The sequence below is a fragment of the Paenibacillus sp. J22P218 genome (genome assembly GCF_056269195.1).
Map to the genome: position 1 here is coordinate 173,015 of NZ_JBWDNL010000009.1, position 83,272 is coordinate 256,286.

An 83,272-nucleotide genomic window follows, 5' to 3' on the forward strand; every position below is an offset into this window, starting at 1 on the left:
TGCGCGCAAGAAGCAATCTATCATGCTTTGGCGTAGACATCCCCTCTGCCAGCCCCCCAGAAGAAGCTGCCTGCAAGTAACGATCATAGATGGCGTGAAGGAGAGTTCCCCTCTGCATCGCATCGAGCCATTGCGAGCGATCGAACTCGAATACCCGACTCGTACGGATTCCTAACACCTCTTGATAAAAGTATTGAAGAGGACAACGAGCGAACAGCTCTAGCCGGCTTGCACTCAAATGCGGTCTTGCCTCGTTATATGCTGCGATGGCCTCGCCGCCTGCTGTGTTAATCATACCGTCGTATGCCGACAACGACAGCCCTGTCTGTCTCGCTGCATTAGCGCGAGCCCCGTCAGCCAAGTTAGGGTATAGTCGCAGCAGCGCTTCCTCCCCATCTCTGAGCTGACCGTTCGGCGCAATCAGATGTGTCAGCATCGCATCTATACCGTCCAAAGAATATGGGGCTGCGTAAGATCCGAAATAACGATCCAGCTCGCCCATATATTGATGCAGCGAATCATAATCTGCTTCCCTCTCGCCGCTAAACAACCGGTAGATCTGCAGAAGCTCGAACGCCGGGTATTGCTCCTTGTTCCCCGTTATATCATAGGAGCTGTAGCTGCAATAGCAGTTCCCCTTCATGAAGCCAAAGCGGCTGTTCCTATCAGAAAGCTTAAGCTTCGTTCGAAGGTCGCTTGTCAACAGGCTTCCGCTTATACGCTCCCGCTCAAGGTCGAGCAGAATGGGATGCTGTCGACTCTTTATCGCCCAGCTCTTCTCTGTCATCCCAACGATGAACGTATGCTCCCGGCCGCTTTGTCCCCCATCGGACAGCGACGTCACATGCACCGCTCCCGGCTCATGAATGGACGTTACAGAAGTTCGCAGCCCGCCTAACCCATCTCTGATGAATGCGATTGCCAGTTGAAACGGCAGCACGGCCTGCTGGTCGCCCGCGCCTTGCATAGACGTCAGCAATTGTTTCATTCCGCCGAGCGCTTCCCTATCGTCCCCATTCCTAGCGATCGCATAGCTATCCGCAAATGCAATTAATTCCTTAAGGAGAACGGCAGGCGCTACATGCGGCGTATCAGGCAGCCCTTTGAACAGCTTACCGAAGAAAACGTCTAACTGCCCCCAAATAGCAGCTATCTCCTTCATACTCTCCAAGCTATCGTCAGCTTCATCCATCTTACTGCTTCGATCAGCATACCCCTTGGCGAACTTCGCTGCGAGCTGATAACGATCGCGACCCCAGCCGATTCCCGCGCCTTCTAGCTGGCGTATAATGGATGCCGAAGAAATAGCACTCGCATCATCAATCCCAATTGAAATCATTCGCCGCTTCAATGCCTTAACGATAAAATCGACGTTATAGTTCGATTCTAGAAAACCAAGATAAGTCTCTGCCGCTTTACCGATATTGCAAAAAGAGATCGGCAGACCTCCAGAGAACGTACACTTCACGCCATACAAGCGTGAGATCGAATAGATCGCGCCGGTAAATGCCTCGACATCAGACAATATGATTTCTGTCTGATCCCAAGCCGCCTGCTTCTGCGCCATCGTTCGGAATACGCCTCTTACCTCTGCCAGCGGTCCGGCTGCATGCCGGAAAGCGACTGAAGCCATTGGCAACGACTTATCGCCTTCCAGCCATCCAATTGCCCGATCAACCCTACATAGTCGATCAGCCTCAGTCAGACTTTCAAGCATCTCACGATGTACGGCAGGCCATCCGTCAGTAGGACCCGTCACAATCCACTCTTGACGCTTTGGCAGCTTGCGTACATGAGGCAACAGACCAGCAAAATCGCTAAGTCGATGCACGATTAAATATTGCTCATAGCGATCAAGCAGCCTTTGAACGCAGTCCCCCTTCGCCTTGGATTCGAAGTGCGAAGGCCATACGTCGCGTGCTTGCAAACCCGCATCGCGCAGTTCTGCAATACCGTCCGCGAATACACGCACGACACCCGGGGTAATATTAATTCCGCGCAGATAGGCATCTCCCGCAGCGTTCGCCTGTACAAGCAGCTTATGAACAATCCAGTAAACCTCTTCGCGGCCTATATATCGAATGCGATGCTGGGCCAGCGTCAATTCAGTCAGTTGAAGCACCCATGATGTCATCGTCCGAATGTCCGTATGCAAAGCGGCCCCGTAATCACGAACGACTCTCTCGATTAGCATGTGACCTTCCGCATGACTCTGAACGAGCAAGATTTTCCTTTGGAGCGGATTGCTCCCTATGCACCCGTATAGCTGCTCAAGCTGTAGGCCCGCTGTCATCGCTATGCTTCTACCTCCCACTGTCATCCCGCTTTTTCTCAATTATAAACGTTCGAATTGACAACAGGGTGTCACGAACTCCAAAAAAAAAACAGCTTCTTCAGAAATAATTTCTGAAGAAGCTGCTCGTTCAAATCCCCTATGAAATGAGTTTGCGCTTAATCGTCACCTTACGAAGCATTAAGTAACCGGCGCCGTATAGAAGAGCAATCACGCATAACGCGAGTAGGACAACAACGAAAATACTTGCACGCTCGATATCGAAGGTGGACTGCAAAAGCGAGCCTACCCAGTCGGAGGAAAGCACTGCTTCCATTGCGAGCACAGGCAGCAAGGCAAACAAACATAACACGGTTGCGATCTTCCAATTAAACCGATAGAAGCATGATCCGATTAGCCAGCCGCTGCCGAAGTAGGCAATGAAATTGAAAAAGTACTCCAAGAACATCCACCACGGCTGCGAGGCATCGATGAACAAATGCGGATTTTTATATGTGACCACCCAATCATACCGATCGTAAATCCATTTCTCAATAGGATACCCCAGTGTCATGATGAGCGCCGAGATAGCTGAATATACCGCAATCAAGCCACTTGCTCCCCATATAAAATATTTTCTCGTCACGCCATTCGCTACAAAGCCCGCAATCGATAATGGCGTCAACATAATGCCAATGACGAGTAGAAATATGCGAGGTGAGGTGGATGCTCCCTCCCATATGGCTTGTGCATCAATATCGTTGCCGGCAAGCGCTGAAGCATTATTAATAATCTCAATGATCACATACATGCATATGAAAATAACCCAATAGATGCTAAGCGACCATCGGTACGCATGCATTAATTTAAGCGCAACGTTCATCGCTGGATGCCTTCTCTTCCGATTCATTGCTCATCGCCCCTTCGTTTCGTCATATGGACAAACAAATCCTGCAACGATACCGGTCCGAGCTCTAGTCCCTCATTAATAGCCCGCCCCCTTGCATCCTCGCTTAACGCTCCGAACACCGTCACGGATTTCGTGCCGCCTAGCTTCTGTTCGCCAAGCACAGTCATCCCCTGCACGAATCGGTCCACGCGTTCAGCCGGTCCCGTCACAGCCGTTCCCTTCGCCCGCAGTGATTCGGTCTCTTCGTGAGCGATCAGCTTTCCTCGGTCAAGAATCAGCACCTCTTCGAATAGAGATGCCACTTCTTCTATTAAGTGCGTGGATATAATAATCGTGCGCGGATGAGCCATGTAGTCGTTCAGTAGCTGCTCATAGAACACGTAACGGGACGGCGCATCCATCCCCAAGTAGGCTTCGTCGAAAATCGTAACCGGAGCGCGGCTGGCAAGGCCGATCGTAACGCCCAAAGCCGACTTCATGCCGCGCGAAAGTTCCATAAACTTCTTCTTCGTCGGTAGATCGTACAGCTTGACGAGCTTACGCGCGTACTCATCATCCCAATTCGGCCAGCAGCTTGCCGCAAGCGCAAGTGCGTCGCGTACGCTTAATCCGTCACTCATATGGCCGCTTTCTTGAATGAAGCAGACCTGCTCCATTATTTTCGCGTTTTCGAAAGGCGCCTCGCCGCCGATCGCAACCGAACCGGCCGTTTGGAGGCGGAAGGAGGCGAGAATGGACAGCAGACTAGTTTTCCCCGAGCCGTTGCGCCCGAGCAAGCCGTATATTTTGCCACCGTCGAGTTTGAAAGTCAGCTCGTGCAGCGCAGTGAAGCTCCCATACCGCAAATGCAGCTTATTCACATCTATACGAAGTGTCATGCTTCATCCCTCCCCTTCATAGCTTCAATCCGTTTAATAATATCGCTCACCGGCACGCCAAGCTTATCCGCTTCGACTAACATTTTATCTACAACTTCCTCGAAGAACACATCTCTTCGCTGCGCGAGCAGCGATTGTCTTGCCTCTCCGCTTACGAACATCCCAATCCCTCTCTTCTTATACAAAATGCCTTCGTCAGTAAGCAATTGAAAGCCTTTCGCTGCCGTTGCCGGGTTAATTCGATAAAACGAGGCATATTGGTTAGTAGACATGACTTGTTCGTCTGCTTGCAGAACGCCGCTTATAATATCTTCTTTGATCTTATCCGCGATTTGTTGATAGATGGGGCTACGGTCGTCGAACACGCTATCACCTCTTTGCTTATGTGGTTCATTAGTTATGTAACTAACCATACAACCAAACCTTTTCCATGTCAAGCCTGAATCTACAAAGCTTGTCCGATACAACACAGCAGTTTTAGTGAATAATAACGAGCTGCATCATCTTTGTAAAACGTTTCTCTGTTGTGTGATAATAAGAATATAGACACCTATCGAAAAAGGAAGGAGCAAACAATGGTTTACAAAACAAATAACAAGCACTCCCGAGCCGGAATCATATACACCATCCTGCTGTTGCTCCTTGCCTGCATGCTGTTCATACCGCTGCCTTATTACTTGTACCAGCCGGGGTCGGTTGAGCGCATTGCGGATTACGTGAAGGTTGAGAATAGTGCGTCTTCGAAGGAAGGCAGCTTCAATCTGACGACCGTCTTCAGCTCCAAGGTTAGCAACACCTTTACGCTGCTGTATGGGCTGCTCGCCCCGGATACGGAAGTCCGCAAGGCAAGCCAGGTTCGAGGCAACCTTACGACTTCACAATACAAAGCGCTGCTCGAGCATATGATGAAGCAATCGCAAAATAGCGCAGTGGTCTCGGCGCTTGAAGCTTCGGGCGAGCATGTGCCGCTGGAGTATACGGGCATTTTCGTACAATCGATCTATCCCGGCTCCAAGGCGAAGGGAATTCTGTTCCCGGGAGATATTATTTTCGAGGCAGACAGCAAACCTATTACGAAGCTAGACGACATGCTTGCTTTACTGGATGCCGGGAAGAGCCCTGGCGATACGATCAAGCTAGGCGTACTGCGCGGAGATCAGCAGCTCCAGCTCGATGTTGAACTTTACGGCCTCCCTGGAAGCGATGTGACATCGAGCAAGGCGTATCCGCGAATAGGACTTGTAACCGAGGACCAGTTCAAGATCACTCCGCCTATCGAGGTCGAATTCACTGTAGCTAACATAGGCGGACCTTCGGCAGGATTGATGTTCGCCCTCGAAATTGCGGATCAACTAGACCCGGCTGAGCTAACGCATGGCCTAACGATTGCCGGCACCGGTACAATCGATACAGCCGGCCATGTCGGTCAGATCGGGGGCATTCGCGATAAGATCATCGCAGCCGAGCGAGCTGGCGTGGATCTATTCTTCAGTCCTGCGGATGTGAAACCGACCGATAGCAACGAAAAAGATATTTTGGACGAAGCCAAGAAGCGGGGCTACGATATAACGATAGTGCCCGTCAGCACTTTAGACGAGGCACTGGATTACTTAAATCATCTGGATACCTCGGCATAAAAAACTAGAAGCCCCGAACCCAGCTCCTGCGAGCTTGGTTCGGGGCTTTACGTATTACGAGAGCTTGCCTGACTTGTTCAGCAGCTCGATCAGCATTTTCGCGACTTGCTCGCGGGTAGCGGCAGCATTCGGAGCGAAGCGATCATCGCCTACACCGTTAATGATACCGAGCTTATAAGCGGCTTCAATGCTTTCGACTGCGTATGGTGATGCTTCATTTATATCCTTGAACTTGAATCCAGCTGCACCCGCAGAAACCGCGGGCGAAGCCGATCCAACTACAAAGTTGTAAGCCCGAATGACCATTGCTGCCAGTTGCTCACGAGAAATGACCGCATCTGGCTTGAAGCTGCCGTCCTCATATCCTTGAATAATACCAAGCTTGTTAAGCTCCTCCACGTAACCGGCATAGTAGGCATCGTCAGACACGTCGCTGAACTTGCCTCCAACAGCAGCAGCCGACTTCAAGCCGAGCGCTCGCCCTAACAAAGCAGCGAACCCGCCGCGAGTTACCGTTCCCTTCGGATCAAATCGGTCTCCACCGACTCCGCTCGTAATATGGCGGGCAGCCAACAGCTCGATATAAGCTTTCGCCCACCCTTCCTTCACGTCCGAGAAGCTCTTGTTATATTGCATAATGACATACTCACTGAAATGATCCGTGCTAAACGTAAGGATACTGCCTATTAGCGTTCCGCCTTTAAACTCCAAAGTGCCGTCTTCCTTCACGTAGTAAACGCCTGTCTTCAACTTATTCGTAATGAGCGCCAGCTCATCCGCGCTAAGCGTTATGCCGATCTGCACATCTGCGCCGAAGCTGTTCACGTAAGCTGTCTCGCCAGCTTTATTGACGAGTGTGACGCCAAAGCTATAGATTTCGCTAATTGCCGCATAACCGCTGTCCTTGGCGGCAATAGCCGATTTCAAGCGCGCTTTCGCTGTCTCTTCCAACAAGCTGCGCGATATAACCGCATATTCAGCCCCATTTAACTCGGCCGCGCTTAGAGTTCCTGCGGCTATCGTAATCTTCATGCCCTCGTATACGAGCTCCAAATCCACGCCAGCCGCACGCGCTTTCTCAAGCATCGCTGTCGGAATGCGCACATCCGCTGCTTCCCCAGCAGCGACCGCAGGTATATGGACCTGCACCCTGCCTTCGCCGCGCGCGGCCGCATCAATCGCAGCTCCAAGCTGATCGGCTGCCACCGTTGCCGTCCGCAAGCCTGCATCTCCGCTTACCTCAGCGATTACCTCAACCGTCGAACCAACCGGCACTTCCGTCACAACACCGCTATTATCTCCCGACACTTTAGCCGGGCCGGCTATAACGAATGTTCCGCCTTCTAATATACTTGGTAGCGTCACAGTAACCGTCTTGTCGCTCGCAACCACTAGCGGCTGTCCGCTGTATAGCTCCTGAACCGTTGACCCTGCCTTGTAAGGTACGGAGAACGTCACCTGCTTCTCATCCGTCTTGGTCGATATGCCCACGTATACGCTTTGACCCTTATACGCCCGCTCGAACAACGTGAAACCAGCTTCATCGCTTCCCGCTACCTGCGTTCTCGTTCCCTTGGAGAACACCTTCGAGTATTGCGCGCGGATATTGAGCATTTTCTTATAATGGTCGAAAATATGATTGTAAGCCGGGTCGTCCAAACCGTCCCAATTCAGATCGTAACGGTTCTCGTTCACGTCGCCCGCACCCATATCTTCAGCCTTCACGCCCGATTGTCCAAGCTCTTCACCGTAATAAATGACCGGTTGGCCCTTGGCCGTAATTTGCAGCGAGGCTGCAATCTTCTGCTTAGCCTGCACAGCCGCGAGCATCGAAGGCTCAAGCGTTCCCTCGCGGAACTTCTGCCTGTCCTCATCGACAAGCAAGCTGATGAGGAATCCCTCCTCGTCGTGGCTGCTAAGGAATTGGCCGAAGGTCGCCGTGTTGTCGATCAACGCGTCGCGTTGCGCTAACTCCTGCTCTACGCTGTTTATTCGGCCATCGACGAAATCTCGCGCAATGACCTTGAATTGGAAATCAAGCTCGGAATCGAGCATGCCGCTTCGCAAATAACCGCCATCGTTGTTCACGCTTGCGCCGAAATTTTCACCAATAAGCTTGAAGTCCGGCTTGATCTTCGTCAGCGCGTTTTTGAAGGCCATCCACGTCGTATTCTCGACATGCTTCACCGTATCGACGCGGAAGTAGTCAATCGTATTGCCCTTCGCCGTCATCGACTTCTCAATCCAATCCGTCTGCCATGCTACGATCTGCTCGCGCACTTCAGCAAGCTCGGTCTTCAAGTCTGGGAGCTCAGCTAACGAGTAGCGAACGACAGGATCCTCATCCTCATCGCGCAGCATGCCTGCGAACACCTGCCGCTCCTCGGCTGTCGGCAAGTTCGTTAATCCTGACCATCCGCTTGCTATTGTATCCAGTCCATAGCCGGTATGGTTAAGCACAACGTCCACCATAATCTTGATACCGCGCTCATGGGCCGCGTCGATCAGTTCCTTGAAGTCTTCCAGCTCGCCCAGATGCTCGTCAATCGATGTAAAATCCTTCGCCCAGTAGCCATGGTAGCCATACTGTTGACCGTCGAAATCGACGCCCTTGTTAAAGTCGATATTATCGACAATCGGCGTAATCCAGATCGTATTGATACCGAGCTCATCCAGATAGCCGAGCTTCTCGGTAATGCCTTTGAAGTCCCCGCCATGATAGGTTTCGAGATGCGACGTATCATAGTTCTCCCCGTTCGGGTCATCATTCGATGGATCTCCGTTGAAGAAGCGATCCGTCAGCATGAAATAAATGCGTGCCTCATCCCAATCGAAGTCGTCTGCTCCGCCAACCGTTTTTCTTGTTGCTACACGTACTTTGGCGGTATGCACATGCTTGTTGCCATAGATATCAATGGCCGTAATCGGAATGTTCTTCAGACCGGTCGTTACCGTGTCCTTCACCGCAATCGTCAACTCATTAAGCTGAGGATCAATGAATGTCGCCGCATTGCCGCCAATCGCTCTTAGATCTGCATAGAGACCCGTCATAGGGGTATCATCTTCGGCGATCAACGCTATCTTCAATACCGCATTTTCATTGTACGAAATCGTAGATGGGCCTACTTCCGACGTCATGCTTACAGCTGGCCGCTTATACGTCAACGTCGATACGCCATCTACCGTGTTGCGAGGATCCGTTACTTCTGTCGTAACCTCATACTTCGTAACAAGATACGTATAGGTAAGCGTCCCTTCAGTAAGGGCATTTAACCTATAGCTGAATCTCTCATCTTCCGCATCGTAGACCATCGGGTATTCGGTATCGCCAATCTTCAGCTTCACGCCATCGATCAAATGCATCTCTTCAGCCTCGAACAACGCATCGTCCCTGTAGTAGAAAGTAGCCCCGCCATCCGCCAATACAGGCGCAGAGCTTGCCGGCAGTGTGCGGAAAGCGCCTTGTCCGCCGGTTACGATGACCTTCGTCAGCGGCTCCGTCCCGGTAACAATGACTCGGTCAAAATTCTGATCGATGACAGCGGTCTCCCAATCAAAGCCTTTGCGCAGCTTGAAGCCCATTTGCTTCGTCTGCTCGCCAATCGCAATATCGGCAACGGCCTTGCCATTCTCGAATTTCGTGAACAATACAGTCCCATTCGTCTTGCCTGTATCCCATGTCCAAATGTTCCAATCGGTGTAGTCCGCATCCTCACGAATATATTGGAACCGTACTTTCCGCTGAAGCGGGATTAAATCTTCAATAACCGGCTCTTCGTAAAAAACGGTCGATATCCCTTCAACGATCCATGCCTCTACGGAATTGCCGCTTTGGATCGCTACTTTGCGGGTCGAGTCTTGCTGGGACCAATCATTGCCTTGCACAGACAACCTCGGAATCACATTAATCTCCGATTGTTGGAACTTGTACGCTCCTGTCGCATATCCTTCATCTGTCGAATCCGTAAACGAATACCCTTGGCCGTTCACCCCTTGAGGCCACAGCCATAGATTCCAATCATTTGCCGTGCCATCGAACCGATAATAATGAATCGTGAATGTGTTCATTTTCTCGACGATCGAAATAACTTGTTTCTCCATATAGCCATCATACGCCGCTACAACGGTGACCGTACCGCCTGCCTCGGCATCTGCAGTTGCAACTAGACTATTGCCTACGATAGATATTCCATCAACGGGCTGCTCCAAGCTCCAGACAGGCGTTACGGCCGTTGCTGGCGTATTGTCGCTGCTCTGCAGATTAGCCGTAAGTTGAAGCTCTGCTCCTTGCTCAATAGCGCTCGGATTATTTAGGATAAGACCTGGAACGACAGCTTTGGAATTGCCTCCGCTCGTAAGCGGGTTAAGCGAATCCAGCAGATCTCCTGTCCAGCTGCCATTATTCGGCACGAATTTGTATTCATACATGCCGGCAGCAAGCGGTATCGTTACACTGAATACGCCATCCGTCTTCGTCAGCGGAATCGCATATTCAATATCCCATCCGTTCATCGCGCCTACCAAGTAAAGGGACGGACCGTCGTATACGACATTAAACGTTACCGTACCGTCTCCGTTAATGACCGGACTCGACAGCAGCTCGTCAACGATTCGAATCGTACGCGTGACCGACTTGCCGCCGCCCGATTCACCAATCACATCCACCGTTCCCGTAGTGGCCGTATCATCTACGATTAACGTGCCATCACTAATCGTTACGCCATCCTTAGGTGCTACCAGCGAATAGTCAAGCTCCTCCGTATGATCCTCATTGCCTGTAAAATAGACCCCGGTTAACGTTGTCGTACTTTCTGTCAGTACCTCGAACGGAGCATCGAACACAATGCCAGGCACGGCAACGCCCGGATTGCCACTCTTAGTAATCGTCGTATTAAGCGGATCTCCATGCCAGGTGTTTCCTGGATACGACGCAAGTCCATAGGCATACCATCCCGCCGGAAGCTCAGAGGTATAAGACCAAATATCTTCCTCGCCCTTAATCAGCTCCCGCTCGTTCCAGCCGCTGAACTCCCCTTTCACAACAATACGTTCTTTGCCTGGAATCCCGCTCGCTGTTCCATCAAAATAAAAGGTAACCTCAGCCCCCGTATCCGACGTCGTGCCGATAACCGGGCTTTGCAGCGCCTGCGCTTCAGGCGGATCTTGCGCGTAGACCGCCGGAGCCGCTCCTGCGATAGCGCTTACAAACATGACCAGCACCATAAACCTAGCAGCACTTTTCTTAAGCATTCGTTTCACCTGCTCTTACCTCCTCATGTGATAACTCCTATGTACCCCCATAGTTGTGCAAACGTTTGTTCAACTTCTCAAAAATAACGCCGACCTCATCCATCTAAAGATAAAGTAAGCGCTTTTATTTCCTGAAGCTAGTGTACAACAAGATGGATTGTTATTAAATGGTGATATTCTATCGAAATCTGCCAAATTCATAAAGTAACCGTTTACAATTTCAACCAATCACTTGTTATCTTCGTTTTCCTTTAATTATCATTTTCACAAAGCTCAAATCGTTTCGACTTATATTCTCTTCTAGCAAAACTTATCTCCTTCAGCGTGCAAACGTTTGTTCATTCGCTAATTCTCGACAGTCGGCCCAAAAAAAGATGGCGAACGAGGTAGCCCCTCATTCGCCATCCATCCTATTTATTTCGCGAAATACGCGATTATCGTCGCGATTTCCGCTCTTGTGATCGCATTCTTAGGTCGTAGTGTACCGTCTTCATAGCCTTTGATAATACCTGCTTCAACAAGAGCAGTCAACGCTTCTCTTGCCCAAGGCGAGACGCCTTCCAGATCGGCGATCTTCGTACCACCCGTTGATGGTGCAGGAAGACGATCCTTCACTGCGCGATATAGAATGACGAATGCTTCCTCTCTCGTCATTTTCTGTCTTGGCCTGAAGCTGCCATCCTCGAATCCTTTCACGATACCCGCTTCTGTCAAAGCTTGAACATATGCGCCGTACCAAGCATTGGCAACCGTATCGGTGAACGATAATGATGGGCTTGTTGGTGCTGCCAAACCAAGTAAACGGAACATGACTGCCGCATATTCGGCACGGGTCATGCGCGCATCCGGCTTGAAGCTGCCATCCGGATAACCGCTTAAAATCTTTTGTCCGGACAGTTTATCGATTGCTTCACTAGCCCAATGATTTTTCGTATCCGTGAATGGTGATTGCGGCTGCGACGGTTCAGTAGGATCCGTCGGATCTACCGGAATTTCCGGCTCTGTCGGCTCTTCGGGTTCTGTCGGTATTTCCGTCTCCCCATTGCCGTTGCCATTGCCGCTATTCGGGAGATCGCCTACGGCGAAGCCCCAAATATCCGAAAGCGTATAACCGCTGTTCGCGTCTTCGGCAGCTACATACCATTCATAGTAGCGATTCTCTTTCAAGCCGCTCCAAGTAACGGTTGCTTCCGAGCCGCTTGCTGCATTTTGAACCGTGCCGATCTTCTGATCCGTATACACTTTGACGCCAAAATAGTCCGTCGCTACCCGTTTGTTCATCTCTCTGAGATCAACGTCCATATCGAACTCATCCTTGCCTGGATACTCAGTCGGATCGTAGTAGTTATAGTCGTCCAAGTAAGGCGAATACGTCTTCATATGGATTTGGTTGTTCTTCAGATCGAACTGCATCAAGCGGATATATCCGAGTCCGCCCATCTCCGCGCCTTGGTAGTCGGCCAACATTTGATACACTTTGCGGTCCGGCGTTCCGTCCCCGTTATCGTCGATCTCGTCCACTAGCGTCTCGGCGTCATGGTAATGGCCGGAGAGCGTAGCGATGACGTTCGGATTCGGTACGACGACGCGCTCATAGATTTTATCCGCAATCGGTGCGCGATTGTTCGATACGAGCATGTATTCATGGAAGGCCAGGATCGCCTTCCGATCCGGATACGCCGCGACAGCATCGTTGACCCATTGAATCTCGTCGTCGCCGATATTCCATCCCATATACACGATGATGAAATCGACGCCGCCAGCGGAGATCAGGTCGTAATGGCCGCGGTTATTTTGATACGAACCGCCGTAGTGCGGTTCATCCTTGAAGCGGTCTTCCCCGTAATGCTTCCAATAGTAGCTGTAATCCCCGGTTTGATGCGACACGTCATGGTTACCGGCAAGAACGCCGTAAGGCATATTCGCATCCTCAAGCACTTTCATGCTTTTGTTCGCTTCCGTCCATTGATAAGCCTGATCGGCATCGTCAACAATGTCGCCCGTATGAATGACATATTTAATGTTCATCTCGTCTTGGCTGTCGACGATCCAATTAACGTTGCCCTCATAAATTTCCGGATAGCTCTCGGAATAATATTGCGTATCCGACATCCATACGAACGAGAAATCATATTCGTCCTGCGTGACCGGCAGCTCATCCTGCACCATCGCGTGAATGACGCCGCCAGCGTTGTAATCGCCGGCCTTCACTTGCGCGCTAAGCGTAAAGTCTTCTTCACCGGCTACTTTATAATCCAGCAGCGCCCATTTGCCTGCCTTCTGATCCCATGCATAAAGGCTGACTTTGCGCCCCTCCAGCGACTTGCCGCTCCACTCGATATCGACGCGATCGCTCGCCTTCACCGACGAATCCAGCTTCATGTCGAAGCGATGATACGGGAACTGGTTAACGGAATCGTTGACGAGATACTCGCCATCGGCTTTCGCAATCTTTGCATAATCTTCCGTTGTGAACAGCTGCTCCCCGCCTGGCTGAAGCTGCTTCGGCGGCTCTGTATCGGAAGCGCCCGAATAGGCCGTGAAGCCCTGCTTGCTCCGTGCATCAAAGTTAAAGCCTTTATAGAACGTCAGCTTAAGCATATCGCCCATCGGATCGGTTGCCTTTACCGTCAGGTTAACGCGATTCGCCGTCAGGCTGGAACCGTTCAGCGGCGCGATAAGCTCCGGCTTATCCGGATTTTCATTCGGCACGTTGAACGTAATCGTACGCTCGCTGGTGTTGCCTGCTTGATCAGTCGCTTTGACGGTTAGCGTATGCTCTCCGCTCGTCAGCTTGCCGGAAGATGTCGCGTACGGCAGCTCGATCGCTTCTCCGTCAAGAGCAGCCGTTACCGACTTGACGCCAGCCAGAGCATCGCTCACAACAGCATCGATAGTCAGTTGACCGCGGTACGTCTCTCCGTCTTGCAGCGAAGGCGTAATCGTAGGAGCCGTGTTGTCGACCGTTACTTCTGCAGATACGCTGCTTGCCCCGCCGGCGGACACCGCTACCGTATGCTTACCGTCGGTTAGCTTTGTCGTATCCCAAGCGAGCGCTTTGGAGCGAAGCATGTCTTCTTCAAGCGTCAAGTTGAACTCGATCGCCGGGAATTTGCCCGCGCTGTCGCCCATCTTGATGTCCTTGGACTTATCGGCATACAACGAATCATAGATGACTGTGCCGTCCGACAGAACCAGCCGCACATTGCGCACCTTGAAGTCGTCCTTGTTCTCCTCCGGACGGTTATCGAATGGTCCAGTCTTCGTTCCTGCGCGGATAGCGATCTTATTGTCGCCAAGCTTCAGCCTGTCGCTGGCGATTAGATAATTAAGCGTCGTATAGGTGTTGATTGGATCCATGAACGTATACAGGATTTCCTCACCCATCGTAACCGCGTTTTTGAAATAATAATTGACCTCGGCCGCTTCGAAGGCAAAGTACGCGTCATGCTCAAGCGCACGGTACGTATTGCCTTGAACGGCCTCGTCCACGGTAAGCGTCAGTGCGTCCGCATCCTCGCTCTCGGAAGTCGCTTTCAGCTCGAATATACCGGAAACGAGCTTGCCGTCCTTAGCATTCAAACGCAGCTCCGAACGATCGGATCCGCCCGTAATGCTGACGCGTACAGGAGCAGATTGCTCCGTATGGGTACCATCGGAAGCCGCGAAGTAATATTCGACGTAGGCTTTGCCTACCATTTCCGGCGAAGCCACGGTGAAATGAAACATTTTATCATCGTAATCCTCATACAAGTAATGCTTCGTATAACCCGCATCGGCGTTTGTTTTCACATACACCGTCACTGTCCGAACTTCGCGGTCGTCTTGCACGTCGGCGACTAGCTTAAGCGACTCGGACTCTGCGATTTCCGTTAACCCCGTCACATCTTGGATGATCGGCTCACTCGTATCCGCACCCAATTGGATCGGCTCGGCAGGCTTCTGCAGCTCTTCTAGTGAACCTGGCGTAGCCGCCTTCGTACCTACGCTATATTTGAACGATTCGACCGAGCCGTTCCTCGGGTAAGCGTAATAGATGCCTTTGCTGTCCGTCGTTTCGCCAGGAAGCGCCCCGTCATAATAGACCGCCGATACCTCCTTATGCGTATTCGTCCCAATGACAACGCCACGTCTGGAGCCATTCGCCATCCCGTCGGAATTCACTTTGAAGAGCGACTCGCCTTCCACAAGGTTTACGCCGAACTGCGCGTTGAAATCCGCTGCCGTCTTAGCCGTATTGGCGCTGTTAATAACCCAGAACACGACGGAGCTTTCTGCCGGAATTGTAATGTCTTCGCGATCTGTCGGCCAGATGACGTCCGCCGAAGGGCCGGAGTCGGTGTACCGGTAGTAGAGCTTATAATCTTGGAAGTTAATATCTTCCGTCGTATTGTTGTAAATCTCGATAAACTCGTAGCCGTCCGCGCTGCCTACGTTCACACTGTTCGGCAGCAGCTCCGTTATAAGAAGCGGAGGTACTTTGTTCGCATTAAATACAGGGAAGCCGGTAACCGGCAGCTCGTAATGCTCCGATTCAACCGTGTGGACGCTATCCTTGGCTTGCACGTAATACTCGAGCTTGGATTCGACTTGAGCCGCCCTTGGAATAGATGCCTTGTATACGCCGCCGCCAGTCGTCGTCATTGCGGCAGCCGTATAATATTGCTGCGATTCCGACTTATAATAGAGCGCAGCCGTTACCGGGTCGTCGGTCTTTCCTTGGTCGCTCTCCGCATTGGCGATCGCAACCGTAATCGCGGCATCGCTGCCTAGTTGAACGCCTGCCGAAGGCGTATGCGTAATGACCGGCGGCATATTGCCGCCCGGCGGAACCAATTGCTCCGCAGCGACGCGGCCCGGCGTCGCTGCAGCCGTGCCCGCGCCGGCCATGATCAGCATGCTTGTCCCGCTAATTGGGACGCTATAGAAAATCCCTTTGTCAGGTACGGTCTGAGCGTCGTTCTCATACGCGGCGGACACGATTTCTTTGCCGCTCTTGCTCTTAACAACGAGCGTCCTCGGGCCGCCATTTGCCATGCCTCCCGTTTGAGCCAAACGGAACAAATCCACGCCCTCCGCGAGCGCCGCTCCTCCATAATTCGCACTGAACATATCTGCGGTTGCTGCGCCGTTATCCGCATTTATAACCCATAAGATGATCGCATCGCGTGCAGGAATGGTCACTTCATCCGCCGTATGCAGCGGCCAACGCGTATCCGTGCCGCCATTGCGGTAGTAGAGTTCGTAATCATTCAAACTAACCGCTTCGGATGAAGGATTATAAAGCTCAATAAACTCATAACCATCCGATGCTCCTACATTCGTTGAATCGGGAACAAGCTCCGTAATGAGCAAGGAGAGCTCCTCCGGCTCAATAGCTGGCTCCTCCCCTTCCGGCGAGACGTTCACATCGTACGTATCGGAGACAACAGACGGATCGCCAGATTCGTCCTGCGCTTCAATATAGTAAGAGAGTACGCTATTGTCTGCGAACGCTTCGTGCGGAATCATCGCCGTCAAACTGTAGTCCGTACCGCTAGCTCTAACTATAGTTTCTCCGCCTAGCTGCGTGTACTCGGATTGCTCGTCAGTCTTATAGTACACCGATGCCGTTACGGTTCCGATATAATCGGAAAGCTCGGCAGAGATCGTGTAGTCGGTTAGCCCTGTCTCTTCAGCAGGTGTATGAGAGATGGATAGCGTCGATTCGAACGAGGTTTCTGCCCCCGAAGGCTCGTCAGGCACTTGCCCCGCTTCGGCGAGACCAGGAGTAGCGGCCTTCGACCCCGGATTCGTCATCATTCGCATCTGAACCGATCCGTCGATCGGATATTTGTACAGAATGCCTTTGTTCTTCACCGTCTGTGCATCATTCTCGTAGGATGCCATCGAGATGATTGCGTCACCTGCGTCCTTGATTAAAATGTCGCGAGGTGAGGAATTGTGGAGCCCTCCGCCGCCATTCAAGCGGAACAAGGATACGCCTTCAACTAAGCTTGTCCCATAGTTAGTGTTAAAATCGGCCTCAGTAAACGAGGTGTTCGCGGCATTCATAATCCAGAACGCCACCGATTGACGTGCAGGAATGACGATATCGCCATCGGCATCCGTAGCATTCCAAGGTGTATCTGTTCCGCCATTGCGATAAACGATGGAGTAATTACCGTCAAAATCTATGTTCTCATCGGTATTGTTATAAACTTCAATGAATTCATAGGCATCGGTTGCAATGGTAGGAGATATATTTTCGCTATCCGGCACCACCTCTGTAATCAACAGCTTCGGTATTGAATCGTACGGTACGGATACCGCACCTGCCGGAGCAGGGATCAAACCAAGCGTCATGCTGCCCAGCAGCAGCATGGCCATTCTTTTTCTCAACTTGTTCAAAACGTAAAGCACCTCTTCCATTCTATTTTCTAGGTTAGTTCGCACGTAGGCTCAGTAGTGCATTTTACAGACCTTATGTATGAGAGGCGTTAACGTTCTATGAAAAGTTTGTAAATGGATTTATAATAACGACTAGAAAGTGATTAGGAGGATTATAGAGTATGGGGTATGTTTCCGAGGTATCGAGGCAATTGTACGACTATTCTCCGGCTTTAACGAAAAAAGAAGATTTCGACCAGTTTTGGTCGGACACCCTCCGTCAGGCAAAATCGGTACCGCTTCAATCCGCAAAACAGCAAATCGATTACCCGAGCCCGCTTGTCAGCGTGTACGATATTTCCTATTGCGGAATGGACGAGACGAGGATTAACGGTTGGTTTATCGTGCCTACATTCTTAGGTAAAGACAACTACCCATGCATCATTCATTATCATGGCTTCACCGGCAGCCGCGGCACGCCATCAAACTTTATGCACTGGATAACGATGGGCTTCGCCGTTCTATCAATTGATGTCCGAGACCAAGGCGGCAGCACGGGCGACAGCGCCGTCTATACGAGCGGACACATGACGAACGTGATCTGCAAAGGCGTACATAACAAAGACGAATATTATTTCCGTCACGCCTACATGGACTGCTTGAAGGCGATCGACTTTGCTTGCGAGCAACCGGAAGTGGATCCAGCCATGATCGTCATCGAAGGCGGCAGCCAAGGCGGCGCGCTCGGCATGGCAGTATGCGCGCTGGACGACAGACCCGTTCTGGCGCTCGTCGACGTGCCAAGCAACAGCAATATCGTAAGCCGCGTCGAGGGCAATCACGGCGCGTTCGCGAGCGTTACCGATTATTTGAAGAGACACCCGGAGCAAACCGATCTCGTATTCGATAACCTGAGCTATTTTGACACGATGAATATGGCGGACCGGATTAAATGCCGCGTCTTCGCCTCGGCAGCGCTGAAGGACGAAATATGCCCTGCGCAAATGTACTTTGCCACTTATAACCGAATCACTAGCGAGAAAGAGATCGTCCTCTATCCTTTCAACGGTCACGAGGGCGGCGGTTCAGGTCATTTGGAGAAAAAGCTGGCGTTCGTTCGGGAGCATTATTCGGAGTGGTTTGAATAGCGATTGAAATAAAGGGAATTCCTCCAGTTATTTATTGGAAAATACCGCAGGGAGTATAGAATAACGGGATTTCCTCATGTTAATTTCACCAATATCATCCGTTCGACTGAGAAACAGATTTATTAACGGGAGAAATTCCATCTATTTGATAAATGTTGACAGGAAGGTCCGCAATAAAAAGGAGAAATTCCAGTTATTTCGTTCAACACCTATTTGACTAAAATCGATAGGCACACCCAAGCAAAACAAAGGCAGGCAAGGACATCTACTGCTAGAGTCCTTGCCTGCCTCTTTTGTTATTTATCCAACAAACCTGCTGCTTGCAGCATATTGTATATCACGACCGTGCCTTGCGCGCGGTTAGCCGCTGCCGTCGGAGCAAAGCTGCCGTTTGGCTGTCCTTGAACGATACCGTGCTTCACCGCATAGGCTATTGCCTTCTTCGCCCACGGTGCAATATTGTCCTTGTCTGTGAATGAGGCCAACAGCTGCGTCGTTTCCTCATCCGACAGCTCAACTGCCGCACCTGTAAGCTTAAGCGCATTATAGACAATGGTTAAGAGCTCCTGACGGTTCACCTTTTGGTTTGGCCTGAACGAACCGTCAGTAAATCCGCTTATGATGCCGAGCTCGCTTGCCGTTGCAATCGCTCCGCCATACCACTGCTCTGCCGCTACATCCGTAAAGCTTGGCGACGGGCCGGATGCAGAGGAAACTTCCTGAATGCCCAGCGCCCTTAAGATCAAAGTCGCGAACTGCGCGCGGTTAAGCTCTCCCAATGGCTGGAACAGCTCGTCCGTCATACCGTTTACGATAAATTTGTTGCTAAGCACTCCGATCGCATTCGCTGCATATGGAGCTGCCGTTCCGTCCGAGAATGTATTCGTATGACGAATCACAGTAAACAAAGCATCGCCCTTCAAATGGAGAACTGCAGTCTGATTGACGCCGAACAACGTAGGCAACGGATACGATACCGCACCACTCGAGTCAAGCGCTACGCCCATATATTCGCGGCCGATAGGATTGCCGGAAACATTCGATACAGGCAACAAAAATTGCACATAACCACGCTTGAATACGACCGGCTTACTTTGGCCTGACTTCGATACAGCCGTAAGTCCAAGCCGCACAGTCGAAGCTCCGGTAGGCTGTACGGCTCCACCGTTGCTTAACGGAACAAGGGTTTCCTTGGACAAGCGAATCCGTATCGAAGCAACATCTCCGTCCAATTCTCGCAATAGATCGGCAAGCTTCAGCTTCAGCGTGCCGAAGCCCGTCCGCAGCTCGATAACGGCATTGGGATTCATTAATGCCAGCTGGATCAGCGACTTCGGAAGACCAAGGTCGATCCAATTGCTGTTCGCATCGAAACGCACTACGATGGAATCCGGAGCGCCCTCGCTGCCTAGCAGCTGCTCCACGCCCGCCTCGCTAATGTCAACGTTAACTCCGCCTTCGCCAGCTGTAACTATAGCATCCTTCAAGAGACCTTGCGCCGCTTCATCCTCCTGACCGTCAACTACAACGTTAATCGGAGGCGCTGCTTCCGGTTCCGTTACTGCCTCTTCAGGTCCGCTATTATTGCCGCCTGATCCTGAACGGCTTACGGACAACGTATATTCCCGCTTCACACCATCTTCGGACGTTACCTCAACCAAGATCTTTTTTGATGCGCCAGCCGCGATGGAGATGGCAGCCGAGGTCTCCCCGCTATCGACAACGACTCCGTTAACGGAAATCTGAGCATCCTCAGCATAAGCCTCCGGCGTTAACGTGAACTTGCTGTCGCTCGCCCCAAGCGTAATCGAATACACCTGCGTACCTGATTCGAACGGCGTATTCCATGTCCCTTTGGATGAAGTTAATCCAGCAAGACGGTTAGCCGTAAAAGCAAACTTATTCAGCGTGCTGCCATAGAAGTCGGTTGCGTAGACGTCACCGTTGCCGTCTACGCCAACTTTGCCCAAACCATGAAATGGTCCTTCGTCCGTTCCCCAAATTTCATCCACCAACAACCCTTCGGGACTGAATTTGAGAATAGATCCGCTGCTTGACTGAGCCACATACACATTTCCCGCTTCGTCTGCGTCAATATCATCAATATAGTTTATTGGGTATCGACCAGCTAGCCAATTCTCCGACACCTGTTCCCCGTCCAACGTAAAGATCTGAATAACATTGGAGGTTGATGCATACACGAGCTCTCTTTCATTATCTACGGCAATCGCATTTGGATTGAAATAATAGGAATCTACGGGAACCCCTTCGTACTCTCGAAGCTCATTCCCGCTTGGATCCAGCACGATGACTCTATGTCCCACATTATCCGCAACATACACATGGTTATTGCTGTCTATCTCAATATCTCTTGGATCGTTAAGATACGTATAGAAAGGAAGCAGATCACCGCTCGCGGCGGCGTATTTATAAAGATTGTAAGTGTCCGATATATATACGTTGCTATCGGAATCCACGGCAACTCCCGTAGGATAGAAATTGTTCCCCCCGCCCTGGGCTTGAACGAAGTTCAGATCGGAATCAAACTTCTGAACCCGCTGATTGCCAGTGTCGGCTACATAAACAAAGCCGTCCTTGTCGATAGCGACATGATCTGGATAATAGAACTTGCCAAGCTCGTCGCCGAAGCTTCCCCAGCTGCTAAGGGACTCAAGCTCAGCACTGAATTGTTGAATACGGTCATTATAGCCGTCGACGACATATACAAGTCCATCGCTCGATACGGCAACCCCTCTTGGGCTGTCAAATTGACCGCTCGCTATTCCTTCCGAACCGATCGCAATGCTTTCCCAATCCTCACCGAAACGAATAAGCTGGTCCCCATCCTCGTCGGTCACATACAGATGACCTTCTCCGCCGAACGCTATGTTTTTAATAGAATCGATCTCGACCGTACTGCCCGCCTGCCCGTTCTCCCACTCGTCGACTAACATACCGTCCATATCGATGACGAGAATACGGCTGGTGCTCTCTGCTATGTATAATTGTCCATCATTGCCAAAGACGATATCCTTCGGCGATTCAAAGTTTTGCGGTCCATCCGAGCCAAAATAACTGCTTGTGAATTGAATCCGATTAGGATCGTCCACCTCTACATCAAGGAGTACCCAAATACGGTTCAATGAAGAATCCGTCAGCAGAACGTCGCCGCTTTCATCATGCACGGCAATCCCGCTTATGCTGTCGAACTGTTCCGCCCCATCCCATTCATTGACTACAGTGAAATTGTATTCCTCGTCAACGGATACCTTGTGTACCCTATGGTTGTCATACACCACATACAAATACCCGTCAGCGCTTATCGTAACTAACTCGGGATTCCCATCCCCAGCCCAATCCCACTCTGCAAGCTCCTGCCCCGTTGGATCAAACACACGAATCAGCTCGTTGCCGGAATCGGCAACGAATACCGTACCTTCTTCGTTCACGGCAACGTCATTTGCCCCATTAAAGTAGATATTGGACTCCGGCGCCCTCCGCTCAAATACGTAATCATCGTTCCCCCCGGCGGCGTTTGCCGTTCCAGACGTCCCTGCAAGCACGGTCGAGCCGACCACAGCAGCGGCAAGCATAAGCTTCCCAAATCGTTGAACCAATGTGTGTCGTAAGTATGATTTCACGATAATCACTTCCCTTTCGTTACAACTCTATTAGGTGGGTATAAGGATACCTCGAAAAAAGTCGAAAAACGATTAACAAAAGTTAATCATCTATCGATTTTCAAATAAAAAGTCTTATATAATAGAAAGAAATCAGAAGTCTGTCGAATGATGCGGAGGAGCTATGATTCCAACAGCTGGATACATCCTGTTAAAAACGAAAACTACGCCGCCCGCCGTCAAAAGCGGGCTCATTTCGCGTGAACGATTGGTTGCCGGCATGAACCGCAGCATGCAAGGTCGGCTAACGGCGGTATGCGCCCCTGCCGGATACGGCAAGACGACGCTGCTCAGCCAATGGATTAGCCAATGCGATTATTCCGTAGCTTGGGTCGCGCTGGATGAATACGACAACGATACGATACGTTTTTGGCGATATGTGACTCAGTCATTAATCGAAGCGGCAGATGCCGACCAAGCGGAACGGCTAACACAGCTGCTGCTTCATCTGCCGAATCTGTCTATAACGATGTTTATCGATGTGCTTATCAATGAGCTGTTCCTTGCCCTTGAGCCGCTTGCGCTCGTTTGGGATGACTACCAGTTCATTCACCTTGAGGATATACATACGAGCGTCGTCTACTTCATCGACCGGCTGCCAAAGCATGTCCATGTGCTTCTCGCCAGCCGCAGCGAGCTGCCGTTCCGGGTGGCCAAGTGGACGTCGCGCGGCGAGCATACCGAGGTTGACGCCCGTCAACTGCAATTTTCGCTGGATGAGGCCGAATCCTATTATGCAACGAGCACTGCTGTAGCGCTGACACGACTGCATGTGGAGTCGCTGCATCAGCGAACGGAAGGTTGGATCACCGCCTTGCAGCTCATATCGATCTCGCTTGAAGGTGCTTCTGTTATTGAATCGATTATCGACAGCTTCTCTGGCGAGCATCGTATGATTGGCAATTATTTGTTCCAAGAGGTGCTTGCGCGTCTTCCCGAACCCGTTGTTCAGTTTCTATACCGGACATCGATGCTGACTCGAATGGATGCCGAGCTATGCGACGCTTTAGCTGGAGCGTTCGGCGGCAGCAAGATGCTCGAAGAGCTGAAAGCCCGCAACCTGTTTCTCGTTCCGCTCGATGAGAATAACGTTTGGTTCCGCTATCACCACTTGTTCGCCGAATTTCTTCAGAACCAATCGAAGAAGCTTCATATGGACAATTGGTACGCCCATAACCGTAATGCAAGCATAAGCTTCGCTGCGCGAGGTTTCATGGAGGAAGCAATCGATTATGCAGTAGCTTCAGGCGATTTCCTGCTGACGGAACAACTGCTGGAGAAGCAAGCGCCGATTATGCTGCAGAAAGGCGAGTTCGCTACGCTGGCTAGATGGTTCGACAGCTTTCCCGCCGAATCCGAGCGGCGTACGCCCGAGATGGATTTGCTAAATGCTTTCATTCTGATCGTGACCGGACAAGCTCCACGCGCAGAAGCGATGATGGGCCGCATTGAGAGCCAATTCGCTAAGATTGAAGCTGGAGAACGCCGCGGCCAGCTGCATAGCGGATTGCTGTTCGTAAAGTCTAATCTGCTCTTCACGAGCGGACTGTTCGAGCAATGGCTTTCCTTTGCCCAGACAGATTCGCTGACGGTTCTGCCGCAGGATTCCATCTACTACAATTTCAATTACAATTTATCGGAGCCGCTCGTCAGACGTACCTCCTTCGGCATGAATGGCGTCCTAACCACCGATACGGAAAGTGTCGCGCATTTGTTCACCGGCCTGCTTGCGGCCCATAACTGGAATGAATCGCTCATTAACCTCTATGTCATGCAGTCGTTATGCGAAGGCTATTACGAATGGAATCGACTTAATGGTGCAACAGCGCTGATCCCCGCCATCGACCGCGCAGCCCGCGCCAAGAGAACGCTCGGCCTGTTCATCCCTAATCGAATTACTCAGTCGTATATCCATATGGCTGAGGAAGACTCAGAGCTTGCTCACCACACGATCGACGAAGCGTTGCAGTTATCCGGCAGTTGGGCGGGCTTCGATATGCACTGGCGCCATACCTTAATCGCTTGCAAAATCCGCCTGTATTTGAGTGAAGGCAAGCTTGGATCTGCGAAGAAGGAATTGCCGGGGCTAGGTGTCGCACCTAAGGATCGCCCGCTATTCAGCAGCTTTTACAAATATACGACCTACGTCCGTGTGCTTGCTGCCCAGCGCAAGGAGCTAGACGCGCTGCGATTGCTTCGCTTGCTGAGACCGCAGGCAGAACGAGAGGCTTGTTTGGTCAGCCTTGTAGAAATATCCATACTGACGGCGTGCATCGAAGAGCAGCGCGGGCAACGGGCCAAAGCGCTCCAATCGCTCCATGCGGCACTTGTTATGACAGCACCGTTCGGTTATATGCGCAGCTATCTCGATGAAGGCGACAAGCTCGCCTCCTTGATCCGCGCCTACGCGAAGCAGCGGGCGGCAAATAGGCTGGAGCCTGCGCTCATAACCGGTGTATCGGACGAGTATATGACCGCATTGCTTGCGGCTTTCCCAGCGAAGTCCCAAGAGCACGATGCTGCCTCCGCTCTGCCCGAGCCGCTAAGCCGCGGCGAGCTTCAGCTTCTGCTGCTGCTTCGAAAAGGGGCCTCCAATAAGCAGATTGCCGCCGCTCTCTCTCTTTCCGAGGGAACGGTTAAGGTGTATCTCTCCCGTATTTACGGCAAGCTTGGCGTATCCTCAAGAACACAAGCTCTGCTCGCCATACAAGACCTCCAATTGCTAGACGAAGAATAAGAAATTATTTCCTTAACCCTCTTCAAGAGGCGCAACCAATGCGCCTCTTGACTCGTTTATGGAAGTAACTGGACTTACTTGATTGCTGCTATTGGTTGCTATATAAGAGGAGGGTCATAAAGATGCGAAGAAAAGGCTTATTAGCCGCGTTGCTCGCCATCCTGCTGCTGATTTCGCCGGGAGGCGCAGGATTATGGAGCGGCGAAGCTGCAGCACAGGCGGAGATCGCCATTAAAGTGAACGGAGTCCCTCTAAGCGTGTCGACGGCTGCATTCATTGAGAACGGCAGCGTACTCGTCCCGCTTCGGGAGATCGCCGAGGCGCTCGGAGCTGAGGTTGGTTACGGGACGAACGTTAACGGAGCAAAAGAAGCAACACTTAACCGGGGGGAACGGACGGCTGCATTAACGATTGGCTCGACAACGATGATTGCGAATGGCAAATCGGTTAAGCTTGCCGTTGCCCCCCGTCTTCTGGGCAAGGTAACGATCGTACCGCTGCGCGCGCTATCGGAAGCGCTCGGAACTGTCGTTGCGTGGGACGCTCGGAATAAGCTAGTTACGATTAACGAGCCCGAAGAGCTTCCGGTTATCGGAACAGCGGCAAAGTTAAAGGAGATTATGCAGTCCGTCTCTCCGAACGACAACATTTATTACTTGGAAGGTGGAGTACTGGAAGATTCCAAGGATTCCGCTCAGGCGGACGGAGGCTCGGCCGCCCCTGAAGCAGAGGGAAGCACAAGTAATGACTACTCTCAGACGAACGTGCAAGTCGCAGGCGTCGATGAGGCCGATTATGCCAAGACTGACGGACGGTACATTTATCAGATCAGCGGCTCGCAGGTGCTTGTCATATCCATCGCCGACCCGGCTAAGCCTAAGCTGGTTACACAGCTTGATTATGCGTCCGAGAAAGGCTTCGTTCCGCAGGAGCTATATGCGGACGGCAAGAGACTCATCGTCATAGGCGGGCAGAGTAACTATGGCTACTATTTGTATGATAAAGGTCTTGTCGATACAGCTGAACCCGTGGCCGAGGCCAGCAACGAGGCTATCGACACCAAAGATTCGCCTTCGTTAGTTGACAAGAGAGCGATTATGCCTTCTATTCCTACTCGCAGCCTCGTTCAAACATTCGTTTACGAGATGGATGATTCCGGCCTGCCAAAACAAGTGAGAAGGATTGAACAAGAAGGCAGCTATGTCGACTCTCGCAAAGTCGGCAGCTCGCTCTATGTGATAAGCAATAAATTCAGTTATTATTACCCGGTACTCGATGGCGGCAACACTGTCAGTCCTGAGGCCGTTCAATCCTTCGAGCCTGTATACGGGGACTCCGTAATATCCGATAAGCAGCAGTCGCTGCCGTTATCGGACATTCGTTATTTCCCTGGTTCGCAGGACAGCAGCATGCTTCTCATCGGATCGCTCGATCTGGATCAACCCGAGCAGAAGCTGCAGTTATCGGCTTATCTCGGAGCTGGCCAGACGGTATACGCTTCGGAGAAACATCTCTATGTCACGACTACGAAGTATGTACAACAATCGGGCAATTTGGGCACGGAGCAGACGCAAATTTACAAGTTCCGCTTGGATCAAGGCCATATTGTCTATATCGGCAACGGTTCGGTACCCGGCACCTTGCTTAACCAGTATTCCATGGATGAGCATAACGGTTATTTCCGAGTCGCCGTCACGAAAGGAAATATGTGGGCTAGCGGTGCAGACACGGCAACGAACAATCTGTATGTGCTGGATGAAAATTTGACGATAGCCGGCAAGCTGGAAGGACTCGCTCCCGGCGAGCGTATCTATTCCGTTCGCTTCATGGGCAATCGCGCCTATATGGTGACGTTCCGCAACGTCGATCCGCTCTTCGCTATCGACCTGCGCAATCCAGCCAAACCTGCCGTGCTCGGTCAGTTGAAAATACCGGGCTACAGCAATTATTTGCACCCGTACGACGAGAATCATCTGATCGGCTTCGGCAAGGAGACCGTTATCGTATCAACCGGCGAAGGGATGAGTCCGGATTCAGCGACCGCCTTCTACCAAGGGATGAAGATCGCCATGTTCGACGTTACCAACGTCAATAAGCCTATCGAGCAGTTCAAGGAAATCATTGGCGATCGCGGTACAGACTCCGAGCTGCTGAGCGACCATAAGGCGTTGCTATTTGCCAAGGACAAAGGGCTTATGGCTTTCCCGGTACAGCTTCATGAGATTAAGAACAAAGAAAATCTTGCGCCCGGCCAATTCCCGGCTTATGGAGAGTTCACTTATCAAGGCGCATACGTGTATAAGGTTGACTTGAAGCAAGGCTTCACCCTGCGCGGAACGATCACGCATCTGTCCGATGAGGATCTGCTGAAGAGCGGTCAATACGGCTTCGATTACAGCAAAGCGGTCAAACGCATCCTTTATGCAGGCGACACCCTGTACACGTTGTCGGACAGCATGCTCAAGGCGAACAACCTCGACAGCTTGAAGGAGCGCGGAAGCTTAACTTATCCGAAGTCATCTTATCCGAATACGGCTTATCCGGTCGGCCCGGAGACATTGCCGATGCCAACGATCGAGGAATAAGTTAACCAAAAAAAGGTCGGAAACGCGATTCATGCGTCTCCGACCTTCCCTATGTATAGCTATTAATCAGTAACTGTAATGGCAGCTTGCCTTGTCCCAAGCCTCGCCCCATTCGCTATTGCTTAGAAATAAGCAAGTCTGATGAACCCGATCTTTCTCACCCAATGAAAATATCACTTCGGACGTCTGTTTCTTGCCGTCTGCCATATACGTAACTTCGACTCTCCCGCTGCATGCGCATCCGTCATCATAATCAACCTCAAGCCCATTATATGAGACGGCGTAGAAGCCTTCATCCTTCAAATCCTGTATGCGGCTCCGCCATCCCTCCTGTGCCGTAGAAGAAGTTCCATCGGAAGATGCGACGATGGATAGCTGTTTTGAAGCCGCGACAAACTCCCCTGCCACAAGCTGATCGAAGAACTGCTTAGCCGACCTTTCCGCATTGGCCACTTCGATACGAATTAAGAGTTGATAGGTAAGCAGAAACATGAGATAACCTGCAACTAGATACACACCAATTTTTACAATTAGCTTCACCGACTACCCTTCCTTCTCCGTCAATTACTAGCTCATATCAGCGCTTGCCAATTGTTGAAGATAGTTATAATCTACAGTCTCTCCTTTCGCCTTACAATATTCTCGATAGTATGGCGATCCGTAATGTCCAGCTCATAACCGGAGCCGCCGTCGAATAACGTAATTTTGGACACCTCTTGCGGACTGACATCCAACATCTTACGCGGCATATACGTGAGTCCGTAAAGCAGCACGAAACAGACACAAACAATAACCGTAGTGTGAAATGCTCTTTTTCTAGTCCATTCCATGATAACCGCTCCCTTAGCTGAATACCTTTCTTCTATAATCCTTATTTTAACAGTTAACGAGCCCGATGGAGAAAATGTTGCTGATGTCCATCTACGGGGGCACTGCCCTTTTACTAGCTTTTTTTGGTATGATAGAAGCAATACTCAGTACCGTTAAGGAGGACTGCCTTATGTCAGATCAAGATGATCGCGACGAGCTTGCGGGCCGCAGGCGCAATAAGCTGAAAGTTATCCATTTCGATAAGAACGGCAAAGATTTGATAGAATCCGAGAAACCGAATGAATCATTCGAGGATGTCGCCGGATTGGACGAGGTCAAGAAGAAGATTCGGATGAACTTTATTCTGCCGCTCAAGCAGCCGGAGCTGTTCGCCGCGTATGGCCGTGAAGCGGGTGGGAGCCTGCTGCTGTACGGACCCCCGGGCTGCGGCAAAACCTTTCTAGCAAGAGCGGTTGCCGGCGAGATCGATGCGAATTTTCTTCATATTGAGCTGCAAGCGATATTGGGCATGTACGTCGGTCAAAGCGAGAACAACCTGCATGACCTGTTCGAGAAGGCTAGAGAGAGCAAACCTTGCGTTATTTTCATTGATGAGCTCGATGCGCTTGGCGGCAGCCGCAACCAGATGCGCCAGCATCATGACCGGATGCTCGTCAACCAACTGCTGCTAGAGCTGGATGGTTTGCGCACATTCAACGATCAAGTATTCGTGATCGGAGCAACGAATACGCCGTGGTATTTGGACTCGGCGCTGCGCAGGCCGGGCCGGTTCAACCATCTTATCTTCGTACCGCCGCCCGAGGAACAAGAGCGCGAGGCTATCTTGAAGCTGAAGCTGGCAGGCAAGCCGTTATCCGCGCTGGAACTGTCCAAGATTGCCCGCGAGACGAAACATTTCTCAGGGGCCGATCTGGAGCAGATCGTGAAGGATGCCGTCGAGGCTGCTATGGAGCGCATGCTGCAATCCGGCGAGCTGGAACCGATTACGCAGGACGATATGAAGAAGTCCGCCAAGGGGCGCAAAGCGACGACGCTCGATTGGTTCGCCACCGCCAAAAACTATGCCACCTTCAGCGATGTGAACGGAGACTACCAGATTGTGCTCGACTACATGAAGGCAACGGGATTGAAGTAATATACGACTTCTCTATTTAGCGAGGGACTAAGGCTATGATATATAAGGAAACAACCGAGCTGCGATACCGAAAAGTACAACAGCTGCTAGAGTGGAAGCGGTACAAGGAAGCCATCAACGAGGCGCATGAGCTGATTCGCGAGGAGCCGGAGGATGCGTACGCATTCGCGTTGCTCGGACTGATCCATACGCATGCCGAGGATTACCCTCAGGCGCTTCATTGGTCGGCCGAAGCGATTAGGCGCGAGCCCGAGAATGAGCTCGCCTGGTTCGTCCGCGTGAACGCCTACTATGATTCCAGCAACTTCAAGGCGACAGCAGAGGCGCTTCAGGAGGCGCAGCGGATCGATCCTTACCAGCCGCACTATTATTTCATAGCTGCTAACCTGAGCTTGAAGAAAGGCAACTTTCCCGAGGCGAAGGAGCATGTCGAGGGAGCTTTGGAACTGTCTCCGGAAAATCCGCTCTATATCGCCATGTTAAGTTATGTGGAGGCGCTGCTTGGCAGGCACGATGTGTCGAGGTCGCTGGCTAGGTCTTCATTGCGGCTCGAAGTGGAATCGCAAATGAATTACTTGATGCTGGCATGGGCAGCCGACCGGCGCGGTGATCATGAGGATTACCTGCATATGCTGAAGCAAGCGATCCATCTCGATCCCGACGATAAACAAATCCGCGAGGAATATATCGCTGGGCTGCAGAAGAGTTACCGGCTGTACCGCATCCTGCTTGCGCCATTCAAGCTGATCAAGCGAATGAAGCCCTGGCAGATTCTCGTGACGTGGATGGTTGCTTGGCTGTTGTTCCGCCCGCTCGTCATCGTTTTTCTCGTACTCTATGTTTTGATACATTGGTCAACGAAGCTGCTTGTTCATGTGAAGCTCTTCGGCTGGTCATTCCGAAGACGATAAATCAAAGGGGAGTCCCGAACGGTCGCCAATGCACCGTTCGCGGACTCCCCTTTCCCGCTTATTCCGCGTATATGCTTAGAATCTCGAATGGCTTAAAGTTCAATTGAACGGCGCCTTCTTGAATGTCCAGCTTATACAGCTTCTCTTCGAGCAGATTGATAACGAACGCTTCGGTCGTTCCTTGCGGCAAGCCGAGCGTAACCCGCTCGCGCGCGCCAGCTGATTCGTACAGACGGTATACCGTTCCTGCGGCCCGTTCCGCCTTCTTAATCGTATCGAGCAGCACATGCTCGCTCTCGAAGCGAACCATCGCCCGGCTCGCCGGCAATAGACCGCTGCCCGCGACCGCATTGCCAGCCTCAGCAATACGCACCGGATGGTTAAGCTCCGCCGCACGGCGCACGACCCCGGCAGATCGCCAGTCTTGTTCATGAGGCAGCAGCGAATACGTAAATTCATGCTTCCCAATATCGGCTGTAACATCAGGCCAACGCGGCGACCTCAGAAGCGATAGACGCATCGTCGTTCCTTTAATGTCGTATCCGTATTTGCAATCGTTCAGCAGGCTGATGCCATATCCGCCCTCGGACAAGTCGGCCCATCGATGGCCGCACACCTCGTATTGCGCCTGCTCCCAGCTCGTATTCGTATGCGTCGGCCGCTCAAGCGCGCCGAACGGAATTTCATAGGTTGCCTTGCTGGCAACAATATCGACTGGAAATGCGACTTTCAGCAGCCTATGCTCCTCTTTCCAATCCACCTTCGTCTGGAAATCGACACGCTTCCGGTCGTGATACAAGATCATGTCCTGCTCCACTGTCGAACTTCCCAGCTCCCATTTAAAGCGAAGCACGTCATGCGTCTTCCCTTGCAATACGACTTCCCTCGCGATCAGACGAGCCGACGATGCGCGCTGCGAATCGAAGCGCGGGTCGATATCCCACGCATCCCAATTCAGCGGCTTGTCGAAGAACAATTGCAGCTCATTGGCTTTCTCTCCAGCCGCGATTAGCTCGCGCCCAGCCTTCTTGTCGAGCCAGCGTACAATCTCGCCCGCTTCGTTGAATACGATGCGGTAATAATCGGTATCCCATGTGTCCCCGAAAGTCAGTGGCGCCGTGTCAGCAACCGCGGATAACGATGTCTCTGGCTCCCGAAGCCATACGGTTGTATAACCGAAAGCAGGGATCTTCGCTTGGACGCTGAATGCGACCTTGCTTGTCTCTTTGCTAGACTCCGCAACATCGAATACGAGCGGATCGCCGTCCGCGTCGTATGCCGCATAGTGGCGGTATTGCTCATTGACTTGGACGGATACAACCTCATTTCGCTCCCACCCTAAGCTGTTGAACAACACATAAGGCAGTCCCTCGCCTTGCAATGCAACTGCCGAAGCGAGCGAGCGAAGCGAATGGTCCAGCCCCTCTTCGCCTAGTCGGAATACTTCCCCGTATTCGGAAGTCGAAGTCTCGTACGTCTCCGGAATCGCCGTTCCCGGAATAATGTCATGGAACTGGTTCAGCAAGATCAGCTTCCAGCCCTGCTCCAGCTTCTCCAAGGCAGCGGCGGTCTCTTCCCCGCCGCCGATTCCAGCCGATTGCGCAGCCAGTCTGCCCCATATTTCCGCGTCGCGATACAACACCTCGGCTTTGCGGTTATTCCGCTTATTGCGCGCATGTGTCGTATACGTTCCCCGGTGCAACTCCAGATATAGATCGCCATGCCAGTCCGGCAGCGATTGCTTGCGTTCCTCAACCCCGGCGAAGAAATCCGCCGCCGTGCTGAAGATGCTGACCGGCAAATCCACCATCATCGAGGAACGCTCGACGAGCTCCACCATCTCGCGCGTCACGCCGCCTCCGCCGTCGCCATGTCCATACGGCAGCATGAGCTCATCCATCTTATCCTTGTGGCGGAACGATTGCCAATAGTCGTTGATGTTCTTCGGCTTCGTATGATCATTCAGACTGTGACTCAAATAGGAGACGACCGAGGTGCCATCGATGCCAACCCAGTGGAACAGATCGTACGGGAAGGCGTTCGTATCGTTCCACTTCAGCTTCGTCGTCATGAAGTAATCGACGCCAGCCAGCTTCAATAATTGAGGCAGCGAAGCGCAGTAGCCGAACGTATCCGGCAGCCACTCGATGTTCGATGTCCGTCCGAATTCTTCCTTATAGAATAGCTGTCCGTGAAGGATCTGCCGTACGAGCGATTCGCCGCTCGGAATGTTCAGATCCGGCTCTACCCACATCCCGCCGACGAGCTCCCAGCGCTCCTCCGCTACCCGCTGCTTCACCTGCTCGTACAGCTCCGGGTAATGCTCCTTGGCAAAGGCATAGAGCAGCGGCTGGCTTTGCGTATAGACGAAGTCCGGATATTCTTTCATTAGCGTATTCATCGTTGAGAACGTACGGCTCACTTTACGTACCGTTTCCCGGACAGGCCACAGCCAGGCGATATCGATATGAGACTGGCCAACCATATGCATCGTACCGTTCGTTTCCGGCGAAGATGCGAATACGGCTGCGGCTGCGGCGAGCTTCAATTCCAGTCCGCCTGCCCACTCCGCACCGCCATGTCCGGCATCCAACTGCCGCTCGGCTTCATCCATAACCTCATGCAGCGCGTCCAGCAGCTTCAGCCGCTTCCGATCATTCTCGGGAAGCAACGCGATCGATTCGAACAACGCCTGCGCGCTATACAGCAAGCTTTGGACAGGCTTGTTGACAAGCGCGAGCTTAAGCCGCAAATAAGGCATCGGCGGATTGATCGTCGCCTGTGCATTAAGCGGGTCGACAGGCTCAGGGATCGGATCGAATAGCTCGATCTCAACGAGCGGAGACTCTCCTGCGCCTTCTAGATGAAGCGGGACGAACGTGTGATTCCGGTCGAGGCCATGGTAAGGAACGCCGTCCAGACGCAGCATGCCTTCGCCCCCTCCGCCCCCATCCACGATAAGGCCGAATGGAGATCCATTCCAAACCGCAGGAATTGCGAGCTGCTTCCGCAGAAAATACGTAATGCCTTGTTTGCTGTTCAGCGGCTCGAGCGGCTGGAGGACATAATCCTCCGTCTCGTACTCATAGACGCCGGGCAATACGTAACGAGCCTTGCGAAGCTCCCATTCCGGGAGCTCGACGACCTCTTGCCATTGCAGACTTGCGAGTTTCTTCAAAAAACGGTTTATTCGATACATGCCGGTACCTCGCTTCGTACGTTAAGATGAGTGCTGATATAATCCTCGCTGTTCGCTCCAACCATAACGATAAACTCTCCGTCCTCTACAACAGGCTGGAGATCCGTTCCGATGAGCTGCAAATGCTCGCTCGTCACCTTGAAGCTTACCGTCTGCGTCTCTCCCGGCTGCAGGAACACTTTGCGGAAGCCCTTCAGCTCCTTGCCCGGGCGCGTTACGGAGCTTACTTTGTCCGTCACGTACAGCTGCACGACCTCTGCACCTGCCATACTCCCGGTATTCGTAACCTCTACCGACACAACGGTCTCGCCGTCCGGCCGAATAGCAGCCTCCGACAAGCGCAATCCGTCATAGCGGAAGTCTGTATAGCTGAGTCCGTAACCGAACGGATATTGCGGCTTGTTGTCTATCTCCAAGTACCGCTTGCCGCGGCTACGCTTCGCGTTGTAATAGACCGGAAGCTGTCCGACGTCCTTCGGCACCGATACCGTCAGACGGCCGGACGGATTGGCATCGCCGAACAAAATATCGGCAAGCGCGTTGCCGCCTTCCTGCCCCGGATACCAAGCCTCGACGATTGCATGGACGTGCTCGTCGATCCACGGCTCGGTGATCGGCCGTCCGTTCATGTAGACGACAACAACCGGCTTGCCCAGCTTATGCACCTCTTGGATGAGCTCCAGCTGAACGCCCATCAGCGACAAGCCGGCGCGATCGATGCCTTCGCCGCATTCCATATCGCTCCAAGCATGCTCCGTCACGACCGACGCTCCCGTGCGCAGATCGATCGTGCCTTCGCCGAAGTCTCTCGCGCTGGAGCCGCCGACCGCCATAATAATAACATCGGCCTGCTCCGCGCAAGCGAGAGCGTGCTCGAACCCTTCGCGCGAGTCCCCCTTGATTCGGCTGCCGAGCGCATACAGCACCTGATCGTCCGCGCTCTCTCCGAGCTTGGCGCGAATGCCGTCCAGCAGCGTAACGACCTGACCTCGTTGCTGCGGAGACGTGTAATCGCCCAATTGGTTGTACATATGATTCGCGTTAGGACCAATGACCGCTATCTTCCTTGTCCCCTTGCTAAGCGGAAGCGTCTGCGCCTCGTTCTTCAATAGGATGATGCTTTCCTCCGCCACTTGCCTTGCCAGCTGCACATGCGCCTCGCATCCGATCACTTCGGCCGCTAGCGCGGGATCCACATACGGATTCTCGAACAAGCCTAACTTAAACTTCATTTCCAGCACGCGCTTGACGGCCGTATCCAGTACCGCCGTATCCAGCGCTCCCTTATCGATAGCAGCTTGCAGATGCTTGCCGAACATCTCGCCCGACATCTCCATATCGACGCCGGCCTTCAGCGCCAGCACCGCCGCTGCTTCGCCGTCCTCTGCCACGTCATGGCCCCATGCGAGCATATTGATCGCTCCGCAATCGGTAATGACGAAACCGTCAAAGCCCCACTGCTCGCGCAGCAAATCTCGCAGCAAATACGCGCTGGAGGTGCAAGGCACGCCGTCGATCTCGTTGTACGCAGTCATTACCGACTGCGCGCCGGCTTCGATTGCCTTGCGGAATGGCAGCAGGTCCGACTCATGCAGCTCGCGCATTCCCATATGGACCGGACCGGCATTGCGGCCGCCCTCCGAGCTTCCGTAAGCAACGAAATGCTTAAGCGTCGCAATGACGCTGTCCCGCGCATCCAAGCGTTCACCCTGCAGTCCTTCCACTGCCGCAACGGCGAGCTCGCCAATCAAATAAGGGTCCTCGGCGAAACATTCCTCCGTGCGTCCCCAGCGCGGATCGCGCACGACGTCGAGAACAGGCGAATAAGTCGCCGCTCCGCCTTGGCTGCGCGTCTCCAGAGCGATCGCCTTGCACATCTCGCGGTAAAGCTCAACGTTCCAAGTGCTGCCTACATTCAGCGGTACTGGAAAGACGGTCGCTCCGATCGCCATATGGCCGTGCGAGCATTCCTCGCCAAACAAAATCGGAATGCCAAGTCTAGAGTTCTCGATGACATAACGCTGAATGGCGTTAACCGCTCTCGCTCCCTCTTCCGGAGACAAGCCGTTCTCGAGTGTCACCTCGGTCCAAGGGTCGGCGCGAAGCACGCCGTATAATGAGCCGATCCCCCCGTTTCTCACCTGACGGCAGAACTCCTCCGTCAGTACCGCCTCGCCATTTTCCTTCGTATATGTTTTCCAGCCGAACGGTTGCAGCAGCTGGCCTATTTTCTCATCCAATGTCATTTCCGCAAGCAGCAGCGACGCGCGATCCGATGCCCGCAGCGATGAATCCTTATAGTCCACTTATGATTTCCCCTCTCCGATGTCCATAGATAGAAGCAGGAAGCGAACCCAGGGGGTTACACTTCCTGCCCAAGATACAACTATTCGACCCTTGCTTCTAAGGGCTACTACTACTCTTTCTTAATTGCATTTCCGTAAATCTCAAGGTATTTGGCCAAGTTCAAACCTTCGAAGCCTTTTACATATGCATCCCAGTCTTTATCGATGTTTTTGCTGCCGATAATGAACTGTGCCATATTGGATGTTACATAATCTTGAATAGCAGTCGTCAATTGCGATGCTGCATCCATATCATCCGGGCGGATGAATACGCCCGACGGATAAATTTCGGTTGGCGAATATGGAGCATAGGCATTCGTCGCTTGCGCCAAACGAGTCTCATAACCTTCCGCTGCGAGCGGATCTTGGCCAACCGCGAACAGGTCGCGGTATTCTTTGGACAAGTCCCTTGGACCCATCAATGACCAGCTGTCGTTGCGGATTAGATCGGGATCGGCTTCTGGAATGCCGTAGAAGCTGTATTTGGCCGGTTTACCGTCGATATTTTTCTCGTCGGCTTCTGCTTTCTTCCATGCGAAGCCTTCTTCTGTACCGTTTTCGCCCAACAAGGCTCCTTCTTCGCTGAAGGCATAATCCATAATTTTAATAGCCGCGATTTGCTGTGCTTCGCTCGCTTTGTTCGTAAGCGCGAATTGGAACTCGCTAATGCCTTGCGAAGCGCCTGCAAGCTGCACGCCGTCCGGCCCTTTAAGCGGAGGAACGATAACCCAGTGCTGGTGTCTCGTTACTTTGCTGTCATAAGGATTAACCAAATAGCTGACTAGCGCCGTTGTAATGGAACCAACGAGCTCATCGCCCTCGCGGTTGCCCAGCTGTCCAATCGCTTGATCGTTCTGCGTGAACGATGCCGGATCGATCAAACCGTCTTTATAAAGCTTGTTCATATAAATAAGCCCTTGCTTCCAAGCTTCCTGATTAGCGGCGAATTCTACTTTGCCGTCCTTCAGAATCAAATATTTGCTATTGTCGTTATAAATGAAAGAGTTCATCAAAAATGCGTCAACGTTGCCGTTCCAGACATTTTTGTTCGGCGCGCCTGTCAAAGGAATTTCGTCAGCTTTGCCGTTTCCGTTCGGATCTTGCTCCTTGAACGCCTTCAGAACGGTGTACAGCTCATCCGTCGTCGTAGGAACGCCAAGTCCAACCTTGTCGAGCCACTCCTTGTTCATCCAGAATTTCTGGGAGAACGTACAGTGGTAACATTCGTTAAGACGCGGAAGCGCATAAATGTTACCGTCCGTCGCGGTGATCGCTTCTTTGAAGTACGGCTTTTTCTCCATCATCGCTTTAATGTTCGGTGCGTATTTCTCGATCAGATCGTTCAGCGGCAAGAATACGCCCTGCTTGCCGTATGTGAGCAAGTCGGTATGCGTGAATTTGCCTTCCAGGAACACTTCTGGATAATCGCCGCTCGCGAGCAGCAGCTGACGACGGTCGATAAGCGCATCAGCCGGCGCAACGTCCCACTTGATCTTGACATTGAATTTTTCCTCAACATGTTTCGTATAAGTGTTATCTTCCCAAGCAGCCTTGCCCTGTGGCGCAAAAAACGTCATTTCGACCGGACCCGATTCTGTATTTGTTGTTCCGGCGTTATTCGTTTCATTGTTGTCGCTGCCCTTACCGCAGGCCGACAAGATCAATGAGACACTTAATACGAGCGCTAGCATGGAGAATACCGATTTTTTCAATGTTACCCCTCCCGGAATGATTGCTTGTTAGAATGCCTGAATGTACGACTCCTGCTTAACGTAAGCTGTAACGGCATCACCCCTCTCCATTCATTTCCTTAGCCCAGACCTGTTATTCGCTTAGCCCTTCAATGAACCGATCATGACCCCTTTGACAAAATGCTTCTGCACGAACGGGTACATAATGAGCACCGGAACGGAAGCGACGACGATGAGCGCGTATTTCAGAACTTGCTCTAGGCCTTGCACGCGCATTTTGGCGGCGGTGCCCGCAAGCATCTCCGGATCTGCGGCATTTAGAATAAGCAAGTTACGAAGCACATACTGCAGCGGGAACAGCTTCTCCGACCTTAAGTAAATGAGAGCGTCGAAATAGGCGTTCCAATGTCCGACAGCATACATGAGCGTCATGACGGCAAGTATCGGCTTGGATAACGGCAATACGATGCTAAGAAGAAATCTCGTATCGCGGCAGCCGTCGATCTGCGCGGCTTCGGATAATTCCTGCGGAATGGACGCCTGAAAGAACGTTCTGGCAACGATGACTTGGAAGATCGAGAAAGCGCCGGGAAGCCACATCGCCCATCTCGTGTCGAGCATATTGAGGTCCTTCACGAGCAGGTAGGTCGGAATGAGACCGCCGCTGAAAAACATCGTAATCATAAGCAAAATCATAATAGCGTTGCGTCCGTAAAACTTTTTGACAGATAGCGGATAGGCAAGCAGCACGGTAAACAGTAGATTGATCATGGTTCCGATCACCGTATATATAATCGTGTTGTAATAGCCGTACATCAGCTGCGAGCTGTTAAAAATCGATTTGTACGCACGAACGCTGAATTCGACCGGAAACAGCCACACTTGACCGGAAACGACCGCACGCGGCGAACTGAACGACGAGCTGATGATATAGAGCATTGGGTAAAGCACCGCAAGCGTCAGGAGCGCGAGGAAGATGTAGATGACCAGCAGGAACAGCCGATCGCCAAGCGGTTCTTTGATTTTTGTCGTTTTTTGCATCGAATATCCCCCTCCCCTTACCATAGGCTTGTCTCGGAAATTCGTTTCGCAACGAAGTTCACGGTAATCAATAAAATCAAGTTAATGATGGAGTTGAACAGGCCGACGGCTGAGGAAAAGCTGAAGTTCGCGCCGACAAGTCCGACCTTGTACACGTAAGTAGAGATAACTTCGGAAGAGCTCAAGTTAAGCGGGTTTTGCATCAAATAAATTTTCTCGAAGCCAACGCCCATAATGTTGCCAAGACTAAGAATCAGCATGGTGATCGTAATGGGAATCAGTGAGGGAAGATCGATATGGATAATTTTCTTCCATCTGGAGGCGCCGTCCATTCTTGCCGCTTCGTATAATGAAGGATCAACGCCGGCCAGCGCCGCGATATAAATAATCGATGCGTATCCCATTTCCTGCCAAACACCTGACCAAACATAAATGGACTTGAAGTACTCCGGTACGCCCATGAAATTCGTCATTTCTTTGCCGAACATCGTGAACAACCGATCAATGACGCCGACATGCGGCGTAAGCATAAGCATAACGATCGATACCATGACGACTGTAGAGATGAAATGCGGCGCGTAAGTGACCATTTGCACCGTTTTCTTGAACATGCCCGTCCGAACCTCGTTGAGCGCAAGCGCCAGTAAGATCGGAATCGGGAATCCTGCAAGGAGAGAGTAGAAGCTGACGCCTATCGTATTTTTAATAATTAGCCAGAAGTTCGGGGATTCGAAGAAAGCCGTAAAATGTTTCATTCCTACCCATTGGCTGCCCCATATGCCTTGCACGACATTAAAATCCTTGAAGGCGATCTGCACGCCGACCATCGGGATGTATTTGAAAATAATTAAGTAAGCGACCGGTAAAAGAACCAGAAAGTAGAGTTCCCAATGTCTCATTATTTTGCGGGACACCGTTTGCTTGTCGCCGTGCTGTGTACTTTTCCGTAATGTGGTCTTGTTGACCGCATTCGCCTGTGTATGTTGCATTTGGCATTCTCCTTTGCAGCGATTTTACGAAAGCTTAGCTAGATGTCTTGTTGCTTGTGTCCTGGCTCACACTCCGATTCTATCCCCTTTACAAAACATCCATCAATTCGTAAGTTTCTCGCATATCCCCATTTTCGAGAATAGGCTCGAGATGACAATAATTTAGCGAAATGACTGCCTATTTTGCGTTTTTCACATATCCTTAATAATTCGCCGAACCGCCTTAATCCCGCGCTGCGCAAGCAAAAAAAGAGCTTAAGCACGCGGTGTCCGCATGATTAAGGCTCTTCATTGGATTATGCATTATTCGCTTCGTTTCTTTCTCCTAGCTGCTTGCGGAAGTCTCTCGGAGAGAGGCCGACGACGTTCTTGAACGCTCGGTTGAATGAATTGTAATTATAGTAACCGACCTCGCTGCTGATCGATTGCATCGTTTTCTGCGTTTCAAGCAGCATCTTCTTCGCATAATCGATCCGTAAGCCGATCAGGAAGTCGACGAAGTTTTCGCCGAACTCCTCTTTGAACATTTTGCTCAAATATTTGGCGTTCAGTTGGAACTTGCTGCTCAAATAATCAAGCGACAGCTCCGAATTCGCGTAGTTATGCTCGATATAGGAACGAATTTCGATAATAAGTCCTTTATTGCTGTGCGAATCGCGCTGCGCATTGATTTTCTCGACCAGCATCTCGAAGATTCGTTCGCTTTCATTCTGCAGCTCGTCCAGCGTATCCCATCTTTGGATTAACCGCATCAGCTCATTGTGAATGTTGCGCCAGATGCTGCGATAATCCTTGGACAGCTCCATCAGCTCGCCCTCTAGATGGTGGAGGCAGAACTGAATCAAGCTTTCGATTTCTTTGCGCGGGAGCAGCGACTCTCTAATTTGAGCGTAGAATACGCCCAGATGCTTCTTCCAATCAGCCTCGGCAAGGCGAAGCGACTGGGAGAGCAAATAGATGGTTTTGAAATACTCCTGGATTTCCTGCTGCGGCCTAACGGTATCCTCTACCGTTATGAGCCGGTTAGCGCCGAGTACCGCCTTGAACTGCAGGCAATAACTAGCTTTCTCGTACGACAGATGGATTTGCTCGACCGTCGCGGCAGGCTCTCCTTGTCCGATCGTAATATTGAAGCTGACATTTTCCTCGATCCACCCGCGGCAGGCGTCGACGATTTCCTTGCTGCCCGCGATCGGTTCCAGGTCCGAAGGTATCCACAAAATAAGCGATATACGATCGTCACCCGTCCATTCCGCCCACACCGACGCCTTGTTGTTTTTGGCCGTTTCATGAATGACGCTGTATAACGTGAATTTCAACAGCGATTGGTCGCGTTCGTTATACATCTCGGTGAACGCAAGGTACGAGTCGATTTCCATCACGTAGACAACGGCGGTTTTGTCCTGTATATCAATGTCATAGCTGCGAAGCTCGGTATCCCAATTTTCGTCGCTCATCTTCACAGTACCTTCGAGCACATTGCGAAAATGATACTTCTTTTGCATAATCAGCTTTTCTCGATATTGTTCCTGGAAGTGCTTCGTCTCGCTTACGAGGCTCTCGAGAGTCGTTTGGATAAAGCCGAATTCGCCGGCAGTCTCTTTATGCGTTCCGGGAGGCTTGAGCGAATACGTATGAATGAGCGTAACGAGCTGCTGAATCGGTTTATAATTGCGTTTCGTTACATAGATTACCCAAATAATGCCGATTGCGACAACGGCAATCGCAAGCACGAACCAAATGTTATAGAACGTAAGCGCAAGCTTCAAACCTTTCGTTTCTTGAATGCCGCTATTAATTTGCCAACCGGTGTAAGGGGAAGTAAACGTAGACATGATCGCCTGCGAGCCGTCTCTAGAGACAGACTTGGCGTTTGCCGACTGCGTCAGTGACTCCTCGGCCAACACGTCGTTTCCTGCGCTATCGATCATGCTGACGAAGCTGATATCCGAATTGTACATGCGGCCAATCAGCTCCTGGAACTTCGACAAGCTGACGTTCACGACAAAATACCCTTTTCTACTGTTATACGGCGCTTCCTTCACGAGCGTAATGACTTGCTTGATTTCGCTCGTATCGAACGCGCGGAACTCTCGCTTGGCCGTCCATTTTTGGGCGGCGTTTTGTTTCATCGAAAAGTTTTTGATGAAATCCGCATCCCGCAATTCCTCGATCGATCGCGGCGCGTCGCCGAGAACGGCCCCGTCGCTGAAGCGGATGAAATAGACCGAGTCGATAATCGGATAATTGAACTTCAGGTCGTCCATGACCTTAAGCGCCTGCATATTCGCGAACACATCCGTGCCGCTGCTCGTGAAGTAACGGTTAACGTCCGTATTGCTCAGAATTTCCCGGACCACGCGGTAATCAATATCCTTAAGCGATTTATCCGTGAAGTGAATGACCTGCTCGGCCAGAAACTCGTTCGCCTTGACCGCTTCCCGGCGATTTTGTTCATTCAGCGTTTGGAAGAAGACGACGAATAGGATCATCGTAACGATAGTAAACACCGGCAAATACGACAACAACAAACGTCGAAACCACATTTTGTTCAATTCGGTACCCCTTCCCCTCTTGCTTGTCTATCTGTTATACCCTATCCCGCGTTGGATGGACAAGCATTCGGACCGATAGTATTAATATCTACCTTCACAAGCTAACAGATGCGCCAAATATTTCAAAAAACTGACACCTTGTATGGAGGCGTCAGTTTTTTTGACTTCTATCGTTATGGAAGCAATCGGAAAACATGTGCGGCAGGAGCGTGTTCCGCCTGCTCGGACAATGGCATCACAACGCGAAGTCCATCGTCCGTTCGCTCGAAGCGCAGCTTCTCTCCCGTATGGACAAGCTCAATGGCCGATACTTGTTCCGTATACGGAATGGTAATTTCACTAGGAACCGCCATACGATCTTCCTCATATAGACGGAAAGCATATACGGTTCCTTCCTTTTGAGTAAAGGCGAATTCGCCTGTGAAATGAGGCGCGCATATTCTCGTGCCGTATACCGCATCGCCGTATACGTTCATCCAGGCACCAAGCTCCTTAATCGTCGCAATTGCACCCTCTGGCAGCCGCCCGTCCGGCTGCGGGCCAACGTTGAGCGCTAGATTACCGCCTTTGGAGACGACCTCGAGCAGAATGCGAACAACCTGTCTTAAGGACTTATACTTATCCTCGTAGCGGAACGAGAACGAAGTGCCGAGCGTAATGCAGCTCTCCCAAGGTACGCTGAGCGGCTTATGCGGAATGGATTGCTCCGGCGTTACATAGTTTTCGTAAGGACCCCCTACCGTTCGGTCCGCCGACAGCAACCAAGGCTGCGTTTCACGCGCGCGGTCGACTAGTTCGCCGAGTCTAATATCTTGCGGCACTCTGCCTCCGTCGCGCACCCAGCCCGCATCCAGCCACAGCACGTCGATACGCCCGTACTTCGTCAGCAGCTCCATCATTTGCTCATGCGTGAACTGTACGAATTGCTCCCACAGCTCCGGGTATTGCTTCGGATCGTATGACGGTCCGCGCCACATCTCATTGCCCCGCTCCATGTCCGGCGCCCAATAAGTAGGCGTATGCCAATCCGCCTTTGAGAAATAAGCGGCGATGGCTAGTCCTTTGTCGCGGAAGGCATCGAATAAATTTTTGCATATATCGGCGTATTTATGCGTATGGAACGGCGTATCCGATCCCGTAATTTTATAATTGGTCGTCTCGGTGTCCCACATGCAGAAGCCGTCATGATGTTTTGTCGTTAGAATAAAATATTTGAAGCCGCCCTCGGCCGCAAGGTCAGCCCATAGCTCTGGCTGCAGACGGACCGGGTTGAACGTCTTGTTCAAGTCGAAGTATTGGCGCTTCAGCTCTTCGCTGTCGACGCCCCAATCGATGCCGTCCCTCGACCAGTCGCCGTCCTCGTCGCTAAGCGCCCATGATTCAACAACGCCTAGCTGTGAGTACGGGCCCCAATGCATCATTATGCCGAGCTTCTGGTCCTTGAACCACTCCAGCCTCTCGAGAAGAAGCGGATCGCTTGGTTTCACCCATTCTTCCTCGCTGCTGTAATTGTGTACGCCGTTATGCACCTCGTCGGCAGTTTCCTGTACCTGTCCTGCTTGCTCCGCTTGAAGTATTTCTTCATTACTCATATTCGTCCGTTCCTCCCTAATGGTCGCGATTAACTCGGCTCGCGGTTTCATGCTGCCGCCTTGCTACCTTTAGGTATAGTACATAGACGAAGACACCCGCAATTCGCATGTTTCGCTGCAATTGCCGTTTTTCGTTAACGCTTTGTAAAGGCGGGCGGTTTTATTAAAGTTATCTATTTTCCACTAGATTGCTTTTTTCAAGGTGAAACGGCTAACGCCGTCCTTTGGCGGCGTGGCGCTTGTCATTCCGGAGAAATACAAGCATAGAATAAGCATTCCATTTATACTTTCTTATATTTCGGAAAAAACCAAAAACCGCCTCATTTGCGTCCCGGAATCGAACGCAATGAAGCGGTTTTATACGTTTACCATTTAGTCGTTGCCCAAATACTGCTATTCGTTGCGGTTCAGCCGAAACACCGCTTTATTCTCGCCTACGATGACGCCGCCATCATTGCGAACAGCTTTAGGGGCGAGTGCGCATAAACGATCGATCGTCTCCTGATTACGATAGCCGATCTGCTCTAGAATGGATGCGATAATCGTTGGCCAAGCATCCTCTGAGCCGTCGAGCACCTTCAAGGCAAAAGCGATACGTTCGTTGCGCAATGCGAACCCGTAAATCCCCTTCGCTCCTCCCTTAGCTGCAATATTCGGATCCTTCAGCAGGATCGAACATATAAACCAAGGAGCCGACACCATCTCGGCATGCTCGTTCATGAGCCTGCCGATACGGCCTACTGCCCGGCTTGTCCCCTCATCCGCAATAAGATCGGGGCAAGCAAGCTTCAGAAACATACGGGCAATATGGTTGAGCGGCAGCGCATGAACGGGAAGGCCGCAGCCGTCAATGCCGACGCGGATGCTTTCCTTCGGATAATCGGCCATATCCGCTATCGTATCCAGCACATCGACCTGCACCGGATGTTGCGGTTCGCCGTAGCCTTCGAGAGGATAACCTTTCTGCTCGCTGTAAGCAAGAATGCCCATATGCTTGCCCGAGCAGTTGTGATAGAGACGGCGCTTCGGCTTGCTGGCCAATAGCATCTCATCCCTCGAAGCCGGACTAAGCGGATGCGAGTGAGAGCAGATTAACTGCTCCTCGCCGAGGCCGAGCTTGACCATCATCGATTCCAGCGCCTCGACATGATACGGCTCGGCGCGATGGGAGGCCGTCATGATCGTACACTCCTTATCGGTCAAGCCGAACGCTTCAGGCGTTCCATGAACGAAAGCCGGAATCGCTTGGAACGGCTTGGCCGCGGAACGCATATAAGCCATCCATTCCGGATCGCCTGCGCTATAGACGATATTGCCATGCTCATCTACGCCGCATACATGTCCGAAATGAATATTTTCGATATGCCCCCCGCGGTACTGCTCTGCTAATCGAACTGCGGTTTCCACCTTGCTCCAGCTCCCTCCTGTTACATGGATAACAGCGACTTCAACTTGTTCTCTTGCATTAGCTTATATACGAGCTCGGCGAACAAGCTGTTGGCCCAAGCGAACCATGGCCGAGTGAATTGTTCTGGATCGTCCACATGGAAGCCTTCGTGCATATAGCCCGTACCGGCATCCGTATCCATAAGCATGCGCAGCAGCTCGGCAATCTCCGCATCGTCGGTTGACGTGAGCGCCTGCATGGAAAGGCCAATCGGCCAGATGTAGCGGGCAGGCGTATGAGGACTGCCGATTCCTCTTGCATGCTCGCCTTCATAATAATAGCGATTATACTTGCTAAGAATGAATGCTCTTGTATTCAAATAAATCGGGTCGTCCTTGTCCGTATAGCCGAGATACGGCATAGCCAGCAGGCTTGGCACGTTCGCGTCGTCCATCAGGTTGTAGTTGCCGAAGCCGTCGGTCTCATACGCATAGATGTCTCCGAATACCGGGTGGCGGTAGATCCCGTAGGTTTGGATGCCGAAATCGATTTCCTCGCGGAGCGTCGACGCTTCGTGCTTCAACCGCTCATCGCCATAGACGGTCTCCGCAATCTCTTCCATATAGCCGAGCACGACGCTAGCGAACATATTGGCCGGTATCAAATACCCGAACGTGCACGCATCGTCGCTTGGCCTAAAGCCCGACCACGTCATGCCCGTATAGTTAACGGGCATCCCCATCCTGTCGTTGCGCAGCGTGTCGCTCTTCGGACCCGTCGTACGCGCGAAGCGATACGGCGATTGCTCGAAATGCCGCTGCTCTGTGCGCCACAGATCGATAATCGTCTTCATCGTATTCTTGTAGGCTGAATCGAACAAGGACGTAATGCCCGTCTCCTTCCAATACAAATAGCTAAGCTGAATCGGATAACATAAGGAATCGATTTCGTATTTGCGCTCCCACACCCATGGGTTAAGCTCGGTCAGGTCGTCCTCGTATCGGTTGTTGTTGTCCTCTTCGTTGAAGGCATTCGCATACGGATCGATTCCGATGCAAAGGATTTGTCGATGCACGAGACCTTCGATCATACGCTGCAGTTCCTTATCTCCCTTGGCCAGCGGTAAGTAATGTCTGACTTGGGCGCTTGAATCGCGCAGCCACATAGCCGGAATATCGCCGGTAAATACGAACGTCGTACCGTCCTCGAGCAGTCGTGTTGTCGTCTCCAGCGTATTCGGAAAACACTGTTTAAACAGCTTTAGCAGCTTCGGTTTTCCCGATAGCTCCTGTTCTGCCTGCTCCAGGCAGCTCCTAACGGATTGCGGTAAGCTCATGTTGTTGGTCTCCTCTGTGTTTATTCCGCCTTGGCGGCAATCAGATTCGCTTTGGCGACAGCTACTTTGATCGATGAAACGAAGCTGCGCCCTTGCTCGTCCCGTTCCCGCACCCCGGTTCCCATATGGATTTCGTCAACGCCCGTCTCCTGTACGAACGGGATTATCGATTCAATCGCGAGGCCGCTGCCCGGCATAAATACGATTCCGTACCGCTTCGCAGCTTCGCTCAGTTGTACGACCTCTTTCATTGCAGTCCGTACATCGGGCTTGCCTCCAGAGGAGAGTACGCGATTAACCCCCTTGAATTCGGCTAACTCCGCCAAGCTTGCCTCGAGGTCAGGCGTATCATCGATCGCTCGATGGAAGGTGACCGGCAAGCCCTCGGCGGCTTTCATAAGAAGCCGCATCGCTGCCTTATCGATGGCTTTGCTCGTCTCAAGAGCCCCAAGGACAAAACCGTGGGCACCAACCCGGCGCAGCGCATCCATATCGCTGACCATCGCCAGCAGATCGCCTTGGTCGTAACAGAATGAACGACTATGCGGGCGAATCATGACATGCACGGGGATTCGAACGGCCTTAATAACGCTTGCCGCCATACCGACGCTCGGCGTCAGCCCGCCTTCGGACAACGCGGCGACCAGCTCGATCCGATCGGCGCCGCCCGCTTCGGCCGCGATTGCGTCAGCGACTGTTTCTGCAATTACTTCCAACATCTCGGTATAGCTCCTTTCATTCCCCGTAGACGGCAAACGACCTAATAAAGGGCTCGCCTTCGCTTTCCAGTACGGTAAGCCGATAGCTCTCCGAATGAATCGGTACGTCGAGCGTATCGATTTTTTTATGGCCGATGGCGCTTCCGCTTGCAATCTGTATCCATTGACCGTCAATCCATGCTTCTACTGTATAGTTTCGGACGCGCTCGCCGTACGTGATATCTTCCATAAGGACAAGCCGCTTAACCGCCTTGCCGGGAGGAAGCTGAACGACCGTGGAACGACCATCTCCGTTGCTCTCACCTAACGGATTGCCGTAACGCCTCCTCAGCTCGCTGCCGAATTCCGCCAAGCGCTCCGCTTCCTCCACCAGGAACAGTCCTCTATTATCAGGCGCGACGTTCAGCAGCAGTGTGGCGCCATGTCCGACTGATCGCTCATACAGATCAACCAGCTCCTCAAGGCTGCGCAGCGGCGTCTCGTCGTTCGGATGCCAGAACCAATGGTTGCCGCGAATCGGCACGGGGCATTCGGCAGGCACCCATGCCGGCGTCTCCGGCAGCCACGCTGTCATATCATTCGTGAACATGCTGACCCGCGCCGCCTCCGCCGCGTTCCAGCACGGATACGGCGCGAAGCCGTCCTCGTTGCCGACCCAACGCACCGTTGGCGCTCCCATGTTGAATACCATCGCATCGGGTTGATACTTTCTCACGAGACCCATAATGCGGGGCCAATCATATGTCCTGCCCTCCGAGCCCGCGCCGTCGAACCATATTTCGACGAGCGGCCCGTAGCCGGTAAGCAGCTCTGTCAACTGCTCACAATAAACGTCGTCATAGGCAGCCACATCCGCATACCTAGGATCGTGGCGATCCCATGGCGATATATAAATGCCGAAGGGCAGGCCAACCTCCAAGCAAGCATCCGCGCATTCCCGTACGACATCGCCTTTGCCGTCACGCCAAGGACTGGTCTTGACCGAATAATCGGTCGTCTTCGTCGGCCACAGGCAAAAACCGTCATGATGCTTGGCCGTCAGCATGAAATAACGGAAACCCGCATCCTTGGCACTGCGAACCCATTGCTGCGCATTCAATGCCGACGGGTTGAAGGCGGCAGGAGAGTCATCCCCCGCTCCCCATTCACGATCGCAAAACGTATTTAATCCAAAGTGGCAAAACATGCCCAGCTCCAAGTCCTGCCATGCGGCCTGCTGCCGCGACGGCTTCGCGCGCTCCATCTCTACCATCGATTTTCCTCCGTTCATTCTCGGTAATTAATGACCACCGCTAACGTTGATTTGGACTTCCTCCGGTCTATAAACGGCCAACAGCCTGCCGCCGGCATCCGCAGCGAACATGACGGTCCGTTCCGCCTCCAAGCTGAACGAATACGAACAGCAGGTTACGGGGTCAGTGATTTCCACTTCCGCTCGGTTCGCATACTCCGAGACGAAGATATACAACGCGCCTTCTTGGAAGGCAAGCTTGCGACCGTACAAGCCGGGCAGCTCGCCTCCCTTCAGCCAGAGCATCTCAGCTTCTACGCCGGCATGGTCTATCGCGTAATCGTACACCTGCGCGAGCGACTCGGTACGTTCGTTCAGCTCGATCGGCAGCGGACACCATAGCAGCGTCCCTCTGCCCACTTTCTTGGTCGTCAGGGCAGTGGCCGACAACCCGCCTTCATCAATCGTGCCGATTTCCTTGAACACTTCTGCGAGCTTGTTCCGGCCGAACGATACGGGAACGAGTCTTCCCTCCAGCTCCAGCGCCTCCTCGCGCAGCACGTTTCCAACCTGCGTTGCGCCCAGCAGCCCGATCATTCTTTCCGTCGGCCGCCAATATTCGTCAAGGCTCATCGGCCCCGTGAATAGAAGCGTTCCGCCATGCTCCTTCGTATGCTTCAGAAGCAGGCTAAGGGCATCGCTGCTGAAATTATGTGGACTTGGTACGATAATTAGCTTCGGCGGCTGGGCGGATAACGATTCCAGCTGATATTCTCCCATCGCCCGGAACGGCTGCTTCAGCTCGTAAGCCATCGTTCGCGTCAGCTTCGAAGTCGCTTCAAGCGCAAGACTACGCGCGGAGAAGTCGTTCGAATACGGATAGACGACGACCGTCTCTTCCAAGCGGCGACCTTCGAACAAGTGGCCGATCTGCCCCATAATGCGGCCGAAATCGTAAGAAATGTCGGCTTCCGGCTTCTCCGTTCCATCCGCTCTGACGGCTCCGATATTCGACTCGTTGACGTTATTCATATAGAAATTGATATTCCACACCCATTGCACAGCACCTGCTGCGCCCGTCGCGAATGCATAAGCATATTTGCGCTCCAGCATATTTCTCAGTTCCGTCTCGGTGCGCTTCGCCTTTCCATCCGCCGTCTCGACGTACATCAGGCCGGTCTCCTGCACGAGGCAAGGCTTATTCGGGCTTTTGGCGAATACGCCGTCCCAGATCAGGTCATCCATCTGCCACCAGGAGTGCATATTCGTATAATCGACCTCTGCCTCATAGAAGAACGGAGAGGGACGCTGTCCGGCAAGCGCTTCGTCTTGACCGACCGTAATGAGCTGCTTCGGCTGAATCCTCCTAATGACGCTGCCAAGCTCGCGAGCCCATCTATTGTGCATCTCCATAGTGAACAGGCAATAATCGAGCCATGCCTGGTTACGGCTTGGATTAATCGGCGTCGTATAGAAGTTGATCTCTTCCTTGCGCGGCGGAGCTGCAGCCTCGAAGGAAGGCAGCTCCAGCGGCGTTCTGTTCCACCGCTCCTGCAACAACCGGATATCGCCGTCGTGACGCTCTGACAACCAGCGGGAGAACAGCTCTCTCTCGTAAATGTCGCCGCCCGTCTGAGGCCCGCTGAACGTCTTGTCCGGACGGAACATCGACGGCTCGTTAATGAGATCCCAATGAACGTGCATCGAACGGGCATGGCGCTCTACGATTGCTGCGATGAACCGCTTCTGCGCTTCGATGCTGCGCGGATCGAGATAAGGATTCACGCCCTCCCATGCTTCCGGCGTAAATGCAAAAAACGTGAAGGTCAGCTCGAGGCCGTGTTTTTTGGCCGTTAGCAGGAAGGCGTCAATCGCCCGCATGACCTCCTCGGAAGGATGTCCGTCCACGAACATCGCCTGCCGCCACGCCGTCCATATGCCTGTTCTTATATAGTTGATGCCTGCCTTCTTCATCTGCGCCATGTCTTTGTCCCAGACTGCCGCGTTCGGCATGAACAAAAACTTGCGCGCAACGTCGGATGACATATAAGTCATGCCTACGATCGGCATCGGCTTGCCCTCTTTGCGGAAATAATCGCGGTCGCAGGCAAGCGGCTCTCCTTGCTCCAGCAGCTTGGCATCCCAGCCCCAGAACCCTTGACGGAAAATTCGTTTCTCGCCTTCGCTCGATAGGGCAACGCATTCGGCTGCATAATAGCCGGGCTCTACCGTTATTGGAATCGGAAGCCGAATTGAGGCAGGCTCTCGCGCCGCTTCTAGCTCCGCTTCTCCGGTCCATACCTGCTGGATCGTTCCGCCTGTTTCTTTGGCCACAGCGATATGAAACTGCCAAACAACAGAAAGCTGCCGTTCGGATGATTGTTTCTCAGATTGAGTCTGCAAGTGCGGCTGCGAGTGTGAGGGGCGTCTTCCAAGCGCTTGCAGCTGCAGTTTAAATACCGGACGCTCGCCCGGCTCGTAGCAGCCGTAATTCGGCTTGAACCAGATTTCGGTAACGCCTTTGGCACAATAGTTATTCCATTCACGGATAGCGGCCGCGCCCCCTTGTGACCAGAAACCGAATTCGATAGTCTGGTTGACGAACAGCCACCTGCCGCCCGCGAAATCACCTTTCGTGTTTTCCATCAGAACGACTGGAGCGCATACTTCCCGGTTATCAGACGTCATCCCTTTGAGCAGTGGGTATAGATGTACGTCCATCGGGCCGCTTGTTCCTCCCTGCCCAGGCTGATCGTCCGCTTTCGTCGCATGAAGCACGAAGCCGACGGTCGGCTGCACTTCGAAGAGCCGCTCCATGCCCGAGAACAGCGAAATATCCTCGTTAGCTGCATATCGCTCGACCTTAGCAACGTCGACCGCAAGCATTTCGTGAATGTTCAATGCCTGATGATAGGCCGTCTGGACGGGCTCTGTACGCCAACGTCCGCCGTCTAGATAAACAGGGACGCGCAGCGGTTCGCCGCCGATATGAACAAGCGCGCCGCCGCGTTTCAAGAAAGCTAGAATAGACGACCAAGCTTCCTTAGGCACGTATTTGCCGTGCAAATAGACAAGGCTATCCGCCTTCTCAAGCGCTTCGGCGAGTCCTTCCGCACCGATCACCTTGCCGATCATCGCCAGTTCGGACAATTGCTGCGCGTTCGGCCTTACCCCTTCATATGGAAACGATGCATCGTAAAATAGAATCGACTGTTTCATTTGCATTGCCCTGATTTCCCCTTATCCCTCATTCGTTCCGTTCAATACATGGTTATCCGTTAATCGAATAGACGGCTCCTTCATCCCATGTTGCTCGAATACGATTATTTCATTAACTCCCTCACGAAGCAGCGGAGCAGGAACGTACATGGTTTGTTGCGGCCCTCTGTTCCAATAACGTCCCAGGTTGAACCCGTTCACGTAAACGACCCCTTTCGTCCAGCCGCTCATATCGATAAACGTATCGGCAGGCTGATCGATAGGAAGATTTGCTCGGTAGAAGGAAGGCTGTTTGTGCTCTACTACCGCGCCATAAGCGAGCCGTGACAGCTCGTCGAACGGAAGCGGATGTATGGTCCAATCGAACAGAAATTGAAAGCCTAGCCTTACCCCTTCGGTAATGCCCTTGCGGTCCTTCAAATAAGGTCCATAATTGACCCGGCCCATATTTTCGACCAGAATACGCAGCTCTGCTCCGCCTTCCGGCACTTCAATCGATAAGGTCTGCTCCGTCGTCGCACGCTCGATCACTCCGATGAAAGCATCGTTCACGAAGACAAGCGCGCGGTCTCTCACTTCCTGCAAGTGAAGCTGCTCCATCGGCCTCGGTCCCGTGATATGGGTCGTATAGCAGATGAAACCATAGCTTTGCCCCACCTTCTCCATCGGCAGAGGCACCGGAGAGCGAACCGCTTCGGTCAGAGCATTCAACTGCCCGAATAGATTCGCCTGCTCATGCATCTCGACTCGCCCGTAGGCAGCCCGCTCCGCCGGAGCAGGCAGCATAGCCTGAAGAACGTTGGTCGACTGATTCGTGTTGCGGGTAAGCACCTCGCGCACAGCCTCGTATTTCGCCGTCGGCTGCCCCGTTTCATCGAGCGGCGCGTCGTAATCGTAGCTTGTCGCCGTCGGCTCGTAATGGTTGTACAGCTGGCAATTCGCCCCGTTGTAGAAGCCGAAGTTCGTTCCTCCATGGAACATATAGAAGTTGACCGAAGCTCCCGCTTCGAGCATCTCGCCGAAGACGGAAGCAACGTCGTCCGCCTCCCGCGTATGATGCGGCTTGCCCCAATGATCGAACCAGCCGTTCCAATATTCCATGCACATAAGCGGCCCTTCCGTCTCGTATTCGCGCAGCTTCGCGAAGGATGATACCGGACTGGAACCGAAATTCGCGGTGGCCAGCACGCCGGGAACGCTTCCGCCCTGCAGTAACGCGTCAGTCGGTCCGTCCGACGTAAAGAGCAGCACGTCGATGCCTCTGCTTATCATCGCTTCCTTCAAATAGTGCAAATAACGGCTGTCGTTGCCGTAGCTTCCATATTCGTTCTCGATTTGCATCGCAATAATCGGACCGCCCTGCGTGCATTGATACGGCGCAAGCCTTGGCAGCAATTCGTCGTAATACGCATCGATTCGATCGAGGAACGGCTTGTAGTAGCAACGAAGCTGCATATCCGAGTCTGCAAGCAGCCAAGCAGGCAAACCGCCGAACTCCCATTCCGCGCAAATATAAGGGCTTGGGCGGACGATAACGAACAGGTCCAGCTCCGCCGCGATACGCAGGAATCGCTCGATGTCGGCCATGCCGTCAAACCGGTATTGGCCCGGCTTCGGCTCATGAAAGTTCCATGGGACATACGTTTCCACCGTATTAAAGCCGCAAGCCTTCAGCTTCAGCAAGCGGTCGCGCCAATACTCCGGTACGATCCGGAAGTAATGAACAGCGCCCGAGAAGAGTCGAACGGGCTCATTGTCATAAGTAAAAACTTTTTCTCTAACCTCGAAAATGCCCATTATACGGTCAACTCCCAATAAGCGATCTTTTTGCGATTCCAAGTATAGGTGACGTACAGCTTGCCTCCCGCTTCCGCGATGGATGGATACGAGAATTCGCCCTCTTCCTCAGCTGCTTTCACCGGCGGCGACCATTGATCACCTATAAAACGCAACATCCATATATTCACATCCGGATCACCCTCGCAGGTGCCGCCGAACCATGCAGCAACGGAGCTGCCGCAAGACAGCCTGACCAACGTAGAAGCATGGCAGCTTCCGAATGGTGCGTCTCCTTCAAACACATAACTTTTTGTACCGTTGATTACGACCATATGCAGCCTCCTTGCGTTACACATTTCTCTAACTGCTCTGACCATAATCGGTTTTCAGGCTTCGCTCAACGGGAAATATTCGGGTTATTATCGATTTTCCAAAATCAAGAGGGCTTCCAGCGGAGAATAAAGAAGAGCATGCGACTTCACCATTTTCTTCAAGCGAAGCGAAGGACGAAAATGGTGAAGTGCAGGACGAATATAGTGAAGACATACGCTAACTGTAGCCTAGTCATCCCAATAGTGATCTTCGGCTAGCCCTCCTATTAGCCGAATGCTATAATAGGCTATTCGGTTTATGGGAAAGTGAGGAAGTCCAGATGATTGAACTTACTCTAATCGGACGCGGCGCCACAGCCGATGTCTACGATTGGCATGACGGCCTTTGCTTAAAGCTATTCAATAAAGGCAACGAAGCCAGTGCGCAGAAGGAATTTGCCATTACAAGCAGCGTTGCTCGGCTTGGCGTCCATCTAGCCGAGCCTCATGAAATCATAGATTACGAGGGAAGAACAGGCATTGTTTATGACAAAATTGAAGGAACGCCGCTAAATGCGGCAATCGAAGCGGAGCCGGATGCTTTGGAGCGCTTTGGAGCCATTTTTGCAAATATTCATTTGCATGTTCATCAGGCTGAGGCACTAGGGCTGTCCTCTCCGTTAGAAGAACTGATTACACTCATTCGAAATGACCATTCCTTTACCTTGCTTGAAAGCCAGAAAAAAAAGCTGCTTGCGTTTGTTCAGCAACCTCTGGAGAAATCATTGTTATGCCATTTTGATTTCCATCCGTTTAACATTTTATTATCAAGCGACACTGCCTACGTCATCGATTGGATGAATGCCCGAGCTTTCCACCCGCTAGCCGACGTCGCGATGACCTCCGTTATTTTACAGGTAGCAGGATTTCCGCAGGAGCTGGTTGTTCCTTTCCATAACCGATACGTAAGCGCCTATCTGGAAGGGTCGTCATACAGTCGGGAGGAATTGCTGTACTGGGAAATCGTCCTCGCGTTGGCACGTCTCAGCGAGCAAAAGCCGAATGAAGCGGAGCCGATCCGCAGAATGATTGCGCGAAACGTTGACATCTTGGGATTATAGGCAGACTACGGTATGACAGGAGAAGAGGAAAGCCCGAACGGTGCGCACCACCGTCCAGGCTTTCCTCTCTTTTTTCGTCCTATATCGCTCGCATTCGATTATTCCTAGGAGTTAATCGGTCAGCCTCCCGCTGGCTTTAAGCGAACTGGCAACCTGCCGCACACGCTGTTCTACCGTCCCGCTGAGCAGCGTATACGGGATGCCGCGCTGCTCCAAATCCGCTCTTATCGCTGCTTGAAATTCCATCCGCTGCACATCCCCTGACCGGTCCCACGTATCGTCGTACGGGATATCCGTGTCGCACACGAACACGAGATCATATCGTGTAACGGCTAGCTCAGCCAGTTCAGCCAGCCTTGTATGCACCGAACCATGATAATAGAGGCCGAACATATATGTCGTGATCGCATTCGTGTCGACGAAGGCGTAACGCCGTGCTTCGTTGAACAGTATTTCCTCGCGCTCTCTATGCCCCTCGGCAATCTCGACGAGCTGTTCCTTCGTTAAGCGCCGATTCATCTGATGCTGTTCCCAATATTCCCGCCCGTATTCAGGCATCCATACGGTATCGTAACGGGCTGCAAGCTCCTCGGCAAGCGTTGTTTTCCCGGTCGATGGTGCGCCGAGCAATACGATTTTCTTAATCATATCGCGGTATACGAACGGATCAAGGAAGGCTCGTTGCTCATATGGCGCTTCACGTACGGCCGTACCCGATACTTTGAACGTCGTCCGCTCCACATCAACCCGCCGATCCGCCGCCTTCAACGCCTCGCTCATATGCTCGCCATATGGCTCGCTCGAGTAGAAGTGGGTAATCCGCTGATCCTCCAGCAGCCCTAACACATATTGCTCGTGCATCGCTTTGATTTCCGGCGTGTAGCCCACTTCATTCGGTCCGCCCCGCGCCTCGATCACGCGAACAGCCGGGTATAACGTTCTGATCCATCCCGCCCGTACCGGCAGCGGAATATCGATCGTCTCCGGGCAGTCGTAGATGATGACGATCACTTCATCCATCTCGCGCAGCGCCGTTTCAACAACATATTGATGGCCCTTGTGAAACGGCGCATATTTGCCAAGCGTCAGTCCAATGCGGCGCTCTCGTTCTCCCATGTCGCCACCTCCTGCTGTTTTTTCCAAGTGATAAGTCCCGAGATAGCGATGCACAAGAAGATCACGTATAGGAAGGCGAGCATATTCAAACCTTTATACAAATACATGCCTACCGATAACACGTCAACGACGATCCAACAGTACCAGTTCTCTAATATTTTGTACGATAGCAGCATTTGGGCAATTAAACTTAACATCGCGATGAAGGCGTCTGGATAAGGAATCGATGCGTCCGTGTACGTCGAGAGCACATACCCCCATATCCCTGTTCCCGCGAACAGAGCGACTAGCAGGATCCCCGCCAGCCTCGGCGTAATTCGCCGTGTCGGCCTTACCTTCGCACCGTTCCGTTTCGTCAGCCAAATGACCCAGCCATAGATGCTTAAAATGAAGAAAAACACCTGCAGCGTCATATCCGCGTAAAGCTTCACTTCATAGAACATGTAGAAGAAGCAAGCGACGTTCACTAGACCGATTGGCCATGCCCAAATCTTCTCTCTAGCCGTTAACCAAACGCTGAGCAGCCCTGTTGTCGTCGCCACAACTTCAAGCGTTGTAGTCGACGTGTAATAAGCGATTCCAAGCATAATGATTAGCGCAGCGACCATCGTCCACGTCTTATTCATCTTCCTCTCCCCCGTTTCCTTAGCTGCACAATGCCTATCCGTTATCCGTGATGCTGCTCGATCAAATCCATCTTCAGCTTGTAGGCCGCCTCGCTTAAGCTGATCCGATAAGCTTCAGGATTAAGCTTGCGCAAATATTGCGGCCAGAACAGCGTAAGCTGCGCTGCATGATATTCCTGTATACGATTAAGCTTCGGAAGCTCATATACAAGCTTGCCTGCCGCAAATATCGGCTGCAACAACGAGATAGCCTCATACTCATCGACATATTTATGAATGTACGGATGCACCGGATCGAATAACTTAATCCGCTTGCCGTCTGCCGCCGCCTTCTCTCCCTTAAGCGTGACGTAGTCCGCTTCCGCTTTACCCGTACGGGTGTTCACAATGCGATATACTTCCTTATAACCGGGATTCGTTACTTTCTCGGGGTTGCCCGATATTTTGATAACGGGAATGTATTCGCCGTCCTTCTCCCTGGCGACCAGCTTATAGACGCCGCCTAGCGCCGGCTGATCGGCCGCCGTGATGAGCTTCGTGCCAACACCCCAAGTGTCGATCCGCGCGCCTTGCGCCTTCAGGTTGAAAATAATATTTTCATCAAGATCATTCGACGCGACAATCTTCACGTAAGGAAGATCTGCCTCGTCAAGCATCTTGCGGGCTGTCTGCGACAAGTAAGCGAGATCCCCGCTGTCCAGTCGGATCGCCTGCATCCGCTTGCCCTGACTCTCAAGAAGCTTCGCCACTTTGATCGCGTTCGGAACGCCGCTTGTGAGCGTATTGTAAGTGTCGACGAGCAGCGTCACTTGATCGGGCAGCGCCTCCGCATATTTGCGGAATGCCTCCTCTTCCGTATCATGACCCTGCACCCATGCATGGGCATGCGTCCCTTTGGCCGGAATGCCGAACATCATGCCCGCACGCATATTCGACGTCGCATGGAACCCTCCAATGTAAGCCGCCCTTGCTCCCCATACGGCTGCGTCCGCTTCCTGCGCTCTGCGCGTACCGAACTCCAGCAGCACGTCATCTTGAGCAGCTTGCTTCACGCGCGCCGCTTTCGTCGCAATAAGCGTCTGATAGTTTAAGAAATTCAGCATCGCCGTCTCGATCAGCTGTGCTTCGAACATCCGCGCCTCTACGCATAGGAGCGGCACCCCTGCGAATACAACGGTCCCTTCGGGGACGGCGTATAGATTGCCCGTGAACCGGAAGCTCCGCAGTTCTTCCAGAAACGCTTCCTGATAGTTCTCCTCTTGCGTGCGCAAATAGTCGATTTCTTCGTCGCCGAAGCGCAGATCCTCGATATAGCGGACGATCCGCTCTAGTCCGGCGAATACCGCATAGCCGTTGCCAAAGGGCAGCTTACGGAAGTAAGCCTCGAATACCGCCTTCTCATTCGCTGTGCCATGCAGCCAGTGCGCATACATCATATTAATCTGATATTTATCGGTATGAAGCGTTAAGTTAGGTCCGTTCATATGGGCTCACTCTCCTTCTTTCTCTACTGCAGCGCCAAGTGTATGGCGGAAATGCCCCAGCGCCCACTCATGTCCTGCTTCATTAAAGCTGGCAACAGCATCTTCATGGACGTGAATCTCGAAACCTTTGTTATAGGCATCGACAGCGGTATGCAAGACGCAAATGTCGGTGCAGACGCCAACCAAATGCAGCTCGGTAATGCCTCTCTCCCGCAGCTTCAGCTCCAGATCAGTCCCGGCAAAAGCGCTGTACCGCGTTTTGTCCATCCAATAGATGTTAGCTTTATGCTGTTCATACACTTCATCTAGCTTGCCGTATAGACGGCGTCCTTCCGTATCGCGAATATTATGAGGAGGGAACAGCTTGTGCTCGGGATGGCAGCTGTCATTCTCCTCATGCAAATCAACGGCCATAACGACATATTCCCCTTGCTCCGCGAATTGCTTCGTCAGCTCTGCAATTCGCCCCTCAATCGCGATACCCGGCTCGCCGCAAGGCAGCTTCCCTACCACAAAATCAATCGTGTAATCGATAACGATCAATGCTTTCATCAACAACACCGTCCCTATCTTAATAGTTTCAAAACGACAATATGAACCTTTAAAAAAGAATGCCTAGCTGTAAATAGACAACTGAGGCACATAATCGGTAAATCGATAAAGCTGCGCTGAACGCTGAGAATAGCGATTGGACATCTTCTGCTGCCCCGCATGATTTATCGCTTCTTCAATGAGGCCTTTACGGCTTTGCGTCGACGTTATTTTACGAATAAAATTTTGTTCTTCGAACTCCGGCACGACCGTCTGAATCACTTGGTACAGCTCGCTAATCGTGAACTCTTCGGGCAAAAATTGCTTCGCAATCGTCGTTGTCAGCATGCTGTGACGGATTCGATCGAGCGCGTCTCTAAGCACCTCGTTATGATCGAATGCCAGGTCCATCGCCAGTGCCTCCTCCACCGTGAACAGCCTGACATCCGCGGCATCGTCCGCCGCGCGGCGCTCTTCAAGCAGTGATTCATGGACGAGCGCGAAGAAGGCGTGGGAGATAATCCAGCCTCTGGGATCACGTCCCGGCTTGCTGTATACGTTGAAATATTCGATATGAAGCCCCGATACGCCCGTTTCCTCCGCAAGCTCGCGCTCCGCGCACGCCTGGATCGTCTCCGTCTCCTTGGCGAACCCGCCCGGGAGCGCCCACTGACCTTCGAACGGCCAGCGCTTCCTCTCAATCAACAGCACTTGCAGCTCTCTAAGCGGCAGCGCCTTCTTACCTATATTTCTTTCGGTCGATGTAATAGTGAATATTACAATATCCGCAGGCGCGCCGTCTGGCGTACGATAATGGTTCGATGAATAGTTTGATTCGTTCTCAATTTGCTCGGACATTGGATTCACCTGCTTTGAATGATATTGAATTCGATAATTTCAATTTGATAATATCATTATGACATATATGAATTCAATGTCAAGTTATTTTTTCCAATTGGGCATGTTCTATTCGCAACATACTGCGTTTGCTTTACATCTACTACAAAAAAACAGGACCGGAGCTTTTACTCCAGTCCTGCCGTTCACTTACCCAATGCTTTTACTTAAACCAGCCTTTCTCCTTGAACCGGGTGATCGCCTCAATCCGGTTGTTAACCCCAAGCTTATCAAGGATAACCGATATATAGTTGCGGACCGTTCCTGTCGTTATGAACAGCTCGCTCGCAATTTCCTTCGTATTCTTGCCGTCCGCGACGAGTCCGAGCACTTCCTTCTCGCGCTCGGTAAGCGGATTATTGTCTTGGCCGCCGTAAGCCTCGTCCACAAGCTCGGTTGCATAGATGCGACGGCCCGCCATGACGCTGCGAATCGATCCAGCCAGCTCCTCGCTCGGGCTGTCCTTGAGCATGTAGGCACTAACGCCAGCCTTCAGCGCGCGTTCGAAATAACCCGCCCTCGCGAACGTCGTTAAGATCATCACTTTACAGCCCAGACCCTTCAGCTCTTCAGCGGCCTCCAGGCCGCTCTTCACCGGCATCTCAATATCCATGATGCAGATATCCGGTTTATGACGCTGGACAAGCGCTATCGCTTCCTCTCCATTACCTGCCGTACCGACGACTTTCATATCGTCCTCCAGATCAAGCAATGAAGCAAGCGCCCCCAGCAGCATCCGCTGATCCTCCGCAATAACAATTGAAATCACGCTTCTGCCTCCTTTGCAGGCTGTATGATAGGGATAGGCACCTTCATAAGCAAGGTTGTTCCAGCTCCTTCGACGGATTGGATCTCCAGGCTTCCGTTGACGAACTCCAGTCTCTCCTTCATGCCTTGCAGGCCGTTACCCCTCATCGCATTCGCGGCATTCGCAATCCCGATCCCGTTATCATACACACGAATGACCAGCTCTCCCCGCCTAGGCTCAATCGCAACCAAACATTCCGTCGCCCCGCTGTGCTTCACCACATTCGTAACCGCTTCTTTCAAGCACATGCTCAGCACGTTCTCTATAAGCAGCGACGCATCGGCCAGCTTCACTTCGCCTTCGAGGCGGAACTCAATCTCTGCCGCCTTCAATATTTGCATCACGCGGAACATCTCATCCTCAACTCTCGTCCCGCGCATTTGCGTCACAAGCTCCCTGACTTCCTTAAGCGCTGTGCGGGCCGTCTGTCTCACATCGTTGATCTCCGCTTGCGCTTTAGCCGGATTTTTCGTGAGGAGCTTACCCGCCAAGTCGCTCTTAAGTCCAATCAGCGACAGCTTCTGTCCGAGCGTATCATGCAGATCGCGAGCGATCCGCTGACGCTCCTGCAACGTTATGAGATCGGATATCCGCTTATTGGCATCCTCTAGCTGCCCTTGCAAGCGGTCTTGTTTGATCCGGTTATAGGTATTGACAGGCAGCAGAATAACGACGATCAAGCAGACCAATACAAACGGGAACTGCGAGATGAACAGCGGGTTCGACGATACGAAACCGTAGTTAATCGTAGCAAACGTCGTAATCAAATGTACGGCATACAAGGTGAAAAATCCGATTCGGTTCTGCACGTTACCGATAAAGAGCGCCAGGAAAATCGAGAAGTAAACATAACTGAACAGCAGCGTCATCGCTATCGAGATCACAATCTGCATACTCGTCCAGAAGTAAAGCTTCCATCCTTTTGATACGAACGAAAGCACGTAACATACGAAGAATAGGATGATCATCAAAATCCCATACACGATCTCGTACGTCGTCGAAGAACGAAATATGAAGTAAAAAGGAAGAATGCACAGGACGACCCAAACGTATGGGCTTAATCCTGTGCTTTTATGAAAGATTTGATACCACTTCTGCATCATGCTTCATTCTCCTATAGCCAGAGAGGCTTTCCATCATGCCGGCCCCGGGTAGTCAACATGCTAGTATTGTAGCATATACCGGCGTATCGGCAATCACTGCTTACTTGCCTTGCAAGCTAGGCCTTGTCGAGCTTCTTTTGGCAGCCTTATGAGCCCTGCTTGACTGTTTCAGACGGCCTCTCACCTCTCTGAAGCTGACGAACTTGCCGCCTGTTTCATCCCATAGACGGAACTTCAGCGATTCGAGACTTTCCTTGATCGTAATCGTCGTTGCTTGGTGCAGCGGAGGCGTTGAGTTATGCGCTTCCTCCAAGTAATAGTTAGGCACTTTGGGGCTCAAATGATGCACATGATGGTAGCCAATATTTCCGGTCATCCATTGCAGCACCTTCGGCAGCTTGTAGTAAGAGCTTCCGTCCACAGCTGCTTTCACGTAACTCCATTCATCATTATGCTCGAAGTAAGAATCCTCGAATTGATGCTGTACGTAGAACAGCCAAATACCGAGTACACCGGACAAGTAGAAGATCGGACCTTGTACCAGCAAGAAGGCTTTCCAGCCGATAGCCCAGATTAACAGCGCGTACAGCGCTACGATAAGTATATTCGTCAAATACGTATTCAAACGTTCCTTGCGTTTGGCGCCTTTACGGTTGAAGCGGTATTGCACCATAAACACGCCAATCGGACCTAATCCAAACATGACGAGCGGATGGCGGTATAGACGGTAAGCCAGCTTCGTCCACTTTGACGCTGCAGCGTATTCGTCCACGGTCAGAATCCACAGATCGCCTACTCCGCGTTTGTCGAGATTGCTGCTCGTCGCATGGTGAATTGAATGCGAGTTTTTCCATTGCTGATAAGGAACGAGCGTTAAGACGCCTGTTATCGTGCCGATAATATCGTTGGCTCGGCGGCTCTTGAAGAACGACTGATGACAGCAGTCATGGAATATGATGAACGTTCTAATAACAAAGCCGGAAGCGACGATTCCGATTGCAAGCGTAAGCAGGATAGATATGGACAAACTATAATAAGCAGCGTACCAAAGTAACACTAATGGCACTATCGTGTTAATGAGCTGTCTAATGCTCGATTTCAATTCGGTTTTTTCGTAAGGTGCGACTTCTTTTTTCAAGTTCGCTTGTTTCTGCTCTGTCATGCAAACTCACTCCTCAATATAACGCATGGAAGATACATGAAGTATTTTCAATCGTCCGGCATCCTCAATATTCATTGTAAAGAAAAATCGTCATGACCTGTAGTCATAAACGTCAAGAGACCTATATGACATTTGTCATATAGAATGACCCCCATTTGTGCGACTCTTGTATGTTTTTCCACATATCCCCTCTTAATAATCATGAATGCGAAATAAAAAAAGAGAAGCGGTTGCACCGGCCAAAGCCTGCTGCGCAACTGCCCCTCTTCTATAAGGATAACCCTAGTTATTGATTAAAATGCCCAATTTCCTTTGCGGAAGATCGGGATGACCGTGCCGTCCTTCTGAATGCCGTCGATATCCATTTCGGCAGAACCGATCATGAAGTCATTATGCGTAATGCTGCTATTGACGCCATTGGCGATCAATTCCTCGGGAGACATCGTTTTGCCTCCTTCGATGTTGAAGGCATAACCGCTGCCAATGGCCAAGTGATTCGATGCATTCTCGTCGAATAACGTGTTGTAGAACAATATATTCGATTCCGAGATCGGCGATTGATGCGGTACAAGCGCCACTTCACCCAAGTAATGAGAGCCTTCGTCGATTTCTACAAGCTTTTGCAAAAATTCATGGCCTTCTTCCGCTTCCGTTCCGACAATGCGCCCATTCTCGAACGTCACCTTGAAACGGTCGATAATGTTGCCTCCGTAGCTAAGCGGCTTGGTGCTCGACACATAACCGTTCACGCCTTCTTTCAATGGTACCGTGAACACTTCTTCCGTCGGCATGTTCGCCATGAACGGCACGCCTTGCACGTTCGTGCTGCCTGCAGCAACCCAAATATGCTTTTCGGCCAGCTCGATCGTAAGATCCGTTCCTGGCGCCGTATAATGAAGCTTGTGGAAACGATATTCATTCAGCTTGTCGCTCTTCGCCGACAACGTTTCATGATGCTCTTCCCATGCTTGCACCGGGTCCTCCGCATGCAGACGAACGGAGTCGAATATCGCGTTCCACAGCAGTTCGACCGCTTCTTGCCCGCCAGCGTTCGGGAACACCTTCGCAGCCCATTCCTTGCCCGCGGCCGCGACAACTGTCCAACTCACTTTGTCGGCTTGGGTTGCTCTGCGGAACTCGCGCAAGCCTTGCCCTGCAGCCTTTTGGAAATTGCCGATCCTTGTTGGATCGATTCCTTTCAACAGGTCCGGGCTGGATGACACGATGGAGACGAACACCGCTCCGCGCTCGACGAATGAATTACGCTTATCCGTCTCCCATTGCGGATACTCCGTGAACACTTTATCGTCTGCTTTCTCGTATTTGAGTCTGGACAAAGCGTCGTCCGTCCACTCCACATGTACGTTGCCCGCTCCCGCTTCGTAGGCTGCGGCAGCTACGAGTCGGACGAAGGATGCCTGCTCGACAGCTCCGGTAATGAAGACCTCTTGTCCTTGCTGCACGTTAACGCCTGTTTTGACGATCAATTGCGCATATTTTTGTAAGTACTGTTCGAATGCTATAGCCATAGCTGGCATCTCTCCTTTATACAATCGTCTCCTGAAGAGACGACGAGATTTATCCATTAATCATACCATAACGAAATGACCATTGCTCGTTCAAGCCATGCTTGCGCTCAGTAATATATATGACAGTATGCTGTCATGTATTCTTTGTTAAACTACAATAACAATGGATCAAATACATGTATAGAGGAGCATCCGAATGAAGCCATTAGAAGGAAAAATAGCAGTCGTTGCAGGCGCGACGCGCGGTGCAGGACGCGGGATCGCCGTAGGTCTAGGTGCTGCAGGGGCAACGGTTTATTGCACAGGAAGAAGCATGCGGGGAAATCCATCGGACTTAAACAGATCGGAGACGATCGAGGAGACGGCCGAGCTCGTCACTGCGGGCGGCGGCATCGGCGTTCCTGTCCGTGTCGATCATACGAATCCGTCGGAAGTACAAGCGTTATTCGAACGGATCAAGGAAGAGCACGAGGGACAGCTCGATATTCTCGTCAACAATATTTGGGGCGGCGAGAAGCTGAGCGAATGGGGCAAGCCGTTCTGGGAGCAATCGCTGGCGAACGGACTGCTCATGCAAGAGCGTGCGGTAAAGTCCCATCTCATCACGAGCTATTACGGCGCGCCGCTTATGGTTGCCCGCGGGCAGGGACTCATTATCGAAGTTACAGACGGCATTGACTACCGCTATCGCGGCAATCTGTTCTACAGCTTAGCGAAGATCTCGCCCATCCATCTTGCAGAAGCGATGGCGGCGGAGCTTCAGCCTCACGGAGTCGCTGCAATAGCCATTACGCCTGGCTTCCTTCGTTCCGAGGAAATGCTTGAGCACTTCAATGTAACCGAGGACAACTGGCAGGATGCCGTCCACCATAGCGACGATCCTAACGCCGTCCATTTCTTGCAATCGGAGACGCCTTATTATATCGGGAAGGGCATTGCTGCGCTGGCCGCAAGTACCGATCTGATGTCTCGTTCCGGGCTTGTATTCCCGAGTTGGACCATGTCCGATGAATTCGGCATCGTCGACGTCGATGGCAGACGGCCGCATTGGGGTAATTACGCCAAGGAGCATGGCTTTCTGTAAGCCATGCTCCCTCCGATATCATTTAACCATTCACAATCTCACCGCCGTTAATATGAAGCATCTGACCGGTCACATAGCTGGAATCATCGCATGCCAGATAGACGTACGCCGCAGCCAGCTCATACGGTTGGCCGGCGCGTCCCATCGGCGTGTCCGTTCCGAAAGTCGACACGGACTGCGGGTCGAAAGAAGCCGGGATAAGCGGTGTCCAGATCGGGCCGGGAGCAACGCCGTTGACGCGGATTCCCTGGGCGGCGAGGTTGGCGGCGAGCGCACGGGTGAACGATACAATTGCTCCTTTGGTTGAGGAGTAATCGATCAACGTCGGATTGCCTTTGTACGCTGTGATCGAAGCTGTATTAATAATAGAGGCCGACGCTTTCAGATGCGGCATCGCTGCGATTGTCAGATAGAACATGCTGAACACGTTCGTGCGGAACGTTGCATGAAGCTGCTCGGCCGTAATGTCCTCCAGCTTCTTCCTGACATGCTGCTCAGCCGCATTGTTAACGACGATGTCCAGTCTGCCGAGCGTCTCTATCGTTTGCTTCACGACATCCTTGCAGAACGATTCGTCTCCGACATCGCCAGCCAGCAGATGGCACCTCACACCCTCCCGCTCAACGGCTGCTTTCGTCGTCTTCGCATCGTCGTGCTCGTTCAGATACACGATGCAGACGTCGGCGCCCTCCTTCGCGTAGGCAACCGAAACCGCACGGCCGATTCCGCTGTCGCCGCCCGTAATGATTGCGACCTTCCCCTTCAGCTTGCCCGCCGCCTTATATCCTTCCCATTCGTAGATCGGCAGCGGATTCATTTCCGATTCGATGCCCGGCTGTCGATTTTGATTTTGCGGCGGAAACACAGGCGTTTTATTATTGGATGCATTCGTCATCTGTGATCAGCTCCTTATATTTTTGCCATAAAAGATTTCATCCATTTCTGACTTCAAGCGGCTCGTAATCTCCTCTTGCTCCATTTGCGTCAGCTCGTCCTTCGTGTAGCCGAACAAATAATTGTTCAAATCGAATTGCTTCAGCTTGCACTTCGTATGGAATACGTTCTCCTGATAAATATTGACGTCGATCATATCGTACAGGGAGGCTTCTTCCTTCGGAATATAATTTTGGATCGAATTGATATCGTGATCAATGAACAGCTTATCGCCGTAGATATCTCTCGTGAATCCGCGCACCCGGTAATCGATCGTCATAATGTCCGTATCGAAAGAATGGATCAAGTAGTTGAGCGCCTTGAGAGGTGAGATCTCACCGCAGGTCGATACGTCGATGTCTGCTCGAAACGTGCTGATTCCTTCGTCCGGATGGTATTCAGGGTACGTATGGACCGTAATATGACTCTTATCGAGCTGCATGACAACCGAATTCGGCAGCGGTCCCGGCGACTCCTCGAACGACTCCGTCGGCACCTCGACAATCGGCCCTTCCGATACGAGCAGCGTTACGCTTGCGCCCTGCGGCACATAATCCTGCTTGGCGGTATTGAGCACATGAGCGCCGATAATATCGGACACGTCATTCAATATTTTCGTCAGCCGATCCGAATTGTATTGCTCGTCGATATAGGCGATGTAAGACTCTCGCTCCTCTTTCGACCTCGTATAGCAGATATCGTACATATTGAAGCTGAGCGACTTCGTCAGGTTATTGAAGCCATGCAGCTGTATTCGCTGTTCATGCGTGAGCTTCACCTTGATCCCTCCTTTTCCTTCCTAACTACTATTACCCAATAATTAGAGACCGATGCGAATATTGCTTTGTTACACGCAAAAAAACTACGGCGACTCAATTAGGAGCAGTCGGCTAACGGACATAAATGACCCTAATTGCCATTATTCGACCACCGCTGCATCGTAACGGACACGACAGACGCTAATTGCGCCAATCGAAGCGATTTCCGCTGCCAAACACACCTGTTAGAGGCTTATTTGTCCGTTAGTACAGTTAAAATCGCAAATCAGACCCATAAGGGTCTCTGGTGTCCGTTAGTATCAGCAACCGAGGCTCGGATAGCCGAACTCGAACTTTGCCTGCGTAGAAAAAAAGCATTCTGCGCCCGGTTAACCCGTGACGCAAAATGCTTCCTTCTTCCTGATTACAGCCTCGGATCGATTTCCTTCTCCTTGGCTGTCTCGAATAGCAGCTCAGCTGCCGCTGCTCTATAGCTCTCATTCGCCGTGTTAATATCGGCGAACGGTATCGCGAGCATCCGATTGCCGAGGCGATGCTCATTGAGCGACGTCCTCGCTTTAAGCTGAATATTCTTCTGCTTCAATAGCTTGCCGTACTTATGAGGAAAACGATAATCGTATCCGTAAATGATCGACAAATATTCTTTATTCCGAACCTTCATATAAGGCAGCGTCCGCTCATCCCGCTCCTCCGGTTTGATGACGACACCCTCCATATGTTGCTCTACCGTCAGCTCGGCGAAGTAGCGCTCCGCTGCCTCATAACTCCCCGCCTCAGACAAATCAAGCACAACGAATTCGTCATCCGACAAGAACCGGTACATCTCCGAAGTCGGCCAATCCGGCAGCAGCTCTTCGCCGTTCTGGTAAACAATCTTAAGCAGCGCGAACGGCTTATACGACAGTTCGCCTGCTTCGGCATACAATTCAAGCTGCTTCTTGTACGTTTCATAAGCGCCAATATGCTCGTGGAGCGGAACATGCTTCCCTCGCAGATCGGCAACATGCTTATAAGATTGATAGATGTTTGCCCCATGCTTCTCGCTAAGCACGTTCTTCGCCATATGATGCTGATCCTTCTCGAAGCCGCTTTCTTCATATGCTTGCAGCAGCTTGCCCAAAGCCTCGTCGAATCCGCTCCCAGCCAGATGAGCAAGCTCTGTCTCAAGCGCCTTGCCTATCGGCTTGAACTGCCGCTGAATGAGGCCATCGCCAAGCGCCAGCCAAGGAAGCAGCTCTCCGTCAAGCAACAGCATTTCGATCCCGTTTTCCTCCATATAGGAACCCAACTTGCCAAGTAAAACCTCATACACCGGTGCCATATCGACCGCATTTATCTTGTATCCATTGCGGCTGACAGCGAAGCACTGCTCAAGCTCTCTGTGCAAATACACATTGCATCTAGAGCCCATATACTTCGGCTGCAGCACGACCTTATGAATGCCGCGATTCGCAAAATAATCCAGTCCGCGCGCAAGAGACTCCAGCTCTCCGGCAGCTTCGTCCTTATCCGCAGGCGACATTGTTCCCGATACAAAGTTAATCTTATTGTTCGAAATGTATTGCAGCCTGCGTGAATCCTCATCGCTAAGCTCCTGCAGCGATACTTTGCGTTCCTCCTTGAACAAGAGCGGCAATGGCTCATCCGAAATGACCGCCCCAGCCTTCTGCGTCTTGAAGAAAGGTTTATGCGCCAATATGACTCCTGTTAGCGCATTGCCCTGCACAACGCCTGTATCGATATGAATCTTATTTTTGATACGGAACGACTGCTGCGCCGCAATATGGCCGAACAGATGATACGGATGGTTGCCTACCGCATCCCGCTTCAAGAATGGCAGTTGCTCTTCGAGCGGCTTGTCGCGGTCAATGCGGAAGTTGCGTTGATGGCGCTCCGAATCGCTATCCAGCTTACCAATATACTTGTTCTCGCAAGGCGCATGCGTTACATAAAACGATGGCGTACGCGTGCCGATCAGTCGATAGAACGACTTCGACAATGAGACCAAATGGTCGAACTTGGCGAGCAGCGAATTATCCTTCGAGAGCGTCTTCGTCGAATCGAAAAAGTTATCCAAGAGCTCCTGCTCCACGCCCTTGATCTCGCCTTTCATGTACTTGCTCACAAAATTCTCATGGTTGCCTATCACGAACAGGAAGTTGTCTTGATTGTCATAGAGAAACTCGATAATCTCTCCCGTTCGACCGCCCTTATCAATCCAATCGCCTGCAAGCAGCACTTTCGTATTCCGCGTCTTGTCCGTATGAATAAGACTATTGCCATCCAGCTCGAAACCAAAGCTAACGAGCAGCGCCTTCAACTCATCGACACTTTCATGCACGTCGCCAACGACGATGTATTTGCCGTCTTGAGGCAATGAGCACGAAATCAATTCATCCTTATTCGTGATGTTAACCTTATAATCGGGATTAGCACCGCCATCGACCGGCGACAAGAAGTCCTTCTCCCTCACTTTATGAATCTTGCCGTATTGCTCCCTTGCCAGTGAACCGAGCACTTCTTTGCGCAGCCGATTAATATGGGCCGTAATCAGCTTCTTCGAACGCTCTGAGGCGTAATAATCTTCCCGCTTCTTGTAGTCGAACAGGATAACCTCTAGGTTATAATGATTCGCTTTCGCGATTTCCCGAACCTTTTCCCTAAAGTCCTCAGCAAGTCCAGTCGTATCGACAACAACGAATTCCGCGTTCACCGGGAATGATGTCACCATACGCAGCCGCTCGTACAATAGCTGGAACGCTTGAGCGCTTGCCTCAAGCATTAATTGGTCGTACTTATCGTATTCATAGCCAAGCAGCTCCTGGCGAATGCCATCGGAGGACAAATATTGTACGTTCGCCTTCACGCCGCGCGCTGCATCCTCGAAGCCAAGCTGAGGAATAAGAACATGCTTCGCGAACGTCGTTTTGCCGCATTCCGTCGATCCGATCAACATAAATATCGTATGAACCTTCGTCGTTATTTCCACTGTTCCTATTCCCCCCTCTTTCTCAAAATCGCGCCTTGCGTCGTCCGCACACCATTCACGCCGTCGCCAATTGCAACGAACTCGCAGGTTACACCTAGCGGTGCGATAATGCGATGCAACCACTGCTCGAACTGGGTGCGTCCCATTTCCCATTTATGATCGTCATGCCGGAAGTCCTCCAGCTCGTAATACGTATTGAAATCCGCGTTAGGCGTCGTCAGCACAAAATGATCGAAATCCACGCTGCCGCATATTTGTACAATGAGCTCAGCCGCTTCTTCTTCGCTCATATGCTCGATCACCTCGGTCATGACGACATCGACGCGCTCCCCATTATATTGTCCGACAAACTGGTCAATCGACGGGTACGTCGCGATATTGTCAATGTCCTTTGCTTGCGCCTTACGCTGCACGATTTCCAGCAATGGCTCGTTAATATCGATCGCGTAATAGCTGTCTTCGATCTTCGCCGCGAAAGGAATCGCGTAGAAACCTTCACCGCAGCCGACGTCCACGATCGCTTTGTTGAACGGCAGCACGCCGCCGATGAAGCTTCGCCGCTGCTGCGCCGTACCGCCGAATTCGAAGCTGATCGCGTAACGATCCGATCTCTCCAGCTCGGCTTTATACTTCTTGAATCGCTCTCTTGTCGAAAGGAAGTTCCGGGCGAACAGACTGCGAATGTAGAACGGCGCGTCGATTAGTTGAACGCTCTTCATGTACTTCACGATCAAGTCATCTGAAAGATCGAGGTACTCCTCGCCGAACAACGCTAGAAACAAGCAAAGCACGCTGGCGACATGCATCAGCTGATGCAGGCTTTTCTCCGTTTTAATCGTAAGTGAATAGCTCTTGTGAGCAAGATGCTCCATTTCGAACGTGAAGCCTTGCATATGTTTATTGAAAAACTCAATATAACGCACAAGATGAATATGAATCATATTGATATGAAGCGTATGCTCATAGCCTTCTACATCCCGCGTATCCTGAGCCTTCAGCGGCGCTGAGAAAAACTCATTGATCGCCGCGAGCGGGAACAGCGGTGTATTGTAACGGGATACGTTCAAGTATTCGAAGTCGTCCTTTGCGTGTTTTTTGAACGAAACCTCATTATCCGCATCCTTGAAGTAAACATGGAACGTCGACGGCTCGCTGTACCAGCCGTAGGCGATTCCTTTCCTTACCGCTCGAAGCATCATGCCCGCATTCGGATTTTTCTTAATCACGAACGACAGATCTGGATTGCTCGAGCTCAGTTGTACGATTGCCACCTCTTATTCCCTCCTATGTACCATCCACTATCCTTGTCGGCTCTAGCTCCATACTTCCTTCAACACCTGTCGGAACAGATCATCCAGCTTATCGTCCAGCAGCGTCTCCGGCGCTTTATGCGCAGCAGCCGCTTTCTCGAAATAGGCAAGCTTACTCTCTATGTATGCGTTGATGACTTTGAGCTGTGGCTCGTAATCGAGCTCGTCTCCGGCTTTTTTGCGCGCAAGCATCTCCTCCACGACATTACGCAGCTCGCTTCCCTCTGCCATATATGCCCTGACAAGATGTTCGAATTCCATCGGGGGCATCGTTCCTTCGGTGTCGATCCATTCGCAAGCCAGGAGCGGCCTCAGCACGTAAAAATACTTTTTGATTCTGACCTGCTCACCCTGCAAATACTCTCGATAGTTGCCTCTAGCCATATTCAGATAGTGATGCATACAGGATTTCGGCGAAAAAGATAACGGCGAGATCTCTCGAATCCGATTCGCTACCGTACTATTCTCGAAATACGGTATTGGCGACTGCAGCCACTCGAGCAGCGGCGGGTTGGACTTGCGGAATAAACCAAGCGCCTTCTTCAAGTCCCAACCGTTAATGTCCAGCATGTCGCTGATCGGCCGCTCGATGACATCTCTGCCGCTGAATATAGACAAATACCATTCAACCGGCCTCACATAGATGAATCTCACATCATAATCACTGTCTTTGGAAGGGAAGCCCCAAGCCCGGCTTCCCGATTCGCATGCATATAAGATTCGAACATTTTCCTCCCGCTCTATGTCGCCTAATTGCTGCAAAATTTCATAACGGACTTCGGTCATTAGGGTCACTTCCTCTTCTCTCTTCTATTAATAATCGTTCGTTCTATCCTATACGCCCTTCACTGTTGCGAGCGGCTTGCACTTCGCGACTACGCTGGCGAGCCCCGCGCCCACGACGCTCTCGATAATTTGATCGACGTCCTTATAAGCTTGAGGGGACTCATCGATGAGCGACTCCAGCGAGCGCTTACCCACGACAACCTCATCTTCCTCGCCGACGCGCATGGCGGACGCGAACTCATCTACAGTGATGAGCCGCTTCGTGGCGCTGCGCGACCGAATGCGCCCCGCTCCGTGGCAGATGGAATGAAAATTGTTTTTGCCGCCCTCGCTGCCAACCATAATATACGAGGACGTTCCCATCGAACCTGGAATGAGCGCCGGATGGCCCGTAGCCGCATAGGTCTGCGGATTGTCCGGATGCCCTGCCGGCAGCGCTCGTGTCGCGCCTTTGCGATGAACGAAATAATTTCCTCCGTCATGCTGCTCCTCCCATGCGTAATTATGCATGAGATCGTATAGCGTGCTCATCTCGAACTTCGAGCCGAATACTTCCTTGCCTGCCTCGCGAATGGCATAGGCTATGAGATGGCGATTGACGACGGCGTAATTCAACGAGGAATAAAGCAGATTCACATACATCTCGCCAAGCGGGTGGGACAGCGGGGCGTATACGAGCTTCGGATCGGCCGTGCCAATGCCTTCGGCCCGCATCATCTTCGCAATGTCATTGCTGCAATACTGGCTGACCGATCCGCCCCAAGCCCGCGAGCCGGAATGGATCATGACGGCAACCTGACCGTCGAATAGGCCCCAGCTCTGCGCAATATCGCGGTTCTCCTCCGCAATCTCAATCGCTTGAATCTCCGCGAAGTGATTGCCTCCGCCTAGCGTCCCTAGCTGACGGTGCGAGCGATGCCACACCACCTCGGGAAACCGGTTCAGCGCTTCCTCATCGAAGCTGAACTTGCTGCTCTCGACATGGGTGAGCGAGCTCGCTTTGCGCGGCGTATATGCGTCAGGGACATATTTCTTCGGCAGTCCATGCAATCCCTTCTTCAGCACATGCTCAAGCCGAATATCGGAGAAGTGGCCCCGTGCATGCTCTTCAGAAGGCAAATACTTATCGATCGCCTTCACCAGCTTGCGCCGCAGCTTAATATCTTGTAATTCATCCTTGTGCATATTCGTCAGATGCACCCGCATGCCGCAGCCGATATCGCTGCCGACAATAGACGGCGACACATACCCGTTCTCGGTTTGCCATACGGCAGTCGTTCCAATACACGTTCCTACTCCGACGTGAACGTCCGGTGTGTAGCTCATATAAAATTGATTCGGAATTTGCAAATTGTTGTTCGCCATTTCGAACACTTTGTAATCAAGCGCGGCGAACAATTCGGGTCCGGCATACACATGCACCTGTCCCGCTGGCAGGCTTACCTGCTGATAATACATTTCTTTCATAACTTCTCTAACCCTCTCTGTGACGGAAATGAACGCAAAAAAGCCGCGGACGATACTCATCGTCCACGGCTTCAATACGCCTATGCTTCTGCTACTTCGCAACAAATTTCAATAAGCGCGAAGTATTAGAAAGCAGTCGAGGGCCCCGATGAGGCCGACGACATGGACAAGCTATTAAGCTGTAGTTGAAGCTGTGTTTCGACAGGTAGATTGTAGCTGAACATAGTGGTCGGCCTCCCTTCATTTGATTCTCATCATAATAAAGCCAGCATTTGGGTTTTGTCAAACTATTTTTAAAATAAATTTGTTCGCACTCGCTTGGTTGCCTCGAAACTTTTCTTTTTCCGTTAGGACGCCATCCATCGACCGAGCTCGCCATTTCATTGGATTTTTTAGTTTGACTGGATGATTTCCAAGCTAATCTACAGCCCGATTGATACAAAAAAAAGACTGCTCCTAAGAGCAGTCTCAACTACCATTTAAGCCTTCAAATCCGCCGGAAACACAAGCCCCAGCTGCTTTCTCGCCTCATCCATAACTTCCATGGCCAGCATGGAAGTTGCCAGCGAGTTAATCGCCGATTCCGTCTTGCCGGCCTCGACCAACTCGATAAATTCCTTCGCTTCGTAATACATCGAATTTCCGGAGGTCGGCTGCGACAGGTCTTCCTCTCTGCCGTCGCGGTACTGGATGACGACCTTCTCCGGTTCGCTGATCTTATCGATGAGAATGCTGCCGTTCTCTCCCTGAATCTCGGAAGGCAGCGAGGATTGTGTTATTTTCGAATACATAATAACCGCATCCATGTCCGCGTACTTCAGGAGCAGGCTTCCCTCGCCATCGACACCCGATTCTAACCTAACGCCTGTTGCCTTCACCTCATCAGGCTTGCCGAACAGCGCTACGACTTGATAGATGCAATAGATGCCGATATCCATGATAGCGCCATTCGAAAATGCAGGATTAAACGCATTAAGCACCGTGCCCGCCTTATAGGCATCGTATCTGGAGGAGTATTGGCAATAGCTCGCGAAGAAACGGCGCACCGTTCCGATTTTGGACAAATGCTCCCTAATCGCTGCCGTACCCGGCATGAATGTTGACTTCAGCGCCTCCATCAGCAGCACGCCGTTCTCTTTCGCCGCCGTAATCATCGCGCCCAGCTCCTTCGCGTTGGAAGCGATCGGCTTCTCGCACAATACATGAATGCCATGCTTCATACATTCAATCGCATACTGTGCGTGGTACGAGTTCGGACTCGCAATGTACACCGCGTCGATCTCTCCGCTTGCCGCCATGGCAGCTATATCTGTATATGTATTTGAAATTTCGTGCTTGGCAGCGAACTCCTCCGCGCGCTCCGCCGTTCGCGAATAAACCGCCGTTAATTGAAATGACTCGACCTCGCGCGCCCCGTCGATAAACCGCTCCGTAATCCAATTCGTTCCGATAACTCCGAATCTAACCATCTAATTCCCATCCTTACTGCGTTTAATTGTGGTTAAAAACTTTTAATATCAAAAAAACCGTGCACCTAGAAGTATAAATGTTCGTATAATAGGAGTAAAGCTTGCGGCTGCTTAAATACTACAACTCATCGTAACCATAACCAGGAGGCTTGAATATTTGGATAAATACATACTTTTCATCCCGATCTTTATCACTTACATCATCGTGCTTCTCATCTATTTTGGCCAAAATAAACCGAAAGGCAGCATTCTATTCGGGATTACGCTTCCCCCGGAAGCACTAGACGACAAGCAGTTGCTCGATCTGAAAACGTTGTACAATCAGTCGTATACCGTCTACTTTACGATTGCCTTGCTTGCAGTAATTCCATTGTTCGGACTTACCAGTTTCTTCTCCTTGTCGCTTATTTACACGCTAATGTGGCTAGCCGTCTTTCTGTACACATCGAGGCTGCCCTTTATCCGCGTCCATCATGGAGCCGCTATGCTGAAGAGGGAGAAGAAATGGTTCATAGGCGAGCCGCGTACGGTTCGCATCGACGATAAAATTAGCAGCTTCACGCAAGCGACCCTATTATCCGCATACTGGTTCGCCATACCTGTAGCTGTCGCATTAGTGTTCATCATCCTGTCATTCCAACAATCGGACATGCTGCTGCGCATGACGGGAGTAGCGTCCCTAGGCATAACATCCATCTTATTCGCCCTCTCGGCAGCATTTACAAGAATGAAGCCCAAATTGTATAGCGAGAACAAGCTCGTTAACGAGGCAATCCATTCAGCCGGCAGACGGTATTGGTCTATTTTATGGCTGTCCATGGCGATCTTCGAGAGCGGTTGCGCAATTACGGGTTACCTGATATTGTCCGAGGGCAGCTCGTCGACCTTTGTATTTTGGCTCATCGGCGTTTTGCTCGTTTCCCTGGTCCCAGTGGCCGGAATTCTGTTCGTTCATAACAAGCTCGCCATGCTTACATATGACATCGCCCATACGGATGGTCAAAGCGTCCTTATCGACGACGATCAATATTGGCAGAACGGCTCCACCTATTATAATCCGAACGACCCGTCGGTCATGGTGCCGAAGCGAGTCGGTATCGGAAAAACGATCAATATGGCTACTCGGACAGGCAGAAGGATTCAATACGGAACGATTATCGTTTCTTTGGCCATTATCCTTCCACTTAGCGCTTTTGCCATTAAGTCGGACTACACAGGGCCTGTACTGACCATTGAGAATAGCGGACGTATTGCCATTGATTATTCGCCTTACGATTTCGATTTCCCGCTGAATGATGTGGTGGCAATTACGCTTGAGGACACCGTTCCTTCGGGTTTTCGCACGAACGGCATGGCAACCGCTGCTTATGCAAGAGGCAGCTTCACGCTAGACTCACTTGGCAAGACTAAGCTGTACATTTACAAAAACAAACCGCCTTACATCATGATCAAGCTGCCTTACACCTATATCATCTACAATGAAAATGACCCTGCCAAGACGCGAGAGCTTTACGCCAATCTCGTTGAAGCAAGCAAACAAGGATGACCCTCAGGGGTCATCCTTGTTTGCTTCTAATACGGCTATTTCGCAGCACCATAGACGAATTGCTCCACCAGGTCTATCGTCTGCTCGTTAAGCTCACCGGAGTTGTCGAAATAAAGCACGGAACTCGCAGGAATGCTCCATTTCAGCTCCCGCGAGGCAAGCGACGTTTGGCTGAACGTTTCCCAGTGCTTAAGCTTGTATTGATCGAGCGGCAAGCCCCGCCTAGCGATTCGCTCATAATGCTGTCGATCGTCCTTCAGCTGGACGAACACGACCGAGACCTCGACATCGCTGAGCGTTGCTCCGATTCTCGCAAGCTCCGTCTCAATCCACTTTGGATCGTCCGTCTCCTTCGTAAAAGGACCAATCACGAGCGCATCGTTCCCGATCGCCACGTTCTCCAGCGCTGCGTCCATCGTAATCCGATAGCCGAGATCACGGCAGAGCGCCTTGTAGGCCGCCGAATCCCGGTCGTCCGGGTCTAATCCTGCTTGCGTCATCAGCGCAACCGCCGCGGGACGCAGCAGCGTGTCCATATCGAATAGAGCCGCACCGCGTCTCGACGCCAGCACCTTCGCCAACGTTGTCTTGCCTGCCCCCGCACCGCCTACAAAAAAAACGAGTTTCCTCATCGCATCAATGACACGTTCTACCTCCGTTATCGCTTAATCGAAATGTAAGCCACAATTCCATTGTAACCTACAGTCGTGATACGAACCTCACGGTTGTTGATCACCATAGTTACTGGCTTAATTGTGCCCTTTTCCTTCCGTTCCTTAAGCTTGTCCATGAAAATCTTGTTGAACTGCTCTGACTTGGACTCGAACATAAAATGGACAAAAGTATTGTAGATCTTTTCATATCCTTTAATTGAATACTTAGAATCTATTGAAATTCCAAAGTCAATGTCCGAAGAACCAAGGCCTACGCTCATCACAGAAGGTTGGAAGTCGTAGATGCCTCGATAATTATCGTAAGTCATCTTGTCGTAATCTTCCTTGTTTGTGTAATAAGTCTGAACGACGCGGGCATCCTCAAGATAACTGTCAGCAGGAGCAGTTTCCTGGACTGCCTCAAGGGCGTCGAACAGCTTATTAAACTCAGCGTTAGGGAAGACGTAGTACTTCGTGTCACCGTTTGGCATCGCAACCGTAGTGTGGTGCTTACCAGACAGTTCCGGCAGGTGAGGTGTGCGATTAGACTTCTTCACGATGCGGTCGACCAGGACGACAGACTCAGCACGAGTGATGTAGCCCTTAGGCTTGAAAGTCTTGTCAGGGTAGCCATTTATGACACCCTTGATGTAAGCCTCGATGACGTGCGTCGTGTATACGATGCTGTTCTTGTCCTTGATGTCGCTCCATGCCAGGTCAGCAAGCATCTCGTTCTCGTGGTGCTCAGACCAAGCCAGCAGAGACATGACGAGGTAAGCAGCCTTCTCACGGCTCAGGCTCACGTTAAACTTGCCGCCCCAAGCCAGATCGACGCGCTTGAAGAACAGCATGCGCTGAGCTTGGTCGAGGTAGGGGTCAGCCCAGTACTTAGTCGCTGACACGACTTTGTTAGGGTCGAAGTACTCCGTCGTCTCAACCAGGTTGGACTGCATAGGGTAGCTCAACTGGTCGAAGTACTCCATGGACCAAGTCACCTTGCCGTTGGACTGCTTCGCCGTCAGGGAGCGGATCATCATGGTGATGAACTCATCCACGTTGACTCGGTCGTTAGGTCGGAAAGTGCCATCAGGGTAGCCAGTCACATAGCCAGCTTTAGCTGCCTCGGTTATAACGTCCTTAGCCCAGTGAGTGGCTGGAACATCCTTGAAACTAGTAGTAGTAGTTGCAGCAGCAGCGTGAATAGGTGCAGCCACAACCATAATGATGATGCTCATGATAATGATAGCGAATTTCTTCATCTACTTGATCTCCCCAGGACTGTTAAAATGAATCTACTCCTTACCCTTTCGCTTCTCAATGACGATGAAGCAGGTGCTGTCCGGCAACGGCACATGTACGCCGTCTTCCCCGTACAGCTCTACCTTGTCAGCCAGCGCCTCTGTATAGCCCGCCTGCAAGTAATGGCTGCTCGTCACTATTCTAGCGCTGCTTCCTAGTGTAAGTCGGATAAAATCGTGATAGCCATTCGGCGTGAAATACCCGAACTGTTCCTGCACCTCATGCACATAAGCCTCTTCTCCCCAGGTGTATGTATACAGAAACTCCATCGCATCGTTAACCGGCATTCGCACCTCGTTGTCACCGAGTTTCTCGAATACGATTTTGCGGCCAGCGAAGTCCTTGCTGTATCGCTCCAAGCATGGCATCGCATCCGGCTGAAGGAAACGAAGCTTTCTCGTCATATCGGGCGGATCGGTCATAATACCGTCGCGAATAATAATACGCCCTCCTTCGGAGAGGACATCATATGCGCTGCGAAGCGCAGCCGCTATCGTGTCATAATTGAACTTGCTGCCGTTATAAGGGACGTAGGAGTACAGCTCATGAATGATGGATGAGAAAATAACGCTATCTATGCTGCCCGGCTCTACGTAATCCTTCAGGTTCAGCGCATCGCCCTGCATCACTTCCCAGCGGTGGCCGCCAAGCTGCTTCTTCCGGTTCAGCGCTTCTACGACATTGGTAGAAATATCAATGCCAATCGCTTTTTTGTCAGGCAGTCGCTCCTCAATTAGATCAAGCAGCACGCCTCCGCCCGGACCGATATCAATGACGCGGTCTCCGACGACGTAGTCGAGTATAATTTTTTTGTAATCCGCCGTTTGGTTCATGTCGGCCAAGTACACCTCTTCGTTGTGGAAACGGTCGTACTTGTCCCTGCGCAGCTCGAACAGATCATACAGCAGCAATACCGCCCGCTCGTACAGCGGCGACTTCTCGGCTTCCACGCAGAAAGCGATTAGCTTCTCCGCCGCGGCGGAAAATTCGAACTCGACAAATATCGTATCCTCAAGCTGTTCCTTCTGACTCAGCCTATGGCTTAAATGCGGATTGCTTTGCGTCATCCGGCCCGATCGAATAGCGTTCCAATCCAGCTCATTCAAATACTTCTCCATGATGCGCTGCTTATAGACATTAATTTTTTTCTGGCCGCGGTAGTCATAGTACATGCTATTCATTAGCTTCTCGAAACTAATATGCCGCACATCATTCAAACCTTCATTGCGGCCGGCGATAGCCATCACCTTCAGAAAGTGCTCCAGCGAGAAGTCCTGCAGAGCAGGCTCCGCATACCAAAATGTCTTTTCGCTCAGCGGCTCAAGCAGCTCTTGAAGCCCGTACGCTTGATTCAGCTTATCGTACACATCATCGAACGCTTCGCCGCGCTTGATCGACAACATGCGCATTCTTCGCAGCCGATCACGGGTTTCCTCCACTCTTGCTGATCGCTCGATGGCAAGCTCGTGAATGCGCTCCGCCACTTCTGCGCCTACGGCTTCCCATAGCTCGGGTGCTACCGCCCCGATCACGCAATGGTTAAGCTGGAGTAGCAGCTGCTCCAATTCCTCCCCCGTCAGCTGTCCGCTATCGATGCTCTCGAGCAGAGCTGTGCCCTCGGACTGCGGTATTTCTCCGCGGATTTGCTGACCGATCAACCCGTGGGATTCAATGAGCAAAGTAATAATCGCAGCCTCTCCGCCTAACCGCCCCTCGTTCAGCGAACGCTCGTAGAGCTGGGCTGATCCGCTATTATGGACGAAAATATTAATGCCTTCCGATTGCCAGCGCATACGATCCTTGAACGTGCCGCCCTTGGCCGTCTCCGACCAGGCTAGTACCTGCTCAAGCGCGTCCTTCATCCAATAAGAGAGCTTCTTCGCATCCAGAATACGCAAGCTTCTCTCCACATAATCGAGTACCGGATTTGCATTTTTTAACTGATCGAGGGAGCTTATTCGCTCTACGTTAACGATTCTTTCTTCCGCGGACGTGAGGTAATGAAGCCAAGGATGCCGTTCCGGATTGACGGGCTCGCCTTGGCGATAAGCCTGAATGGCTTGAAGCGATTGCAGCATAAGATGCGTTTCCTCCTCGTTTGCCGTGAATGAATTTATTTCTTCTGTAACTCCCGCCATACCGTCTTATTGCTGTATTGCCTCTCATCGCTGATATCTTTGCCGAACCACTCGGGTGCCTCGAATGCAAGCGCTTCGCTCTCGGACTCGAACTCGATCTCCAGCACGGTAAGCTTAAGCTGATCGTAAATGTCGATCTCTACTATGTCACCGTTCCATTCGGCGGTGACGCGGTTTTTCGTAAGAGGAACAGCTTGAAAGGCGTTAACGACTTGCTCATAGATCGATTCCGTAATGCTGTATTCAATTTCCTCGCGCGCAAGCCCGTTGCCTTGCTTGAACGTATGCGTGAAGCTAAGCTCCCCCGTCACCACATCCGTGATTTTACGGACGCGCAGCTCCTGATTCACATCGAGCGCCAAATACGTCTGTTCGATCCGCTGCTCGGATACGACCTGAATCTCCCCTTGCCGTACCAAGCCTTCCACCGTTTCTTTCAGCAAAAATTTACGTTCAATTTCCAATGCCATCTCGTCTCTCTCCTTTTACTGATTCAATCTTCTTCGCCGAACAACTCTCTTAACATCTTCTCTTTATGATTTAGGAACTGCTTCATGATTATGTAGTGCTCCGTCTCCTCCATCGTCGTAAGCGATATCCCCTCTGGGCTTAGGCTGTAGACATAAGAGTCCGGATAGGCCATTAGAATCGGCGAGTGGGTCGAAATGATGAATTGGGAGCGCTGCTGTACGAGCTCATGCATGCGCGAGAGCATTGCCATCTGCCTAAGCGGCGATAAAGCCGCCTCCGGCTCGTCCATGATGTAAAGACCGTTCCCGCCGAAACGGTTGAGAAACGCAGCAAAAAACGACTCGCCATGCGACTGCTGATGGAGCGATTTGCCCCCATACGAGTCAATGACACGACCGCCAAAACCAGGCTGACGGTCCATCTCGTCAATATTTGTAGCCAGATTGTAGTAGCTCTCTGCCCGGAAGAAAAATCCGTCTCTCGGTCGCACAGCCCCTCTCACCGGTCTTATATATTCATGCAGCTCGGAATGTGTCGCTTCCGTGGAGAACGAGAAGTTAATCGTTCCGCCCTCCGGGTTGAATCCGAGTGCAATCGCGATCGCCTCCATCAAGGTAGACTTGCCCATCCCGTTCTCGCCGACGATGTAAGTCACCTTAGGATGAAAGTCAAGCCGTTCCAATTCGCGGATCGCGCTAAGATTGAACGGATACTTGTCGAAGGCAGGTATGAGATCACGAAGCAAACTAACGCTTCTTAAATAAAGTCCCAATTCGCTTTTTGCCATCAGGCTAGTCCTCCCGCGTTATTTCAGCCTTTCGCCGGCTTTCAATTTTTCAATCGATTTCACGATACGGTTCTGTCTCGTTTCCGCCTTCTTGGCATCTTCAATCCACGTTATGTATTCTTTCTTATGCGAGTAGGAAAGAGATTCAAAGGCTGAACGTGCCTGCTCGTCTTGCTCCAAACCTATCGCCAAATCTTCCGGAACTTCTACATCACGCGAAGCCGTATCCAGCTCCATCGTCATACGCACGCTCTCACCCGCCTCGGCCTTCACTTGTTCCCGAAGCGTCTTATTGACGACCATATAATGCGAGCCATTTCCATGAGGCATCAATGAACCTCTATAAGGGATGTCGTTAATTGTTCCTTTGACCCTTACCTGTGCTTTCGCTCCGTACAGATGCTCTACAGAGCAGGGAATTGTGACATACGTCCATGTCCCTACCCCCTCCGGTCTTACGAGTGCAGTCTCAAACTCCTCCATCATGTACTCCTTCCATCCTCGCGCGGTTAATAGGTCTAGCTCTATTGTAGCAACGAATGGCCTAGTTTCACAAACCCTACTCGACTAGCAAAAATAGTTTTAGCAAATGGAACTTATGGCATTTATCACAACTTATGACAATGCGATAAAATGATACTATTACGTTAATCGCAACAATAAATGAAAGAGGTGGCTTAATGGACGCTCCTTTGGAACAACGGCTTGAGCAACTGCGAAATCGTCTGATTCTATTATCGGCTAATAAGGAGCTATGGCAGGATAACGAGATTATCGAGCTGTGTCGGCAAGTCGATCAACTTGTAAGCGAGATCCATAGGAACAGAGGACAATGATGATGCAGGGGACAAAGAACGAACAACGAGATGCAGGGGTAGACAAGGCTTTATTCACAGCGGTTCTTCATAATGACTACTCCAAAGTGAGATTGTTATTGCTTCAAGGTGCTGACGTCAACTATTCCAATGAGATGGGGATCACACCGCTCATAGCCGCCGCACTTCATGAGAATATGCGAATCGTATACGTTCTCATCCAATGCGGGGCAGAGATCGAGTTGCCTGACCGCAACGGAGATACCGCTCTAGACTACGCGACTCGTCATGGAAGAACAGCCATGGCTAGGTTGTTGAAACGACTGATTAGCGAACAAAATAACCGCACTTGAATCCATTCCGTCTTGTTCTTCCTCTCAAGTAGAAAACATAACTCATTATACAACCGCGGCTTATTTGAATACACAAAAAAAACCTTTAAGCGTAAATCGCTCAGGTTTTTGTAAGTAAGCATGATTGCTTACACCTTGAAAACTGAATATGAACGTTTTGAATGAATGCTTTAGCTGTTGCCTATAGGTTGTATGGACCATATAAGCCTTTTAGGATAAGCCCTCGACCGATTAGTATTCGTCAGCTACACACATTGCTGTGCTTCCACCCCGAACCTA

At 51.6% G+C, this 83,272-nt stretch carries 56 protein-coding genes (1 of these 56 only partly in view); 11 read left to right on the top strand and 45 right to left on the bottom strand.

Features of this window, described 5'->3' with window-relative positions:
• The 4 genes from AC0YN0_RS29320 to AC0YN0_RS29335 all read right to left on the bottom strand — a co-directional run.
• Positions 1 to 2,293 carry the 5' portion of a PD-(D/E)XK nuclease family protein gene (locus AC0YN0_RS29320; RefSeq protein ID WP_475824471.1) on the bottom strand. Its footprint begins 689 nt before the window's first position, so the window shows 2,293 of its 2,982 coding nt (coding positions 1-2,293); it begins with the start codon at positions 2,291 to 2,293; its stop codon lies beyond the left edge, outside the window.
• Positions 2,294 to 2,432: 139 nt separating this feature from the next.
• A complete protein-coding gene (locus AC0YN0_RS29325; RefSeq protein ID WP_475824472.1) occupies positions 2,433 to 3,182 on the bottom strand; it encodes a hypothetical protein in 750 nt (249 codons plus the stop codon).
• Complete coding sequence (locus AC0YN0_RS29330) at positions 3,179 to 4,060, bottom strand: ATP-binding cassette domain-containing protein (protein ID WP_475824473.1); 882 nt, start codon at positions 4,058 to 4,060, stop codon at positions 3,179 to 3,181. Before AC0YN0_RS29330 ends, AC0YN0_RS29325 begins: the two co-directional genes overlap by 4 nt.
• Positions 4,057 to 4,425 (bottom strand): GntR family transcriptional regulator, encoded by a 369-nt coding sequence (locus AC0YN0_RS29335; protein WP_475824474.1) that lies wholly within the window; start codon positions 4,423 to 4,425, stop codon positions 4,057 to 4,059. Before AC0YN0_RS29335 ends, AC0YN0_RS29330 begins: the two co-directional genes overlap by 4 nt.
• A gap of 210 nt (positions 4,426 to 4,635) precedes the next feature.
• On the opposite strand from AC0YN0_RS29335, the gene AC0YN0_RS29340 reads away from it, so the two are divergent.
• Complete coding sequence (locus AC0YN0_RS29340; RefSeq protein WP_475824475.1) at positions 4,636 to 5,697, top strand: SepM family pheromone-processing serine protease; 1,062 nt, start codon at positions 4,636 to 4,638, stop codon at positions 5,695 to 5,697.
• 54 nt (positions 5,698 to 5,751) lie between these two features.
• Here the strand turns inward: AC0YN0_RS29340 and AC0YN0_RS29345 are convergent, their stop codons facing one another.
• Positions 5,752 to 10,947: an alpha-amylase family glycosyl hydrolase gene (locus AC0YN0_RS29345; protein ID WP_475824526.1), complete on the bottom strand. Its 5,196-nt coding sequence runs from the start codon at positions 10,945 to 10,947 to the stop codon at positions 5,752 to 5,754.
• A 414-nt stretch (positions 10,948 to 11,361) separates the two neighbouring features.
• Complete coding sequence (locus AC0YN0_RS29350) at positions 11,362 to 17,337, bottom strand: S-layer homology domain-containing protein (protein ID WP_475824476.1); 5,976 nt, start codon at positions 17,335 to 17,337, stop codon at positions 11,362 to 11,364.
• A gap of 161 nt (positions 17,338 to 17,498) precedes the next feature.
• Here AC0YN0_RS29350 and AC0YN0_RS29355 point away from each other — a divergent pair, with 161 nt between their 5' ends.
• On the top strand, positions 17,499 to 18,464 hold the full coding sequence (locus AC0YN0_RS29355; protein ID WP_475824477.1) for an acetylxylan esterase: 966 nt from the start codon (positions 17,499 to 17,501) through the stop codon (positions 18,462 to 18,464).
• Positions 18,465 to 18,760: 296 nt separating this feature from the next.
• Here the strand turns inward: AC0YN0_RS29355 and AC0YN0_RS29360 are convergent, their stop codons facing one another.
• A complete protein-coding gene (locus tag AC0YN0_RS29360; RefSeq protein ID WP_475824478.1) occupies positions 18,761 to 22,105 on the bottom strand; it encodes an S-layer homology domain-containing protein in 3,345 nt (1,114 codons plus the stop codon).
• Between the two features lie 163 nt (positions 22,106 to 22,268).
• Here AC0YN0_RS29360 and AC0YN0_RS29365 point away from each other — a divergent pair, with 163 nt between their 5' ends.
• Together AC0YN0_RS29365 and AC0YN0_RS29370 are read left to right on the top strand one after the other, a co-directional pair.
• Positions 22,269 to 24,881 carry a winged helix-turn-helix domain-containing protein gene (locus AC0YN0_RS29365; RefSeq protein ID WP_475824479.1) on the top strand — a complete coding sequence of 871 codons (2,613 nt, stop codon included), beginning with the start codon at positions 22,269 to 22,271 and terminating at the stop codon, positions 24,879 to 24,881.
• A 122-nt stretch (positions 24,882 to 25,003) separates the two neighbouring features.
• A complete protein-coding gene (locus AC0YN0_RS29370; RefSeq protein ID WP_475824480.1) occupies positions 25,004 to 27,466 on the top strand; it encodes a beta-propeller domain-containing protein in 2,463 nt (820 codons plus the stop codon).
• A 66-nt stretch (positions 27,467 to 27,532) separates the two neighbouring features.
• Here AC0YN0_RS29370 and AC0YN0_RS29375 read toward each other — a convergent pair whose 3' ends face one another.
• Positions 27,533 to 28,006, bottom strand: coding sequence for a hypothetical protein (locus AC0YN0_RS29375; protein WP_475824481.1), 474 nt, complete (start codon positions 28,004 to 28,006; stop codon positions 27,533 to 27,535).
• A 71-nt stretch (positions 28,007 to 28,077) separates the two neighbouring features.
• Positions 28,078 to 28,296, bottom strand: a complete 219-nt coding sequence (locus tag AC0YN0_RS29380; RefSeq protein ID WP_475824482.1) for a hypothetical protein — start codon at positions 28,294 to 28,296, stop codon at positions 28,078 to 28,080.
• 170 nt (positions 28,297 to 28,466) lie between these two features.
• Between AC0YN0_RS29380 and AC0YN0_RS29385 the strand changes: the two genes are divergently transcribed.
• Positions 28,467 to 29,432 (top strand): ATP-binding protein, encoded by a 966-nt coding sequence (locus tag AC0YN0_RS29385; RefSeq protein WP_475824483.1) that lies wholly within the window; start codon positions 28,467 to 28,469, stop codon positions 29,430 to 29,432.
• 35 nt (positions 29,433 to 29,467) lie between these two features.
• Entirely contained in the window at positions 29,468 to 30,343 is an 876-nt protein-coding gene (locus tag AC0YN0_RS29390) for a tetratricopeptide repeat protein (protein ID WP_442052370.1), read from the top strand.
• Positions 30,344 to 30,401: 58 nt separating this feature from the next.
• Here AC0YN0_RS29390 and AC0YN0_RS29395 read toward each other — a convergent pair whose 3' ends face one another.
• The 14 genes from AC0YN0_RS29395 to AC0YN0_RS29460 form a co-directional block, all read right to left on the bottom strand.
• Positions 30,402 to 33,542 (bottom strand): alpha-mannosidase, encoded by a 3,141-nt coding sequence (locus tag AC0YN0_RS29395; RefSeq protein WP_475824484.1) that lies wholly within the window; start codon positions 33,540 to 33,542, stop codon positions 30,402 to 30,404.
• On the bottom strand, positions 33,530 to 35,848 hold the full coding sequence (locus tag AC0YN0_RS29400) for a glycoside hydrolase family 3 N-terminal domain-containing protein (protein WP_475824485.1): 2,319 nt from the start codon (positions 35,846 to 35,848) through the stop codon (positions 33,530 to 33,532). The genes AC0YN0_RS29395 and AC0YN0_RS29400 overlap by 13 nt, the downstream gene beginning before the upstream one ends.
• Before the next feature lie 110 nt (positions 35,849 to 35,958).
• Entirely contained in the window at positions 35,959 to 37,599 is a 1,641-nt protein-coding gene (locus AC0YN0_RS29405; protein ID WP_475824486.1) for an extracellular solute-binding protein, read from the bottom strand.
• A gap of 120 nt (positions 37,600 to 37,719) precedes the next feature.
• Positions 37,720 to 38,619, bottom strand: a complete 900-nt coding sequence (locus tag AC0YN0_RS29410) for a carbohydrate ABC transporter permease (RefSeq protein ID WP_475824487.1) — start codon at positions 38,617 to 38,619, stop codon at positions 37,720 to 37,722.
• Between the two features lie 17 nt (positions 38,620 to 38,636).
• Positions 38,637 to 39,608 carry an ABC transporter permease gene (locus AC0YN0_RS29415; RefSeq protein ID WP_475824488.1) on the bottom strand — a complete coding sequence of 324 codons (972 nt, stop codon included), beginning with the start codon at positions 39,606 to 39,608 and terminating at the stop codon, positions 38,637 to 38,639.
• Positions 39,609 to 39,904: 296 nt separating this feature from the next.
• Entirely contained in the window at positions 39,905 to 42,154 is a 2,250-nt protein-coding gene (locus AC0YN0_RS29420) for a helix-turn-helix domain-containing protein (protein ID WP_475824527.1), read from the bottom strand.
• Between the two features lie 182 nt (positions 42,155 to 42,336).
• Positions 42,337 to 43,755, bottom strand: a complete 1,419-nt coding sequence (locus AC0YN0_RS29425; RefSeq protein WP_475824489.1) for an alpha-L-fucosidase — start codon at positions 43,753 to 43,755, stop codon at positions 42,337 to 42,339.
• A gap of 393 nt (positions 43,756 to 44,148) precedes the next feature.
• Entirely contained in the window at positions 44,149 to 45,162 is a 1,014-nt protein-coding gene (locus AC0YN0_RS29430) for an asparaginase (RefSeq protein ID WP_475824490.1), read from the bottom strand.
• A gap of 20 nt (positions 45,163 to 45,182) precedes the next feature.
• The gene (locus AC0YN0_RS29435) at positions 45,183 to 46,478 is read right to left on the bottom strand and encodes a glycoside hydrolase family 125 protein (protein ID WP_475824491.1); all 1,296 of its coding nucleotides are present in this window, start codon (positions 46,476 to 46,478) and stop codon (positions 45,183 to 45,185) included.
• Positions 46,479 to 46,498: 20 nt separating this feature from the next.
• Positions 46,499 to 47,197, bottom strand: coding sequence for a copper homeostasis protein CutC (locus AC0YN0_RS29440; RefSeq protein ID WP_475824492.1), 699 nt, complete (start codon positions 47,195 to 47,197; stop codon positions 46,499 to 46,501).
• Between the two features lie 16 nt (positions 47,198 to 47,213).
• On the bottom strand, positions 47,214 to 48,449 hold the full coding sequence (locus AC0YN0_RS29445) for an alpha-L-fucosidase (protein ID WP_475824493.1): 1,236 nt from the start codon (positions 48,447 to 48,449) through the stop codon (positions 47,214 to 47,216).
• A 27-nt stretch (positions 48,450 to 48,476) separates the two neighbouring features.
• Positions 48,477 to 51,653 carry a glycoside hydrolase 5 family protein gene (locus AC0YN0_RS29450; protein WP_475824494.1) on the bottom strand — a complete coding sequence of 1,059 codons (3,177 nt, stop codon included), beginning with the start codon at positions 51,651 to 51,653 and terminating at the stop codon, positions 48,477 to 48,479.
• Positions 51,654 to 51,668: 15 nt separating this feature from the next.
• Positions 51,669 to 53,444: a glycoside hydrolase family 35 protein gene (locus AC0YN0_RS29455; protein ID WP_475824495.1), complete on the bottom strand. Its 1,776-nt coding sequence runs from the start codon at positions 53,442 to 53,444 to the stop codon at positions 51,669 to 51,671.
• A complete protein-coding gene (locus AC0YN0_RS29460; RefSeq protein WP_475824496.1) occupies positions 53,444 to 53,758 on the bottom strand; it encodes a hypothetical protein in 315 nt (104 codons plus the stop codon). Before AC0YN0_RS29460 ends, AC0YN0_RS29455 begins: the two co-directional genes overlap by 1 nt.
• A gap of 320 nt (positions 53,759 to 54,078) precedes the next feature.
• On the opposite strand from AC0YN0_RS29460, the gene AC0YN0_RS29465 reads away from it, so the two are divergent.
• On the top strand, positions 54,079 to 54,858 hold the full coding sequence (locus AC0YN0_RS29465; RefSeq protein ID WP_475824497.1) for a phosphotransferase family protein: 780 nt from the start codon (positions 54,079 to 54,081) through the stop codon (positions 54,856 to 54,858).
• 111 nt (positions 54,859 to 54,969) lie between these two features.
• Here AC0YN0_RS29465 and AC0YN0_RS29470 read toward each other — a convergent pair whose 3' ends face one another.
• The 9 genes from AC0YN0_RS29470 to AC0YN0_RS29510 form a co-directional block, all read right to left on the bottom strand.
• Positions 54,970 to 55,974 carry an AAA family ATPase gene (locus tag AC0YN0_RS29470; RefSeq protein WP_475824498.1) on the bottom strand — a complete coding sequence of 335 codons (1,005 nt, stop codon included), beginning with the start codon at positions 55,972 to 55,974 and terminating at the stop codon, positions 54,970 to 54,972.
• Positions 55,944 to 56,600 (bottom strand): nicotinamide riboside transporter PnuC, encoded by a 657-nt coding sequence (pnuC, locus tag AC0YN0_RS29475; RefSeq protein WP_475824499.1) that lies wholly within the window; start codon positions 56,598 to 56,600, stop codon positions 55,944 to 55,946. The genes AC0YN0_RS29470 and pnuC overlap by 31 nt, the downstream gene beginning before the upstream one ends.
• A gap of 41 nt (positions 56,601 to 56,641) precedes the next feature.
• A complete protein-coding gene (locus tag AC0YN0_RS29480; RefSeq protein WP_475824500.1) occupies positions 56,642 to 58,084 on the bottom strand; it encodes a nicotinate phosphoribosyltransferase in 1,443 nt (480 codons plus the stop codon).
• A 6-nt stretch (positions 58,085 to 58,090) separates the two neighbouring features.
• Positions 58,091 to 58,636, bottom strand: coding sequence for a cysteine hydrolase family protein (locus tag AC0YN0_RS29485; RefSeq protein WP_475824501.1), 546 nt, complete (start codon positions 58,634 to 58,636; stop codon positions 58,091 to 58,093).
• A 63-nt stretch (positions 58,637 to 58,699) separates the two neighbouring features.
• The gene (locus tag AC0YN0_RS29490; protein ID WP_475824502.1) at positions 58,700 to 59,473 is read right to left on the bottom strand and encodes an NUDIX domain-containing protein; all 774 of its coding nucleotides are present in this window, start codon (positions 59,471 to 59,473) and stop codon (positions 58,700 to 58,702) included.
• Between the two features lie 202 nt (positions 59,474 to 59,675).
• A complete protein-coding gene (locus AC0YN0_RS29495; RefSeq protein ID WP_337101056.1) occupies positions 59,676 to 60,281 on the bottom strand; it encodes a response regulator transcription factor in 606 nt (201 codons plus the stop codon).
• A complete protein-coding gene (locus AC0YN0_RS29500; protein WP_475824528.1) occupies positions 60,278 to 61,420 on the bottom strand; it encodes a sensor histidine kinase in 1,143 nt (380 codons plus the stop codon). Before AC0YN0_RS29500 ends, AC0YN0_RS29495 begins: the two co-directional genes overlap by 4 nt.
• A 103-nt stretch (positions 61,421 to 61,523) precedes the next feature.
• Complete coding sequence (desA, locus tag AC0YN0_RS29505) at positions 61,524 to 62,585, bottom strand: Delta(5) desaturase DesA (RefSeq protein WP_475824503.1); 1,062 nt, start codon at positions 62,583 to 62,585, stop codon at positions 61,524 to 61,526.
• Positions 62,586 to 62,878: 293 nt separating this feature from the next.
• Positions 62,879 to 64,114, bottom strand: a complete 1,236-nt coding sequence (locus AC0YN0_RS29510) for an aminopeptidase (RefSeq protein ID WP_475824504.1) — start codon at positions 64,112 to 64,114, stop codon at positions 62,879 to 62,881.
• 196 nt (positions 64,115 to 64,310) lie between these two features.
• Between AC0YN0_RS29510 and AC0YN0_RS29515 the strand changes: the two genes are divergently transcribed.
• On the top strand, positions 64,311 to 65,198 hold the full coding sequence (locus AC0YN0_RS29515; RefSeq protein ID WP_475824505.1) for an SDR family oxidoreductase: 888 nt from the start codon (positions 64,311 to 64,313) through the stop codon (positions 65,196 to 65,198).
• A 22-nt stretch (positions 65,199 to 65,220) separates the two neighbouring features.
• Here the strand turns inward: AC0YN0_RS29515 and AC0YN0_RS29520 are convergent, their stop codons facing one another.
• The 7 genes from AC0YN0_RS29520 to AC0YN0_RS29550 all read right to left on the bottom strand — a co-directional run bounded on the left by AC0YN0_RS29520 (position 65,221) and on the right by AC0YN0_RS29550 (position 74,931).
• The gene (locus AC0YN0_RS29520) at positions 65,221 to 66,093 is read right to left on the bottom strand and encodes an SDR family oxidoreductase (protein WP_475824506.1); all 873 of its coding nucleotides are present in this window, start codon (positions 66,091 to 66,093) and stop codon (positions 65,221 to 65,223) included.
• Between the two features lie 6 nt (positions 66,094 to 66,099).
• On the bottom strand, positions 66,100 to 66,909 hold the full coding sequence (speD, locus tag AC0YN0_RS29525) for an adenosylmethionine decarboxylase (protein ID WP_337101061.1): 810 nt from the start codon (positions 66,907 to 66,909) through the stop codon (positions 66,100 to 66,102).
• Positions 66,910 to 67,313: 404 nt separating this feature from the next.
• Positions 67,314 to 69,899: a metallophosphoesterase gene (locus AC0YN0_RS29530; protein ID WP_475824507.1), complete on the bottom strand. Its 2,586-nt coding sequence runs from the start codon at positions 69,897 to 69,899 to the stop codon at positions 67,314 to 67,316.
• A 5-nt stretch (positions 69,900 to 69,904) separates the two neighbouring features.
• On the bottom strand, positions 69,905 to 71,170 hold the full coding sequence (locus AC0YN0_RS29535; protein ID WP_475824508.1) for a class I SAM-dependent methyltransferase: 1,266 nt from the start codon (positions 71,168 to 71,170) through the stop codon (positions 69,905 to 69,907).
• A gap of 42 nt (positions 71,171 to 71,212) precedes the next feature.
• Positions 71,213 to 71,995 carry a nucleotidyltransferase domain-containing protein gene (locus AC0YN0_RS29540; protein WP_475824509.1) on the bottom strand — a complete coding sequence of 261 codons (783 nt, stop codon included), beginning with the start codon at positions 71,993 to 71,995 and terminating at the stop codon, positions 71,213 to 71,215.
• Positions 71,996 to 72,043: 48 nt separating this feature from the next.
• The gene (locus AC0YN0_RS29545; protein WP_475824510.1) at positions 72,044 to 73,462 is read right to left on the bottom strand and encodes an RtcB family protein; all 1,419 of its coding nucleotides are present in this window, start codon (positions 73,460 to 73,462) and stop codon (positions 72,044 to 72,046) included.
• 479 nt (positions 73,463 to 73,941) lie between these two features.
• Positions 73,942 to 74,931, bottom strand: coding sequence for a Gfo/Idh/MocA family protein (locus AC0YN0_RS29550; protein ID WP_475824511.1), 990 nt, complete (start codon positions 74,929 to 74,931; stop codon positions 73,942 to 73,944).
• Between the two features lie 157 nt (positions 74,932 to 75,088).
• On the opposite strand from AC0YN0_RS29550, the gene AC0YN0_RS29555 reads away from it, so the two are divergent.
• The gene (locus AC0YN0_RS29555) at positions 75,089 to 76,477 is read left to right on the top strand and encodes a DUF5808 domain-containing protein (RefSeq protein WP_475824512.1); all 1,389 of its coding nucleotides are present in this window, start codon (positions 75,089 to 75,091) and stop codon (positions 76,475 to 76,477) included.
• A gap of 35 nt (positions 76,478 to 76,512) precedes the next feature.
• Here the strand turns inward: AC0YN0_RS29555 and AC0YN0_RS29560 are convergent, their stop codons facing one another.
• Genes AC0YN0_RS29560 through AC0YN0_RS29585 form a run of 6 tightly spaced genes read right to left on the bottom strand, consistent with a single transcriptional unit; the run spans position 76,513 to position 82,311 of the window.
• Positions 76,513 to 77,109: a P-loop nucleotide/nucleoside kinase family protein gene (locus AC0YN0_RS29560; RefSeq protein ID WP_475824513.1), complete on the bottom strand. Its 597-nt coding sequence runs from the start codon at positions 77,107 to 77,109 to the stop codon at positions 76,513 to 76,515.
• A 26-nt stretch (positions 77,110 to 77,135) separates the two neighbouring features.
• The gene (locus AC0YN0_RS29565) at positions 77,136 to 78,389 is read right to left on the bottom strand and encodes an S-layer homology domain-containing protein (protein ID WP_475824514.1); all 1,254 of its coding nucleotides are present in this window, start codon (positions 78,387 to 78,389) and stop codon (positions 77,136 to 77,138) included.
• 33 nt (positions 78,390 to 78,422) lie between these two features.
• Positions 78,423 to 80,507, bottom strand: a complete 2,085-nt coding sequence (locus AC0YN0_RS29570; RefSeq protein ID WP_475824515.1) for a class I SAM-dependent methyltransferase — start codon at positions 80,505 to 80,507, stop codon at positions 78,423 to 78,425.
• Between the two features lie 35 nt (positions 80,508 to 80,542).
• Positions 80,543 to 81,037: a CYTH domain-containing protein gene (locus tag AC0YN0_RS29575; RefSeq protein WP_475824516.1), complete on the bottom strand. Its 495-nt coding sequence runs from the start codon at positions 81,035 to 81,037 to the stop codon at positions 80,543 to 80,545.
• Positions 81,038 to 81,060: 23 nt separating this feature from the next.
• On the bottom strand, positions 81,061 to 81,825 hold the full coding sequence (locus tag AC0YN0_RS29580; RefSeq protein WP_475824517.1) for an AAA family ATPase: 765 nt from the start codon (positions 81,823 to 81,825) through the stop codon (positions 81,061 to 81,063).
• A gap of 18 nt (positions 81,826 to 81,843) precedes the next feature.
• Complete coding sequence (locus AC0YN0_RS29585) at positions 81,844 to 82,311, bottom strand: YdeI/OmpD-associated family protein (RefSeq protein ID WP_475824518.1); 468 nt, start codon at positions 82,309 to 82,311, stop codon at positions 81,844 to 81,846.
• A 194-nt stretch (positions 82,312 to 82,505) separates the two neighbouring features.
• Between AC0YN0_RS29585 and AC0YN0_RS29590 the strand changes: the two genes are divergently transcribed.
• Complete coding sequence (locus AC0YN0_RS29590; protein WP_475824519.1) at positions 82,506 to 82,661, top strand: hypothetical protein; 156 nt, start codon at positions 82,506 to 82,508, stop codon at positions 82,659 to 82,661.
• Positions 82,658 to 82,993: an ankyrin repeat domain-containing protein gene (locus tag AC0YN0_RS29595; protein ID WP_475824520.1), complete on the top strand. Its 336-nt coding sequence runs from the start codon at positions 82,658 to 82,660 to the stop codon at positions 82,991 to 82,993. The genes AC0YN0_RS29590 and AC0YN0_RS29595 overlap by 4 nt, the downstream gene beginning before the upstream one ends.
• Positions 82,994 to 83,272 lie beyond the last annotated feature (279 nt).

Excerpts from the sequence above, each read along its gene's own strand:
- AC0YN0_RS29325 (WP_475824472.1), bottom strand. The coding sequence starts at position 3,182 with ATGAATCGGAAGAGAAGGCATCCAGCGATGAACGTTGCGCTTAAATTA.
- AC0YN0_RS29330 (WP_475824473.1), bottom strand. The coding sequence starts at position 4,060 with ATGACACTTCGTATAGATGTGAATAAGCTGCATTTGCGGTATGGGAGC.
- AC0YN0_RS29340 (WP_475824475.1), top strand. The coding sequence starts at position 4,636 with ATGGTTTACAAAACAAATAACAAGCACTCCCGAGCCGGAATCATATAC.
- AC0YN0_RS29345 (WP_475824526.1), bottom strand. The coding sequence starts at position 10,947 with ATGCTTAAGAAAAGTGCTGCTAGGTTTATGGTGCTGGTCATGTTTGTA.
- AC0YN0_RS29355 (WP_475824477.1), top strand. The coding sequence starts at position 17,499 with ATGGGGTATGTTTCCGAGGTATCGAGGCAATTGTACGACTATTCTCCG.
- AC0YN0_RS29365 (WP_475824479.1), top strand. The coding sequence starts at position 22,269 with ATGATTCCAACAGCTGGATACATCCTGTTAAAAACGAAAACTACGCCG.
- AC0YN0_RS29370 (WP_475824480.1), top strand. The coding sequence starts at position 25,004 with ATGCGAAGAAAAGGCTTATTAGCCGCGTTGCTCGCCATCCTGCTGCTG.
- AC0YN0_RS29380 (WP_475824482.1), bottom strand. The coding sequence starts at position 28,296 with ATGGAATGGACTAGAAAAAGAGCATTTCACACTACGGTTATTGTTTGT.
- AC0YN0_RS29385 (WP_475824483.1), top strand. The coding sequence starts at position 28,467 with ATGTCAGATCAAGATGATCGCGACGAGCTTGCGGGCCGCAGGCGCAAT.
- AC0YN0_RS29390 (WP_442052370.1), top strand. The coding sequence starts at position 29,468 with ATGATATATAAGGAAACAACCGAGCTGCGATACCGAAAAGTACAACAG.
- AC0YN0_RS29395 (WP_475824484.1), bottom strand. The coding sequence starts at position 33,542 with ATGTATCGAATAAACCGTTTTTTGAAGAAACTCGCAAGTCTGCAATGG.
- AC0YN0_RS29410 (WP_475824487.1), bottom strand. The coding sequence starts at position 38,619 with ATGCAAAAAACGACAAAAATCAAAGAACCGCTTGGCGATCGGCTGTTC.
- AC0YN0_RS29415 (WP_475824488.1), bottom strand. The coding sequence starts at position 39,608 with ATGCAACATACACAGGCGAATGCGGTCAACAAGACCACATTACGGAAA.
- AC0YN0_RS29420 (WP_475824527.1), bottom strand. The coding sequence starts at position 42,154 with ATGTGGTTTCGACGTTTGTTGTTGTCGTATTTGCCGGTGTTTACTATC.
- AC0YN0_RS29425 (WP_475824489.1), bottom strand. The coding sequence starts at position 43,755 with ATGAGTAATGAAGAAATACTTCAAGCGGAGCAAGCAGGACAGGTACAG.
- AC0YN0_RS29435 (WP_475824491.1), bottom strand. The coding sequence starts at position 46,478 with ATGAGCTTACCGCAATCCGTTAGGAGCTGCCTGGAGCAGGCAGAACAG.
- AC0YN0_RS29440 (WP_475824492.1), bottom strand. The coding sequence starts at position 47,197 with ATGTTGGAAGTAATTGCAGAAACAGTCGCTGACGCAATCGCGGCCGAA.
- AC0YN0_RS29445 (WP_475824493.1), bottom strand. The coding sequence starts at position 48,449 with ATGGTAGAGATGGAGCGCGCGAAGCCGTCGCGGCAGCAGGCCGCATGG.
- AC0YN0_RS29450 (WP_475824494.1), bottom strand. The coding sequence starts at position 51,653 with ATGCAAATGAAACAGTCGATTCTATTTTACGATGCATCGTTTCCATAT.
- AC0YN0_RS29455 (WP_475824495.1), bottom strand. The coding sequence starts at position 53,444 with ATGGGCATTTTCGAGGTTAGAGAAAAAGTTTTTACTTATGACAATGAG.
- AC0YN0_RS29460 (WP_475824496.1), bottom strand. The coding sequence starts at position 53,758 with ATGGTCGTAATCAACGGTACAAAAAGTTATGTGTTTGAAGGAGACGCA.
- AC0YN0_RS29465 (WP_475824497.1), top strand. The coding sequence starts at position 54,079 with ATGATTGAACTTACTCTAATCGGACGCGGCGCCACAGCCGATGTCTAC.
- AC0YN0_RS29470 (WP_475824498.1), bottom strand. The coding sequence starts at position 55,974 with ATGGGAGAACGAGAGCGCCGCATTGGACTGACGCTTGGCAAATATGCG.
- pnuC (WP_475824499.1), bottom strand. The coding sequence starts at position 56,600 with ATGAATAAGACGTGGACGATGGTCGCTGCGCTAATCATTATGCTTGGA.
- AC0YN0_RS29480 (WP_475824500.1), bottom strand. The coding sequence starts at position 58,084 with ATGAACGGACCTAACTTAACGCTTCATACCGATAAATATCAGATTAAT.
- AC0YN0_RS29485 (WP_475824501.1), bottom strand. The coding sequence starts at position 58,636 with ATGAAAGCATTGATCGTTATCGATTACACGATTGATTTTGTGGTAGGG.
- AC0YN0_RS29490 (WP_475824502.1), bottom strand. The coding sequence starts at position 59,473 with ATGTCCGAGCAAATTGAGAACGAATCAAACTATTCATCGAACCATTAT.
- AC0YN0_RS29500 (WP_475824528.1), bottom strand. The coding sequence starts at position 61,420 with ATGCAGAAGTGGTATCAAATCTTTCATAAAAGCACAGGATTAAGCCCA.
- desA (WP_475824503.1), bottom strand. The coding sequence starts at position 62,585 with ATGACAGAGCAGAAACAAGCGAACTTGAAAAAAGAAGTCGCACCTTAC.
- AC0YN0_RS29510 (WP_475824504.1), bottom strand. The coding sequence starts at position 64,114 with ATGGCTATAGCATTCGAACAGTACTTACAAAAATATGCGCAATTGATC.
- AC0YN0_RS29515 (WP_475824505.1), top strand. The coding sequence starts at position 64,311 with ATGAAGCCATTAGAAGGAAAAATAGCAGTCGTTGCAGGCGCGACGCGC.
- AC0YN0_RS29520 (WP_475824506.1), bottom strand. The coding sequence starts at position 66,093 with ATGACGAATGCATCCAATAATAAAACGCCTGTGTTTCCGCCGCAAAAT.
- AC0YN0_RS29540 (WP_475824509.1), bottom strand. The coding sequence starts at position 71,995 with ATGACCGAAGTCCGTTATGAAATTTTGCAGCAATTAGGCGACATAGAG.
- AC0YN0_RS29545 (WP_475824510.1), bottom strand. The coding sequence starts at position 73,462 with ATGAAAGAAATGTATTATCAGCAGGTAAGCCTGCCAGCGGGACAGGTG.
- AC0YN0_RS29550 (WP_475824511.1), bottom strand. The coding sequence starts at position 74,931 with ATGGTTAGATTCGGAGTTATCGGAACGAATTGGATTACGGAGCGGTTT.
- AC0YN0_RS29560 (WP_475824513.1), bottom strand. The coding sequence starts at position 77,109 with ATGAGGAAACTCGTTTTTTTTGTAGGCGGTGCGGGGGCAGGCAAGACA.
- AC0YN0_RS29565 (WP_475824514.1), bottom strand. The coding sequence starts at position 78,389 with ATGAAGAAATTCGCTATCATTATCATGAGCATCATCATTATGGTTGTG.
- AC0YN0_RS29570 (WP_475824515.1), bottom strand. The coding sequence starts at position 80,507 with ATGCTGCAATCGCTTCAAGCCATTCAGGCTTATCGCCAAGGCGAGCCC.
- AC0YN0_RS29575 (WP_475824516.1), bottom strand. The coding sequence starts at position 81,037 with ATGGCATTGGAAATTGAACGTAAATTTTTGCTGAAAGAAACGGTGGAA.
- AC0YN0_RS29580 (WP_475824517.1), bottom strand. The coding sequence starts at position 81,825 with ATGGCAAAAAGCGAATTGGGACTTTATTTAAGAAGCGTTAGTTTGCTT.
- AC0YN0_RS29585 (WP_475824518.1), bottom strand. The coding sequence starts at position 82,311 with ATGATGGAGGAGTTTGAGACTGCACTCGTAAGACCGGAGGGGGTAGGG.
- AC0YN0_RS29590 (WP_475824519.1), top strand. The coding sequence starts at position 82,506 with ATGGACGCTCCTTTGGAACAACGGCTTGAGCAACTGCGAAATCGTCTG.
- AC0YN0_RS29595 (WP_475824520.1), top strand. The coding sequence starts at position 82,658 with ATGATGATGCAGGGGACAAAGAACGAACAACGAGATGCAGGGGTAGAC.